The following is a 115,343-nucleotide window of genomic DNA, read 5'->3' on the forward strand; positions in this document are numbered from 1 at the left end:
GTACAATATGCTGGAGAGCTCCTCTTTTCTTCATTCGATGGCTGTTTATAATGCTTCGACCAAAGAGCTTTACGGCTCCTCCAGTGATTTTCTGGTGGATGGCGGCACGACGAAAAGCAGCATCCTTGATTGGCTGCTGCATACTTCCGGCGGCTCCCTGCCGGCCTCCAGACTTATCCCGTTCAGCTTCAGTCAATCCAACGGCATTGACGCCTTTGCCTTTATCGTAACCGATACGTATGGTCCGTTTACTCCGGAGCAATCAGCCGTCATCTTGTTCATCAAGCCCGACTGGGTATTCGACAGTCTCAGCAAGCTTAACGGCGTAAGCAGCGGGAACAGCGGCGAAATTCTAATTAGAACCTCGGGCGGCCAGTTGTTTGACAGCGGACATTCCGAAGAATCGCTTCCTCTGGATCAGGAGGCTATCGGCAAGCTCGTTGATCCCGATCATACGGCAGCCATACAGCAAAGCGACTCCGGCTTTGTGATCGGCAATTCCGGCGGGCAGAAGGTTATGATTACTTACCTCCATGGGATCGGAGACTGGACGATTCTGTACATTCAGCCTTACAAGGAGATTATGCAGGCCGTCTCGGATATGCGGACAAGGAATTTCGCGCTGACCGGGGCCTTTATCCTTCTCTCCATCGGGGCTTCCATCTGGCTGAGCTACAAGCTCTACGGTCCGATCGAATCGATGCTGAAGCGGATATTGCCGCATATGCGAACCGCTGCCCCGGATTCACGCAAACGGAATGAATTAGACGCCATGGGCGATCTCTATGAGCAGCTCTCCGGACAGCTCCAGGAGATCAGCTCGGAGCAGATCGTGCGCAAGTACTATACCCGCAAGTTTCTGACCGACAACCGGAGCCTCTCTGAACTGGATATGCGTCAGTTGATTACGAAGCATGAGCTGCAGCTTGCTCCAAGCGGGCCGTATACCGTATGCACCCTTCGATTCGACCGGTACGATGAATATGACCGCCGAACATCGCCGGCGATGAAGAAGCTTCACAGCTTTGCGGTAACTAATATTACGAAGGAAGTGCTGTCACGGACATTCTGCTGCGAGATGATTGACATGCAGGAGGATCACTTTACGTTGATCTTGTCCGGGAAGGAAGCACCGCTTGATCCGGCGGCTATCAAGCCTTCTATCGCCGATGTCCAGAAGGTTCTGGAACGCTATTACGATATTTCCCTCACATGCGGGATCGGTGAAGCTGCTTCCCTGCTTACCCAGCTGTCCGCAAGCTATTACCAGTCCCACCAGCTTAGCCAGTACAGTATTCTCATGGGTTACAAAGCGATTATAGAATTACAGGATATACGTACAAACCTCGAGAACAAACAAAAATCACTGCCTGATGATATAGAGAAGAAGCTGTCGGAGGCGCTCAAGAAAGGGAAGCTGACCGATGCCGGCAGCGAGCTTGAACGGGCTTTCACCATATTAACGAATCTGCAGCTGGAGGATATGAGAAGAGCAATCGCCGACATGGCATGGATCATCAAGAACGCCGCAGCCGACATTACGAGCAACCGGATCACCCATCTGTCCGTTGATATTGAACGTATTCCTCATCTTCCGCAGGATTACTATACACTCGACGAGCTGCACATGGCCTTCCTATCCCTATGCACGGCCATATGCGAAGAAGCAAAGCCTTCCAGCATGGAGCGCAATGAGATGATTATCGAGACCGTCAAGGAACTGATCTGGCAAAAGTACAGTGATTACAATCTAAGCCAGCAGTCCATCGCCTCAACCGTCAAATTAAGCTCCGCTTATGTCGGCAAGCTGTTTAAGGACAGCTGCGGAATCACGATTACCGAATATCTTAATGATGTTCGGTTGCGCCGGGCACAGGAGCTGCTGCTCAAAGAAGACAGCACAATTGCCGAAATCATGGAGAAGGTCGGCTACGGCAACCAAAGCTACTTTTTCCGCTTATTCAAAAGCAAGTTCGGCAGCACGCCGAAGGAGTTCCGCATTAAGAAATCTATCTCCTGAAGCTCAGCCGCCTGTTTCCTTACAAGGAAGCAGGCGGCTTTTTTGACGCTGCAAGCAGGATTAAGCAGTAATTCGCAATTAGTACACCCCGCTTCTACAGTTATTCGAGGAATGAACTCTACCCCGCGCCATCCGGCTCATGGCATGCTGGACTCATCAAAGATTGGAGGAGATGCACTTGTCTAACATTCCGCCTGCCGGTCTTCCTAGCAGCCAAGAGCAGCCAGCAGCACCTGCACCCGTTAAACGCAAAAGCTGGCTTGCCAAAGAGCTCTGGCATATCCGGCGCAACCGCGAACTGATTCTGCTAGCCCTCCCGGGGGTCTTATTCAAACTGGTCATAGCCTATTTGCCCATGGTCGGGCTGATCCTGGCCTTCAAATACTTCCGGTATGACCAAGGGATATTCGGCAGCAAGTGGGTAGGCCTTGCTAACTTCGAATTTCTGTTCAAAGCGCAGGATGCCTTCCGTATTATCCGCAACACTCTGCTGTACAACATTTCGTACATTTTTCTTACGATGGCGGTATCCCTCTTGCTTGCCCTGCTGCTTAATGAGCTGACAAGCAAGCTGATTAAGGTGTACCAGACGACCTTGTTCCTGCCTTATTTCATCTCCATGGTACTGGTCGGTTACATCGGCAACGCATTTCTCGATTTCGAGAACGGGTATCTGAACACAATCTTCACTTTCTTCGGCTTGAACACGCATAACTGGTACCTGGAGACGACACCGTGGATCTTTATCCTGCCGCTTGTTGCTCTATGGAAAGGCGTCGGCTTCTCTACTCTCGTCTACTTCGCCGGCATTACGGGAATTAGTACGGATTATTATGAAGCCGCCCGGTTAGACGGGGCCTCACGCGTGCAGATGATGACCCGGATAACACTGCCGCTGCTCAAGCCGCTCGTTATTATTTTGTTTATCTTAGGTCTCGGCAATATTTTCAGAGGGGATTTCGGGCTGCATTACTTCGTTCCGAATAACGTGGGACCTAACTTTCCGACAACGGACATTATCGACACCTACGTCTACCGTGCTTTAACAAAGCTCGGAGACATTAACTCCGCCGCTGCCGTCGGATTCCTGCAGTCCGTCGTTGGACTCGTGACCGTCGTAACCGCTAACCTGATCGTCCGCCGCATTGACAAAGACAATGCGCTTTTCTGACCGAGGAGGCCGCCCGAACATGAAAATCAAAGTCGCTGATACCGTAATTAATTTGTATTTCATTATTATTTGTCTGCTCATTGCTATGCCTTTTGTTCTTGTCATCTCCATCTCTCTTAGTTCGGAAGACAGTCTGCATCAGTTCGGCTATCAGTTTCTGCCCAAGGAATGGAGCCTGGAAGCTTACCGCATTGTATTCGAGAAACCGGAGCCTCTTATTAGAGGATATGGCGTTACGATTGCCATTACCGTCATTGGTACCGTATTATCGCTCTTTATGACCGCATTAATGGCTTATCCGATTTCGCGCAGCGATTTCCGCTATCAGCGGCCGCTAACGTTTTATGTCTTCTTCACGATGCTGTTCAACGGCGGGCTTATTCCGTTCTACATTCTGATGACCCAATATCTGCATCTGAAAAATTCATTGGCCGCTCTTATCATTCCTGCCGTGATGAGTCCGTTCAACATTATGATTATGAAGGGCTTCCTCGACAAAATATCCAGGGAGATCATCGAGTCCGCGAAGGTGGACGGCGCCAAAGAGTACCGAATCTTCTTTACGATTATACTGCCGCTTTCCACGCCTGCCCTTGCGACGCTCGGATTGTTTATCTCGTTCGGATACTGGAATGAATGGTTCAACGCTCTTCTCTTCATTGACAACGATAAATACGTTCCGCTTCAGCTGCTGCTTGTACGGATTCTATCGCAGGCCGAATTTCTCGCAAACTCGCCGATGGCCGAAGCAGCAGATAAGCTCAAATTCGCGCAATTCCCGACGCTGACCGTTCGGATGGCGATGGCAATTGTTGCAAGCGGACCGATGCTGGTGATCTTCCCCTTTTTCCAAAAGTATTTCGTAAAAGGGTTAACGGTCGGTTCTTTGAAAGGCTAACTAATCCGGCTGTTTGTGTGACCATTCTTTAAGTCTAGGCTTACGAAGTAAGAATCGTCACGAACAGCCTACTCCGGGTGATTGTGTGACCATTCTTTTTAGGTCCATGCTTACGAAGTAAGAATCGCAACGAACAGCGTGTTGCAATTCTTTTTAGGAGGTGATTCCGCTCTTTTGCACGGCTTTAGCAGGACTGCTTCACGAAGTGTAGTAATACTAAATCAGGAACAATAATTGGAGGGTTCAGTTCATGGTGAACAACAAAAAGAACAGAATGATCGCCAAGCTGCTGTCTATCGCCTTAGTATTTGTCATTCTCGCTGCTTGTTCCAGCAATAACGGCAATAATAATCCAACCCCGGCTCCTACTACAGAGCCTAGCGCTGCTGCAAGCGATAAGCCTGCCGAATCCACCGAGCCGGCGCTCGAGCCCGTCAAGCTTACGTTCCTCTATCCGGTTTCAGCCAACCCTGGCCCAGACCAGAAGCTCGTGAATGATGAAATCAACAAATATTTGCAGGATAAAATCAACGCGACTGTCGAGCTGAAGCCTCTTACCTTCGACGAATACGAGCCTAAGCTGAATGCGATGCTCGCCGCCAATGAGAACTTTGATATTGCCTGGAGCTCCAAGGGCTGGCTCGGCAACTATCAGCCTTATATCGACCGCGGTGCTTACCACGAAATTACGGACGATATGATCGCCAAGTATGCGCCTGAGGCACGGGCGAACATCCCGGATAAATTCTGGCCGGATATGCTTGCGGCAGACGGCAAAGTATACGGCTTCCCGATCTATCAGGTCGCAGCCAAGCAGAAGAGCTTGATTATCCAGAAACGTTTCATCGACAAATACAACCTGGATGTATCCACGATCCACAGCTATAGCGATATTGAGCCATTCCTGAAGAAGTTGAAAGACAATGAACCGGATGTGGTTCCGCTTGGCCTGGCGCAAAACTCCAGAGGCATGTATATCGATTCGACAGTTGCAGGCACTGACGGTTCTCCTGTTTACTACAAGAAGGATGATCCGGCTTATACACTCTCGACTTTCCTGAATACAGCCAATGACCGTCTTCCTTACTACCAAAAGCTCCATGAATGGTACGAAAAAGGTTATATTAATCAGGATGCGCCTGTCCTCCAAAACATTAACGATCTGAAAGCGAAAGGCAACGTCGCGGTATCGATCGAATTCACTTCGAAGCCGGGCGGCGAGATTGGCGAAAAAGCAATTAACGGCGGCAATGACGTCGTATACGTTCCAATCTCCGAAAGCTATTTCACAGGTATCGCAAGCGCGATGCATGTCATCAACAAAAATTCGAAAAATCCGGAACGCGCTCTTATGCTTATCAACCTGCTCAATTCGGATAAATACTTGTACAATCTGATTTGTAACGGCATTGAAGGCAAGCATTACAAGAAGGTGGATGAGTTCTACATCGAGCCAATCGAAGGATCCGGCTATGCGCCTAACGGCGACTGGGTATTCGGCAACCAGTTTAATGCCTTCTTGAAACCGGGTCAGGCAGCGGATACGTGGCAGAAGACAATTGAGCTTAACGATAACGCCGTTGTACTTGCAAGCAGCGGATTTACGGTCAATGAGGAGAACTTTAAAGCGGAGGTCGCCAACATTAATGCGGTGAAAAATGAATACGAAACCGCGCTCGAGACTGGCGCCGTTGATCCGAACAAAGTGCTTCCGGAATACTTGGCTAAGCTGAAATCGTCCGGCATGGAGAAGGTAGACGCTGAAGTAGCGAAGCAATGGGAAGCGTTCTTGACGCAAAAAGGTTTGAAATAACGGGAAAGGCAGTTCCTTGGCCGATGGCTTAAGGGACTGCCTTTTCTTAGGGCCTGAGGGGGCAGTTGGAGTTAAGCCGAAGCTCCGTACTCCCGAAGAAGGCTCGCAACGTTCTCATTTCCCTGCTGTATGGCAAGAGACAAGGGCGTGTCCCCGCCGTCCGCTGCGGAATGAACGTCCGCTCCATGCTCCATCAAGAGTTGGATCATCTCCAGATTATCATCATGGAAAGCAGCCGAGTGAAGACAAGTATGGCCGTTGCTGTCCAGTATCGTGGTGTCTGCCCCATGCGCGAGCAGCAGCTTAATGACTTCAAGACTCCGCTCGCCGGCAATCGCAGCGTGCAGAGCCGTGTTCGAAGGAATGAATGAGACTCTGGAATGAGAGACCGCATTCACGTCTGCGCCAAGCTCCAGCATTTCGCGCACCACTTCTGCGTGGCCAAAGTGCGCCGCATAGCCAAGCGGCGTAAGTCCGTCTTGATTTTCTGTATTGGCAAGCTGCGGATGTGCGGAGATCATCTCCTTCACTTTAGCGGCATCGCCGCTCTGGGCGGCTTGAAACAAGTCGCTTATGTACTCCTGTAACGCCATTCTGATAACCTCCGTTTTGGAAGATATTGAGCACTCATGATGTTCTCTCAGAGCGGTCCCGTTTCCTGCCTCTAAAATAAAAATGCCGGCCACAGTTGTTGTGGCCGGCATTTTTTACACATACCTTGCAATAGCCTGCTGATAGACTTCTTTCGGGCGGAGACCGATATATTTATCGACCGGCTCGCCGTTATGGAACACAATGACGGTCGGCATCGACATCACGCCAAACTCGGAGGCAATCTCCGGCGATTCATCGCAGTCTACCTGAAGGATCGAGACACGCTCGCCTTCCTCCTGCTGCAGCTCATCCAGAATAGGCAGCAGCACCTTGCATGGCGGGCACCATTTGGCACCAAACTCGACTAATGCTGCTCCATTACTGCGGACAGCCTGATGGAAAGACGGTCCGTCTATTTTCCTCACGCTCATGTTCATTCCTCCGTTTCCTTCTGTTCTTCCAGAATCGACTGAATGCGGTCCTCAAGATTGCGTTTAATGCTGCTTAGCAGATGGATTTGCTCCTCGATCTCCTCCAGCTTCCGGCGGTAGACGGGGAGCACCTCCTTGCAGAACGCCTCTTTGTTCTTCAAGACGCAGTGCAGGAAACCGGCAATTTGCTCCGTCGACAGTCCAAGCTGAAGGTACAGCTGAATGGTCCGCACTTGCTCTTCGGCAAGCAGCGAATATTCCCGATAGCCGTTCTCCAGCCGGACGGGAGTCAGCAGTCCCTGCTCCTCGTAATAACGAAGCGACCGCAGACTAACTCCTGTACGGGTCGCAAGTTCACCAATCTTCATTCCTAACGCCTCCTGCATCGTCGATTCGAACCGATTATATACCCTCACATTAATGTGAAGGTCAAGTATGCAAAAACCCTTCCGTTTACCCAAAAGTGGCGGAAGGGTGGATGTCCATTATTGCTGGCGGTAAACCTGAGGGGTTACGCCGGTCATTTTGAGGAAAGCACGGTGAAATTGGCTGGTGCTCGAGAACCCTAGATCCACGCTGATCTGTCCGATTGTCGCATCCGTGCGGCGCAGCCTGTTCATAGCCTCCGTAATGCGCAGCTTCAGCAAATATTGATACGGCGTCGTACCGGTCGCTTCGCGGAAAGAACGGACAAAATGATAGCGGCTCTGCAGCGCGATCCCGGCAAGTTCGTCAATATTTATCGTGTCATCATAACAATCATGAAGATAGGCTAAGGCCCGACGGATATGAGGATCGCTAACGCCTGTCGGCAGCAGCTCCTTCCGGCCAAGCTTAAGCATGCCGCCCAAATAAGCGACAACATCCTGTTCAACCTCCTGCACGGCAATCGGATCGGCCAAAGCCTGCCCTTCAATAAGCGCCATCATCCACTGACGGAAACGGCCAACCATATCTCCGGCGTGAAATTCCTGCCGGATATCCTGTCCCTCTCCTGCCATAAATTGCGGCTGGATAGCTTCCATGCCTCCGGCTCCACGCTCGCGAACCTTCACAATAATAACGGAAGACTGCTCTCCCAGATAAAAATGATGCTCCGTCCCGGGCGGCTGAAGCAGTCCGTTCCCTTGCTTTAAGCCGTAGCTCCGCTCTTCCTGCGTAAAGTGGACCGTGCCTTTAATCGGAAGGGTAACCTGCATCCAGTCTTCATGCTTATGAGGAACGTTCTTGAAGCCATGGCTCCCTTGCCATAACTCGATCCAATCCGTTTCTACCTTCATCTCCATATGTCTTCACCTGCCATCATTATAGCAAAAGTTGCTCCATTTGCAGCACTTTTCGCAACGACCGGCTTCCGCATCCCCCGCTATACTGAAAAAAAATCAATAGGGGGATCCGCTCCATGAATCAAACCGCCGCTTTACAGGCACAGCGCAATCCGGCTATCTGGATGCTGTTTGGCGTCAGCTTCGCTCATCTGCTTAATGACGCGATGCAGACCGCTGTGCCGTCTGCTTTTCCGCTCTTTCAATCTACGATGCATCTGAGCTTTACCAAAATCGGCTGGGTTGCCTTTATGCTTAACATTACCGCTTCCCTGCTTCAGCCGTTTATCGGATATATTTCCGACCGCAGGCCGATGCCGATCCTGCTTCCGCTTGGCATGCTCTTCTCGCTCGCCGGGGTGATTGGCTTCGCTTATGCGGACAGCTTCTGGATGCTGCTTGTGTCAGCAGCTCTGATCGGGGTAGGCTCATCCGTCCTGCATCCGGAATCTTCCCGGGTAGCCCGGATGGCGGCCTCCAGCGGGAAAGGCATGGCGCAATCCGTCTTCCAGGTTGGCGGCAATACCGGCCAGGCACTAGCGCCGCTTCTTGTTGCTTTCGTATTAATGCCGCATGGCCAGCAGGGCTTCCTGTGGTTTACGAGCTTTGCTGTTGTCGGCATCTTTATTCAGTTGATTATCAGCCGCTGGTATGCCGGTCAGCTGGCCGCTGCCGCGTCTATCAAAAAGGCTGCTACTCGGATGCTCGATCAGCAATCTCCGCATTCTTCCCTCTTCATAGCGGGAACGATGCTGCTCCTGATCGTTCTGCTGTTCTCCAAATTTGTCTATATTGCGGGAATGACCGGTTATTATTCGTTCTACTTTATCGACCATTACGGTCTGTCCTTCTCCCGTGCGCAAATCTGCTTGTTTGCTTTGCAATTCGCCGGCATGGTGGGGACGCTTCTTGGCGGACCACTCGCCGATAAGTTTGGCCGCAAGACGATGATCTGGATCTCGATCGCCGGAACAGCGCCATTCTCGCTGCTGCTCCCTTATGCAAGCCCCGGCGTTGCGCTTATTCTGTGCTGCGCGATTGGCCTGATCCTCATGTCCGGCTTCTCCGTCATCATCGTCTATGCGCAGGAGCTTCTGCCCCGGCATATCGGCACGGTATCCGGCTTGTTCTTCGGACTGGCGTTTGGCATGGGCGGGCTTGGCTCCGTGCTGCTCGGGTGGCTCACGGATGTGAAGGATGTCGCCTTTACGATCGAGCTGTGCTCCTTCCTTCCGCTGCTTGGACTTTGCGCCTTCCTGCTGCCGAAGGACTCGAAGCTTATGCGGTTAGCTTAAAAGTAAACGTTAAAAGGTAATCTACGAATCGATCCTGCAGCTGCCTCTTTGGATCCACTCCGATTGGTTTGAAGATATGGAGGAAGAATTCATCCGCCAGTATATCAAATATGATTTGAACGCTTAACATAAACAAAGAGGGGCAGCTGCCCCTCTTTGTTCTTATTTGTGTATCTTCACCTTCGTACCGTTTGGCACCATATCGTACAACCACTCTACATCCTCGTTCAGCATCCGGATGCAGCCGGTGCTGGCATTCGTTCCGATCGAAGAGGGAGCATTTGTCCCGTGAATGCCATACTTCGTCCCTTGGGTATTCGGAACGCTTAACCCGAGCCAGCGGCTGCCCAGCGGATTTTTCGGATCGCCGCCGGGAATTCCTTTGGCGGAGTACCAGGGGTTCTCAATCTTGGTCATAATCTCAAAGCTGCCGGTCGGCGTTAACCCCGGTTTCTTACCACTGGCAATATCGAAAGTCTTCTTGACCGTTTCGCCGGATTTCACATAAAGCTTGTTGCGAGTAATATCGATATCGATGGAGAGCTTGGCTGAAACGGCGGCAGAGACGGCCGCGGTGGAAGATGCCACCATATAATACGGATTTGGAATCTGCAGCTGTTGACCGGCCTGGATCAGACTGGAGGCTGTGCCGACCCCGTTCGTCTGAGCTACCGCCTTCTGATAGTCCTGCGCTTTGAAATACCGGGCAGACAAGCTGTACATTGTGTCTCCCTTAACGACATGATGTCTTCCTTCACCTGAGCGAAGCGGAATACGAAGCGTCATGCCGATTTTCAGCTCGGTATTAGGATCGGAGATCCCGTTGTAAGTCATAAGTACATTCATATAGTTACTGCGGTTGAAATAACGTTTGGTAATCGCAAACAGGGTATCTCCTTGCTGAACCTCATAGTAATCCATAACAAGCGGATTTTTTAACTTGAGTACAGCCCCGGCTTTCAAGCCCGTTTTTGAGTTCAAGCCATTCGCCTTCGCTACTTGCTCATAATTGCCGGTCAGATAATATTTCTTCGAGATACTAAACAACGTATCCCCCGGCTGGACGGCGTATGAAATAGTCATACCAGATGCTTTGAGCGCCTCTGCGCTTGAGCTTCCGGGATAGCTCACCAATGCCATCATAACCATAATCATACAAAGGACCCACTTTGATTGCCTGCTCAACGATGATCACACCTTCTGTAGGAGTAAATGCGGCTCATCAGTTTCGCTGTCTTTCGTCAGGAATCCTTCTTGTTCGGCAGCCAAACTTAACAATTGGTGCATTCGTAGGGGAAACGCAAAAAAGAAACCCGCTTGCGCGGGTTCTTACAGAACTATCATTTACCGAATTACCTATCTTGCAAAAGGATTAAAGACCTATCTCTAATCCAGTCCCCAGCCGACCATACCTTCCATCATTTGTCTTATAGGCTCCACGCCCATGTTAATAATGGCTACCGTTGTTCCCACTGCTGCAGCTGGCCAATCCAGCACAAGTCCTACCGCTATAAAAGTGCTCCAGGTCAGCAGGCCGGCATACATGATCAAATCCTTGTACCACTTCTTCCGGATTAACGGTTTGCCGCCAATGATGAGCAACGCAACATAAAGCAGCAGGATGATAAGGGCAATGTACGGCATCGGTTATTTCCCCTCCTTGTCCATCAAGTATTGGAATGATTTATTACTTAATCCCATCCGGGCCATCCGGAATTTGACCTTTGGCTCAAGAGCAGCCTCCTTGAAAACCTCATCCCAATTCTTGCTCCATTCCTTCCACTGCTTCGGATATTTCCGGTGCGTCTTCTCTGCCGCTCCAAAAACATCCGCTTTCATCTCCTGACCCTTCGCCCACGCTTCCTGCAGCAAGTTGCTAACCTGTTTTTGTCCTCCCTGCTCAAGCGACTGAATGACACCCGGCTTATACAGGTCCTGCGCGCAGTTCGATTCCATTAAAGTCCCGGTAACATCAACATCCGCCGTGAAGACGAGCTGTCCGTTCTGGAGTTTAGGTATGACCTTCGTTGAAGACTTCAAAACATGAATGGTATTGTAGCCTTTCTTTCCTTTATCATCCTCACAGGGAACGACGACATAGGATTGCTGTACGCTATCTCGCAAATAGGACGCGCCCAGCGATTCCTTGCGGTTCATCCAGCCAATCATTTTGTCATCCTTCAGGACAGCCAGACGCCCCAGCTTGAGCTTGGACGGAATAGAAGTGCTGCCGAACGATTCCAGGGAGGAGGTATCCTCCGTGCCGGATACAAAAATCTCCGGAACCACCGCACTCTTGGCATCCCCGATCACTTCCATGGCCAGCTGATAAACCGGAATATTCGGCAGAATGGACGTGTTTTTCATCTCGGATAAAATAATTTCCTTCATCCCCGCACCCGAGATCGCCTGCAGCTGCATGAATTGTTCCAGAACCCTCCGCGCGGTGCCTGGCGTCGCAAGCACGCTTACGGTCTCCCGGGTACTCGAATTACGGAAATAGACGTCAATCAGCTCGTTAACTCCGCGCTGCATAGCCTTTTCACCGATAACTACGACCCGGTTATGAGCGAAAAACAGCTTGCGGGGGCTTTCGGAATAGCTGTGCATAATGGCATCCCGAATGGTCTTGCCCTTCGTGGAGTACACAATAATGGGCGACTTCGGCCCCCCGCCCCCCGATCCTCCCGTTACCGAAGAGATTGCGGCAGGTATAAGGACCTGATAAGATACAATCCAGTTCTCGCCGTCCCAGTCCACGCCCGTTGCCGATGTAATGGCCACTTCGTTCAGCTCAATCCGGTTCCAACAGCCGGTTGTGGTCAGAGCCGCAAGCAGAAGAAGAACCGCGCATAACATTCTTTTTATTCGCAAACTCATGATCGTTGCGTCCCTCCTTGCTTCCGTCTCCCCCGTGTAAATAGAAGCCCTATAGCAATTAGAACAGGCAGTGCAATATTCATGATGAGCAGCACCGGCATATTAACCAGGGTCGCCATCAAACCGCTATTCATATTTCGCGGCCATTCGCCTGATGCGGTTGCGATAGCGAGAAGGCTTAATCCGATTACCGTATGGCGCTCGCTATGCAGACGAAGAGAATGGAATAGGCAATGAACCGACGCAAACAGAAACACGGATAATTTGATATACATGGTAAGGAACCAGACCGATACGGTGAATACTTCAATTCGCTCCAGAAATTCGCCAACCTCGACGATTGCCATGACGTTAACAAAGGCATAGGACATGAGGGGAACAAGCTGCTGCCCAAAAATGGTCAAGCCGAGCAAAATAACAAGCACAAGCTGGGAAGAGCTGAGGAGCGAGCCTATTAAGCCTGCGCGCAGCACGGATCCCGGCTTTTTCATATAAGGAGTCAATAAAAGCAAAATCGACACCTCGGACAGCCAGCCAATTGGCGGAAATGAGGCGATCGCCATTCTTACCGGACTTGTATCAAATACAGGAATTAACCTCTTGAAGTCAATGTCTGTGTAAAGGATAAAGACGGATACCGGAATAACGACCATAATCAAGAACAGCACCATGGAAGCAGAACGCGCGACTGCCTCTATGCCCTGCATGACCGTAAATGCCGCAACTAATACCATAATGCTCGTCAGCATAAAAAGCGGAGTTGCATCCAGAACGATATCTGACACAAAATTGGCAAATGACCGGAGAATGACGCAAAAAGAGTTGAAATAATAAATCCCCAACATCAAGCCAATTGTTAAGCCAATCGGTTTGCCAAAGAGGCTCTCCATCCAGGCAACAAAGAGCTGTCCGTTGTTAGCCTTGCCAATCATCGCTATTCCCAGAGCCATAACCAAACCGACTACTGCCGCAATGATGCCTGAAATCCAGGCGTCATGATGAGCGATACTGACCATGACGCTTGGCACCGCCAATACAATAGTAGGTGTAATAGTGCTCTGGACTAACGCAACTGTCTGCATGGTCGATATAGCAGGCTTCATGGCTCTAGGCTCCTTCCTGATCAGGGCTAGGCTTCTGCCCGGCACCTTCCCTTATCGCATTATTGTCGTTAGCAATTTTAACCGGGCGTTTACGCATCGCCCACCATGGCACGCGGACTAGAACATCTTTTAAATTTGAAGCAACAAACGGTGCAAAAGGCATCATATACGGCTTGCCGAAAGAACGCAGGCCGCACAAATGAGCGAGCAGAATCATAAGCCCTGACATAATGCCAAAAAGCCCGAAGGTACCTGCCAGGATCATTAAAATGAAGCGGATAAGCCGAGCGGCAATCCCCATATTGACAGCTGGTATAACAAAGCTCGCGATTGCCGTAAAGGATACGACAATAACCATAGCGGCCGATATAATCCCGGCTTGAACCGCTGCCTGTCCAAGCACGAGTGCTCCGACAATCGAAATCGCGGGTCCAATGATGCGCGGCATCCGGACCCCCGCTTCCCGTAAAATCTCAAAGGTAATCTCCATCAGAAACGCTTCCAGCAGTGCCGGAAACGGAATACCCTCTCGCTGTGCAGCTAGACTGATAAGCAGCGAGGTCGGCAGCATTTCCTGATGGAAGGTGGTGATAGCGATATACAATGACGGCAGCAGCATGGATATAAAGAAGGAGGTCATCCGAATGATCCGCAGGAAGGTCGCTATATCATAGCGCTGGTAATAATCCTCGCTGGATTGGAAGAACTTCACGAAGGTTACCGGAGCAACAAGCGCAAACGGTGTTCCTGACACCATAATGACAACCTGGCCTTCCAGCAGCGCGGCGCTGGCGGTATCCGGACGCTCTGTATTCTGGAGAAGCGGAAATGGCGTGAACGCTCGGTCCTGAATAAACTCTTCAATATAACCGCTTTCCAGCACGCCATCGATATCGATGGCATCCAGCCGCCGGTGAACCTCCTTGATGACTTCCGCCTCCGCGATTCCCTCCAGATAGACAACTGCAATATTGGTCCTCGTCTGACGCCCAATCATTTTATATTCAAAACGTAAATCAGGCGACTTGATAATCTTGCGGATAAGCGAGGTATTGGTACGCAAATTTTCGGTAAAGCCTTCCTTCGGCCCACGAATAACCGTCTGACTGCTTGGCTCCTCGACCGCCCGGGTTTTGCCACCGGTTGTATCCATCGCAATCGCCCGCAGGCTGCCCTCTACAATAAGGATGGAGCAGCCCTCCAGCATGGCATAGCATGCTTGCTCCACTGTTTCGATCTCGCTTAGCTTGCCGATCGCGATGGAGCGCTCGGTCAAATGGCGATGAAGAGTGGTATCTTCGCGCATTTCTGCATACTGGTTGGCATCATCCAGAAGGCCAAGCAGCATCGTGCTGATTACCCCTCCATCTACAATGCCGTCAATATACATTAGCGCGTAACGCGTATTGTCAAAAGAACGATGCTGAAGCGTGCGGCATACGATATCCTCGCCTCCGCCCAGGAAGCGATGCAGGCGCTCGATATTCATATCCAGATCCGGCAGCAGTACTTGCTCGGCTTGCTTTGCTTGTCCGGAAGAAGACGAGGTCTTCCCGGAACTTGTTGCATTCTTATCATTTGGCATGGTTGCTATCCTCGCTCGATGGCTGGCTTTGATGCTTGCTGCGCGACCTTACTCCTGACCGGAGAAGCATAACAATCAACAGTAATACCGGAATGTACATTTGAAAGATTGGAAAATGATATTTAATATTTTGCTCAAATCCGATGTTCACCTGGTGCATGTAGCTCTTGAACCAGAACGAACCAAAGAATATGCCGATCCCAACGGGAATAGCAGCAATGCGAAGCGAAATGCGAAACAAATAGGCAAGGGCGAGCGATGCGCCAAGGTAGTATGCCGTCAGCTTCACATACACAGCCGTGAAAAACAGCAGAGCTACAAACGGATCAAATCGCTCAAATACGTCCCCTATTGAAACATAGGTTGTCGCTTGAAGCAGAGGAACCGTACTCCATCCGGCTAATGAGCCAAGGCTCGCGACAATCACCACATTCATGACCGTAATAAATGCTCCTGCAAACAAGTAACTATTCAGTGTGACCTTCATTACCTGGCTGAAACTGCCTCTATCGATATACCGCCAGAACATAAGGAACAGCACCATTTCGCCAAACGGAAATGAAATAATTTCCGGAATAGCCGCATCCCAGACCGGCTTGAATCCTTTTTCCAGCATGGGAAGCAGCCTGCCCAGATCAATTGTCCCCGTGGCGATTAACAGAATGTAGATTAATGCATAGATCAACAGTAAAAACGGCAGCAAAATCTCTGCCATGCGGAAAAATACCCCCGGCCCGCCCATTACGGCATAACCGCCAATCAAACAGATGATAAACATAATGACAGACAGCGGCGTATCCGACAGAAGGAACATAATGGACAAGTCCGCGAATTCCCTGACATTACGGATACATTTGTAGCAAAAATAAATGACATAAATGAAGCCGAGGGCGAAGCCAATTACTCTGCCGAAATAAAGCTTGAATATTTCAATCAAATTCCGGTCAGGCTCTAGCCTCTGAATCTGCAGCGTGACGAGGCTGATTACCAAAAAACCGGCCAAAACCCCAACCCCAACCGACATCCACGCATCCCGTTCCGCCTTGCCGCCAAGCAAAAACAAAGAGGAGCTGCCAATTAAAAACAGAATGACCATTGAAGCAATCTGCCTCAGCGTCACCATGACTATCCCCTCCCCCTCACGTGATGTGCCCAGATTTTGTTTTCTTATCATGCGCAGCGGAATGGAAAAAAATTCAGGGAGAGGAAAGCGGGGAAATAAAAAAGCCGTCCGGCAAGCGGACAGCTTAAATGCGATTGTAACAGCTTCGCAATCTAATGGCGTTCGGTAACCTCCGCAAGCGGGTCCTTCGGCGGAATGCGGTTAAGCTTGCGGAAAGCATAGACGCGGGTCGCGATAATCTTGATAATCGCGTAGACGGGTACCACGATAATCATCCCGAGCGCTCCGATAATCGAGCTGGCGCCGATGACGAGCAGCATGACAGTGAACGGATGAACGTTCATTTGCTTGCCGATGATCCGCGGGCCGATCAGGTTTGCTTCGATCTGGTTCGAGACGACAAGCACGATTCCGACCAGCAGTACCGTCATCGGCGAGACGGTAAGAGCAACGACGGCCGTCGGAATGAAGGCGATCAACGGTCCAATGTACGGAATGAAGTTCGTTATGGCGGCGACTAAACCGAGCAACAGCGGATAAGGCAAATCAATAAACAGGTAACCAATGAAGGTCAATGCGCCTATGAGCAGCGATGTTAGCACTTTGCTCAGGATAAACGAGCCTATCGAAGCATCTATCTCCTTGAGCGCGCCGCTTGCCTCGCGATGATAGCGCTCCGGCAGCATTCGCAGGATGAGGCCTGGGAACTTATCCCCTTCGCTCAGCAAGTAATAGATCATGAACGGAACGAGGCCAAGCAGGAAGAAGAAGTTCATAATCAGATTGAAAATGCCGCGCACGCTGCCAACGACGGAATTAAGCAGTTCATCCAGCGATCCGGTCAGCTTGTTCGACAGATTCTCCGTGGAAAGGGCGTCCTTTTGCCCGATTTCCTGCAGCCACTCGTGCTGCTGCACGGACTCTAGCCACGATTGGACGGAGTCGACGATCTGAGGAAAGTTGTTCACCAGGTTAATAGACTGGTTCCGGATTGGAGGCCAGATCATCCAGAAGAACAAGTAGCAGACGCCAATCGCGCCGATGTAGACGAGCAAAATGGCGAGTACCTTCGGCAGCTTGGTTGAGAGCAGCCTCACGAACGGCCTGAACAGATAGTAGAACATACCCGAGATCAGCAGCGGCACGAACAACGCGGCCAGAACCTTGCCGATCGGATCAAACACGAAATTGACCTTGGATGCCAAATAGGCGATCAATAAAACGACGATGATGCCATAACCTATGCGAAACCACTTGCCTTGCGGCATACGGACAGATCTCCCTTTTGACTATATTTTTCACCTATTACTAGAATTAACGCAAAACGAGGGAAAATAAACATAGGAAAACAAATTAATTCTTCCAAATTCGTTGAATGCTAGGTTTATCCTCTTCTAGGAAGGTAAGCTGAATCACATCGGGATTCGTCATCCCCTCCCATTCCTTAAACCCGATTCGGTTATCAAAATGTTTCAGGAGGAGGGAAATCAAGTTGCCGTGCGAGACAATGACGATATTCTTCTTGCCGCTGTTCAGAGCCTCTGTCACGACGCTTGCCGCGCGGCTCATGGCCAGGTTACTGGACTCCCCGCCCTCATAACATAAATCCAACTCCTCGTAAGTTTTGCGCAGCCGCTCCCGCCAATCCTCATAAATATTGCTCGATAGGACCCGCTCTGCCAATCGATTATCCAGAGCGACATCTAAACCAATTCTATCAGCCAATGGTGTGATGGTACGATAAGCCCTTTCGAAAGGACTTGATAGGATGAAATCAACTTCTTTACCAGAAAAAAATTCAGCCAGCTCAACAGCCTGCTTGGCGCCCGTCTCCGTTAGTGGAGCATCCGGCTCCTGTCCGGCAGCTTTGCAATGACGCACGATATAAACCTGTTTCATCTTCGTCTCCTTTACCGTTTGTGTTGTAAAAATTATACAACAAATAAAGCTCAAGTTAATAGAATGAACTCGAGTTGATTTCATTCTGCATATACTCGGCGAATTCAACTAACTGCTTATCATCCCACTCTGTTTGCCTTCCCTGGCAGCTGTATTCCTCTAAACAGGCATTTATCATGGAACGGTACTTCTCAGGCAATACGCGCAATCCCCATTTCCCGCCCTCCTGCTTGGAGGACACGATGCCTTCCCGCAAATAGAACAGCACCCTGCATAGATTTAAGGAGTAATACACCGGTGAATCCATAATTTCTTTGGCGGCCTCTCCTATATCATTAAGAATAGATTGTACATAATAAGTGCGCTCGACGGGTTGAAGCAGCTCTTGAATAGAATAGCCGTAAAGGGTAATTCCCCTGTGATAGAGCACGGTAAAATGCGCAGCCAGATCCGGGTCTTCAAATCCGCCGCAAAGGTAGTTCGGATCAGCTTGATACCGCTCACGATGATACTCCGAAAAGTGGTATTCGAATGGCGTTGGATAAACAAACTCCCTCGCGCAAGATTCCAAAACAATGCTCAACTCTATTCCTTTGCAGCCGGACAAGTCGTTAAGAATTAGAACATGCCGCGTAATTAACCGCTGTTCTTCCTTTGAGAGCTTCTCCTTTACGACAATGACGAGGTCGATATCGCTTCTTTCCGGGTTAAAGCATCCCATCGCAAGTGATCCGTGCAAATAGATTCCTGCCAAGTTATCCTTCAAGACCAACTCAAACGCGCTCACCACTTTTTGCAGAAAAGCTTCCTTCTCCATAAGGTCCCCCGCCTTCCCAATAGACTATAATATTCGGACATACTTTATATAATATTAAGACAGTACTTTTGCCATTTATTTTTATCCAGATAAACTCATAAAAAACCGTTGGAACTCCGATTATTTGTGATATAATCTCCATAGTTTTTTACCAATAAAGCATTTACACTACTACAGAAATCGGTGATCACACATGTTTCAGTTCAAGTGGCTTTGGCACAATCTGAAAGGGGATCGGGCAAGGTACATTATCGCCCTATGTCTGTCAGTCATTGGCTCATCGCTCACGATCATTAACCCGTATATCGGGCAGCGCATCGTAGATACCTTCATCGCGGGCAGCGATGCGGCACAAAATTTGAGAGACGAGCGCGGACTGTTGATCGCCCTGGGTCTCGGGATGATCGGCTTCTCTCTGCTTCGTACGGGACTTTCTTATTTTACAACTCTCCTGTATGAACGCGCTTCTCAGAACATGCTCTATCGTGTCCGGATTTTCCTGTACAACAAAATTCAGGGCCAGGACATGAAGTATTACGACCGCAACCGTACCGGGGATCTCATGACCAAGATGACGGGCGACCTCGACATGGTCCGCCACTCCCTGGCATGGATTATCAAGACGATTATTGAGTCGCTTACCGTCTTTGTTGCGGCAGTTGTCTACTTCTTCTTCATCGACGCTGAACTTACGTTGTGGCTGCTCATTCTATCGCCTCCTATTTTTATTGTGGCGTTTATATTCGCTAGACGCGTTCGTCCTATGTATGTGGATCTGCGTGAGCGCCTGTCGCAGCTGAACACGATTACACAGGAAAATATCGCAGGCAACCGTGTCGTAAAGGCTTTTGCCCGCGAAGAGTTCGAGATCAATAAGTTCACCGATAAAAGCGTCAACTACTCCGAGGCCAACAAGAAGGCGGCCCTGGTATGGCTCGACTACTTCCCGTACCTGGAGATCTTCTCTCAAGGCTTCACCGTTATTCTGTTAATCTCCGGCGGTCTGCTCGTCATGGACGGACGTATTACCTTTGGTGAATTTTCCGCTTTTTCCGCGCTGATCTGGGGTCTGTCCAACCCGATGCGCAGCATTGGCATTATCATTAATGATATTCAGCGGTTTTTCGCTAGCGTTACCAAAATCATGGAGGTCTACTACGCAAGTCCGGAAATCGCCAACCATCACAATGCGGCTGTAAAACGCCGTTATCAAGGCCGTATCCAATTCGATAATGTAACCTTTAAATACGATGGCGTAACGGTACTGGAGAATATCAATTTCAAGATTGAACCCGGCGAGACGATCGCCATCATGGGGGCAACGGGCTCAGGAAAAACAACCCTCATTAACCTGATCCCGCGCTTCTATGATGCAGCAAAAGGCCGCGTTCTTGTCGACGGTACGGATGTCCGCAAGCTGGAGCTGGATGAGCTCCGCGGCAATATTGGCGTAGCAACGCAGGATGTGCTGCTCTTCTCGGACACCATTGACGGCAATATTGCTTACGGCAATCCGGATATGCCGGAAGAAGATGTCGTGAAGTTCGCCCGGCTCGCTGCGGCCCATAACTTCATCGAGAAAATGCCGGAGGGCTACAACACGATCGTTGGCGAACGCGGCGTAGGTCTGTCCGGCGGGCAAAAGCAGCGGATAGCTCTAGCGCGGGCGCTCGCTGTACAGCCTCCGATTCTTATACTTGACGATACGACTTCCGCCGTCGATCTCGAGACGGAAGAGCATATTCAGAAGAGTCTTCGCGAGCTGGACTTTGCCTGCACGAAGATCATTATCGCACAGCGTGTATCAACAACGGCTGAAGCTGACCGGATCATTATTTTGGAGAATGGCCGGATTATTGAAGAAGGCACGCATGCTGAGCTTCTTGCCAAGCGCGGCTATTATTATGAAGTATTCAAACTGCAGAACGAAGGCATCGGAAGAGAGGTGAATGCTCATGGCGAGAAATAAATTCGATATCGACGAAAACCTGGAAACCCCGTTTAATATCAAGCATTTCCGGCGCGCGCTCGTCTATATCAAGAAACAACAGAAGCCGATGATCATCGCCTTTATCCTGAGCGCTTTGTCTGCCGGGATCGCCTTGTCCGCACCACTCATTATTCAACATGTCGTGGACGTCACGATTCCCGAGAAAGACAAAAGCGGGCTGATCTTCTGGTCGGTCATGACGCTCTTGACGATAGTGGCCAGCGTTATTCTCGCCACCATCCGCTCCCGGATTATGACACGCGTCGGCCAGGACATTATTTTTGACATCCGCACCGATCTGTTCAAGCATCTGCAGGAGCTGCCGTTCCAATATTATGACGACCGTCCGCAGGGCAAGATTCTGATCCGTGTCGTCAACTACGTCAACTCCGTATCCGACGTGCTGTCGAACGGGATTATCAACTTCATTCTTGAAATTCTAAACCTTCTCTTCATTGCGATCTTTATGTTTGCGGTTGATGCGAAGCTGTCGCTCGTCATTCTCGCTGGCCTTCCGGTCTTCATGTGCGTCATCCTGCTCATCAAGACTAGACAACGCCGGGCGTGGCAAAATGTATCGAACAAAAGCTCCAACCTGAATGCTTATACGCAAGAGAGCATCAGCGGTATTCGTGTTACTCAAATTTTCACCCGGGAAAAACATAACGAGGGTCTCTTCACCCGCCTGTCTACCAATTATCGCAATGCATGGATGAGAACCATGTACCTGAACTTCCTGATTCCGTTCTCGGTCGATAATCTGGCGTCCATCGTCACTACGGCGATTTATTTCGTAGGCTTGCTGGCGCTTGGACCTGAAGAAGTTACGTTTGGCGTTATTCTCGCCATGAGCAGCTATGCGGCACGCTTCTGGCAGCCGATCTTGAATATCTCGAACTTGTATAACAGCTTTATCAATGCCGTAGCTTATCTCGAACGGATCTTCGAGACGCTGGATGAGCCGGTAACCGTCAGCGATGTTCCAAAAGCGAAGGAGCTGCCGCCAATCAAGGGCCATGTCGCCTTCAATGATGTGACCTTCGCTTACGATCCGGGTCATAACATTCTGGAGAATCTGTCCTTTAACGTTAAAGCAGGCGAAAGCGTTGCTCTCGTCGGCCCGACAGGCGCAGGCAAGACGACTGTCGTTAACCTGATCTCGCGTTTCTACAACATAACCGGCGGCGAAATTACGATTGACGGTCATGATATCGCACAGGTGAAGCTCAAGTCTCTGCGCAGCCAGATGGGGATCATGCTGCAGGACAGCTTTATCTTCTCTGGCACGATTATGGATAACATCCGTTACGGCCGGCTTGATGCAACGGAGGAAGAAATTATTGCGGCAGCGAAGACCGTATGCGCTGATGATTTCATCCGCGAGTTCGAGCATGGTTATATGACCGAGGTCAATGAACGCGGCTCTAAGCTGTCCCAAGGCCAGCGCCAGCTTATCTCCTTTGCCCGGACACTGCTCGCCGACCCTCGCATTCTTATCCTGGATGAGGCGACCTCGTCCATTGACGCGAAGACCGAGCGCCTGCTGCAGAAAGGCCTTAACGAACTCCTGAAAGGCCGAACATCATTTATTATCGCTCACCGTCTGTCGACGGTTAAGAACTGCGATAAGATTATGTACGTAGCGGATAAAGGCATCGCTGAAGCCGGCTCGCATGATGAGCTCATGGCACAGCGTGGCCGTTACTACAAGCTGTACTCCGCGCAAAAGATGGAAGCCTTGTAATAGAAAAGGGGGTGTCCCATAAGTCATGAAAATGACTACGGGACACCCCCTTCTACATTCAGGTTAAACTGCAACCTGTTCAGCAAATGCTCAAACAAAAAGAAGCCAATCAAACGGCGTATTTACTCTTCTCGCCAAATCTCTAAAAGCGGTACGCGAAAACATCATGCACATGTGGCTTGTCTGCGATGCATATAACAAGCTAAACCGCTAAATAACGGATCAAGCCAAGAACTGCATACCCGAACAGAACCGTGCCGGAGCCTATACCCGTAATGGCACTGCTCGCGACCTGAAGCTTAGGCGCAGCGATAACAGCCAGGATAGAAACGGCGACAAGAAGGACCGCCAGTATATATAGGCTAGCATCGTCAAAGACGCTTACCAAACCGATAAAATGAATGCCAACGATAAAAGCAATCCATGGGGCGATATGCTCTTTTGCTTTTTTCCGTATCAGCAGGAAAGCTCCCGCTCCAGCAACAGCAAATTCGATATATACAGTAATCAAATAAGTCTTGAAGGAGGCATTGTCGGATAAGACCGATGGTTCGTTCCAGTTATGAATGCTTAAGTAAACGCCGAGCAAACAGACCAGCAGGGCAACACCCGATGCAATGCCAATATATTTGCGCCAGCTTGCCTTTGGCCTTTCCTGTGCCCAGCCGAACCAGCAAAAGCTGAACCAGCCAAAAATCGCGGCATACATCGTATAGTCACGTATATAATCCATGTTACCTCCGGTTATTGACTAGTTAACGAGAGAGCTTGATGACAAGCCTTTTCGCTGATTCGGTCTCAACTGTAATCTCGTAATGCCCCTTTACCCCATCAAATTCAATAGCCCCCGTCTCCGGAGACGATACGTTCTTCTCCCATAATGTCTCATCGGAGCGGCTTACCTTGATAGTGAAAGTCCCTTCTTCCGAAGACGCCTCATAAGAAATACTTACTGGTCCCGCTTCTGAGATGGAGAAGTCATCTACACGATAGGTGCCCTTCAGAGAGCCGATCTTCAAGCTAAGCTTGCCATTCGTCTCGGTCTTCACAGAAGAGACGGATACACTGGAAACATCGGCATATTTGGATAGGACGTTTACGGCCACAACCGTAATAATGAATAAGCCTAAAAAAATGAAAAATCTATATTTGGACTTTCCGATTCTCAAAAAATAACCCCCTGCAATAATAATCCATCGAATCTATTATTCGCTGGAATGAAGCATTAACCTTCTTCCCTGTTATTTTGCCGATACCGTACCGTCCTTGTTCACTTTCACATTAAACGAGATCTTGTTCAGCTTCGAGTACGTCTTCTCGTTATAAGCAGCCTCTCGCAAAGTTGGCCTTGTGTTTTCTAATCTAACCGGTGTGATTTTACTGCTTACCTTATCCCCTTTAAACGTCAAGGTTGCAATCATCGAGTCGTACGCCTTATTGGAACGCTGCGTTGGCGTAAAGACAAAGTTTCCGAGAGAGTAAAAGATCGGCTTGCCCTTATACGTCTCAATTCCTTGCAGGCAGTGGCTGTGGCTCCCCATAACCGCATCTACTCCGGCGTCGATGAATTCCTTCGCATACGTCCTCGCGTAATCTTCCGGGTAATCCTCGTACTCATTATTCCAATGGATATAGATAATCGTGAGATCCGAATATTTTACCGCATTCTTGACGTAGCGCATCATAGAGTCAAAGTTATAACCGGATGCAATGCCTGCCTTCTTATCGCCTGCATACCAGCTTGGACCGGACAAGACGCGGCTAATGCCAACAATGGCAACCTTCTTGCCGTTCACGGTCTTGGAGTAAGCGGTAAAAGCCTCGTCAATATCACGGCCCGCCCCGGTGTGGCCAATCTTGTACTTGTCCAAATAATCCAGCGTATCGGTCAGCGCATGAACTCCATAATCCAGTGTATGGTTGTTGGCAACTGATACCCCGTCGATCCCGGAGTTCACGATGCCTTGGAGCGTCTTGGGAGCGGAACGGAAGGTGTAGGTTTTGTTAGCCTTTTGCCCGCGTGTAGAAATAGGCGTCTCCAGGTTGGCGAAGCTGATGTCAGAACCGGATAAAAGCTCACGGACATGTTCAAAAGGGTAATTGACTCCGTACTTATCCATGTTGGCTGCTACTTTCCCGTCCAGCAAAATATCTCCGGCAAAGCTGATCTCAATCGGCTTGTCCTCTTTAGGGGAGGAATTTGCAGAAGAAGCTACAGCGGTAACGTTGCCTGCTGCCTCCAGATTAAATCCAAGAAAAATAAGCAATGCCGCAAAGTACTTGAGAAATATCATTCGCATCGAACCCTCCATCGAATCTATGTATCTTCCAAACCAAGACTACTAATGTGTATGCTTGGCGGAAGAAATAGATTACTAGAATGGAAGAGGCATTCAGCAAAAAAAGAAGACGCCCGGGAGTATCCCGGCGTCTTCTTTCACTCTATTTAGTCGGCTTGTCCTTCTTTCCGTCAGCCTTCAAAACCACGTCGTAATGATAAGGCACGCTGCTCACGCTGCCTTCGGGCCCGGCGTACGTCGTCATCATAATGATGCGGTCATACTTGGAGCTGTGGAGCATGTCAGCAAGCTCAATGCGATTGGACTCCGACATATTGATAAGATCCGGCACCCGGATGACTTTAACCTGGTTACCGCGTTCTTTTTCCTTTTGCTTATCGTAGTTCTTCATAAGACCAATGAACTCTACCTGATAGTTCACGTATTGACTAATCGTCTGCTCCAGGCTCTTGAAGCCGGATGTGCCTGTCATCGGATCGATTACGGTCCCGTTCAGCCGCAGATTGGACAAGTACCAGCCCGCTTCATTGAAGCCCCAGTCCGTCAGGTAGCGGAAACCAAACAGAACCTTCTTGCCGGCATAAGCGGACAGATCAAATGTCTCCGTCTTCCATCCTTCAGAGTTGCCTGTGAAGCCAGGCAGATTCGCTGCGATCTTCGGATGTCCTCCTTCGACAAGATCACTGCGTGTATCTTCGTTAGATAGCGAAGTCCAATTCTTCCCGCCATCCTCAGATACTTGTACAACGCCGAAATCCCACTGCTCCTCGATATGATAGCTGGTATCGAAGCTGAGCTCAGGGGCAGTATCACCAGTCAGATCCAGCTCCTTGATCAGGAAATTGTCCGCCTGGTCCCCTTGATTGCTCCAAAGAACCGTGCCTCGTTCGGGATCCTCTACAGGTGTCCAGTTCGTGCGCAGGAAGTCGAGCCCCTGAAAGTACAAATGATTAATTTTGGAATCCGGCTTTATAACCTTAAAATCTGTTCCCCATGCAGGAGAGATATTGTCTGCCAGAACCGAAGTAGCAAAGTCGGGAGAAAGGTCAATGGAAGTGAACTTATACGTGGAGGAGTCCCCCTGATACCCGCTGTCCAGCACAACAGCCGTCATGTAGTCTGCATATAAATCGGCAAACGACTTATCGATACCCGCTTCACCGAGCGCAGCTTCTACACCGCTTATGCCGGTGGACGGATTGTGGAACAAGGTTCGGATAAGCGATTCTCCGTAATGATCATAGAGATACAGCTGGAACAAATAGGCGTTGCCGTAATCGGCAAGAATCTGGAGATCGGACTGGTCGCCCCATAAGGTAAGGGAGTTGCGGAGATTCGACAAAAATTCGTTTACATGATCCGTGGAGTGGCCATATCCGACCATGTATTGGGCAAAGTCGGACAAGCCTTCATTGATGAAGCTTTCTTCAGAAGGGTCGGTATCCCGGTGCAGCAAATGCTGGAATTCATGAGCGAATACGCCTTCATAGAGATAGGGCTTTGCCGAGGCGGGTCCGGTCCTGTTGAGCCAATCCAGGCTGTCTATCGTCATGACGTTGCGGTCGGCAAAATCGCTTATTGTCGGGGAAAAGTAACCGGCAATATAGCTCGGATAGTTCGGGTCATAGTAGCTCTGATCCTTGATATTATCAATCAGAATAACAACACGGCCGCTGTCATCCTTGTACAAGCCATTATAGCCGTCTTCTCCCTGGCGCTCAGCCGGCGGAGCAAAGTATTCGATTTCTTTAGGATAAATGCGGGTTTCGAATTCGTTCAGCAAATATTGTACCTGCTCATCCGTGATTTGAACGGAACCGTTCCGCGGATCTCCCTCCGGGAACTTAAGGTTATTGGCTACCCACACCTCACCGCTCTTCCCAACCGCGCGAAGTGTAAAGTTCGTTAAGTAATATTGACCGTCCACGTCGTTGTTCGTCAGCCATGGCTTGACCACACCCACATCCGCTTCCGTCAAGCCGGCTGCCGCTGATGATGAGGCGGCATTTGTTGAGGCGGCACTGCCCGCAAGGTCAAGCCGGCCTTCTGCTTCGACACTTTCAAGCGTATCCGCCCTAAGCTTCGTGCCTACGTCCAGTACACTTGGATTTGCGTTAAAGCTTGTCTGCTTGGACGGCGTTGCCATTGCAGCAGCCGGTGTTAAAAGACCGCCGACCAGAATGAAAGACGAAATCATACTGAAAAGTTTGCGTTTCCTCACATACATTCCTCCTAAAAAGAATTATCATACAAACAGCCCGGAATAGGCTTATTGTGATGATTCTTGCCTCGTATGCATGAGCTGATCGAATAGCTAGCCGAATAATAGGCTATGTCAACTATCATAACAAGGAGGAAAATATGTGAAAGTGCCAGAGCTACCATACATACTGATGTCAGGAAGACCTGTGCCGCATAACTATCGCCCTAGCTTTTGTCAAATCCGGTCGGTTTGCTGTTCCGTTAATCTGCGATAGAGCCAGCTGATAGATATCCTGCCGCTGATCTCGTGTTTACCAGAATGAATATCCCATCCAAAACGGTCTGACGCTTCCCACTCGTCATAGATCTTCTGGAGAGCAGCGACGGCATCCTTTGTATGTGTTACCGGAAAGATCGGATCATGCTCGCCAGACTCCACATATAAAGCTCTGGGCGCAATCAGTCCGGCAAGCTCCGGCTGCTCCGCTTCAAGCAAAATGCCCGGCAAATAGTTGTCTATGCAATGCGGCATGGACAGAATACTGCCATTAAACGTATTTACCCAGCCGCATAACGCCGTCGCTTTCACACGCTCGTCCAATGCAGACGCGTAAGCCCCGATTAACCCGCCTCCCGAAAATCCGAACACTCCTATTTTCCCGGCATCCACGTCTGTACGGGATTGCAAATAATCAAGCGCTCGAGTGGCCTCGTATACTCTCATTCCTGCCAAAGTTCTCCCGTACATGAGCAATTGAGAGGACAAAGCCGCACAGGAGTTTCTATTCCCATTGGCCTTCCTATCCTTTTCCAGACGGCGAACGCCGAAGCCCATTATTTCGGGGACGATAACGATCATCCCCTGACGTACCAGTTGAACTGCAAAGCGGTTATGAATACCCGAATCGTCCATCTCCCGGCCTTCTTCATCCAGTCCCACCGCATCCCTCATGCCATTGCCGTGCCCATGGCAGGCAAGCACGGCTGGAATTGGACCTTCTTTGCCCTTTGGAATCAGCACCCAGACCGGTACCTGAACCGATTCCATCGTAGAGTAAGCAACCCGCTCCAGAATAAACTCGCCATAATCAGTCCGGTCCATCACTCTCGCATGAAGCGGATAGTTCCGGGCCGGGAACTCCCCCAGCGCCTGCTTCAGCTTATGCAGCAGAATATTCCGTCTCTCCTCCATTGCAGCAAAAGCGCCATTCGTTCGACTTCTGTTCCTCTCCGCTTGCTCGTACAGCTGCCCCAGCATCGCGTCCATTGTCCAATCCATAATCGAATATCCGCTCCTCTCATTGAAAGAGAATCCTTGAATTCATTATAAATTGGAATACTTCCTTCGAGAAACCCTTATTCCTCGTTCAGACAAAATACGGAAGCTACGATGACACTCAAATGCCGATGAACATGTTCATGCTATACGGTCCCCAATTCTCCCCGCTAAATCCGGTTGACCCCTCCGCATTGACGAAGCAGGGGAGAACAATATAAAGCGTACGAGGAGGAATGTTGTTTCTAAGCGTAAGAGTAAAATTCATGTTTGTATTGTCCGTCGGCATAATCATCGCCATATTGGGCTGAATGGCGTTTGCAGCCGAAAGGGCATCCCCCATGTTCACGCTTGCCGCTCCGTTTGGCCCGGCATTGCTGCGGATCCAATAATTCGATAATTTGACAGCCGATTCTAAGTCAGTCCGCCGATCATACGTTAACAGAATTTGATTGGCAGCACTCTGTCTAGCGCTCACCAACACGGGATGGTCATTCTGTCGATTGAATGGAAAGGTATACATGCCATAACCTCCTTCCATTGGTCTTAAGCCTATGCCAGTATATGTAATGGTATCTTGAGTGTGAGTGCTCGTAAATAAAGCTCTTGATATAAAATAAGCTCCCTTCCGCCATCAGGAAGGGAGCTTGACTACTGATTACTAATAGACTCGAAAGCTATGTTTACTTAAGTCGTTCCTTGAGCGATTGCTTTCGTTTCATGAACTGTACCATATGGATGCTCAGGCGGTGCATAAATAACATAAACTTTAAGAAGGCGATTACCTGTATTGGTTATATTGTGCCATTTTCCTGCAGGTATCATAATTGCATAGTCATCGTACGCCATTACTTGAAAATCCAAATTTTCTCTGCTATCACCCATTTGAACTAATCCCTGACCTTCTTCAATCCGTATGAACTGGTCAGTTGTCGGATGGATTTCCAAACCTATGTCTTCACCAACATTAATACTCATCAACGTTACTTGAAAATACTTACCTGTCCATAAAGCAGTCCGGTAATTGTTGTTTTGCTTGGTTGCTTGGTCAATATTCACAACAAATGGTCTTGCTCCATAATCCTGTAATGTGATGTTTCCATATGGATTATAGTTTCGATTGTTCCAGTTATAATAGTGGGGATTCCAATTGTTATACCTGTAGCATTGCATTGGATTTTGCAATTGATGCTGATAACCTGAACTAGGATACATACTTATGCTCCTCTTAGTCATTTTCTTATTGACCATTTATCCTATGCAACTGCCTAGATACAGGCAAACAAATTGGGCAAAAGCCCACTAGTTTACAATGAAGAAAAACCGATTTGATTGTCCTGCCGCACCAACATTGAGCAGCACTCCACATGGCTCGTCCACGGGAACATATCAACCGGTGTTACTTCCACCGTCTTATAACCGCCGTCTTCGAGCGTACGAAGGTCACGCGCGAGTGTGGAAGGGTTACAGCTGACATACACGACCCGCTCCGGCTGCATCTTCAGAATGGTATCAAGCAGCGCCGGGTCGCAGCCCTTGCGCGGCGGATCCACAACGATGACATCAGGAATAATGCCTTCCTCGCGCCAACGGGGAATGACAACCTCCGCCGGTCCTGCTTCGAATGAAGCGTTGCTGATGCCGTTCAGCTCCGCATTACGCTTCGCATCCTCGATCGCTTCCGGCACGATCTCAACGCCATACACACGTCCCGCTTTACGGGCGAGGAAGAGCGAAATTGTCCCGATGCCGCAATAAGCGTCGATCACCGACTCCGTCCCGGTTAGCTGCGCATAATCTACGGCTTTGCGATACAACTCCACCGTCTGCGTCGGATTAACCTGATAGAATGACCGGGCCGAGATCGCGAACCGGATACCGTCCAGCTCGTCATAGATCACCTCGCTGCCCCACAATACCCGCGTCTCATCGCCAAAGATCACATTTGTATCGCGAGTATTCACGTTCTGCACAATACTTTTCACTTCCGGCAGCGCCTTACGGATACGTTCCACCCACTGCTCGGCTTGCGGAAGCTTACGGCCGTTCGTAACGAGCACGACCATAATCTCGCCGCTCACAAAGCCTGTCCTTGTCATCACATGGCGAAGCAGCCCCTGGCCGCTCTCCTCGTCATACGCCGATATACCGAGCTCCCGGCCAATGGTCTTCACGATACGGACAACTTCGTCATTCCGGTCATGCTGGATATGGCATTCATCCGTATCGATGATCCGGTGGCTGCCCTTCGCATAAAAGCCCGCAATCAGTTCGCCTTCTCCGGCCGAAGCGCCTACCGGCACCTGCGCTTTATTGCGGTAACGCCATGGCTCGTTCATCCCAACCGTTGGATGGACAATAACCCCAGCCGAATCCACCGCATCTTCGCCCGCCGCGATCTGCAGCTTCCCGATCCGCTCCAACGCATCAACAACATGCTGACGCTTCCAGTTCAGCTGTGCGGTATAATCCATATGCTGCAGCTGACAGCCGCCGCATTTGTCATAGATGCCGCATACAGGCACCACGCGATCGGCGCTGGCATCCATCAGCTCTTGAAGGCGGGCATAGCCGTATGCTTTTTTCACCTTCATGACTTTCGCCCGTACACGCTCGCCCGGGAGCGCCCCCTGGATGAACAAGGTAAAGCCGTCCGCCCGGCCTACCCCTTCTCCGTCATGGGTAAGACCGATAATATCGACGACCACTTCATCATTCTTTTGTACCGGTGCATCTACAACGGCTTCCGACGGAGCTCTTCTTGCTCCCCCGCTCTTCCGGCCGCCCGCCGCAGTCTGTGTATGGCCTTTTCTATTCGAACCCGCATTACGCGTATTGTTTCTGTTCATCATTGCTCTCCGCTTCCTCATCCTATTATCCCTATAGTGTAATGCATCTGATAAAAGAAATAAACCTCCGACAGCAAGCCCTTGGCTCACTATTAGAGGTTTATTCCAATTGCCATTACCGATGACGATAGGTTGCCTCGCCATGTTCATCGGCAAAGATTTGCAAATGCGAGGGCAGCACCGAGAACGTAAACGGCAGCGTACCGCCGTACTCGCCGTCCAGGTTAATCTGGACATAGCTCGGCGATGTCACCTTCATCTTGTTCGTCCGGAAATGAATGACATGCGAATCATTCAAGTGCTCGCCGCGAAGCGCCAGCGTAGCGATCCGGATAAACTCCGCAAGATTACACTTTCTCAGCAAAACAACGTCAAACAGCCCGTCATCCGGCTTCGCATCCGGCGCCAACTTCTCAAATCCGCCAACCGAATTACTGTTGCAAATAAGGAAAAGCATAAATTCCTCATGGAAGCTGCCGACGCCTTCGGCTTCAATCACAAGCTCCGTCGGACTTAAGCGGGTCATCTTCTCTAACCCTTTCAAATAATACGCCAGCTGTCCGATCATCGTCTTCAGCTTAATCGGCACATCATAGGTCAGCTCGGTCAGCGAGCCGCCCCCGGCAATATTAATGAAATAACGCTCGTTCGCTTGACCAACATCGATCGGCCGCGTGTAATTCTGAATAATAAGATCGCAGGCATATTCCCAATGCTTCGGAATGCCCATCGCACGGGCGAAATCATTTGTTGTCCCAAGCGGTAAAATGCCAAGCGGAGGTCTATTCGGCTTATTCGCCATCCCGTTGATTACCTCATAGATCGTCCCGTCACCACCCGCGGCGATGATCAGATCATAATCCCGGTCTGCCGCATCCGCTGCAGCAAGCGTTGCATCTCCCGCTCCAATCGTAGCGTGGCAGCTTGTTTCGATACCTGCCTGATCAAGCTTCTGTAGAATATCAGGGAGACGGCGCTTCATCTCTTCTCTACCCGATGTCGGGTTGTAAATCAATCTTGCACGCTTCATCGATTAACCCACCATTTCTTTCAAAAAACGGTCATCTACCTCTCTGCAATGCGGCCGTCATGCGCCGCTCCAGCCACCGCTCAATGGCCGGATGAGGCAGCATGGCCTGACCGTTATACCGGTACTCAAGGCCCTTTAACCGCGATGGAATGACCGTATTCGTAAAATAACCCTTGCTCAAAAACAGAGGAACGACGATTACCGCTTCATTCGGTCTCTCTTGCTGAAGTGCTCTCAAATGATTTGCCGCCTGGTCAGGCAGCAGCATTGCCGTCGCCGAATGGGCAAAACCACCCAGCTTCCGCAGCCGCTCTGCGAGCTGGTTCAGACCTTGCTGCCAGCGTTCATGAAAGACCTTCTCCTTGCTTCCATGCGCTATAAGCATTACCGTCTCCTGCTTCGGATAGACAGATAGCGGTTTAATATTCGACAGCAGCAGCTCCGCAATATCGGGATCATCATCAATTGGCATGCCGTAATGGACGTTGGCGTTCACCCGGAAAGTTCCCAAATCCCCTTCAAGCTCCGCCGCCTTAGGCAATCCAAAGGCCTGCCCGATCTCATCGACATGCGTGCTGCCGGACGAAATGAACAAAGGCACTACGAATAAATCCGTTACCCCTTGCTCCTCTAACGCATCTATGCCATCCTGAATCAGACGGCCTTCAACAATTTCAAGAAAAGAAGAATAGACCGGCACGCCTTGCACGAGTGGAGAAGCTGCTGCTGCCTCCACCGCCTGATCGACCAGCCGAACCCATTCTGCTTCTCTTGAACCATGGCTGATTACAAGAATGCCTGGCTTCATGGCACTATCTGCCTAAACGCTCTAAAGCCATTTTATACCCATCGTTGCCATAATTCAAACAGCGCTTAACCCGGGAAATCGTCGCCGTGCTTGCACCAGTCTCCGCCTCAATCTGGTTGTAAGTGCTGCCCTTGCCCAGCATGCGTGCTACCTCTAGACGCTGCGACAACGATTGAATCTCATTAACCGTGCACAAATCATCAAAAAAGACATAACATTCCTCAACCGACTTTAAAGTCAGGATAGCCTCGAATAATTGGTCAATCGCTTTATCGTTCAGCTTTTTGAGCTGCATGATCATCCACTCCTCAGGGGCGCGATTACACGCGCATTTCTAGCATTATAATTAATGTCTATTGCTCTTCATTGTAGCTTTTTCAGGGGGTTTTTTCAAGCATTACCGTATTCACGCTTTACAGGACGGAAGAGCTCGATGTAGGTTATTATCCACATTATTTCTATAAAATCGGGTCATTCGTCCAATCGTCACGTTTGCCTATGCCATAGACTAATACCAAGAATACTTCCCTATACGACATACGGGACCAGGGCCTCGCATGCAGGCTGTATAGCCCGGATGGAAGCGGACGGAGTAGGGAAGCAACTGTTCCATAAACTTTGAAAAAAGGTTGTGATCCGCGTGAATTACCGGAACTACCCTGGTGGAGGCGGACATTCGAACCCTCACCAGTATCCGCCGCACTCGCCGCATAGCGGCCATCACCGACGCGGTTATGCTCGAAATACAAGCCAAGGATTTAACAGCTTCCAAAACCCGCTTGGCTTCGGCTCGGAGACCGCCCCAATTCCACCTGCGCCTCCTGTCTTTTCGACCGAAGAGACTATTATACAACAAGAGGACAGCTTGCCTGTCGTTGTTCCGGCAACAGCGGCAGAGCTGGTGGAAACGACGACACCTGCCAAATCCGGCAGCTTTAACATGCCAAGCTTGAATGAGATCAAAGGCTTTGTCGATCGGATTGGCGGCCTGGATGGCATACTGACCACAGTGGGCAAGGTGCAAAAGGTCGTATCCAGTGTGTCTCAGATGGCACCTCTCGTTAAGGTGATTTTTGGCTCCTTCAAAAAGGACTCCGGCAGTGACGTAACGGACGACGATGTTGAATTGGTACCGAAGAAACGCAAGCGCCGCAGAAAACCTACCGGCTCCGCTGGCCGCCGCCGCAAGCGGAAGCGGCAGCGCTAATGTCCGCATGCTTTTTACAGCGTAGGATGAACCACTCCGATTGCAGCCTTTCGCTGTAGCCGGGGTGGTTTTTCTTTTTTATATCTCGTTTGTCGAGTCCTGTAAATGCTGGTACAAGCCCGGCGTGACTTTTGAACTAACCACGATGTCGAAAAACCATTAAGAAGCTCCATCTACCAAGCCCATTATTCAAGTTTTGCGCAGACAGATCTACATTTTGACTATAACATTCAAAATTATGGAAGTTTGCTCCAAAAGACTCATGAGGAATTTCTTCACATCCCCTACAATCATTATAACCTTATAACTTTTAGTCGCTTATTCATACCATCCATTGCACTAGTTTTGTCCGATATAAGCTCGTCGAGTTTATATAAACTTTTTCTTGGGAGGTATGTTTAAATGACCGTATCACGATTGTCACGGCCTACTCCAGCAAAGCTATTTACGTTATGTGCACTGCTTGTACTCACAGCCGTCTCCATGTTTTTCTCATCAGAAAAAGCGTATTCGCACGGTTATGTGGAAGGGCCGGCAAGCCGGGCCGCGTTATGCAAAAGCGGTGCCAATACCGATTGCGGCTCTATCGTGTATGAACCGCAAAGCTTGGAAGCACCAAAGGGCTTCCCTGCTGCCGGGCCTGCAGACGGTAAAATCGCCAGCGCAAACGGGGCTTTTCCAAAGCTCGATGAACAATCCGCAACCCGTTGGGCGAAAGTGAACATGGCTGCCGGCACGAACACCTTCACCTGGAAGCTGACAGCCAACCACTCTACTGCAAGCTGGAAATATTACATGACAAAACCAACCTGGAACCCGAATGCCGCCCTCACCCGTGACTCCTTCGATCTGACGCCATTCTGCTCTGTTGCCTACAACGGCGCGCAGCCGCCTTTCAGCTACTCCAATACCTGTAACGTTCCGCAGCGAAGCGGCTACCATGTCATCCTCGCCGTTTGGGAAGTTGCCGATACGGCCAACGCCTTCTATAACGTAATCGACGTTAATTTCACCGGAACAAATCCGACCGACACGACAGCGCCTTCGGCTCCGGCCTCCCTTGCTGCAACCGCTACTACTTCCACCAGCGTTTCCTTGTCATGGAATCCATCAACCGATAACGTTGGTGTAATCGGCTATAAAATCTACAGAGGCACTACCTTGGCCGCGACTACCTCGAGCACGGGAACAAGCTATACCGTTACCGGTCTGACTGCAAGCACCGCCTATACATTTACCGTCAAGGCCATTGATGCAGCCGGCAACGAATCCGGAGCCAGCAACAGCTTGAGCGTCACAACAGCGGCACCATCTGCCGTTGATACGACAGCACCTTCCGCACCTGGCGGGCTTCATATTATGGGGGCGCCAACCTCTTCCAGCATGATGGTCATGTGGAATCCTTCTACGGATAATGTAGCCGTAACCGGCTATAAAATTTATAACGGGTCGACGCTCGTAACGACAACCCCGGGCAGCGCAACCTCTTATACCGTTACCGGTCTTGCAGCAAGCACAACTTACAACTTCGCCGTATACGCCATTGATGCTGCCGGCAACCAATCCGCGGCCAGCACGGTCAGCGGTACGACAGCCGCTTCTACAGGCGCTGCTGCCTGGGCAGCCAACACGTCATACGCAGTAGGTGCACTTGTCACTTTCAATGGTTCAACCTACAAATGCCTGCAGGCTCACACATCACTAACAGGGTGGGAACCATCCAACGTGCCGGCGCTTTGGAAATTGCAATAAACAAATAAAAAGTGCCGGGAGTCCAATAGGGATTCCCGGCACTTTTGAAGTTCTTAGAAAAACACTTTATCCATTACCCAGAAGATAGCCGCAGCCAAGAGCGCCGTAATCGGAATCGTAATGACCCAAGCGACAACAATCTTGCCGGCAAGCGACCAACGGACACTGGAGAAGCGCTTCGCGCTGCCTACGCCAAGGATCGACGATGTGATAACATGCGTTGTGCTGACAGGCAGCTCCATTACGGTTGCCGACAGGATAACGCCTGCCGAGCCAATATCGGCCGCAAAGCCGTTAATCGGTTCAATCTTGAAGATCTTGGTCCCCATCGTCTTGATAATTTTCCATCCGCCAACGGATGTACCAAGAGCCATGGCGAGTGCTGCCGACAGCTTCACCCACAGCGGAACCTCAAAGTGGTCCTGGATACCGCCCGCTACCAAAGCGAATGTAATAATACCCATCGCTTTCTGAGCGTCATTCGTACCGTGCGAGAACGATTGGAATGCCGCGGTCAGAATCTGACCGAAACGGAAGCCCTTGTTCACCTGATGAGGGCTTGTCTTCGCAAAGATAAGCTTCAGTAACCACATGATAATAAAACCAGCGGAAAAAGCGATCAATGGCGAGAAAATTAACGCTTTAATGATATCCACAAAGCCGCTTGCATTAATGGCATCAAAGCCTGCTCCAGATGCTACCGCACCGGCGAGCGAGCCGATCAAGGCATGCGATGAGGAAGAAGGGATGCCGAACCACCAGGTTAAGAGGTTCCAGACAATCGCCGAAATCAGTGCGGCTATAACGATTTCTACCCCGTTCGGCAAATCTGCCGGGTTGGCGACACCGCTGCCGATCTTTTTCGCAACGCCCGTAAACGTGATCGCACCAACAAAGTTCATGCAAGCTGCCATAATAATAGCTACGCGCGGCTTAAGCGCACGCGTCGATACCGTTGTTGCGATTGCGTTCGCCGTATCATGGAACCCATTGATAAAGTCAAAACCTAGTGCAAATATAACAACCATCCATAATGTGATTGAATCCATTTGAATTGACTCCTACTCTCCGTGTAAGCTTAGCTGTTGCGCATAATGATCGATTCCAGCGTATTGGCCACATCTTCGCAGTAGTCGGTCGTTTGCTCCAACATTTCGTAGATTTCTTTCCGTTTCATCAGCTCAATTGGATCAGTCACATTCGTGAACAGGCTCTTAATGCAGACACGCAGCAAGTCATCCGCTTGATTCTCAAGCTCATTAAGCGCAATATTCGGCTCGCGGATTGCCAGCAGCTTTTTGTCTGTCAACAGATAGATCGCTTTCTTGATTTGGTGCCCGGAACGAAGCAGAATATCGCCAAACAGCGTTATGTATTCGTCTTTTTCCTGAATATTGTACATCTCAAAGCGCGATGCGCATGCTTCAATACCGTCAAGCACATCGTCCAGAGACGAAGTTAGTGCCATAATATCTTCCCGCTCAATCGGGGTAATGAACGTTTTGTTCAGTTCTTTCAGAATCGTATGAACGTATTGGTCGCCTCTGCTCTCATGTTCCTTCATCGTTTTGGCGAACTGAGTAACATCCGACAGGTCCGAAACACCGTTTGCGAAATATTCAATTGCGTCTACCAGCGTATCAGCCATTTCTTCAAACGTCTTAAAGAAAATATCCTTTTTCTTAAACATCTTAATCCCCTTTACCCGACTGGATGGTTAGGCATCATTTTGAAATGAGCCCACAATATCTTAACACAGTTTACTTTATAATTGTTAAGGGAATGTAAAGGATTTATGAAAAGTTTGCGTTTTTGCAAAAAAAATATAAAAAGAAGCACTCCGCACAGGAGCGCTCCGCCATTATATCCTTAAGGCTGTATACGCAGGCACCCTCTACATCTAATTAGAGTGTGTCCGACTTGCATCTTTTTTACCCATAAATCACATGCTCAGCAAATGTTGGCGTATTCGGAACGACATGGAAAAACGTTTTCCCCGGGATAAACGGAAGCTCCGTCCCATCGTTCATCAGCCGGACCATGTTGTCATTGTCTCGTACCCATTCACATTCGGTAACCTTACCATTCTGGAACAGGAGAGCCGATCCTCCCGCATGCAGATCAACCGAGAGTCTTCCGGCATCATCCAGCGTCTTGTGATTAGCGCCCAGTACCACCACATTCGCCGCAGACAGCTGCTCGCCATTGTTCATATCGGTATGGGGCTCATCGTTAACCAAGCGCTTGTACAATCCGCCTGCCGCATCATAATCATAGGAGACCTTGTAATCCTTTAGCAGAAACTTGATTTGAATCGAAGTCGCCGGTGCTCCCGATGCGGTCGCCCCTTCCTCAGCGAATGGATAGGCTGGCACGGTTACATCGCTGCGGTAGCCCTTCTTCTCGGCCCCGGCCCGAAGCTTATCGAGCTCGGAATACAAGTTATGCGGCGCTTTGCGGTCTTTGCTCCGCCAGAAGTATGGTCCCGCATTCGAGATTTCATCCAGATAAGGCTTGTCCTGATGCTGCAAAATATCATAGGCATCATTGCTGGCCCCTGAATGAGCCAGAATAGCGCCATAGCTTTCTCCGATATCAATCAGGTAAGGGCGAATACTGCGGATTGGACCAATCGCATCCGTACCCTTATCGGTACTTTGGAAAATCGCCACAAGCCGCGTTATCCCTCCTTCAGCCAATACTTCCCATACTACATCAGCATTGGTTAGTCCGGATTGCGGACGAGCGGGCTTCAAATTATTAATCATTACCGCAACAGGCCGCGCCGTTGCTTCCGTCTCTTGCTTCAGGCCCGTAAGAGGAGCCGTAAAAGCAAGCTCAGGTGTCGGCTCAACTGATGGTGTTACTTCCGGCTCAGCCGATGCCGTCGGAGCTGGTGTTGCTTCCCCGGCATTGTTGCCTGCACCGCTGCTGCAAGCGGCTAATAAAACAAATAGAAGGACCAAGCTTATTAACCATACACTGCGTAAACGTCTGCCCATGTGTTCCCCGCCTTTTAGAAGAGAATGATAGAGTTCAAAATCGAATACTACCATTTAATCATAAAAAACGGGGCATGTCTTCCTAAATACTCCAGTTATGCCATTCCTGCTGCTGCTTATCGAGCCCTTCCAGCCACCCGGAGGTAACGCGGATCGCTTCCTCCTGATGATGGCGGCTCGAGTACGTATGGTTTGCCTGGAATATAATTTCCTTGTCGCAAAGGCCGTCGCTGCGGGTCCAGAACACCTTCTGGTACAGGAAGCTGTAGTCAACCGGGATCAATTCATCGCTGGTACCGTGGACAAGCAGCACCTCTCCGCCAAAGCGCGTCGCCGCCTGGAACGGCTGATGCTGAAGCAGCGATTCGAAGAACACCGGCTGCAGCGTAAAGCCTGCATAATCCGTGCTTCCTTTCTGTACCGCCTCGTCATAACCGCCGCGGCCAACGATCCGAACAATATCATTAAACGGATAGGCCACCGGGGACCATAAGACAAGACGCTTCACGCGTTTGTCTCTGACAGCCGTCATAATAGCGACAGCACCGCCGAGGCTGTGGCCAAGCAATACGATCCTTCTTGGATCTACGCAGTCCATGCCCGCTATATAATCAATAACGGTTCGAGTCTGGTCGATCATACTGTCAAAGCCCAGCGCGCCGTAATCACCGTTGCTCTCGCCGCAGCCGCCGTAGTCAAACCGGATGACGTAAGAGCCCTGCTCCGCAAACGCTCTTGCCGTCTTCACGAACAGCCGGTCAACGCCAACCCGGCTGCCGACAAATCCATGGCATATAATGATAGCCTGCTTTTTCGAATTGTCCTTTGTATGATCGCTCGGATAATGGAGCGTTGCCGTAAGCTCGAGCCCTTCATGACGCAGCAATAATTGTTTTTCCATAACGATAAGTCCTCCTGCAGTTACGTTCTTTAATCATATAATTTATAATCCCTACCCGAATACTATGAATTAGTTGAGTTCATATTATCATCTGTATGAGGACGGTGTCAATAGCGTTATTCTGCCCGAAATCCCTCTCATCCCAGGATGAAAACGTTCTGGTTTGTCTTTCCGACGAATAGATGTACGCCTCCTTGCTCAATCTATAATCAGCACATTAATGTCCAACCAAGGAGTTGATTCCTATGCCGATGTGGATATCCTGGCTCACTGATCATTGGCTGACGGTTTTATTGCTCGCCGGCATCTTTGTTGCCGTGTTATATATCATTCTTGACCGCAGCCTCTTGTTCTACAAGGAGTAGCCGGCCGCACGCAAGACCAGGTGTTCACGCTAAGCTTCCAGTGCAGCAAGAGAGGAAAAAGCAAAAGCGGTCATGCAGGTGTGGAATACCTGCATGACCGCTTTCTTTGATTTTAAGCGAGCTTTAGCCCTTAAGCGCTTTTGCTGCAATATCGGTACGGCTGTGCATGCCGTCGAAATGAATGACGCTAACCGCTTCATAAGCGCGTGCACGTGCTTCCGCGATATCGCGGCCGCGGCCAACAACGCCAAGAACACGTCCGCCACTGGTTACGATCTTGCCGTCCTGCTCAGCTGTGCCGGCATGGAACACGAGCGCGCCTTGCGCTTCCGCCGCCTCAAGACCTGTAATCTCACGGCCTTTCGGATACGATGCCGGGTAACCTTCCGATGCCACGATGACGCAAACGGCCGCTTCGTCGCTCCATTCGAGCTCAAGCTGATCAAGACGTCCGTTCAGAGAAGCCAGTACAACGTCAACCAAATCGGTCTTCAGGCGCGGGAGCACAACCTGGGTTTCCGGATCGCCCATACGAGCGTTAAACTCGATGGTCTTTGGACCGTCCTTCGTAATCATCAGACCGGCGAATAATACGCCGCGGAACGGACGCCCTTCGCTTACCATCGCTTTCGCTGTCGGAATAATAATGTTCGTGATCGACTCGTCGATAATCGATTGCTCGATATGCGGCAGCGGTGTGTATGTACCCATGCCGCCTGTATTCGGGCCTTTGTCATTATCGAATACCGGCTTATGGTCCTGTGCAGGAACCATCGCTTTAACAGTCTCCCCGTCTACAAAGGCGAGGATCGACATTTCTTGGCCTTCCAGGAATTCTTCGATGACGATCTGATTGCCGGCTGCCCCAAATACCTTATCAACCATCGCTTCCTTCAGCGCCTGTTCGGCTTCTTCCATGGAATAAGCAACCGTTACACCTTTGCCCGCCGCAAGGCCGTCCGCCTTAATAACAATTGGAGCCGATTGCTTGCGGAGATAGTCCAGAGCCGTTTCATACTCCGTGAACGTCTCGTATTTAGCCGTAGGGATATTGTACTTGCGGAGCAAATCCTTCATGAAGATTTTGCTTCCTTCGATTTCGGCAGCCGCTTTGTTCGGGCCGTAGACCGGAATGTTATGTTCCTCGAACGCATCTACGATACCTGCTGCAAGCGGATCATCCGGACCGATAAAGACGAAGTCAATGGACGCATCCTTTGCAAACTTTACTAGCTCGTCGAATTGATTAACCGCAATTGGCACGCAATCTGCAATTTGAGCAATGCCCGCATTACCCGGCGCACAAAATACTTCTTTGACCTTCTCGCTTTTCTTCAGCGCCCAGACAATCGCATGCTCACGTCCGCCGCCGCCAACAACTAAAATTCTCATCGTTTTTCGTTACCCCCTGATATATAAATGCCTAATAGCGAAGCAGTCTTGCCGCCGCATGCCTTACCCGTGCACGCTGCGGCAAAAAGCTCCGCTATCTGAGTTTGATGTCTTAGTGTTTGAAGTGGCGAACGCCAGTCATTACCATTGCGATATTATGCTTATTTGCTGCTTCGATCGACTCTGCGTCTTTGATCGAGCCGCCGGTCTGGATGATTGCAGTGATGCCTGCTTTTGCGGCAAGCTCAACGGTATCGCCCATTGGGAAGAATGCATCGGAAGCAAGTACAGAACCAGCTGCCAGCTCGCCTGCTTGCTCAATCGCAATACGTGCGGAGCCAACCCGGTTCATTTGGCCTGCGCCTACGCCGATCGTCATGTTGTTTTTCGCCAGCAAAATCGCGTTCGATTTCACGTGCTTCACAACTTTCCATCCGAACAGCAGTTGTTTCAGCTCTTCTTCCGTTGGCTTGCGGTCCGTTACAAACTGCAGGTCAGCTTCCGTCAGACTGCGAACGTCGCTCTCTTGTACGAGCAAACCGCCGTCAACCGTAGTAGACAGCCAATCCGACTGGCGCTCTGCAGCAGATACCGACAGCTCGCCAAGCTTTAGGAGGCGGATATTTTTCTTCTTCGTCAGCACTTCGAGCGCTTCCGGAGTAAAGTCTGGCGCGATGATGATTTCAAGGAAGATTTGGCTCAGCAGCTCAGCCGTGTCTGCTCCGATCGTACGATTCGCCGCAACGATACCGCCAAAGATCGAAGTAGGATCGGCTGCGTATGCTTTTTGATAAGCTTCATGAATATCAGCGCCGATACCCACGCCGCATGGATTCATATGTTTTACCGCTACGCAGGCCGGCTCGTCGAATTCCTTCACGATAGCAAGCGCCGCATTCGCGTCGTTAATGTTGTTGTAGGACAATTCTTTGCCGTGCAGCTGTTCAGCGGTTGTAATGTTGCCAACGGCAGCCAGCGGTTTGCTGTAGAACGCCGCTTTCTGATGCGGGTTCTCGCCGTAGCGCAGATCCTGCACTTTCTCGTAAGTAACGGTATAAGACTCAGGCAGCTCTTCGCCAACTTGCTTCGTCAGGTAATCCGCAATCAGCGCATCGTATGCTGCTGTATGACGGAATACTTTTGCCGTCAGGCGTTTGCGTGTCTCAAGGGTAGTGTCCCCGCCGGCTTTGATTTCTTCGATTACGCCGGCATAGTCGCTTGCATCCACGACAACCGTTACGAAAGCATGGTTCTTCGCAGCCGAGCGAAGCATTGTAGGACCACCGATATCGATGTTCTCGATTGCGTCCGCATATTCAACATTTGGATTCGAGATCGTTTGCTTGAACGGATACAGGTTCACGACAACCAGATCGATGTAGTCGAGGCCCAGCTCCTTCATCACTTTCTGATGCTCTTCGTCGTCACGGATCGCCAGAAGTCCGCTGTGAACCGCCGGATGAAGCGTTTTGACACGGCCGTCCAGAATTTCAGGGAAGCCCGTTACGTCGGAGATGCCGATAACCGGAATGCCTTCCTTCTCCAGCAGGCTGAACGTACCGCCTGTCGAGATGATTTGTACGCCTTGAGCTGCCAGCTCACGAGAAAATTCCACAATACCAGTCTTGTCCGATACACTAATTAACGCTCTACGAATTGCCACGCCAAATTGCCTCCTCGAAATAGGTACTTATAAAATGTATAAAAATCTCTATCGAGGCCATTCAGAGATGAGCGGCCGCGAATAGAGGTTATTTTGGTTAAGCTAAGCTGTCACCGTAACGTTGCGTCCATTAAGGGAAACACGGCCCTCGGCAATCCACTGCACGACCTTTGGCAGCAGCTGCTGCTCGGCTGCATGAATACGTCCGCCAAGCGTATCTTCCGTATCGCCGCTCAATACGTCGACGGCGCTTTGCGCGATGATTGGTCCGCTGTCCATGCCTCCATCCACGTAATGAACGGTAACTCCCGTTACCTTCACGCCGTATGCAAGCGCTTGTCCGATTCCATTTACACCAGGGAAGGACGGCAGAAGAGCAGGATGAATATTAATCATGTGGCCGTAAAACGGCTCCACAAGAACAGATGTAATAATCCGCATATAACCGGCCAATACGACCAGCTCGATACCGCGGCGGTTAAGCTCCGCCAGAATTTCCGTTTCATAAGCCTCGCGCGACGGATATTCCTTCGGCACGAAGAGGAAGGTATTGACACCCGCTTTGCGCGCCCGTTCTACAACAGGCGCAGATGGCTTATCACAAACAAGAAGCTCGATGGTTGCATCGAGCCCTCCTTGTCGCACCGCATCGACCAGGGCTTGGAAGTTCGTTCCTTGCCCCGATGCGAAGACGGCTAAACGCAATGCTCCCATTACACGTCCGCTCCTGTAAACGTAACGACGCGATTGCCCTCCGTTACCGTTCCGATTCGGTATGCTGCTTCGCCAAGCTCAGCTGCTACTTTAAGAGCCTCTTCCGCTTGATCAGCTGGAACAACTACGATTAACCCGATGCCCATATTAAATGTCGTGAACATGTCACGGTTTGTAATTGCGCCTTTGTCCTGCATCAGCTGGAAGATAGGCAGGATCGGCCAAGAGCCGTATTCTACATTTACATTTACGCCTTCAGGCAGAACCCGTGGGATATTCTCAATAAAGCCGCCGCCTGTAATATGCGCCATGCCTTTTACATTCACTTGCTCGATCAGCTTCAGAGCCGATTTCACATAGATGCGGGTTGGCTCGATCAGAACGTCGCCAAGAACCTCGTCGTTCAGCTCAGGCAGACGTTGGTCAAGCGCGTAGCCGCATTCTTCAAGCAAAAGACGGCGTACCAGCGAGTAGCCGTTGCTGTGGATGCCGCTTGACGCGAAACCAAGAACAACATCGCCAGGAGCGATTGTAGTGCCATCGATAATTTTCTTTTTATCAACAACGCCAACTGTGAAGCCAGCGATATCATATTCGTCGCCTTGGTACATACCAGGCATTTCAGCTGTTTCTCCGCCAATCAGCGCGCAGCCTGCTTGTACACAGCCGTCAGAGATACCTTTTACAACAGCTTCGATTTTTTCCGGAACGACTTTACCGCATGCCAGATAATCGAGGAAGAAGAGAGGCTCAGCGCCTTGTACGATAATATCGTTTACGCACATGGCAACCGCGTCAATGCCGATCGTATCATGCTTATCCATCATGAACGCCAGCTTCAGCTTCGTGCCAACGCCGTCCGTTCCAGATACGAGCACAGGCTCCTCGTATTTGTCTTTGTTAAGACCAAACAAACCGCCAAACCCGCCGAGATCAGTCAGCACCTCTGGACGGAACGTTTTCTTAACATGCTTCTTCATCCGTTCGACTGCTTCATTGCCGGCAGCAATATCGACTCCGGCCTTTTTGTACGCTTCTGACACACCAGTCAACCCCTTTTATAAACTTGTCTATTAACAGCTGCAGCTCTTATCCGATTCTTCGTCAACCGGTGTTGGATAATCGTTATCGAAGCAAGCCAGACACATGCCGCGGTTATACGCGCCGTCATTGCCGCCTACCGAATCGATAAAACCTTCATGGCTAAGGAAATATAAAGAGTCCGCATTAATCATTTCGCACATTTCCTGCACCGTTCTCGAAGAAGCAACCAGCTCCTTGCGATCCGGCGTATCAATACCGTAGTAGCAAGGGTTCTTGAATGGCGGTGAAGTAATCCGCACATGCACTTCCGTCGCGCCGGCCTCGCGAAGCATGTTCACAATCCGGCGGGATGTCGTGCCGCGAACGATCGAGTCATCGATCATAACAACACGTCTGCCTTCCACGACTTTACGCACAGCTGACAGCTTCATCTTCACGCCTTGTTCCCGCAGCTCCTGGGAGGGCTGAATAAACGTACGGCCTGTGTATTTATTCTTAATAAGTCCAAGCTCATAAGGAATGCCTGTTTGCTCAGCATAACCGATAGACGCCGAAATACTCGAATCCGGCACGCCGATTACGATGTCGGCATCCACGAACGATTCCATCGCAAGCTGTTTACCCATCCGCTTGCGCGCGGAGTGGATGTTGATGGTATTAATATCGCTGTCCGGGCGGGCAAAATAGATATATTCCATCGCACAGGTTGCCCGCCGCTCTACTTCTGCATAGCGGTCTTCGCGCATACCGTCAGCATCCAGGTAAAGCAGTTCGCCCGGTTGAACGTCACGTACATATTCTGCGCCAATCGATTCGAACGCACACGATTCGGAAGAGAATACATAACCGTCACCGATCTTGCCCATCACGAGTGGACGCAGACCATTCGGGTCAGACGCTACAAGCAGCTTATCATTCGTCATAATAAGGAACGCGAAGCCGCCAATAATACGCTGAAGCGCATCTTTCGCTGCTTCTTCGAAGCTCTTCGACGAACGAGCGATCAAGTGAGCGATAACTTCCGTATCGCTGGAGGTTTGGAAGATCGAGCCTTGGCTCTCCAGCTCCTTGCGGATCTCCGGTGCATTCACGATATTACCGTTCGTTGCAACCGCCAGATCGCCATCCCGATAACGGAAAATAAGCGGCTGCGCATTCGCCAGCTTGCTCTCGCCAGCCGTCGAATAACGAACGTGGCCAATGGAGCGGTCACCGGCGAGCGATTGAATCCGCTCTTTATCAAATACTTCCTTCACGAGCCCCATACCGCGGTGGTAGGAGAAGCGGTTTCCCGCCTCCGTATCCACTGTACAGATCCCGGCGCTTTCTTCGCCGCGATGCTGGAGAGCATGAAGGCCGTAATAGCTGAGGGAGGACGCATTCGGGACATTAAAGACCCCGAACACGCCACACTCCTCACGCAGTTTGTCAAACATATCGTCACGGCCAATGCCTTCGTTATAATGATTTCCCGTCCACAGCTTATGCTGTTTTATTTCATCAGACATGGAATCGCATCCTTCCAGACCTTCTCCAGTTGTTTTACCGGTGCATTAACGCCGGATTTGCCATTTACGTTGATGGTCAGGCTGCTGCCTTTTACAGTACCGATTGCTGCATTTACTACGCCTTGTTCTGTCAAGTGCGCTTGCAATGCTGCTGCCTTCTCAGGTGTAGCCGAGAGCAGGATACGCGTTTGCGATTCGGAGAACAGAAGGTGGTCAGGACGAAGATCCGTTGCCACGTTCACTTCTGCACCAATTTTGCCGCTGATTGCGGATTCCGCAAGTGCTACAGCAAGGCCGCCTTCAGACAAGTCATGTGCGGAAGCAACCAGACCACCTTGGATCGCTGTCAGAACAGCACCAAGCATGTTTTTCTCCGTTGCCAGATCAATGGCTGGTGGACGGCCTTCAGCCGCACCGTTCAGCACGTAGAGCAGCTCGCTGCCGCCAAACTCTGCTTTAGTGTCGCCGACGAGGATAATAACGTCGCCTTCTTTTTTGAAGCCTTGCGTCGTAATGTGATCCACATCATGTACGAGACCAACCATGCCAATTACCGGAGTCGGGTAGATCGCGCCTTTTGCGTTCTCGTTGTACAAGCTTACGTTGCCGCCGATTACCGGCGTATCCAGCACGCGGCAAGCTTCGGACATGCCGTCTGCAGCCTTCTCGATTTGCCAGAATACTTCCGGCTTCTCAGGACTGCCGAAGTTCAGGTTATCCGTAATCGCAAGCGGTTCTGCACCGGAACATACGATGTTACGGGCTGCTTCCGCTACTGCGATGCGGCCGCCAACTTCAGGATCGAGATATACGTAACGGCCGTTGCAGTCTGTCGTCATCGCAAGACCCTTGCGAGTGCCGCGAATCGTAACAACCGCTGCGTCGGAGCCTGGTTGAACCGCTGTCGACGTGCGAACCATGTAGTCATATTGGTTGTAAACCCACTCTTTGCTTGCCACTGTTGGCGAAGCGAGCACTTTTTCAAGAGCGCCAGTCAGATCGGTTACTTCTGCGAATGCAGCAGTATCAAGCGTTGCATTGGCACGGTAATAAGCCGGCTCTTGGGATGGTTTCTCATAAACCGGGCACTCATCAACGAGCGCTTTAACCGGCATGTCAGCCACTTGCTCGCCTTGGTGGAACAGACGAAGACGTCCGTCATCGGTTACTTTACCAACCTTTTTACAAATAACGCCCCAACGGTCGAAGATCTCTTGCGCTTGTGCTTCATGCTGCGGTTCAACAACGAACAGCATACGTTCTTGCGACTCCGACAGCATCATTTCGTAAGGCGTCATGCCTGTCTCGCGTTGTGGAACTTCATCGAGATACAGCTCCAGGCCGTTGCCGGCTTTGGAAGCCATCTCTGCGCTCGAGCAAGTGAGGCCCGCTGCGCCCATATCTTGAATGCCAAGTACGATGCCGGAGTTGATCAGTTCCAGAGTGGACTCCATAACGAGCTTCTCCATGAACGGATCACCGACTTGTACGGCAGTACGTTTCTCTTCGGATTCTTCTGTCAGCTCAACGGATGCGAAAGTCGCGCCGTGGATACCGTCGCGGCCTGTTGCAGGACCAACGTAGAAGACTGGGTTGCCAACACCTTTTGCTACGCCGCGTTGAATTTTATCATGATCGATAAGACCTACGCACATGGCGTTAACAAGCGGGTTGCCTTCATAGCTCTCGTCGAACATCACTTCGCCTGCAACGGTAGGAATACCGATACAGTTACCGTAGCCGGCGATGCCGCTGACCACGTTCTCGAACAAGTACTTCACGCGATCATTCTCCAGCTTGCCGAAACGAAGCGAGTTCAGCAGGGCAACCGGACGAGCGCCCATCGAGAAAATGTCGCGGATAATGCCGCCAACGCCTGTTGCAGCGCCTTGATAAGGCTCAACCGCGGACGGATGGTTATGCGATTCGATTTTGAATACAACCGCCTGGTTGTCGCCGATATCGACGATACCCGCGCCTTCGCCTGGTCCCATCAGGACGCGAGGACCTGTGATCGGGAATTTCTTCAGGATTGGCTTGGAGTTCTTGTATGCACAGTGCTCCGACCACATAACGCTGAATACGCCGATTTCAGTGTAGTTTGGTTTACGGCCGAGAAAACCGCAGATAAGCTCAAATTCATAATCCGATACACCGAATTGTTGATAAATCTTTTGCTCGACGATTTGTTCGGCTGTTGGTTCCTTAGCCGTTAATTGCTGCGCCATGTTGTTCCCTCCATGCATTCAAAATCGATGTAAACATCCGTTTGCCGTCTTCCGAGCCGAGGATTTGGTCAATCGCGCGCTCTGGGTGAGGCATCATGCCTACGACATTGCCCTTCTTGTTGCTGATGCCGGCAATGTTCTCAACAGAACCATTCGGGTTCGTGTCGCCTGCATAGCGGAATACGATCTGGTTGTTCGCTTTCAGCTCAGCCAGGGTTGCATCGTCGCAGTAGTAGTTGCCTTCGCCGTGCGCAATCGGAATATCGATCATCTCGCCTTGCGAGTATTGGTTCGTAAATGCCGTGCCGTTGTTTACCACTTCAAGCATTTGTTGCTGACAGCGGAATTTAAGACCCGTGTTGCGGATCAGCGCGCCTGGCAGGAGGTTCGCTTCGGTCAGGATCTGGAATCCGTTGCAGATGCCAAGGATAAACTTGCCTTGTTCTGCTGCTTTCACCACTTCATTCATTACCGGAGCATAACTAGCCATCGCGCCGCAGCGCAGGTAGTCGCCGTAGGAGAAGCCGCCCGGCACCAGAATAGCATCGTAAGCGGACAGGTCGGTCGCTGTATGCCATACATAATCAACCTCTTGGCCGATTGTATCTTCTACCGCTTTGTAGCAGTCGATGTCACAGTTGGAGCCAGGGAATACGAGAACTGCAAACTTCATCGGTTACCCCTCCAATTCAAAACGGAAATCTTCGACTACCGTGTTTGCCAGCAGCTTTTCGCACATCACTTTCACGCGTGCTTCCGCTTCCGCGCGGTCATTCGTGTCGAGCTCAAGCTCAAGGTATTTGCCGATGCGGACTTTCTCAACTTCTGCGAAGCCCATCGTGTGCAGCGAGCCTTGAACGGCTTGACCTTGCGGGTCGAGTACATTTTGTTTGATAGTGACGTAGACTTTTGCTTTCATGGTTGGCCTCCTGAAAATGGTTTTTCCGGTCGAATGGTGCTAGTTCGTCAGCTTGGGTCGCTCGGTCACAGGGGTGTCTGTCTACGTCGCTGTTGAAATCCGGAAAATTTGATCAGAACCGCTTAGCGGTTATTTTCCCGATTTCAAAGGCGAGCGCTGTCGCTCTACGACAGTCACCCCTGCTCCCTCACTTCCGACAGCCGGCCAAACAACATCCTCCCGGGTAGTCGTGGGTACCGCGCGGGGCGTTAGCGCTACTTCCGTGCTCAACGCCAAAGAGAAAATCTCAAAGCATAAGATCAAATAACGATGATAAAAGACTAAATATAATTGCGATCTATCCGAGCGAACGGCCGGTAAGACGGCTGTAAATATCCAGGTAACGATTTGTTGTTTCGTTAACAACGGATTCTGGGAGAGGAGCCGGTTTGCTGTCTCTGTCCCAATCGGAACCGAGAAGGTAGGTGCGGACCGGTTCTTTGTCCATGCTGTCAATCTCAATATCGTAAGCATAGTTGCTCTCCGCCCAGAAACGCGAGGAGTCCGGGGTAAAGATTTCGTCGATCAGAATGACTTTGCCGTCGATCAAGCCGAATTCGAATTTGCAATCGGCAAGGATGATGCCATGCTTCGCGCAGTATTCATGAGCGAATTCATACAGCTTGATGCTGCGGTCACGAAGCTCTTCCGCTAGCTCGGCGCCAACCATTTCTTGCATGCGCGTAAACGGAATGTCCTCGTCATGGCCAACGTCGTTTTTCGCAGCCGGCGTGAAGATTGGCTTAGGGAAGCGCTCGTTCTTGCGCATGCCCTCCGGAAGCTCGATTCCGTTAATCGCGGACGTTTGCTGGTATTGTCTCCAGCCGCCGCCTGTGATATAGCCGCGAACGACACATTCAATGTCGATGCGCTCCGCTTTTTTCGTCACCATGATCCGGTCCTTCAGAAGCTCGGGCGACGTAATGATGTCCCCAAGCTTTTCTACGTCCGTGTGGACAACATGGTTCGTTTGGATCGATTCCGTTTGCTCGAACCAGAAAGCCGACAGGCGGTTCAGCACGTTGCCCTTCTGAGGCACGGCCGGATCCAGCACATAATCGAACGCCGAGATCCGGTCGGTCACCACAATCAGGTAATGTTCGCCCAGATCGTAAAGCTCACGTACTTTCCCTTTGTACAGCAGCGGAGCCTTGATATAATCCGCTGCTGTGGATAAAGCTTGCGATTGTGCAGTCATTCTTTCTCGAATCCCCTTTGCCTCTTAGTTCAAGCCAAGACGTGTAAAGATCGTATCCACATGCTTCAAATGCCAAGCCGGATTGAAGGCATCGTCAATCTCTTCAGCCGACAGCAGGCTTGTAATTTCCGGTGTCGATTCGATAATGTCGCGGAATTGGCGTTGCTCTTCCCAAGCCTGCATCGCGCGCGGTTGAACCGTATCGTAGGCTTGCTCGCGGCTGAGGCCTTTATCGATCAGCTTCGTCATAACGCGTCCGGAGAACGGAACGCCAAACGTGCGCTGCATGTTTTTCTTCATGTTCTCAGGGAACACGGTCAGGTTCTGAATGATGTTGCCGAGACGGTTCAGCATATAGTTCAGAAGCATCGTTGCATCCGGCAGAATTACGCGTTCAGCCGAAGAATGGCTGATGTCGCGCTCATGCCACAGCGGTACGTTCTCGTAAGCTGTCAGCATGTGGCCGCGGATGACGCGGGACAGACCGGAAATATTCTCGCAGCCGATCGGATTGCGTTTGTGCGGCATAGCCGACGAACCTTTTTGACCTTTAGCGAATGCTTCTTCCACTTCACGGAATTCGCTCTTCTGCAAAGCGCGGATTTCCGTAGCGAATTTATCAAGCGATGTCGCAACAAGTGCGAGTGTCGCCATATATTCAGCGTGACGGTCACGCTGCAAAGTTTGAGTAGAGATTGGAGCTGCACTGATGCCCAGCTTGTTGCATACGAATTCTTCAACAAACGGATCGATGTTCGCGTAAGTACCAACAGCACCGGAGATTTTACCGAATTGAACGCCGTTAGCTGCATGCTCGAAGCGCTCTAGGTTGCGTTTCATTTCTTCATGCCAAAGGGCCATCTTCAGACCGAAGGTTGTTGGCTCGGCGTGTACACCATGCGTACGGCCCATCATTGGCGTATCTTTATATTGAACGGCTTTCTCGCGAAGGATCGAGATGAAGCGCTCGATGTCTTTTTTCAGGATAGCATTCGCTTGAAGAAGGAGATAACCGTTCGCTGTATCTACAACGTCAGTCGAAGTCAGGCCGTAGTGCACCCATTTGCGCTCCGGACCTACGGTCTCGGATACGGCGCGTGTGAACGCGATAACGTCATGGCGAGTTTCCTGCTCGATTTCGTAAATGCGGTCGATATTGAAAGTAGCTGCTTTGCGAAGCGCTTCTACATCTTCTTTAGGAATAACGCCAAGCTCTACCCAAGCCTCGCAGGAACAAAGCTCAACCTCGAGCCATGCCTGGAATTTGTTCTGCTCCGTCCAAATTGCTCTCATTTCCGGTCTGCTGTAACGCTCTAACATGTACCGTTCACACCTTCCAAATAGTTGTTTCTTCTATCCAATCAAGCGCCTGCTGCACGTCGCCAGCAAGCACGTTAACATGGCCCATCTTCCGTTTAAACACGGCATCCTTCTTGCCATACAAATGAACCTTCGGAGCAACCTTTAATCTTGCTGCCGCTTCATCATGCTTCGCCATCCGCGCTAGCAGCGGCTCAATATGCTGACCGAGGACATTCACCATAACAACCGGAGTCAAAAGCTCCGTATCGCCTAAAGGCAGGTTGCATACAGCGCGCACATGCTGCTCGAACTGCGAGGTCCGGCAAGCCTCCATCGTGTAGTGTCCGCTGTTATGCGGGCGCGGCGCCAGTTCGTTGACGAACAGTTCGCCGTCAGCCGTCAGGAACAGTTCTACAGCAATCAGGCCTACAACACCAAGCCCTTCAGCAATTTTCATCGCCAGCTTTTCCGCTTCCTTCTGCACGCTCTCCGCAATGCGAGCCGGTACGATCGACAGATGCAAAATATTCTCGACATGAATATTTTCCGCAGCGGGGAACGCTTTTATCTCGCCTTGCGGACTTCTTGCCGCAATAACGGATAATTCCTTGTCAAAGGCAATGAATTGCTCCAGCACAAGCTCAACGCCGGCACGGCTTAATGTCTCATAGGCTTCATCAATCTCATCGAAGCTCCGAATCACCCATTGCCCTTTGCCGTCATAACCGCCCATCACCGTCTTGAGTACGCATGGAAGGCCAAACTTCTCGGCCGCGGCACGCAGTTCTTCGCTGCTTCGGATTTCGCTGTACGGGGCAACCCGCACGCCTGCCGCTTCGATCGCACGCTTCTCGCGCAGCCGGTGCTGCGTCGTGTAGAGCAGCTCGCTGCCCTGCGGTACGTACGATTCCGACATCAGCATCGCTGCCACATCGGCGTCGACATTCTCGAACTCATACGTGATCACATCCGCTTGACGAGCCAGCTCGCGAGCTGCATCGCGGTCATCGTAAGCAGCCACGATCTGGTCGGCTACTTGTCCGCAAGGAGCATCTGGAGTCGGGTCAAGCGCAACGAAGCGATAACCCATCGCGCTGCCTGCGAGCGCCATCATCCGGCCAAGTTGTCCGCCGCCAAGAACACCAATGGTGCTGCCCGGCAGAAGCGTCCGTTTGCCATCTTCCATCATCATAATGTCTCACTGCTTTCCAGCACTTCCTGCTTGATCCGCTCGCGCCGGGCTTCCACCCGGGCTTGTACTTCAGGATCAAAGGCTCCCAGCATTTGAGCGGCGAGCAGTCCGGCATTCGTGCCGCCGGCGTTGCCGATCGCTACCGTCGCAACCGGAATGCCGCCTGGCATTTGCACGATCGACAGGAGCGAGTCAAGGCCGCTCAGATTAGAGGATTTGACTGGTACGCCGATTACCGGCAGAAGCGTCTTCGCAGCAACCATGCCCGGCAAATGCGCGGCACCGCCGGCACCTGCGATGATTACTTTAAGGCCGCGTTCTGCAGCCGTCTCCGCATATTCGAACATCAGATCCGGAGTCCGGTGAGCGGAAACAACCTTTTTCTCGTAAGGAATTTGCAGCTCTTCTAACACGTCGCAGGCAAGTTTCATTGTATCCCAATCTGACTTGCTGCCCATGATGACGCCTACTTTCGCAGACATGCGTTCAAACCTTCCTTCATCTATAAATTGTGTACATCTCGCGAAAATCAACCTTCTGGAAACGTAAAAAAACCCGCGCCGCAACCATAACGTCTATGGATGCTGCCGGGACCCGAGCAGATGGCAACAATTGTCTTTACTTCAATTCTGCGCCCCGCTACCAAAGGAAGACGTAAGCCGTTTCACCTTGATTAATGCGGCAATGCAAAGACAGCATAAGGCTGCCCATACTTTCGGGCAACCTGTATATTTGTTCCATCATACTCGTAGTCCGAAAATATAGGTTTTCGGGTAGAAACTTTCGGGCCTTATTCCCGAGGATATACGAGGAATTTCATCATATTTACGGATCATTCGACTAATGTTCCGCCTTAACCTACTCTAGTTTATCCAATCCCCCTATGTCTGTCAATGAAAAGCGTATAAAATACGAACATTAAAATAATGGAGTTCAAATAAAGTTCGTTTTTGTCTCGAAATGTATCCAAATCCCTTTCCTTTTTCTGCCGTAATCAAATTAATTGGCATGGTGTTAAGTATGGGGAGTATCGGAATAGAGTAGTAGAAGAGATACTGGAACGGTTAAAGGGGGCGAGAGGCCATGCAGATCTATACCGTCAAGCAGCGAGATACCATACAGAGCCTGGCTCAGCTCTACAACTTATCACCAGAGGACGTTCTTACTGCTAACGGCATGATGAGCTTGGAGCCTCTCGTCGCCGGACAGTCGCTTATTCTGCCGGTGCAGGTCAACAATCATCAGGTGATTCCGGGAGAAAGCTTATGGACGATTTCGCAAAAATACGGCGTAACCCTGCAAGAGCTTGCGAGGGTTAACCATATCACCAATCCCGCTCTTATTCTTCCCGGCATGAGGCTCCGCATTCCAAATACGCACAAGATGACTATCGAAGTAAACGGTTATGCCGAGCCCTCCAGCTCAGCGACCGGCATCTCCGCTCCGGCCGCGGCTGCAGTAAAGCATTTGACCTTCCTCAGCCCGTTCAGTTATCAGGTCAGGCCGGACGGTTCAATCAGCTCCCTGTATGATCAGCCGGTCATTAAGGAGGCTTACCGCAACCGGGCAGCGCCAATGATGGTCATTACGAATTTCGACGGTTATGCGTACAGCCCAAGTCTGGTGCATTTCATCTTATCGATTGAATCGGTGACGGAGCGGCTGATCCAGCAAATCATTAACGTGATGCGGGCGAACAGGTATTGGGCTCTAAATGTCGACTTTGCTTTTGTCCCGGCAGCTGACCGCAAGCTTTATCATCAATTCCTTGAACGGCTTGCCGGTTCCCTTCATGCCATCGGATGCCTGATATCCTCCACCCTCCCGCCTGCGAGCTCACCAGACGAGGAAGGCCAGCTCTATGAGGGACAGGATTATGCCGTGCAGGGCAGGATTATGGATTTCGTCATTCTCATGACCTATGAATGGGGCTGGTCAGGCGGACCGCCAATGCCTGTTGCTCCAAAGAATGAAGTAGCTAAAGTTCTTAATTATGCGTTATCTCTTATTCCAGCCAGCAAGATCGTGCTCGGGATGCCGTTATACGGTTATGATTGGACCCTTCCCTATATCCCCGGACAGGACTGGGCTTTGTCCATCAGCAGCAATGATGCTGTCAGAAGAGCCGCACGATATGGAGCTTCTATTCAATACGATCCGGTTGCGGAGTCACCGTATTATGGTTACAGGGATGAGTATGGACGCGACCATCAGGTCTGGTTCGAGGATGCGAGGAGCGTGCAGGCGAAGCTGGATCTCGTCAAATGCTATCATCTGCGCGGAATAAGCGGCTGGGTGCTGGATGTTCCGTTTCCGGCGTTCTGGCAGGTTCTGGAAAATAATTTCCATGTTCAGAAGTGGATGAGATAGAGCATCATTTCATCCTCCGTTTGAACTTAATAGAAGGACAACAAAAACGGCCGTGCAGGTTTTATGCCTGCACGGCCGTTTTTGTTAAAAGATTATTCGGCTGCGAAATGAGCTTCAGCAAGGTCATCGCCTACTACCTTGGCCGGTTCTTCATGCGGTTTGACTTTACGGATAAAGAACGCGAGTACCAGAGCTGCAACAGCGAACCATGTTGCCACAACGAACGAGTGGTTAATACCTGTAATGGTCGCTTCCTGAACGACATGAGCCATTGCTGCTTTATCGCTTGGATCAATACCTTGCGAAATAACCATCTGCTTCGTTTCCGATGCAGCCTTATTCGTCATCAGCGTAACAAGGAATGCCGTACCAAGCGCGCCTGCCACGTTACGAAGCGTTTGAGACATCGCGGAGCCGTGGGCATTGAGGCGTTGCGGCAATTGGTTCATGCCAGCGGTTTGGATCGGCATCATCAGCATGGACATCCCGAACATCCGCAGCGTATACATCGTAATCAGATAACCATATGTCGTATGATCCGTCAGTTGGCTGAATTCATAGGACGAGAACACGGTAATCACCAGACCGGTAACCGCCAGCCAGCGAGCGCCAACTTTATCGAAGATCATGCCGGTAATCGGGGACATGATCCCCATCAGGATTGCACCTGGCAGCAGAAGCAAGCCCGATTCCAAAGGCGTAAAGCCGCGAATATTTTGCAAATAGATCGGAAGCAAAATCATACCCGAGAACATCGCCATCGTGATGATAACGTTAATGACAGTCGTCAGGGAATACATGCCGAATTTGAATACACGCATTTCAAGAATCGGCTTCTTAACAACGAGCTGGTACCATACAAAGGCAATAAGGGCAACAACCCCAACAATCAGGCTTGTATACACCGTTACGTTGTCCCAACCGTCAGTACCGGCATCACTGAAACCGTAAAGCAGACCGCCAAAGCCAAGCGTGGACAAAATAACGGCAAAGACATCCAGCTTGGACTTCGCTGTTTGCGTTACGTTCTTCATCGAGATTGCGCCGTAGACCAAGGCGAATAACGAGATCGGCAATACGATGTAGAACAGAATGCGCCAGTCATAATGCTCGACGATCCAGCCCGACAGCGTTGGTCCAACAGCCGGGGCGAAGATCATCGCGATCCCCATCATGCCCATTGCCTTACCGCGTTGTTCAATCGGGAAGATGGTCAGGAATATAATGGACATAAGCGGCATCAGAATACCTGCGCCAGCCGCCTGAATAATACGTCCTGTCAGCAGAACCTCAAAGCTTGGCGCCAAGGCACTGACTACGGTACCTGCTGTAAATAAGCTTACGGCAACGACAAATAAGGACCTGGTCGAAAACCGGCTGATCAAATATGCACTAATCGGAATAAGGACCCCATTGACAAGCAAATAACCGGTGGACAGCCATTGTACCGTATTCGCGCTGACTTCCAGGTCAGCCATAATGCTTGGAAGCGCGACGTTCAAGAGCGTCTGGCTCAGAAGCGCGACAAACGCCGCGATGAGTACCGATGCGACGATCGGGCCTCTTTTAAATGCTGCTACAGCATTACTCATTGGATTTTCTCTCCTTTTCTGTAGGTGTTTTGTTATCCATATTCACAAGCAGCTGAGTGAAGATCCTTCTCAGATGCTGAATATCCTCTTCTGGAAGAGCGTTAAAGAAGGACGAAAAGGTTTCTTTCTGCGATTCGAGCACATCGTCAACCATAGCCTTGCCTTTAGGAGTTAGTTCAATGTACACGACCCGCCGGTCGTCATTGGCACGCTCTCTGCTTATCCATTCTTCGGCGACCAACTTATCCGCTATGCCCGTAATAGCGCCGGAAGTCAATCCCAGAACTTCAGCCATTTCTGAAACCTTGCGTGAGCCGGAGGTATGCAGCGTGAACAGCACCTTAAATTGCGTATAGTTCATGCCGCTCATCGTTTTCCTGCTCCACTCATTGTTCACGTTCTTCAGGAAAGTCCGGAATTGTCCGATAAAACCAATTAATTCTTCGTTGGCATTCGTCATTTCCTCTCTCCTTTCCTGTCTGACTTGAGCCTATGACGCACCCTATTCGTTAGCATTTAATATTTTAATACTAAACAAATTATTAATAAAGCATTTATTACTATATATCTTTTTTATGAATCAGTCAATGCACTTTTTTGAGTTTTTTCTCCAGCTTGACCTGCCTGAAATAAAGGAAGAAGACAGCTTTAGACTGCCTTCTTCCTTCCCTTATTATTCCGTTAGTTGCTTTGGCTAACAGCTGCCACTTGACCTTCTACTTGCACATCTTTGCCCGCTGTTTCATCTTGAGACGTTTTATTCGATGTACGAAGCGGAATCTCTCTAATAAACCATACAAGCACAACGGCAATGAATAATATGCCGGCACCTGTCAGGAACACCGTTGAGAGCGAGTTGCTAAGCGCGTCGCGAAGCAAATCGATCATTTTATCGAATTGAACCTGCAGATCAGCCGTCAAGCCTTCACGCGTAGCTTTGAGCGCGGGCTGATCCGTCAGCATTTGCGGATTTGCAAATTGTGCAAATTTCTCTGCTGTTGCAGGATCCAGCTTCGACATGTCCGCACCTTCACCGGACTTGGCAAGATCCGTCAGGTTTTGCTTCAGTGCCGAAGAAAGCACCGTTCCCATAACCGCAATACCAATAGTACCGCCTAAGTTACGGAACAATTGCATCGTTGCCGTAGCTGCACCAAGCTCCGCATGCGGAACGGCATTTTGAACCGTAAGCGAGAAGACCGGCATGCCAAGCCCAAGCCCAAGACCAAATATGATCATCGCCAGAACGGCCAATGGCACGCTGTTCATAAATGTCATAATGAGCATGCCAACGAGCATAATCGGCAGACCAATGACAGCAAAGCGTTTGTATTTACCTGTTCTTGAGATCAGTTGACCACCAATCGCACTCGTAATAACCATGCCAATCGACATTGGCATCGTTACATAACCGGCATGAGTCGGCGAAATCCCAAGGACACCTTGCACGAAGAAGGAAAGATAGATCAGTGCGCCCATCATGCCAAAGTTCATAATAAAGCCGATTACATTCGATAAGGTAACTGTGCCATTACGGAAAATATACAGCGGAAGTACAGGATTTTTGGCTTTCCGTTCAATAAGCAGGAAGAGTATAAGCGACAGAACCGTCGCGCCAAACAAGCCGATAATTTGACCAGAAGCCCATTCGTATTTCGATCCCGCCCATGTAAAAGCAAGCAGAAGCGGCACAAGTGTTGTTGTCAGTAAAATCGAACCCAAATAGTCAATGGGCTGGTGAGCTTTGCGCTCGGTTTTCGGGAACAGCGTCAGAATCATAATAAAAGCTATAACACCAAGCGGCAGGAAGATCCAGAACACCCAATGCCATGCCATATGATCGATAATCCATCCGCCTAATGTCGGACCAATCACGCTGGAGAAACCAAATACGGCAGTCATAACCCCCGTCCATTTGCCCCGTTCACGCGGAGGGAACAAGTCACCTACCGCCGTGAAGGCTGTTGCCATAATAATACCGGCGCCAACCCCTTGAATCCCGCGGAAGGTAATGAACTGATAAACATTGTCCGCAAGACCGGACGTAAAGGCGCCAACAATGAAGAACAATATACCCGCCAGGATGAACGGCTTACGTCCATATATATCTGAGAGCTTGCCGACCAGAATGGTAGCAATGGTGGAAGTCAGCATATAGATCGTGATCGTCCATGTATATAAATCCATTCCGCCAAGTTCCGCGATAATGCGCGGCATAGCCGTGCTGACAATCGTTTGGTTGATAGCTGCAAAGAACATCGCGAACATGATGGCAATCATAATCGTCAGTTTTCTTTGTTTCGATAAATGTTCCATGATTTTTCTCTTCTCCCCTTATCTATTTGTTGTCCATATTCGCTAGCAGCTCAGAGAAGATTCTTCTCAGGTGCTGAATATCTTCTTCCGGCAGTACATTAAAAAAGGATGAAAAGGTTTCTTTCTGCGTTTCAAAAACATCATCCATCATTTCCTTGCCTTTGGCTGTTAAGGCAATGTACACCACTCTGCGGTCATTACTGGCACGCTCCCGGCTAATCCATCCTTCTGCAACGAGCTTATCGGCAATGCCGGTAATTGCCCCTGAAGTAAGCCCCAGAATATCAGCAATATCCGATACTTTAAGAGAGCCGGATGTATGAAGGGTGAGGAGCAACTTGAATTGCGTATAGTTCATGCCGCATATCGTATTCTTGCTCCACTCGCTGTTCACGTTCCTGAGAAACGTTCTGAACTGTCCGATAAAACCAATCAATTCTTCGCTTGTATTCCTCATTCCCTCTCTCCTTCCTATCCTGACCTCGACTTTCTAGCACTCGCTAATTCGTTAGTGTTTAATATTTTAGCACTAAACAAATTAGCAACAAAGTATTTACAACTATATATCTTTTTATTGAATCAGTCAATGATTACACGGGAGAAGTTATTTCCTATTCGTCTATTCATCTAGTAATGAAAAAAGCGCCCTCGCGGGCGCTTCTCAGGTCATGCTTATGATTCCAGCCAAATCGTCTTCTCGGCTGCCGGTGTCCGTTGTACATCCGGCGGGGTCATATCGGGGTAACCCATATAGATCATCGCAACAATCTGCTCGTTCTCGGCTAGACCAAAGGTATCCTTCATCAGCGGATGATACATCGGACCGCCGGACCGCCAGATCGCGCCAAGACCGTTTGCATGAGCGGCAAGCAGCAGGTTCTGGACCGCTGTATGGGAAGCCGCAATCTCCTCCACCAATGTTGCCCGCGGATCATCCGACGGGGAGCAGACGACTGTAATAACAACGGGAGAGCGATATGCCTTCACGCGTTCCTTGCGCAGACGTTCTTCCAGCTCAGGGCTTTCCCCGGCACCAAGCGTAGCAAGCGCCACGCGTGCGTAGCCTTCCCCAAGCTTTGCGCGGCCGTCGCCAGTCATAACAATAAATCTCCACGGCTGTGTGTTGTGATGACTTGGCGCCCAAGTCGCCGCTTCCAACACCTTCTCAATCAGATTACGATCAACCGGATCCTTCTTCACGCGTCCAATCGAACGTCTGGTTTGGATCGCTTCTTCAATATGCATCGTTTCTCCTCCAATTCGTCAGTTGAAATGGCCGACGTATTCCCCGTAGCCTTCCTTCTCCAGATCCGCAACCGGAATAAAGCGGAGCGAAGCGGAGTTAATGCAATAACGAAGTCCATTAGGTCCTGGACCATCGTCAAATACATGACCCAAATGGGAGTCGCCTTCCTTGCTGCGCACCTCGGTACGAACCATAAAGTGGCTTGTATCAAGCACTTCCGTAATGGCCGCTTCCTTCACCGGCTTCGTGAAGCTCGGCCAGCCGCATCCGGAATCATATTTCTCACGGGAAGTGAAAAGCGGTTCGCCTGAGACGATGTCCACATACAGACCCTCTTCCTTGTGATCCCAATACTCGCCGGTGAACGGCCGCTCCGTCGCGTTATTTTGCGTTACTTCATATTGGATAGGCGAAAGACGGGAGCGAAGCTCGCCTTCCTCTTTCCTTACGGTCCAATGCTTATTAATGAATGCATCGCGGCCGGAGCCTTTGCGGTACATTTTATAACGGAACGGGTTCGTCCGATGATAGCCTTGATGATAATCCTCCGCCGGATAGAACTCCTTCGCAGGCTCTATTACGGTTACAATCGGCTTATCGAATCTTCCGCTTGCTTGCAAGGCTGCCTTCGAAGCTTCCGCCTTCTGGCGCTGCTCTTCATTATAATAGAAGATAGCTGTCCGGTAAGATTCCCCGCGGTCATGGAACTGGCCGCCTGCATCGGTCGGATCAATCTGCCGCCAGAACACGTCCAGCAGCTTCTCGTAAGAATAAATCGATGGATCAAAAGTAATGTGAACAACTTCCGCATGGCCTGTTGTTTCCGAGCAAACTTCCTCGTACGTAGGATTTTCCGTGCTTCCCCCGGAATAACCCGATACAACGGACAAAATACCCGGTGTTTCTTCAAACGGCGATACCATGCACCAGAAGCAACCTCCGGCAAACATGGCTTGTTCTACAGCTGCAGTCATTTTGGCAACCTCCTTATAAGAATTGTGAGCAATCCTTACTTCGTAAGCGTGAGCTAATTAGCTTCATCTTTACTATTATAACGTATCCTTCAATTCCCACAAAATGAATGGCACCTTAATTAGCAATCTTTGTTACAATGTAGTGACAGCAGCAACCTATCGGCATCGTTCTTGCGTCGAAGATGTTAGACTAGTTTTACCCTTATTTTTGCAGTCCGTTCACTTGCCTCTTCTAATGAATGAAAACGAGGTGAACGCCCTATGAGCAATACCGCTTTAGACACAAGTGCTTCTTATGAGTCGAGACCACGCAAGGCTGCCAAGCAGCGTGCCTTTGTCATCTTTGTATGCGTATGGGTCATTCTGATCGCCGCCGGCATTACCGGCGCCAAGCTGTACAGCGAGCATGTTCAGCAGCAGATTGCTGCCGATGTGGAGCGCCAGACAGCAGGCCAGATTGCCGAAATGCAGAAGCAATACGAGGATCGGATAACCAAGCTCGAAACCGGTTATAAAGATGATCTGTCGCAATTGGAATCCAAGGTAGAAGCGCTAAATGAGCTGCTGACCTTCACAAAAGATAACGCTGATGTCAAAACCGATAACAGCAACAAGCTTTACAGCCAATTGAACGAAGTGAAGAAGAAGCTGAACGAACTGCAGAAAAATCTGGATGTGCTCAAATGAGTCCATCCATTCGAATGCTAAACCGGACGATGCTGCTGGCCTGCACACCGTTTGTCGCTATGTTGTTATGGCTCATGGTATCCAATATTTCGATTATACTCCCAGGCAGCAGCTTTCCTGAGGCAAGTTTTGAGCAGGAGGAGGCTGCGGCAGATCACACAAAATCGATTGCCAGCGGCCTTGATGCGGCCCATCAGATCGCTGCCAAGACCAGTGCCTCTATCAAGAAACAGCTGAAGCTGTATAACCAGACGAATGCGGACATGACCCAAATCGTGAAAACAGCCACTGCCCAAGCTAACCGTCCTTTAATTGTCTATGATAGGATCATTACGGGACGGCTGGGGACCCCATCAGGCACGATCAGCTCGGACAAGCTGCGTGCGCAATTATTCTACATAAAGGCCGACAACTTCCAAAGCTATGCACTGAAAATTAAATTGAAGTCAAACGATGCCATGAAAATGGTACTCGGCAAGGATAAAATTGGCGGTGCCGAAACGACCCTCGCAGCTGTACAGCGTAACGGCGCTGTTGCCGGCGTTAATGCAGGAGGCTTTGCAGACGGCGGCGGCAAGCGGTATCCGCTAAGCACAACGATAGTGAACGGCAGCTATGTAGAAGGCTTCGAGCCAACCCGTGCCGACTTGTTCTTCGTTGGTCTCAATGCCAGCAACAAGCTTGTCGGCGGTAAATTCACGAACAAACAGCAGCTCGACAGCTTAAACGTCAAGTTTGGCGCTTCGTTTGTCCCCGTGCTGCTGAAGAACGGCAGTCCGACGACGATCCCGACGAAATGGCAGGTCAGTCCGGCGCGCGCGCCGCGTACGGTTATTGCCAACTACAAGGATGGACAGCTGCTAATTATAGTAGCCGACGGCCGCAACGAGGGCGGCAGCTCCGGCGCGACACTAGCCGAGATGCAGCTGCTATTGCAGCGGTTCGGCGCCGAAGACGGCTACAACCTTGACGGGGGCGGCTCTTCGTCACTGATCTGGAACGGACGCGTTATCAACAAGCCGTCCGACGGGCAGCTTCGGAAGCTGCCAACGCACTTCTTATTTTTTAAATAAACAAAAACAAGCCCGGCTTCATGTCATGAAGTCGGGCTTGTTCTGTTCAACTCGTTAATCCATAGTTCCTCATAAACAAAAGCAGCGCCGGTCCAGCGCTGCTTTTGTCCTGCTATTATAATATTACTCTGTTCCCATGAAGACGTAACGTCCGATAATGAGAATCGCGAGTATCCACATGAGCCAGTGAACTTTATATTTGCCTTTGTTCGATACGTTAGCGACTGTCGCCAGAACAACATACGATACGATACCAAACGAGATACCGTTAGCGATGCTGTACGTGAACGGCATAAGCGCCAGCGTCAGGAACGAAGGAATGGCGTAAACCATGTCGGAGAAGTCGATTTCCTTCACCGATTGAAGCATCAACACACCAACGATGATGAGTGCTGCGTTAGTTGCTGCTGCAGGAACCAGTGCCACGACTGGCGACAGGAAAATCGCGAGCAGGAAGCAGACACCTGTTGTCACTGAAGTCAGACCTGTACGTCCGCCTTGCGCAACGCCTGCGGAGCTTTCTACAAAAGCCGTTACTGTACTTGTGCCCAGCAATGCGCCGCCGCTTACGGCGAAGGCGTCAACGAACATCGCTTTACCAATGCGTTTCTTGCCTTCTTCCGGATTTTTCATAAGGCCGGCACGGTTTGCCGTACCAACGAGCGTACCGAAAGTATCAAACAATTCAACGAACGTGAAGGTCAATACGACTGTAATGATACCAACTTCAAATACGCCAGGGAAATCAAAGTGGCCGATGTTCATCGTAGTAAAGTCAGGTGCCCAGTTGTTGTCAGTGAAGGTTTTCTTCACGTCAACTTGACCAAGAATGATTGAAATAACTGTTGTGCCAAGAATACCCCACAGGATCGCGCCCGGTACACGCAGTACCATCAGAATACCGATAATGAACAAAGCAACCACTGTCATTATAACCGTTTCATTCTCGAAGCTGCCGATATGGATGACCGTTTCCGAACCGGAAACATCCGTATAGGCATTTGCTTTAATATCGCCAAAGGCCGTTACGGCAACCGTCATCAGGCCGCTGCCTTTCAAGCCGACAATTGTAATAAAAAGACCGATACCAACCGTAATCGCATGCTTCAAGCTGTCTGGAACAGCGGTGATCAGCATTTGGCGGATTTGCGTCAGCGTCAGGATGATAAAGATGATACCCGAGATAAATACCGCTGTCAGACCCATTGCTATCGATATTGGTTTATCCGTAGCCTGCGAAGCAATAACGGTCGAAGCGAAGTATGCGTTAAGACCCATGCCAGGTGCCAAAGCAACCGGGAAGTTAACAAACAAGCCCATTGCAATCGTGAAAATACCTGCTGCAATTGCTGTCGCCAGGAATACTGCCGTCCAGTCAAGACCAGTTGGCGTCAGGATGATCGGATTGACCGCCAGGATGTAAGCCATCGTCATGAAGGTGGTCAGACCCGCCATAATTTCCGTTCTAAAATTTGTACCATGTTCCTTGAGCTTAAAGAACCGTTCCATTTTCCCATTAACCCCCCAAAATGTGTACAAGCCAAGGTGAAACGGCTGCGCCGTCCTATCGTGACGCCGCGCGTTTCAATTCGAAGAATTCTAAGCTCTCTTTATGAGATAAGAAACTCATAAAGACTTAGAATTGCAACAAAGCCCAGGAAAAGATGCGTAAATACGCATTTATCTCCTAGGCTCTGCAAAAAGGGGAAAAGTATACCGCGGACCGAGTCAATGTCATTCCGTATCATAACGAAATGACATTGCGCGGCACTCTTCCACTCTTTTCGTAGCCTGATCATTTACGGTGATCTAGTAGAGACTCTCAAGCCAATTCTTGAGATTATACGAAAAGTTATTATTTTATTAGTTGTTATCCGTAAATTAATATAATAAGGAACATGCTCCTTGTCAACGAATTTTTACGAACGTTCGTGTTATTTCACATAGCCAACATTCGTCTTTCACCGAAAAAATGGTAGTCCATTTGTCCCGACTTTGGCATAAAGTTACATCTATGAACGATTAATGGTGAGCACAGAAGGGCTGAGACAGCAGAAAAAGCCGCAGGAAGCGGCTTTTTGAAGGATTGTTTATTGTTTGAAGAAGCTCGGCAAGTACTTCTTGTTGGCTTCCAGCATTTCACCAAGCAAAGTTTTGGCGACAGAAACGCTTGGCACAAGCGGATGATGCACCATCGCCTGAAGGGCGGTCCCCCGGTCTCCTGTTACAGCGGCCTCGATGGTCAGCGACTCATACGTTTTCACTGCGTGCAGCAATCCCTTGATATGCTCAGGTACGCGCTGCAGCGGCAGAGGTACAGGACCTTGTGCCGTTACGACACAATTGACCTCGATGCTCGCATCCTCCGGCAGAAAGTCGATAATGCCGCCATTGCGGACGTTAAGCGTCTGGATGTCCCGCCGATCCGTGTACAAGGAATGCATCAGATTAACCGCTGCTTCGGAATAAAACGCTCCTCCCCGCTTCTCCAGCTGCTTCGGCTTCTCCTTCAGGTTAACGTCCTTGTACAGCTCGAACAGCTCTTCCTCTACCCGGCTGACGACATCGGCACGAGTGCCGTTCTTCTCCAGTGACTCCTTCATCTCGGCAAACATCGTATCGGTCATATAGAAATAGCGCAAATAGTAGGTCGGCAGCGCGCCAAGCGACCGCAGAAAGTCCGGATCCCAATCGAAAGCGGTGACGTTTGTAGCGGAATAATCCTTGCCGCCTCCGATCATCTCCTGCAATTTGTCTTCCCCTTTTACGTATGCTGCCGTAATCCAGTGAAGGTGGTTGATTCCTACAAATTCCGGCAGCACTTCGCGTTCCGAAACGCCGTATTGCTTGGCCAGGTACTTCTGGAAGTTGATCGGCGAGTTGCACAGCCCTACTGTTTTCACCTTGCTGTGCTTCAGCACCGCTTCCGTCACGATACCAGCCGGATTTGTAAAGTTCAGCATCCAGGCATTGGGCGCAAGCTCCTCTATATCCCGGCATATATCCAAAATAACAGGGACCGTCCGAAGCGCCTTCAGCATTCCACCCGGCCCAGTCGTTTCCTGACCGATTACGCCATGCTTGATCGGAATATGCTCATCCCGGCGTCTTGCCTCAAGCAGCCCTACCCGCATCTGCGTGGTGACAAAATCTGCTCCCTCAATGGCTTCCCGCCGATTAAGGGTTAGCCGCACATCGATTGGCAGCCCAGCCTGCTCCACCATCCTCTGCGCCAGCTTTCCGACAATCTCCAGCTTATGGCGCCCTTCCTCTATATCAACTAACCACAGCTCACGAATAGGCATCTCGTTATAGCGGTTTATGAAGCCTTCGACCAGCTCCGGTGTATACGAGGAGCCGCCTCCGATTACGGCAACTTTTAGACCTTGTTTTGGATTTGATGACATCTATCTCATGCCTCCTAAAAAGAATGATCACCCAAACAGCCAAACAGGCTGTTCATGATGATTCTTGCGTCGTAAGCATTAACTTAAAGAATGATCACCCAAACAGCCATATAGGCTGTTCATGATGATTCTTGACTTTAAAAAGTGATCCGGCGTAATGCCGCATCCGTATCAGCCGAAATCTGGATGCCGCTGCTGTCCATCGCGCTCATCACCGCGCCAATGACCGGATCAATCGTCAGCTTGACGATCTTTGCATGAGGTGCAGTACAGGCAACTTCAGTCCTGATCGCATTTATCATATGCGGTGAGCTGCCCTTCGCGAGTACGCTTCCCGTCAGCACAATATCAAAGCTGTCCTGTTCCATGCCAAGCCGTTTGATCAAGGCATTCACGGCATTTCCATGCTCGTATCCCGCTTCTTCCAGCAGCCTTATCGCAACGGCATCTCCCAGCAATGCGGCTTTGAACATGGTTTTGGATAGTGACTCCAAAGGCCTTACTCCATGGTCCAGCGCGTCATCATACATGGCTTGGACGGAAGAATACCCCATCTCCTGAGGGACAAGCTCGGTCAGAATCGAGGGCTGCTCCCGTCCTTCCCAACTGCGGACGGCACTTCGAAAGGCATGTATCGCCAGATCCGTACCGGAGCCTTGACCGTCTCCAAACAAATAGCCGAATCCGCCATACTGCAGCTCTTCGCCTTTAGCATTACGCGCAGCGGCATTAAAGCCGGTTCCGCTAATAATGACCGCCCCATAGGATTGATGAGTACCCGCACGCATCCCAATCATCGTATCGCAAGCGATATCGTGGCGGGGAAAATCCAGCGAATCAATCATCGGGCGGAGAATCGCGTAATCAGGCTCCCTGTCCGCTCCGGCCAGGCCAAAGTAGGCAAAGTCAATTTCCTCTTTGGTTGCTCCCCCCTGCCGAAGCGCCTCTGCGCATGCCCGGTCAATTTCGGTCCGAGCCGCTTCAAACGCGGTTTGATGGTTGCCGTTGCCGCCGCTTCCTTTGCCAAGCACGCGGCCATTCTCATCCGTAAGCAAAGCATGCGTCTTGCTTCCGCCTGCGTCTATTCCAAGAAACAACATAATAGCCACGCTCCTGACGACTTCATAAAAGTGCTGTTTGATTAATACCAGCATATAAAAAAAAACACCGCTCCTCTACTGATAAAGAACGATGTTCTGATACTATCTTACTGTTTTTCAATTAAAGTATGCGATCTGAGATCCGAAGGCTGCTTGCCGATATGCTGCTTGAACAGCCGGTTAAAGTTAGATAAATTACGGAATCCGCAAATATCCGCGATTTCGATAATTTTCTTGTCGGAAGCTTCCAGCAAGCTAACTGCGGCCGATAAACGAAGCTGGATCAAATAATCCATCGGAGAAGTGCCAACCGTCTGAACGAATAAGGCGCTGAAGCGCGACGGACTAAGATGTGCGGATGCGGCAAGCTCCTTCAAGGTCCACGGGCGGACAATGTCGGCCTCCATGGCGTTCAGTACCTGACGGACTGTCTCCATCCCCCGGGTATGCGAGGCGCCGCGTTCTTGTTCCTTCGCAAAATATCGGTTAACAAACGCCATGAACTGCACAAGCTGCGAACGGACGACTGCCTCGAAATGCGGTTCCCGGCGGGTGAATTCATCCCGCATCTCTTCGATCGCTCCGCCTAGACGGGCGAGCATCGGATGTCCGCGGTCGAGGAGATTATCGAACCGCATGCCAATCTCGCGGAACGGAATTAGCAGCTCCGGATCATAACGCTGCTCCAGCGCAAAGTATGCCGGATCAAACATAATGACCGTCATCATCAGCTCTTCATTCTCAAAGGCGCGGTGCAGATCATTCGAGTTAATGAGGATAATATCCCCTTCCCGAAACTCGTACCGTGTGCCGTTGATCAGATAATAGCCGCTGCCCCGGCTGATATAGTTAATCTCAAGAGCCGCATGCCAATGCAGCCGCTGAAACAATGGGCTCACGCCCTCCGTCTGGGAAATGACAATCGGAAAGGAGGAAGGCAGCTCTATGAGGTCGCGCGAGATGTCAGGAACAGGCTTCATGGGATTGCCTCCTGGAGGATTGTTAATTAATTGTAGTATAGCACCGGTTTCTCGCCGGTCAATTTCAATATTTACCGCCAATTAACAAAACCGCTCCTCCTCCTAATCCCCCTCTGATAATGGTCTTGTACACTCTTAATGCCCCTACTTCATCTTTGGGCAATACATTCGCAGACTGGCGGTGCATGACATTTTGAAATTTAACAAGCAAGCTCGAATTATATTCCCTGTGTTTGTATCGGCAAGTATTCTGTCGACGGGACTTACTGTTCCATCCCCTCAAGCAGCGGCAGCCGATAATGGAGCCCCGCAAGGCCAATGGCTGACTGGCGAATTCCACGCCCATACCTTTGAATCAGACGATGCCCAAAGCTCGCTGGAATCCGTGCTCGATCACGGCCTGACCACTTACGGCCTCGATTTCATCATGCTGGCCGATCATTTGCGCTCCTCCAAGCGGGACGATACAGGCGCCGACATTCCCGGCGGACCTATTCCGTTATCGAGCGGACTGCTCAATTATCAGGTTCCGAAGACGAAGGCGCTTCAGGAGGCAGGCAAATATGCCGGAAAAACGATTTTCTCCGGCTTCGAATGGGACATCCCGTCGCACGAGCACGGCTCCGTCGGCATTCTGACGGATGAGCCCGGCTCCAGCTCAGCGCTAAAGGCGGCCAACCAATTCGAATACCTGTTCACGAACCGCGATGCAACCTGGTTCAATCCGGATGACGTCACCCAGTGGGAAGCTGCCGACGACCGTGCGTATTCATCACATGCAGACAGCCTGACTGCCATCAATTGGCTTAAGCGCAACTATCCGGAATCCAGCTACATGATTGTCAACCACCCTTCCCGCGGCGTGGGCAAATATAAAATTTCGGACTTCCGCGACTTCAACAATACTGCTCCCGATATTGCCTTTGGCTTCGAGGGCATGCTCGGCAACCAAATGGAGCCGGATCGCGGCGGATACGGCACAGCATACGACCCTGCCAACCCGACGGCCAACGACAATTACAAGTACCGCTCCTACGGAGGCGTTGATTATATGGTCGCTAAGGTAGGCGGCGTCTGGGATGCCTTGCTCGGAGAAGGCCGCAAATTCTGGAACTTTGCTAACTCTGACTACCATTTCAAGACGATCGACACGAATTCGAGCGGCTACTGGCCGGGCGAATACGCCAAAAACTACATTTGGTCCGAAGGGCGAGATACGCAGGATATCCTGGACGGCATGCGATCAGGCAAATCGTTCTCCGTCTTTGGTGATCTGATAAGCGCGCTGGACTTCCGCGTTGCAGACGGCGGCACAGATGCCGAAATGGGTGAGAGCCTGCAGGCAACCGAAGGCGATAAGCTTACGCTTACCATCAAGTTTAAAAGCCCGGAAACAAACAACTATGAAAATCCGATCAACAGCGGGCAATTCGGCAGCATTAAACCTTCCGTCGATCATATCGACTTGATCGCCGGTGATGTAACAGGCCCGGCGGAGAAGGGAACGCCTGCCTACGACAAGGCTACGAACGATTCCGCCCATGTCGTCGCCACGTTCACGAGCGAGGATTGGACAACGGATGCAAATGGCTATAACGTCATCACGTATGATTTGCCGCGGGCAAGCAAGGATCAGTATTTCCGCCTGAGAGGCACAAATCTCGGCATGAATGTGCCGGGCGAGACACAGGATGGCAACCCGTTGATCGATCTGAAAACGACGACGGCAGAAGTAACGACAAGATTCAATGAAATTAATGACCGCAATTATAAGGACCTGTGGTTCTACTCCAATCCGATCTTCGTCGATGCCGCCGCGTACAGCGATGAGCAAGCCGTTTCGGACACGCTCGGCAAGCTGACGCTTGGCGATGTTAGCTCGGTTACCGCAAATATCCCTCTGCCAGCTGAAGGCGAGCACGGTGCGGCAATCGTCTGGGAAGAAACGGCTGACGCATCAAACGCAATCTCAATTGAGAATGGTGCGGCCAAGGTATCGCGTCCTGCCGCGGGTCAGCCGAATGCGTCCGTAACGCTTAAGGCGACGGTATCGCGTGGCGGGGTGTCGGAGTTCAAGACATTCTCTGTCACGGTCAAGGCGCTCCCTGTGACTTCAACTCCGGGCGGCTCGACGCCGAACCAGCCTGAGGCCCCAGCGACAACGGTGTCCGTCAACATCGATCCCGCCAAAGGCGCAGAAGGCAGCCTGAAGGATGTCGTGACATTCAAGCTGCCGGGCGGCGCCGTCACTTCAGGCGGTACAATTGGCGCGAGTATCCTCTCCGCCGGCCAACAGCCGCCGCTTGGCAATCTGCGATCGCTAAGCCCGATCATCGAAATGACGAGCACGGCGGGTACGACGTTCGGCAAGCCGGTGACACTGACGTTTAACTACAAGATGAACTCGGCTGAACCGGGCGGTCAGCCAGCTGTATACTACTACAATGAAAAGCTGAAGAAATGGATATTCCTCGGCGGGAAGGCCGACGGAACGGCCATTACAGTCGACGTGAAACATTTTACGACCTTTGGAGTGTTCAGCTATATTCCACAATCCTTTGCGGATCTCGACGCATCATGGGCAAAGCCGTACGCCGACCGCCTAATCGGCATGGGCGTGATCTCCGGCTATGGGGATGGCAAGTTCCGTCCGGAACGTCCGGTTACTCGTGCAGAATGGGTGAAGCTGCTTGCTGATGCGCTTGGACTACCGACAGCATCCGGAGCGACCAGTTTTGCCGATGACAGCCTTATTCCGGCTTGGGCCAAGGCGCAAGTGAAAGCAGCTACCGATGCGGGCTACGTGACCGGCTTCGAAGCAAGCGGCGGCTCCGTCTTTAACGGCTCGCAGCCAATCACTCGCGCGGAAATCGCTGTTATATCCGCACGCGTCCTGAAAGTCGCCGGTTCCGTTCCATCCGGCGCTGGCAAGACATTCGCCGACGCGGCGCATATCCCGTCCTGGGCTATCGACGCGGTTGGTCAGGCCGCTGCCGCAAGCATCATTGACGGTTATCTGGATAATACGTTCCGCCCGGATGCTAGCCTTACTCGGGCCGAAGCCGTAAAGATTGCCTATGCACTGCTTGACACTCTAAATATTTAGAACAAAAAACTCCCTTTCATCTGCTAAAACAGATAAAAGGGAGTTTTTCACTCTATACTGCTGAATTCCGCTCCAGCCTATTCCCACTCAATGGTAGCTGGCGGCTTGGAAGTAACGTCGTATACGATACGGTTGACGTTGTCCACTTCGTTGACGATACGAACGGAGATTTTCTCGAGAACGTCCCAAGGGATACGAGCCCAGTCGGCTGTCATGCCGTCGATGGACGTTACGGCGCGGATGCCGACCGTGTACGAATACGTACGCGCGTCACCCATAACGCCAACGCTCTTCATGTTCGGGAGAGCGGTGAAGTATTGCCAGATCTCACGGTCGAGACCAGCTTTTGCAATCTCGTCGCGCAGAATCGCATCGGATTCGCGGACTATCGTCAGCTTCTCTTCGGTTACTTCGCCCAGTACGCGGATCGCAAGACCCGGACCAGGGAACGGCTGACGCCATACGATCTCAGCAGGCAGGCCGCACTCTTCGCCGACTTTGCGAACTTCATCCTTGAACAGCGCTTTAAGAGGCTCAACCAGCTTGAACTTGATGTCCTCAGGCAGACCGCCAACGTTGTGGTGGGATTTGATCGTTTGAGCTGTAGCCGTACCGCTCTCTACGATATCTGTGTAGAGCGTGCCTTGTGCCAGGAACTCGAAGTCATCGAACTTCGCGGATTCTTCTTGGAAGACATAAATGAATTCGTTGCCGATGATTTTACGTTTTTGCTCAGGGTCATCGACGCCTGCCAATTTGCCCATGAAGCGGTCACGCGCATCGATCTTCACAACCTTCATGTCAAACTTGCCAACGAAGGTTTCCATTACGCCTTCTGCTTCGCCTTTGCGCAGCAGACCATGGTCGATGAACATGCAAGTCAGTTGATCGCCGATCGCTTTGTGGAGCAGGATTGCCACAACGGAGGAGTCAACGCCGCCGGACAAAGCGCAAAGTACTTTTTTGTCGCCAACTTCGTCACGAATTTCACGGATCGTATCTTCGATAAACGATTCCATCGTCCAGTTGCCTTCGCAGCCGCAGATGTTATACAGGAAATTACGGATCATTTCGTTGCCATACACGGAGTGACGTACCTCAGGATGGAATTGTACCGCATAAAATTTACGTTCCGGATGGCTCATCGCTGCGATTGGAGCATGCTCGGTGCTTGCGTCGACGCGGAAGCCCGCAGGCGGCTCGACTACAAGATCGCTATGGCTCATCCATACCGTTTGACGTGCTTCCAGGCCTTGTGCCAGATGGCTGCCTTCTGCAAAGTCAACTTCTGCTTTACCGTACTCGCGTTTGCCGGCGCGCTCTACTTTGCCTTCGAGCTGATGCGACATCAGCTGCATGCCGTAGCAAATACCAAAGATCGGCACGCCCAGATCGTAGATTGCCGGGTCAACCAACGGGGATTTCTCTTCATATACGCTTGCCGGTCCTCCCGAGAATACGATGCCTTTCGGCTGCAGTTCACGGATCCGTTCTACCGACGTGTTAAATGGCAGCAGTTCGCTGTAAACGCCCAAATCGCGTATGCGGCGTGCGATCAGCTGATTGTACTGTCCCCCGAAGTCGAGAACAATGATGATTTCATTTTTGTTCATTACCGAGCCTCCCTCAATTAATGTAGTAATTATATATATAGCCCTTCGGACGAGTCAAGGTAGGAGAACAGAGGAAAGCTCGATTTCTGTCGTCATATCTGGGCTCTACTTCAGATGAATGAGATTCGGAACGGTTACGAGCTCCATGTTCTTTTCCTTCAATTTGGCAATTACCCGCCCAAGCGCCTCCACTGTCCCCGTCAGATCTTCGCCATCACCACCCGCGGAATGCTGCAAAATAATGCTGCCATTCTGCGTTGCATCCATAATATTGGCGTAAACCTCATCGGCGCTTAGCCCTTTCCAATCCAGGGAATCGACGTTCCAGTTAATAATTTTTTTCTCCATGCTGGCCAGCCAATTGATCTGATTCTCCGTAACTCCTCCATAAGGAGGTCTTACAAGCGACGGCCGGTGCCCGATGTAGGTTTGAATCAGCTTGTCGGTGGTGTCAATTTCCTTCCTGAACTCTTCGTCGGACAGCTTCAAATAGTTCGGATGGCTGTAGGAATGGTTGCCGACTGCATGCCCTTCATTCACGATCCGCTGAATAATATCCGGGTTAGCTTCAATCCGGTTGCCCACGACAAAAAATGTCGCTTTGACGCCGGCTTTATTGAGTTCGTCAAGCACGAGCGGGGTAAACGTCTCATCCGGACCGTCATCAAAGGTCAACGCTACGCGCTTCTCTTTGGAGCTGCCCTGCAGCAAAAAAGTGCTTTTATACTTCTCGCGCAATTCCGCGAGCGTCAGCGGCTCCTCCTTGCGGACTGCCTTTTCCGATCCGTCTACCAGCTCGGGCGTATCATCCTCCGCATCTTCCTGTATGCGAATAGGCATTCCTTCGTCATTGGAATAAGCATTGGGCTGAGGGAGCGCCTCTTTGCCTTGATGACGCTCATTCCCCGTATGACTGCCGCATCCCGCTGCCGCAAGCGCAAGCATGCCGCCTATAACGAAAACTGCTAAGCCTCTAATCATGGTAAATCTCCCTTCTGTACATAGTCATGTCGTAGTTTTCCATTTTATTAGAATGGCAATTAGCGTGGAGTCTATTCATAAAAATGCCTTCCCCTAGTTGATTCGGAGGCGGGCTAGCAGGACTTGATTGCCTGTCCAAAACACTGCGATAACATAAGGCGAGTAACATGGATAAAAACGGCTTTATCCAACCAATACGAGAAAATCAAATGAACGTGTTACGGAAGGATGAGATTGAAATGCGAAATAAAAAATGGTTGAAACAAATGCTTTATTCCCATTTGGCTATCCTCTGCAGCTTTGGAGCTGCCATTATCTGCATTACATACGCCATCACGTACAGCGATCTTGTTCGGGATATTAAGAAATCCAACAGCAATTACGCCAGCCAGGTGGTCGACAGCATGACGGCATCCTTAAAGAATATCGAACGGACACTAGCCGGACAGATCGTCAAAAACCAAGCGATCAGTGATTTTTTTGACGCTGACAGAGGTGGCGGCGCAACAAACCTGACCAACTATAACGCTTCCAGCGAGATGGAAAAAATGCGCAATAACCCGTTGATTCATTCCGTGTATTTTTTCCGGAGCAAGGACCAGGTTGTGCTGACAGGAGGGTACATCACCAGCCTTTCCCGTTTTAAAGACAATCGTTTCATTCAAAATTTGCAAAACACCCCCCCTGCCTCCCGCTGGTCGTCTCTCCGCACTTATAGTGAATTCCCATTAATCGATCCTCCCGAGCGAGTAATAACCATGATTCAAAAAATGGGATCGGAAGGTTGGATCGTTCTGAATGTAAAGGCTGACCTGCTGCTGGCTGCTGCCGACAATCTCAAAAACCATTCCCGCAGCTTCATGAACATTACGGATGACCAAGGGCAGCCCCTCTATTCAACCGGACCTGAAAAAGGCCCTTCCAAGCTTTCGACCCGATTATATTCCAATTATTTGGGCTGGACTTTTTCGAGCGGGACGGCTGATGAGCACTTGCTCGGACAAGCAGCCTTTTTGTCCTTGATCCCCTTGACCATCATTGTTTTAACCCTGGCTGTCATCGTAGCGGTGATCCTGTATGTCACCAGGAGAAGTTACCGGCCGATCGAACATATGGTGACGAGGGTTTCTTCCTACCGCCAGGAGCTTAAAACCTCCGGTTACGATGAGTTTGCCATTCTGGAGCAGGCTTTCGACGATATGCTGGTCCGGATGAATCAAATCGATCTTAAGGAGGCCGAAAATTTGCAGTACAAACGAAGACAATTTTTCAGTGAGCTTCAGGATTATGAAAACGTCGTTCCGGCCGAGGAATGGCAGAACTATGTTTCCTTGTTTGATCTTCCGGAGCACGGCAGCCTGATCATCGCCATCTTGGAAATCGATAAATACGTCCCGTTGATGCGTCAGAATCGTCAGAATATGCTTGATTCCAAGCAGCGGCTGGAAAAACTGACAGCAGAGTGGCCGAATTTGCTGGCCCGAACCGTCTCTCAGAATTGGATTTCGGCAGATAGGCTCTCCCTGCTGATTTATGTTCCCTCAGACCTGGAGCACGGATCTGAAGGGCAGGATGAGCCGATGCAAATCGTGGTTTATGCCCTTGAGAAGCTCCGGATTCGTTCCGAAAGCGAACTGGTCTTTACCACTACTATGGGGGTCGGTTCCCTGGTACCGAAGCTGCCGCAAATTAAAAAATCGTTTGGGGAAGCTCTGACCGCCCTGCAATATAAAATGACGGCAGGCAGCAACCGGATTCTCGTTTATTTGGACATAAGGGACCGGGAAGAATCCGTTAACCCGCTTTATTTTAAGTGGGTAGAAGATTTGGTGCACCATTTCCGGATCCAGCAGTTGGAATGGAAAAAAGATTTTTCCCGGATCTTCGATCATCTGGAGGATCAATTGCTGAAAAACGAAGAAATGCAGCTCCTCTTCAACTATCTGACACACCGCTTTGCAAGGGAAATGGAGGATACTTCGCCCACGCTCAATGAATATTGGCATATGGTTACCTCCCCCCGGATGACCGAAGCGCTCAAAGAAATGGAGGAAATCCCTGAAATTCGGTCGTTGTTCAGCGAGCTGCTTGATCAACTTTACGAGCAATACAACGTTATGCTTGAGTTTAGTAGCAAAGATCACTTGATTTACGAGGTAAAAAAATATATTGAAGACCATTTTTCCGACTTTGATTTGTCCCTGAAATCCATAAGCGACCGCTTTGGCATTAACGGCAAATACGCCAGCCAATTGTTCAAGGAAGAATTCGAGATCAAATTCGTCGATTTTCTGATTGGGCTGCGGGTGGATCGAGCGCAAAAACTGCTGCGGGAAACCAACGAACCGATAAGTGAAATCTCGCGGCTGGTTGGTTATGAGCATGTCATTTCCTTTGGAAGAATATTCAAGAAAACGGTTGGCGTGTCTCCCGGCGATTACCGCAAGCTTATGCGGACTGCGGTGAGTCATGCCGGTCCCGTTTAATAAGCCAAATGCCCTTACTTTCGGCCGTGTTTGGCTTTTTCGCATGCTGTCTGAATAAGGTATATTTGCCCCATTGGCGCCTCTCCGGCGCCATTTCTGCTCTTATGTATAGGCCGCGGAAACTTGTAAATTGTCTCGCCTCACTCGTACAGGCTATAACGTAATTGCAACTCCAAATTTTATAGCGAGGTGAAGAAAGGTTTATGAGAATTAGAGTGTTGAGCTACGCGTTGTTGGCCGTCTTCGCTGCCGGCTTATTGGGCGGGTGTTCGTCCGAAAGCGGTAACGAGTCTCCTGCCGCGGCTGCGGGTAAAGCGGATGCGGGCAAGCAGGTAACTCTTAAGGTCGGAATTTTTGACCGCGGGAATGCCCCTGCAGGGTACACGGCTACGGACAACTATTGGACGGACTACGTCCAAAAAAATTTCGGCGATCCCAACCATATTAAAGTTGAGTTTGTTCCGATTCCGCGCACCGATGCCACCGACAAAGTCAACGTCATGATGACCAGCGGCGACGCGCCGGATATCGTATTCGCCAGCACCAACGTACTGACGCCTTATGGCTACGCCAAGGATGGCGGGCTGCTTCCGCTCGATTCGCTTATCGACCAATATGGTCCGAACCTTAAAAAGTATTTGGGGAACGCTCTGGACGTCGGCAAGGTTGACGGGGTGCAATATTCGATTCCCGGACGCCGCGTCAACACGGGCAAATACGAAAACCTGATCCGCAAGGACTGGCTGGACAAGCTTGGTCTGCCGATGCCGCAAACCACGGAGCAGGTGTATGAAACGCTGAAGGCTTTTAAAGAAAAGGATCCGGGACAAACGGGCGGTAAAGTGATTCCCCTCGGCTTGTCACTGACGCCGGCCTCCTTTGAACCGATCGTCTGGTCTTTCATTCAGGACGGCCTTACGGACGAGCAGCGCTACACCCTGTCGGAAAACCTCGGATATCCGTTGCTGCTCCCCGGCCATAAAGACGCAGTGAAGTTTTTGAACAAGCTCTACAATGAAGGCCTCGTTAGTCCCGATTTTGCGCTTGATAAAGATGAAAAACAGGTTTTCCAGGATGTCATGAACGGAAAAGTCGGCATGTTCAGCGATAACTTGGGCAATGCCTACATGGATAATCCCGGCATCGCCAAGGTGCTGACCCAAAACGTTCCCGGCGCGAATCTGGTCCCTGTTGATCCCTATACCAACAACGCCGGCAAACACTTGAAACCGGAATACGATCCTACGGGATTCTTCCTGATGGTTCCGGCTTCCAGCAAACGCGGCGCCGAAGCCATCAAATATCTCGATTGGATGGCTCAGCCGGACGTGCTCTTGACGCTGATGAACGGCATCGAAGGAGAAGATTATACGCTGGTGGACGGTCTGCCGCAGCGCACGCAATCGGAAGAAACCACTAAGCGGATGTTTAATTCCAATGACATCGTCATGATCACGCAGGGCGAGGATTTCGGCAGCAACGAGAAAAACTGGGCCGCGGCCGCGGCTATTGCGCCTGAACAATTCCGGCAGAATGTGATCGACGCTTACAAGATGTCGCTGACCGACACCACCCGTTATGCCAACTTCACCACGCCGATCGAAGCGGAAAACAAATATATGCCGACGCTGAGAGACAAATATGACCAGCTTATCGTGAAAAGCGTCATCGCCAAGCCTGCGGATTTCGACAAGGTGTATGACGATCTCCTTAAAGACTATATGGCAAGCGGCGGCGACGCCATTCTGAAAGAACGCACGGAAGCCTACAAGACAATGGCGAAATGACTGCTGTCAAATCAAACAATTGGAGGATCGGAATGAAACAACGATGGCTTTACTTTTTGCGGAATTGGCAATTGTATATCCTGCTGCTTGGTCCGGTCGCCTACTTCCTGATCTTTAAATACGGCCCCATGTACGGCATCCTGATTGCTTTTCAAGATTTCAACCTCTTCAAAGGGGTTACGGGTAGTCCTTGGGTCGGATTCGACGTGTTCCGCGAGGTTTTTGGCATGAGCGCCTTTTACAAGGCTCTCCGGAACACTTTTATGCTGAATCTGGCGGACCTGCTTTTTTCGTTCCCTGCCCCTATTCTGCTTGCGCTTCTTCTTAATGAGCTTACCCGGGCAAGGTTCAAAAAATGGGCCCAAACCATCCTGTATCTGCCTCATTTTTTATCCTGGGTCATTATTGGCGGCATCATGCTTCAAGTATTCGCCACCAATACGGGGATTGTTAACTTGCTGCTGGGGCAATTGGGGATTGATCCGATTCCGTTTCTGACCAATAAATACAACTGGCTGATCACCTACCTGGTTGTAGGAGTGTGGCAAAGCGCGGGCTGGGGGACGATCATTTATCTGGCGGCCATTACCGGCATCAATTCCGAGCTTTACGAGGCGGCGGCCATGGATGGAGCGGGACGTTTCCGGAAAATGCGGTCTATCACCCTGCCGGGCATCCGGCCGACCATTGTGGTGCTGCTTATTCTCAAGATCGGGGAAATCGTGCAAATCAGCTTTGACCGTCCGTATGTCATCGGCAATGTAAGCGTTCTGGATTTCTCGGAAGTAATCAGCACGTTTGTCTATAAGACGGGGGTTCAAACGGCCAACTTCTCCCTCGCAACAGCGGTGGGGCTGTTCCAAGCCATAGTAGGTATCATTCTGCTGCTTGCGGCAAACCGGATTGCCAAGAAAATAACGGGTAACGGAGTGTTCTGATGAAAGCTGTAAACCATAGACGGCCCATTTTGTCGGCACCAGGTGTATTCGAATTTATTAATATGGGGATCATCGCCGTGCTGGTTATTTTATGCCTAGCCCCTTTGCTGCATATCGCCTCCATGTCGCTTAGCTCCAACCGGGCTATTCTATCCGGAGAGGTGACCGTGTTCCCGCTCGGCATCAATTTCGAAGCGTACCAAAAAATTTTCCAGGATGCTTCCATGATCCGCTCGCTCCTGGTGTCGCTAGGATTGACGGCGGGTTATACCGCCTTGTCCATGCTGATGACCGTGTTTGCCGCTTATCCGCTGTCCAAACGGCTGAAGGGCGCAAAATTCGTCATGTTTCTTATCTTATTTACGATGTTTTTCAGCGGCGGCACCATTCCGGATTATTTGCTCATCCGCAGCCTGCATTTGACCAATCATCTCGGGTCGTTGCTGCTGCCTGCGATGATTAATCCGTTTTTCCTAATCATTCTTCTTACCTTTCTTCGTTCGCTGCCCAGCGGGCTGCTTGAAGCTGCGGAAATGGACGGCAGCAGTCATTTCCATAGCCTGGTCCGGATTGTCCTGCCGCTGTCGATGCCGGCGCTGGCTACGCTCAGCCTGTTTTACGCCGTGGGCCGCTGGAACGGGTTCATGGACGCTTTGATGTACATTACGAATCCGAATCTGTACCCGATTCAGCTAAAGCTGTATCAGGTCGTCATGAACAGCATGACCAACGATCCTTTGTCCATGCAGGGCGATCAGATCGTTTCCGTATTGCCGGAAAGCATCAAAGCGGCAAGCATTATGTTTGCCACGTTGCCGATTCTGCTTGTTTACCCCTGGCTGCAAAAATATTTCATCTCCGGCGTCATGATCGGGGCCGTAAAGGAGTAGCGCATCGTGAGGAATAAAGAAGACTTTTCATTTTCGACTTGCTGGAACATCAAGAAACACCGGAATGGCAGGGCGATGCTGGAAGAAATCATGGAGCTCGGCTTCCGAAATGTCGAGTTGAATTATAACGTTACGCGGGAGCACCTGACCACGATCGAACCGATGATCGAAAACGGCGCCATCGGCATATCCAGCGTCCACCATGCTTTCCCGTACATTGACGACACGGATTTCGACACGGATTCACCCATGCTTGGTTACGAAGACGAGGACAAAAGGAGACGGGCGCTTGATCTGCTTAAGCAATCCGTTGAGTATGCCGTTCGCTACGGTGCCAAAGCCGTCGTCGTGCATCCCGGCGAAGTCCCGTTTCCGGACAACATCGACGCCCGGCTTAAAGACATTTACAAAAACCAGGGCAGAAACTCGGAAGCCTACGCAACGCTCTGGACCACGATGCTGGAGCAAAGGCAAAGCCAGGCTCCGCAGAACCTGGAACGCATTCATCGCAGCCTGGAGGAGATCAGCGATTTCATCGAGCAGAAAGGCTACAAAGTAGCCATCGGCATAGAGACCAGGGCACGCTGCTACCAGATTCCAACGCTGCGCGAGGCCGAGTGGCTGACCGGCCGCCTGAAGGGTAGTCCCGTCGGGCTTTGGTACGACATCGGACATGCCATGATGATGGAACGCATGGGGCTGTACGAGAATCTGCGCGACCTTAAGGAGCTTGAGCTCCCGCTCGCCGGCGTGCACATTCATGAAACGATCGGGCTTTCGGATCATTGGTGTCCTTATGTCCATAGCGGACTGGACGATTTCGATGTTTTCCTGGATATGATCCATAAAGCTCCTGTCCGGGTATACGAGCTGAAATCCGCTTGTTTGCCCGAGGAGATTGAGCAAAGTCACAACCAAATCATGAACAAATTACTCGTGTTGGAGGGTCAAGCCAAATGATGAATACAGAATGGATTTCCAAATACGCGCCTTATATTTATTTTGACAACAACGAACCTTTCTTCCCTGTCCGCGTCGGCGTTACCGTGCTGGAGGAAGCGGGTCCTTCTCCTTCTACGCGCCGAACCTTTGCTTTCGACGAGCCAGGCCTTAAGTATATTATCGAGTATGCCATCTATTGGGATTACGATATTCAGCACCTGTACGAGCTGGAGCATGTGTGGATTTATGTGGGGCAAAACGACGAGGTCATTGATTGCGATGCCAGCTTCCACGGCAGACACTTCAAAGGGCTTCTGCGTGACCGCAGCAATCTGGTTGACGGCACCCATGTCAAGCTGTACTCCCAGCCGGGCAAACATGCCTTCATGCCTCAGGCGGACATGTTTTATCTGCTGCCGGAGTTAATGTTAGCAACGGATGAGTATGCGGGAAGACGCGGTCTGCTGATTACCGGTCCGTTCGACGGGGTTTATTCGACGGATGACGAAACGGACCGCAAAGTAGAGCTTTATTTGCAGAGCTTCCGATTCAAGCCTGCCATGGAATTCTGGGAATACCGCATTGATTCGGCGCTTTACACCACTTGGGAGCAGCTTCATGCCGAGGTACCCGTCCGCATTAAGGAGAGACTGGCTGAAATTGATGAATTCCTGGGAGGAAAAGAGAAATGAACAGACAATTAAAAGTTGGAATCATTGGCTGCGGAGCTATCGCATTTGGCAAGCATTTACCTAACCTGAGCAAACAAAAGGCCGTTGCCATTACGGCTTTTGCAGATATTGTGACCGAGAAAGCCCGGCAGGCGGCTGAAAAATTCGGAACGACGGATGCTAAGGTGTACAGCGATTACCGGGAGCTGCTGGCGGATTCCTCCATCGACGTTGTGCATGTTTGCACGGCAAACGATGCCCATGCCGAAATTTCTATCGCTGCGCTGGAGGCAGGCAAGCACGTGATGTGCGAAAAACCGATGGCCAAAACCGCGGCCGATGCCCGCCGCATGGTGGAAGCCGCTAAACGCACAGGCAAAAAACTGACCATTGGCTTTAACAATCGTTTCCGGCCGGACAGCCAATTTTTGAAGCAGGTTTGCGACAACGGCGATCTCGGCGACATTTATTTCGCCAAAGCCCACGCGCTGCGCAGACGGGGCGTCCCCACTTGGGGCGTTTTCCTCGACAAGGACAAGCAAGGCGGCGGCCCGCTTATTGACATCGGCACCCATGCGCTGGATCTGACGCTGTGGCTCATGAACAATTACGAACCCAAGGTAGTCTTGGGAACTACTTATCAAAAGCTGGCTAACCGCAAGGGATCGGCTAACGCAGGCGGAGCTTGGGATCCTGGCAAATTTACGGTAGAGGACTCGGCGTTTGGCATGATCGTCATGAAAAATGGAGCCACGCTGATGCTGGAATCCAGCTGGGCACTGAATATGCTGGATACGCGCGAAGCGTTATACACGCTTTGCGGCACGGAAGGCGGCGCGGACGTGAAAGATACACTTCGAATTAACGGTGAAAAATACGGCCGTCTCTACGCCAATAACATCCAATTCGACGTCAAAGGCGCGGATTTCTTCGACGGACGCAAGGAAAGCATGCATGAGCGGGAATGCCGGATGTGGATCGAAGCGATTCTAAGCGATACGGATCCGGTTGTATTACCCGAGCAAGCCTGCGTAGTCTCGGAAATCATCGAAGCTATTTATGAATCCAACCGTACCGGCGAGGCCATTTATTTTGACTGATAGAGATGATAGAGTCCTGCCATAAGGAGGTTTTAAGAGATGATCAACGTAGCTATATTGAGCTTTTGGCATGTCCATGCCAAGGATTACGCCCTGCAGGCCGAGCAGCATCCGGAGATGGTTATCAAAGCGATATGGGACGAAGACCCAGACCGCGGAGCCATTCAGGCAGAAGCGCGGCAAGTGCCCTTCTATGTCGATTTGGAGGAGCTGCTTGCCAATCAGGAGATTGATGCCGTTATTGTCACGACTCCAACTTCGATGCACCGGGACGTGATGCTGGCGGCGGCTCGTGCCGGCAAACATATTTTCACCGAAAAAGTACTTGCAGCAACCATTCGGGAAGCCCAAGAAATTGTGGACGCCGTGCAAAAAGCGGGCATCAAGCTGACCGTTTCTCTCCCCCGGCTGAATACCCCTTTTGCCCAAGCCGCTCAAGAAGTAGCCACCAACGGACTGCTCGGCAGACTTACGCAGGTCCGGGTAAGAATGGCGCATAAGGGAGCGCTGTCGGAAACGGGATTGCCGCCTTACTTTTACGACTTGGAGCAATGCGGCGGCGGCGCCATGATTGATCTGGGCTGCCACCCGATGTATCTGACCCGCTTGCTGCTCGGCATGCCGAAGAGCATCAGCTCAAGCTATGGTTACGTGACGGGGAGAGAAGTGGAAGACAACGCCGTCGCCGTATTGAGTTATGCGGACGGGGCTTTGGGCATCGTCGAAACCGGCTTTGTGAATCCGCTGTCCCCGTTAACGCTTGAAGCGCACGGCACGAAAGGAAGCATGGCCTTCAGCCTGCAGAATCGGAAGCTGATCGTGGCCAGCCCGGACAACGGAGACAACTCGGTGATCGAGTGGCCGCTGCCGGATGCCCTGCCTTCGGACTTGGAGCAATGGGCTTCCCATATTCAGCAGAATACGATAAACACTCAAAATCTGGAGATGGCCCTTGACTTGACCCGTCTCATGGAAGCCTCCAACCTGTCAGCTAAACATGGCAAAGCGGTGAAGCTTTCGCAGTTGCTTGCGCAGCCCGTTTACGGCGAATGAAAATAATGAAGTCCTGATTCAGTCGTTGCCATTTAAACAGAAAGACGCCGGAAATTACTCCCGGCGTCTTTCTGTTTGGTTTCTGGAAACAGGAATGTAATCAAATCTCCTTTCCCATGACGGACGATGAAGTTCCTACATCGGTTGAAATACCCCATTCAATTAGCATGGCTACTCGCGGGGATTCTATTGGGGATGGGCCGGCGTGGCTATTCGGCGGCATGAACCGCTGCCGCCGGGACAGCTTTGCGGGGCTTGCCGAGCAGCGCGTGCATCGCGGCGGCAAGCTCCTCCGGAGTCGGGGCGAGCCAGTCGCCCCGCTGCCCGAACCTCGCGGCATCGTCCCAGGCGATGAACCGCCGAAGTGCATCGGCGCGCGCGCCGGGCATCGACGCCGAGACGGCGTCAGCGTACTCGCGCGCGGTGTGATGCGGCGGCCGCGCCATCATGCGGCGGCCGAGCAGGCTCCACGCCGCGGCGGATACCGTGGCGAACTGCTCTTGCACGGCGGCGACGCGGCCAGCAGCATGCGCCGCCGCGTACCGGCGCAGCGCGAGCGCGAGGCGAAGCCGCCTGCGCTGCGCCGCTGCCGCAGCAGCGGCCGCGAAGAGCAGCGCGGCCGCGCCTGCGGCGGCCAGCGCGGCGGGCGAAGCCGTCGCCGCGCCATGGGCGGCGCTCTGCGCCGCCTGCGCGAGGGCATCCACCCCTCGCCGCACGGCCGAGGCGGCGCGTTCCACTGCCGCCTCAAACCGTGCCAGCATGCCGTCCGTTCCGGCAACGGCATGCTCTGGCGCCCCCGCATCATCGGCGGCTCCGCCCGCCGATGCCAAATCGCCCGACGCCGATGACCCGGCGTCCGCCTCTGCCGGACCCATGCCGCCGGCGAAGCCCGGCGTCGGGTCAAACGGCACCCAGCCTACGCCCGGGAAATACACCTCTACCCAGGCGTGCGCATCCTTGGCACGCACATTGTAGAGGGTCCCGGCTGCGGTGGTCACATCTGCACCGGCCGCCGTCGATACCGCTGTGCCGGATACAAAGCCTTTTACCCATCTCGCCGGAATCCCCTCCTCGCGGAGCAGAATAACCATTGCGCTTGAGAAATGCACGCAATAACCGCGCTGCTGCTCAAACAGGAAGTAGTCAACAAAATCCGCTCCCTTCGGCGGTACGGCGCTGTCCAGCGAATAGGCATAGCTGTTCTTCAAATATTGCTCGACTGCTTTCACCCGGTCATAACGGCTCGTCAGACCCGCTCCGGCAATCTCGTCAGCCAACGCCTTCACGCGGCTTGGCATAGATTCCGGCAGCTGCAGATATGGCGTGAGATCCAGATTATCTCCTGCTGTATTCAGCACGGCCGTCTCTCCTGCCGAGGACGAACGATCCGATTGGCGCAGCACGGCGTCATCCGTTACCGGAAGCCTGCTCTCCACCGTATACCGTTCGACCTTTGCCTGCCTGTCCGCCGCATACAGCGCTTCTGCCAGCTCATCCTCGATATACGTACTAAGCTGCCGATTTGGGTCTACAGCGGACAGACTTACCACGCGGCCTGCGCTTCCTGTAAAAAACAGCGGCAGCCCCTGCGAAGCCGAAGGCTCCGTCATCACAATGGTTTGCTTAATCAACCGGTTATCCGCGGACGTGCTGACCGCAACCCCGGACAGTTTATCTCCATACTCTACCGGATGGAGAACTTTGCCGCTCCAGCTGCTGCTCCAGCCGCGGCCATCATAAACAGACTTGGATTCACCCCGCCAGTAAGTCTGAACCGGTGAAAAACCGCTGAACACTACCGTATCGTCCTGCTTAATCGAAGCACCAAGCTCACGATCATCCAAGCCGTAGCCGGTAACGGCGCTTCCTTGACCGGCAGCACCAACCGCCGCCTGCATGGCAGCGGAATAATCCGCCTTGCCCAGCTCCGCCATCGCCTGCTCCATCCGGCTTGCCGCCGTCACCGTCCATGCCGAAGGCTCCGTCTGCCTTGGCTGCCCGCTGGAGAGCAGCATCCCGATGCCGACACATAACAACACAAGAAATTCACCTGCAGCAAGCCACTTCGGATTTAACTGCCGGTCATATTCACTGGTGCCGCCATGCAGCCGCCTTACTCTCGCAATCGTAACAACCGCGCCTAGCAGCAGGCCTTCCGCCGACGTGCGGAGCAGCCCGTCAAACACATCCATCCCTACCCAGGTATGGAGGATTAACAGATAGGAGGCCGTAATGGCCGTCAGCCCTAACGCCACCTGCCTGATCCAGACAAGCGCCTGCAGGGCAGGGGCCAGCATAGCCCAGCCTACGAACAGCAGCAGCGTCCGAAGCTCGTTCGTCATCGTCCACATGCCGTAAGTGAACAGCTCCTTGATATCTCCGGCAAGCATGCCCGGATAATTCACAAGCCATTGCAGCGCGTTCTCATCGCCTTTAAATAAAAGCATAAGGGTCAGGACGCATAATACGCTGTTCATGAGCAGCGACATATACCAGGCGGGACGGAAAAGCCCGGTTAACATCACACAGCCCACAACCGTCATAAGCGGACCAATCTGGTAGACATCCGCCCATTCTCCGTAATGAAGCCATGGAAGCATCCATTCTGCTAATAAGCCATAGAGCAAGACCGTCGTCAGCAGGCGGAAGCCGAGCGACCCGTTCTCATGACCGGACTCTCGCATGCTGACCGCCTCCTTCCACCGTTTGCGTCTGAGCGTTCATCCGCTCCGGATAAGCAAGCCAGTTCACCAGCAGGCCTGCTTGTTCCAGCAGCCGCTGCTGTTCCCGCATCGCATACGTAAGGACGGACTGCTTCGTCACGACATGAAGCTCCACCCGGCAGTTATGGTCAGCTGCATAGGCCGCAAGCCGGGTCCAGCTTTGGCCGCTTTTCCAATCCGCTGTATAAACGTGAAGGATGCCTCCCGGCTTCAGGCCGCCCAGCTCAGTCCGAAGGCTGTCGACAGAAACGGCCCTCTTCGCAAGCCTCAGCTTTGCAAGCCGTTCCAGCAAAGCTTTCTTTTGCTCTCCGGATACACTGCCCCGCTTTTTCTCTCCCTTATGGGAGGACGATGCTTTTTTATCCTGCTTCGCGGCCCCCTCTGCCTCTGTTGCTCCTGTAATCAGCCGCACCTCGCAGCCTTCCGCTGCCGCGCGTTCCATTCCTCTTGCCATCCACCCGAGAGCGGCATCAAATAACCGCCCGTCATGGCTATAAGCGGCTGAGAATGTATCGGTAATCATAATGATTTCCGCCGGCTGCTCGAGCATATGCTGCTTCGTGAACATGCCCCTCCCTTTGGCAGCCGCCCGCCAATTGATATGCCGCATCGAGTCGCCCTCGCGGTAAGGTCTGCTGTCTGGTCCAATGCCGGCCTGCTGCAGCAGCTTGTCTGCCGTTATCTCGCTGAGCTCCCCGCTGTCACTAATATAAGCCGCTGAAGAATCGCCGGACGCCTGCTCCGCTACCGCGCCATGCAATCGTCCCGCGCGTCTTCCCATCTCTTCCGGAAGAGCCGGAACTGCAATCAGGGTACCGGGACATTCCAGCCTTCTGTGAATAGCCGTAAGACCAAGCCAATCCCCAACCGTTACCCTCACTTGGCCGAATTGATGCTCCCCGCGCCTCACCGCCAGAACGGAATAGCTGATCTCCACTTCTTTCCTGAGCAAAGGCATAACAATATAACGGTAATCCAATGGGGTTTTCTCGGCTGCACTCGCATTGGTCATGCCGTCATGGACAGCCAGCCATACAAAAGGAACAGCAGAAGAACGCTTCAGAGTCAGCTTCACAACGGCTTCGTCGCCGTCTTTGATTTTTGCCACGGGAATGACCCGGATAACCGAAAGACCAATGGTCGAGAGCAAAGGCATAACGATGGACAGAACCGGCAGCAGGCTGAGTACGATCAGCATAAAAGTTTCCACGGCTCCGCCCCTGGTTAGAACACCTGCCAGGCTGGCCGCCCAGCCAGCGGTAATAATGAACCAGGCTCCCCACCGGGTCCGGTAAACAAGCGGACGGCCTGCTGGTTCCACCGATGCTGTCACTAGATCGCTGGCTCCGTTCTGTCCGTCTCCAGCCTTATCACCGTCAGAATTGGAGCCCTGCAAGAAATGACCTTTAGCCGTTTCCGGCTGGCTCGCGTTCGGGACCTTCCGCTCCGCCTTCATTTCTGCCTCCCGGTTGCTTGACCAGGGGCAATGGACGCGGGAAGAGGCGTACTTCTCAAAATACGAGTCAACGCTTCAGCGGCTTGCCTTCCTCCCGCGCTTATGCCGTTAAGCCTGTGAGCCAGCACGACCTCGCCCGTTGCGAAGAGGTCATCCGGCAGCACGTAACGTCTGCCCTCCACATAAGCTCTTGCCTGCGAGGCACGCAGCCAGTCGCGTCCCGCGCGCGGGCTTAATCCAAGCTCCAGCTCAGGGGCACGCCTTGTTGCGTCCGTCACCTTCGCCATGTATTCCAATAAGCCGGGATGGACATGCGCCTGCCGCACTTCGCGCTGCATCCTCAGCCATTCCTCCAGCATCAATACCGGGCGCAGCTGTTGGGGCTCCGGTCTTGAGTCAGAGGCATACTGCTCCAGCATTCTGGCTTCGTTCTCCATAGACGGATAACCGATGGACAGCCGCATCATGAACCGGTCCATCTGCGCTTCCGGCAGCGTATTTGTCCCTTCGTAACTTAAAGGGTTTTGCGTAGCAATAAGCACAAACGGCTCCGGCAGCTTGCGGGTTTCCCCTTCTATACTGATTCTCCGCTCCTCCATCGCCTCGAGCAGCGCCGACTGCGTGCGCGGAGAAGTACGGTTAATCTCATCGGCAAGGACGATATTCGCCATAATGGGACCCGGCCGGTATACAAGCTCACCGATACGGGTGTCCCAGACTGCTCCGCCGATAACATCCGCAGGCAGCATATCCGAAGTGAACTGGATTCGCTTGAACTCTCCGCCAAGGACTCGCGCAAACGCGCCGGCCAGCATCGTTTTCCCAACGCCCGGCACATCCTCGAGCAGCACATGGCCGCCGGCCAGCATGGCGGTCAGCAGTTGGGTAACCGTTTCTCTTTTTCCTAGCAATACGTTATCTACTCTATGAATAAGCCGTTGCAGCAGCACTTGCGGCGACTCGGGCCAAGGCTGTGCGTCCTGTCTTCCCGATGATCCTTCGAACTTGGGCACTATCATCTCTTTCACCGACCTCCTGAAAAATAGCTTCTCTATCTTTCAGTATCGCCACGCCCCGTTCTATTTAGACCTGCTAGATGGAAGACTGGCCCGCCCAAATCTCTCTTTTATCCGCCGTTGCCACGATTCTATTAATGATCATTTGAAATCGCTGAAGAGTATCTCTTAACGGAACCATGATCCGGCTTGGCATAGATTTCCCGCTGCCCCCTACCTCGGACGCCGTCCAGCTCACGCTCTGATTATTGACCACTGCCTCAGCGACGCCGTTGGACATGTCCAGGCGGATAATGCCATGAAGTCCTGCAACCAATTGGCGCAGCGGCACTTCGATCGTCCCGTTTGTCATCCGGTAATCTTCCGGCGCAAACGTCATTTCCGCGTCGCCCGCATGCAAGACTAAGCTTTGCGGCTTAGGAGCAGAATTCTCCGGTTTTGCTCTTGTCCTTGCCATAAATTGCGCGAGGCTCTGCGTCTCGGCAGCCGTCACCTTCGCACGCTTCCATTTCAACGTTTCCGCCAGCCGGAACTGGATAGGCTTGACTTGATCGGTTAAGACGGCAAACTGATACCCTTTCTTTTTGAAAAAAGCGATCACTTCCGGCAAAGCCTTCACAGACTCCCCGTGTATGGAGCTGTCATGCATCAGTACGACCACTTTGCTCGATAACTTGGAACCTTCGACGGTGCTTATAATCTCTTTAGCCGGGACGCCCACCCGCTTCGAATCCCCGCTGTCCACATTCCAGTCGTGTACGATATAACCGGCCTTCGCAAGCGCGTCGAAGTAGCCCTGATCAAAGTTGCCGTATGTCCCGCCCGGCGCGCGGACCAGATTTGTCCTTACTCCTGTCGCCTGGAAGATCGCCTCGTCGGTATCCATTACCTGTTTGGCAAACACGGCAAAATGGCCATACAGTTCAGCGTACACATGATCATACGTATGATTGCCGATCGCATGGCCCTCCTTCACGACCTGCTTGGCCATAGCCGGGTACCGCTTCACTTCCTTGCCGAGCATAAAAAAGGTCCCCTTCACCCCTTCCCGCTTCAGGATGGCCAGAACCTCCTTCGTCTGCTGACTTGGCCCGTCATCAAACGTCAGATAGACGGTTGGCTTGGCTGCTGCTTTTGCTTCTTCCACGCTATAATAAACAGGCAGGGCTGGATAGATTCAGGCTGCCTTCTTCCTCCCCGTCCTTCACCGCTTGCCCCGCAGATCCGGCAGCTGTCGCTACCTCGCTTGTCAGCCCGGCATATGCCCCATCCCATCCTTGGCGTTCCGTGACCGGACCAGCCCCCAGCAGCCCAAACCATAAAACAACCAAACATAATCCTGTCTGTATCAGCAAGCGCATCTAATCTGCCACCCTTCTCTACTCTCGTAATCGATCTAATAGAGTATATGAGAGGCAAATCTAGCAAATGCCCGAAATTAATCAACAAAAAAAGCGGGCCGCAAGTGGCCCGCCTTCCAATCTTCTATAGCTTTGCGGCCTCGTCCGCTACTTGCTGGACATGGCCTTTTATTTTCACGCCGCGCCACTCGCGGGCAAGCTTGCCCTTCTCATCAATGAGAAAGGTGGAGCGGACAACGCCCATGTACTCGCGGCCGTACAGCTTCTTCATCTGCCATACGCCGTACTTCTCGCATACCTTGTGCTGCTCATCCGAGAGAAGCAGGAACGGCAGGCTCTGCTTGCCGATAAACTTCTCATGCGATTTAACCGGATCCGGGCTGATGCCAAGCACCACCGTATTGCTGTCCGCCATCGCCGGATAGGCATCCCGGAAATCACAAGCCTGCTGCGTACAGGTTGGCGTATTATCCTTCGGATAGAAATAGATAACGACCTTTTTCCCGCGATAATCGCTCAGCTTCACGATCTCGCCGTTTGAAGCCGGCAGCTTGAAGTCCGGCGCCTTCTTGCCTATTTCCAATGCACTCATACCAACAAAACCTCCAATACCTTCCTTAACCTGCTAACCTAGGAGCCCGCACCGCGATACTTCTTCACGCCATGATTCCACAGCATCAGCCCAAGCGCGAATACGATGACGCCCATTACCGGCGTTAGCCAGGCGAGCTGGGACAGGTCATCCGCCTTCTTCTCCAGGAAATACGATGCCGGAATAACGCCTACGAAGGCGAATGGCAGCAGCCAGGTCAGAACGAAACGAATCGTTTTATTATAAATGTTAACCGGATATCGGCCATAGTTCTGAACGTTATAAATAAGCGGCACGATCCCCGTTGGCGCATCCGAGAAGAACGAAATCGCCGACAACGCCGTATAGATGCCCGCATACACAAGCACGGCGCCAAGCACGAACAAGAGCATAATCAGCACATAATACCAGTGGAACGCCAGTCCAAGATCATTCCAGCAGACAGCCATAATGACAGCCCCTACGACGGAGCCGATCATGGACGGCGGATCAACGTTCTCCAGCAGCACCTGGAACAGGTTATGAGCTGGACGCGTCAGGATGCGGTCCATCTCGCCTTTTACAATATACCGCTCACTGAAATTCCACATCCCGAAGAAAGTCGAGAATATCCCGTACGGGATCATAAAGAAGCCGTATACGAAGATGACCTCGGACTCCGTCCAGCCGCCAAGCGACGGCGTATGCTGGAATACGACGAGGATGAAGACCAGATTCATCCCTTGGAACATCAAATCCGACAGCACCTCGACCCAGAAGTCGGCACGGTACGTCAGACGTGTTTTGGCATAGTTTTTAATGTACTCCCAGAACAATACAGCATACAGCATCACGAATTAACCTCCTTGCACGAACAGCCGCTTACGGGCCGCCCGCCAAGTAAACATAATAGGCACAAGCAGAACAAAGAACCAGACCGCCTGCAGCCCCAATACACCCCAGGCCTCGCTCATAGGCGTCCGCCCTGTAAACACGGCGCTGGGCAAATACGTGATGGCCTGGAAGGGCAGCCATTCCATTGTGCTCTTCAGCCAGCCCGGGAAGAATGCAATCGGAATGAGGACGCCGGAGAACAAGTCAACGAGCACCCGCTTCATGCGCATCATCCCCTCGTTATTTTCCACAAAGAAAGCGGCAAGGCCTGTCAGAATGTTAAGCTGCGAATTAATAAACAGGCTGAACATTAGCATGATGAAATAAATGATCCATACAGCCGGATCCTTCGGCAGCTTCACCGGGAACAACAGGCAGACGATGAGCAGTCCCGGTCCCATAAATAGAATAAGGCGGAACAATCCTTCGCCAAGGCCCTGCATCATTTTCACAAACAAATACGAATACGGCCGGATCAGCTGCATCGCAATACTTCCGTCCCGGATGTCGTTAGCGATTTCCCGGTCCAGGTTGTTGAAATAGAACGCGCGGGCCATCCAGGACACCGCAATATACGTGGTCATCTGGGCAAGCGTAAAGCCTTGAAGCGTCTCGGCCGAGCCGAAGATCGCCTTCCACAGGAAATAATAAGCACCAATGTTAATCGCATAAATAACAATACCGCTGTAATAATTAACGCGGTAAGCGAGCATCGTCAGAAACCGGATACGGATAAAATCCAAGTAAGCACTCATCATCGGAGAGAAGTCTCCTTCTCAGGCTCCTCAGCCTCTGCCTCCTGCTTTGCGGAGTTTGCTTCCAACAGCGTTGCAGCGGCAGACGCCGAAGCCGACCCGGAACGATAAATTTCACGGACGATATCGTCGGTGTTCGTCTCGAGGATTTTGATATCCCGAATATCCGCCCCGCCAACGACCATACCAAGCGCGTCGGATACGTTAATCGAATGCGGAAGCCACATCGATGCCCCCTGCTCGCTCATGGTCCAGGTTACATCAAGGCCTGCTGTCAGCAGCTGCAGCTTCGTCAGAGGAGTTGCGGTACCGAATTGGAACTGGATCTCGCGGCCTTTACTCCATCGGTTCTTCAGCTCTTCCAGACCTCCGTCATAAATAATCCGGCCGTCATCCAGCATAATGACGCGCGAGCATAACGCTTCGATATCCTGAAGATCATGGGTCGTAAGCAGAATGGTTGTCCCTTCCTCGCGGTTCAGGTCCTTCAGAAATTCGCGGATTTCGGTCTTCACTACAATATCCAGGCCGATGGTCGGCTCATCGAGAAACAGAATCGACGGGTTATGAAGCAATGAGGCAACAAGCTCGCACCGCATCCGCTGGCCAAGGCTCAGCTTGCGTACCGGACGGTTCAGCAGTTCGCCCAGATCAAGGCGATCCACCAGGTTGTCCAATCGTTTGCGGAAATCTTGTTCGGATACCCGATATACTTTGCGCAGCAACTGGAAAGACTCAATAACACCGATATCCCACCACAGCTGGGAGCGCTGGCCGAAGACAACGCCAATTCCCCCTACAAATTTTTCGCGGTCTTTGTACGGTACATAGCCATTTACCTTCAGCTGTCCGGACGTTGGTACCAGAATGCCCGTCAGCATCTTAATCGTTGTCGATTTGCCTGCGCCATTCTCGCCGATATAACCGCAAATCTCGCCTTGCGGAATTTGGAACGAAATATCTTTAACGGCTGTAACCTCGGTATACTCACGTTTGAACAGGTCTTTTAGCGCGCCGGACAGTCCTTCTCTGTTCTTCTGTACTTTAAACTGCTTTCGCAGATCTTTGACATCAATCGCCAGCATAAGCTTTAAATTTCTCCTCTCCGTTTAGAACGGTCGACATTTCCCGGGGAATTATGATATTTTTCCAAGGAAAACGATAAAACTTGCTTCTATCCATCGTTCCGCTTTATAATTTTATGATATGTAATATTACATTAGTTATTGTTGTGCGTAAATGGCAGGCATCATCGGTTCGGGAACGATGAATCGCCTGTCTGATTTGGGTTTACACACTTTTACAGGATGAGTTGCTGAAAGGAGCACTACTACAGTCATGGCTACACAAGCTAAAAAGAAAAGAAAACCTTGGAAATGGGTGCTTAGCGGTTTTCTCGTAGTTATAGTCATTGCCGTCGCAGGCCTCGTTTATTGGGGCACCGGCGTATATAATTCGTTAGACAAGTTTAATAAGGACAAAGAGGATTCCCGGTTTGGCCAATTCGAGAACAACCCAACCGTCGAAGCTCCGCCGGAATGGCAAGGCAAAGAGCGCGTCAACATTCTGCTGCTTGGCGGTGACGCCCGGGGCTTAGAAGAAAACCAGGTACCGCGTTCGGATTCAATTATGATCGCATCATTTGACCCGGTAACCAAGAAAGCTCATCTTTTCTCGGTTCTCCGTGACACCTATATCGATATTGAAGGTCATGGCAGAGGCCGGGTCAACACGGCGATTACGCTTGGCGGACCGCAGCTTGCCATGAAGACGGTCGGCGATCTGCTTGGTCTGGATATTCAATATTATGTCTACACGGATTTCGAAGGATTCAAAGCTTTGGTCGACACGATCGGCGGCGTATACTTCGATGTGGAGAAGGACATGCATTACACCGATAATGCTGATGAGAACAAATATGATATCGATCTGAAGAAAGGCTACCAGCTGCTTGACGGCGACAAAGCGCTGCAATACGTTCGTTTCCGCCACGATGCGATGAGCGACTTCACTCGTACGGAGCGTCAGCGTGAATTCCTGGGTGCTGTAGCTGATAAGCTCAAATCCGGATGGAACATCGTTCAGATGAAAAAAATTCTGGACAGCGTATCGCCTTACATCGAGACAAACCTGCAGGTTACCGATATGCTGAAGCTTGGTCAACTGGGTGTTGAATCCCATCTGGCCGGCACACAGCAAGTGCCTCCAATGGACTTGATCGCTGAAGAGCATGTAGGCGGAGCATCCGTCCTTGGTGTTCGCGATCTGGACGAACTGAAGGCTTCCGTCCAGGAGACGCTGGCTGCAGACGATACAGCGGCTACGCCATCCCCTTCGCCAGGCGCGGAGAATGGCACGGATACAACAACAGATAATAGCACATCCGCACAATAGGGATATATAGAGAGATCTATAAAGGACCTCATCATTCGCCGCTCGGCAGATGGTGAGGTCCTTTTGTTAATGCAATTTACATTGAGGTTCGTTAATCGTAAAATTGTTTAATCATGAATGGTCACGCGATATTCGTTATGTCAGCTTCTATCCAGTAACTAGTTATACCACTACATTGCACGAAGTGCAGCCTAATAGTATTTTTGAGCCTAGTAATTAGATATATCCTGCACGGAATGCAGGATATTGGGACTAAATAGCCCGGGTTGGGCTAGATTACGAAAAATATACTGCATTCAGTACAGCCTAACTCCTCCGATGCCCCCATTTGGGGTTAATATATTGCAGTTTGTGCAATAGAAGTTCAACTTGCCGGTTAATGCAATCTTTTCATGCAAATGCAAGTTGCCTAATCTGCGTTTCATAAAGTAATCATTTACAATCTGCAACAGAAGATGTTCGTTTCGCCATAAACGAGCTTGTTCATGACTTTGCTTTTTGTCCCGACTGCGCGATAATGGATAGTGTCGATTTTTCTTCAATCAGGCCGCTTGACTCGCCAAGACCGGCTTACATATCACGAAATACGGAGGATTTATTTATGTCTATGCAACGTTCCCGTTCAGAAGCGCTTTATGCAGAAGCGCTGCAGCATATCGTGGGAGGTGTCAACAGTCCGTCCCGCTCCTACAAAGCCGTAGGCGGCGGTGCGCCGGTATTTATGAAGCGCGCGGAAGGCGCCTATTTCTATGACGTCGATGATAACCGATATATCGATTATTTGGCGGCTTACGGCCCGATCATTACGGGACATGCCCACCCGCATATTACGGAAGCGATTGTTCGCGCTGCGCAAAACGGCATCTTGTACGGCACGCCTACAGAGCTTGAAATCCAGATGGCCCGCATGCTGAAGGAAGCCATTCCATCCCTGGATAAAGTTCGATTCGTTAACTCCGGCACTGAAGCCGTTATGACGACAATCCGCGTGGCCCGCGCCTTCACGAAGCGCAACAAAATCATCAAATTCGCCGGCTGTTACCACGGCCATTCGGACCTTGTCCTCGTTGCTGCAGGCTCGGGCCCGTCTACGCTTGGCATTCCGGACAGCGCCGGCATTCCAACCTCGATCGCCCAGGAAGTCATTACTGTACCGTTTAATAACCTCCCGGCCTTACAAGAAGCGCTGGAGCGCTGGGGCGACGATACCGCAGCCGTTATGATCGAGCCGATTGTCGGCAACTTTGGCATGGTTATGCCGGAGCCCGGCTTCCTCGAAGGGGTGTGCAAGCTGACCCGCGAAGCCGGTGCTCTCGTTATTTATGATGAGGTTATTACGGCGTTCCGCTTCCATTACGGCACGTCTCAGACGTTTAACGTATTCCCGGACTTCAAAGCCATCGAGCCGGATCTTACCGCTCTTGGCAAAATCATCGGCGGCGGTCTTCCTATCGGTGCATACGGCGGCCGCAAGGAAATTATGGAGCAGGTCGCTCCGCTTGGCCCGGCTTATCAGGCGGGTACGATGGCTGGCAACCCAGCGTCGATCTCGGCGGGGATTGCCTGCCTGGAAGTGCTTCAGGAAGCCGGTGTATATGATCGCATGAACGACCTCGCGACAACACTGGCTGAGGGACTTCGAGCATCGGCAGCAAAGCATGGCGTGCCTCTGACGATTAACCAGATCCGCGGTTCGTTCTCGACCCACTTCTGCAATCATCCGGTGACGAACTATGATGAAGCACAGGATACGGACGGCGAAATATTCGGACGCTTCTTCAAGCTTATGCTGGAACAAGGCATCAACCTTGCCCCTTCCAAATATGAAGCATGGTTCCTGACCACCGCACATACGAAAGATGACATAGAGGTTACTATAGCAGCCGCTGATCATGCTTTCTCGAGACTCTAATTAACTAACAAAAAGCCGCTCTACCAACTGCCGTCAGGCATCGGTAGAGCGGCTTTTTGTTATTCTAGTAACTAGGCGTAAATTTCAATTTCATATAACGAAGGACCGTAGTTAGCAAAGCCTTTCTCCGTTACATAAATCCGTACATATTGTCCTTGTGCCGAAGCAGCCAGGTTAACCGTCTGCTTCAGGCCTTCTCCGCTGAGCGATTGACCGGTAATCGCATGGACGGTCGTCCAGCTGTCATTGCTGGTGAGATCAGCACCCTGCTGCGCCACTTGAATCTCAAGCGATTTGCCATAGGCTCCCTCCCAGTTCAACACCAGCGTATTGAAGGTCTCTACAGCTCCAAGATCTACGTAAATCCATTCCGGATGGTTATCCGAATTAGCCGTCCAATCCGCTCCCCATCTGGAGCCTTCATCACCGTCAGTTGCCTCGGATGCCAGAAATACGCCTTGCATGGAAGATGCAACTGCCGATTTGTTTAATGCCAGATTGACAGCAGGAGCATCTGCCGCTGTCATAACCTGTGTCACCGCCGCGTCGGAGTAGCCAGCTGCTTCAATCACCACGTTATAGCTGCCGGCTGCTGTGAATACGGTTGAGGCAAGAGTGATTCTTCCGCTTTCCACTTTGTATTGCCCGGCAGGAAGTGCGGTTCCATTCACCTTAACTGCTGACACTGCGCCCTCCCATTCGGCATTGCCAGGGAAGGTAACGTCGATACTGTTGCCTGCTTTATTGTCGGTAGAATCAGCTGTTAAGGCCGGCCCAGGAGATAATACCGGATCCGGATTAGACGGTTTGCCGTATACTTCGACTTCCCAAAGCGAGTAGCCCCATTGCGTGCCTCTTGCTGTACCGTAGATACGTACATGCCGTGCTTCTTCTCCGTGAAGGGTAATGTTGTCGATACCGCCGTTGCCCGAAGGCTCGGTGAAGATTGTTGTCCAATCATTGTCTCCCGGCGTTTCCGCTGAGGACACTTGAACCGTGTAGGTCTTGCCGAAAGCCCCTTCCCAATTCAGGATAATACTGTCGAGCTTGTAGAGCTTTTTCAGATCAAGAGAAATCCATTGCGGATCTTGTGATGCGCTCTCCCATCTCGTAGCTGTCTTGCCGTCAACGGCATTGGCAGCGCCCTGACTGCCGGATGAAGCGGTTGCCGTGCTGCCAATTGCGATATTGTTCGCGTTGGTCTTCACTTCCTGCGATATTTCGGCTGGCGCGTAACCATTTGCCAGAATCGCAATCGCATACGTCTTGATCGACGGGAAAAGCGAGGTGTCGATCGTGAGTTTTCCTGCTGCGACCGTATACTTGCTTGCGTCTACAGACGTTCCATCAATAGTAAGACCAGTAATTTCGTTTCTCCATGCCGTGTTATCCGTAAAACTCAACTCGATTGGATAGGTCAGCTTATTATCCGTCGAATCTGCGGTCACTGCCGGAGGAGATACCTTCTCTCGAACAGCTGCCTCATCGATAAAGATCGTATGCTCGCCATCCGGCGTAACCTGATCACCGTTAATTACATTACCAAGCAGGTACTTCACGGTTAAGGTCATATCAGCGGTTGGCTTCAATACTTTTGAGTAGACAGCTTCATCCCCCGTAATAAAGAACGCCACTTGCTGATTATTGTTGTAGCCGGTAAGTTCCACTAGAATCGGACGGTTAACCGTGGATGATGCTTTAAAGCTGAGCTCATACGTTTTGCCCGCTTTCAGCTTAATGCCGGACTGCATGAACTGAGTAGACCAGGTGTAAGGAACACTCCATTGCGGGTCCAGACCGCCGTTATAATTGATCTGAATCTGCGCTTTCTCACCTGCTACCGAGATCGAAGAGTAATCATCGGCGCCTTTCCATGATTCCCAGTTCGTGGTGCCGTTCGTAAAGCTGCCGTTCAGAACCAGATTGCCGTCACCAGCGAAAACTTGCTGCGCAAGGACAGCATCGCCATATCCGCTTGCCGTTATCTTCACCGGGTAGTTGCCGTCAACGGAAAAGACATCCGCATGAAGCGTCAGCGCGCCCTCTGTTATGGCATATTGCGCGGCATTCAGAGCTGCGCCGTTTACCGAAACCGTTGTAATTGCGCCTCTCCAGTCCGCGTCATCCGCAAACGGAATCACGATTTCTTGGCCTGCCAGATTATCCGTGCTGTCCGCAATCATCGTTGGCGGACGTTTCACCGGCGCATTTTCCACCTCTAGCACAATATTGTCGAACCATACGGTACCGATAGTTCCTCCAGGTGTTTTACCGAGCATAATTTTTAGTGCAAGCAATTCGTCTGCTGTAGGGCGAACGGTAAATTTGAAATGCGTCCAGTCCGTGCCGATAGACTGTACACCGGAATCAAATCTCCGGACGTACGATGCATTCTCGAGTGTAGCCTGCAAATCGCGGGCTGCCGAAGCCTTCGCATCAAACTCGAGCGTATAAGTTAACCCTTTCCTCAAGCTCATGCCGCCTTGGATCAGCATATTGCTGTAAGGCTGGTTGCCCAAGCTTGTTACATTGACCTTCGCGGCGCCTTCCTCCGCAGAGAATTGTGCAGCCCCGCCTTCTTGCGAGTTCTGCTCCCAATTCAAGAGGCCTGCGAAGAAATCACCATTCTTCAGCGGGAACATATCCACGCCCGTGAAGTCAAAGTTGTTATTCGTCGTGCGGATCAAGGACACGTTATCGATCGCAGCATCCGCGTCATTGCCCCCGAGTCCAAATACCAGCTGTCCTTCTGCATCCGTTACGCCAACAGGCATTGTGAAGGTGAATTCCTGGCTGGTTAATGCGGTAGTCAGGGCGACATCTTTCGAAGCATATACGATACTGCCGTCTTTGCTTATGAACGAGACTTTAATGGAGCGTTCCGCTTCCGCGGAAGCCTTGAAGGTCAGCTTATAGGAATCCGTTTGCAGCAGATTGATGCCCTTTTGCGTCAGCTTAATGTCCGATGGACTGTCTCCTCCATCCGCAATCGTTGCCTCAAGCTGTCTCCCCTCAGGGTCAATCGCCGCAGAAGCATCTGCGTCATTCAAAGTCTCAAAGTTCCAGTAGGTCATGCGGTCCATCGATCCGAGGTCGAAGTTGCCGTTGTAGACATGCTGTCCGTTGCCAAGCGGCGCTTTAGCTCCATTTTGCTCGGATACCGCGTCAAATTCTTCGATCTTAATATTGCCGATCCATACGGTATTTGTATGAAGGCCAAGATTAAGCTCCAGGCGTGCGGCAAGATCCGTATCGTTGTTCATCAGGAAGCGGTATTCATAATGCTTCAGATCGGTCGTCAGAGCGGCATCGAAATTATCCGAATAAGCGCCCCAGCCGTTATCCGCATCGCCGCCAACTTTCAGGCTGATGTTTCTTGCTGCCGATGCTTTGGCATCAAAGCTGATTTTATAAGCATGGCCTTTCGTAATCGTTGCGTATTGAATCAATTGCAGGGCGTAGTTCTGGTTGCCGCCGCCCGTAATCGATACTTTGGCGAACTTATCGTCACCTATGGCATCGACGGTTGCAGAGCCCGCTCCGCCAAAATCAGGCGTATGCAGGAAGTTCCAGTAGTTCGCATCAAGTGCTTGTGCAGAGTCCGTAATATCCGTCAGACCATGCTCGAAATCCTGATCGACAATCGCTTTCGCGTTAGCCGGAATTTCATCCTTCGCATCCGGCTCTACCGGTGTACGGTAAGGACGGCCGGTCAATTCGTAAGCACGGACGTAGTCCACTTCCATCTTCGCAGGCAGGTCGCTGTCGGCCGGGAGACGATTGCCGTCAAATTGCCCGCCAACCGCCAGGTTCAAAATCATATAGAACGGTTTGTCAAACGGTGCAGGGTAAGCATATTTATCCGGTTGATCCGCACCCCAGCTGTTCCAGTTGTTAATCGTTTGATACAGATTGCCGTCTACGTACCAGCGGATTTCGCCTGGCTCCCACTCTACCGAGTAGGTATGATAGCCGGTAATGGATTCTCCTTCAGGGAAGTAATAAGCTGCTCCCGTTGCTTTATTGTTCGGAGCGTTCTTGCCGTAATGGATTGTACCGCCAACTTCATGCGGCAGGCGTCCTCTGGCCTCCATAATATCGATCTCGCCTGATGCTGCCCAGCCGCCATATTCGCTGTCAGCAGGCATCATCCAGAAGGCCGGCCAAATTCCGCTTCCTTCCGGCAGCTTCATGCGGGCTTCGAATTTACCATAGGCTTTCGTAAAGGTATTGCTGGTCCAGAGACGGCCGGAAGTATAAGGCTTGCCGTTAAAGGACTCCTTCTTAGCAGTAAGGACAAGGTTGCCCGTTTCCGGATCAACGGCGATATTTTGCTTGCGGTAATATTGCTGCTCGTTATTGCCCCAGTCTGCTACGCCATATTCGGAGCCGTTTCCTTCCTGATAGCCCCATTTGGCCAGGTCAACTCCGTTTGTATCCGGGTTAGCCGCATCGCCGTTAAACTCGTCGGACCAGACAAGGCTCCACATTTGCTCCGCTTCAATCGTTTGCGTCACCTGCCCCAGCTCATAACCGGAAGCCTGGAAGACAATCACATGATCGCCTGCGGTCGTAAAGACGCTTGCTTTAATGGTGATACTGTTTGTTGCAATAGTGTAATCAGCTTCTGCAAGCTCTGTTCCGTCCACGCTAATCGCCTTGATCGAGCTGCTCCAGCCCGGCTGGATCGCGAAGGTCAGCGTAATGTCTTTGCCAAGACTGTTGTCCGCTACATCCGGCGTAACGATTGGTGCCGAAGCAAGGCGGATATCATTACTGAGCGGCGCTTTCTCGCCTAATGCTTCTTTAGCACCTTTCCGTTCGAACCGGACATTATCGATGAAAATGTCATGGGCCAGTGCATCGCCATTCTTGCCTAGGAGATACTTGAGACCTACTGTATCATCCTTCGGCATCGTGAATTCAAAGGAGTAGCTCTTCGTTGTTTCGCCAAGCGTTACTTTCTCATTCAAATAGCGGGTATAGGTGCCGTTCTCTGCAATCACATCGATTGTCTTAACCAGGGTAGATCTCGCATCAAACGTAACGATATAGGCAGAGTCTTTCTTAACTAGAAGAGGCTCTTGATAGAGCATCACGTCCCAAGGATTTGCGCCTGCGTTCTCAACGTTGACCTTTGCTCTTCCGCTTGTAAAATCAAATGTAGCTTTGGAATTGCCATCATATACGCCTTGCACATGCTTAGACCAGTTGGCATCACCGCTTGTGAAGTAGCCATTTTTTAATAGGAAGTTCTTATCACGGGCGCCTTTGATCTCAACGCGTACATTATCGACATATACATCATGTGCTCCTGCCGGATTTGCCGTTTGCTTGCCAAGCAGCACTTTAAAGGAAGCTAACGTATCTCCTGTAACAGGCAGCTCATACGCAAACGTCTGGTAATCTGCCGTCAGATGCTCCATCTTCGAAAGCAATCGTCCGCCTGCATTATCGACAACGATCTCTACCTCACGCTCAGCTGTTGATTTGAGATCCACGGATACAACATAGGTGTTGTCTTTGCGAAGAGTGAAGTCATTCTGCATCATCATGACATCCCAAGGATTGTTGCCAACGCTGCTTACATTCACCTTCATGCTTCCTGCCTCTTCGGTATAACCGGTCACTTTGTCCCAGCCGTCGTAGAAGCCTTGAACATGCAGGTTCCACGCGGTTTTACCGTTCGAGAAGTCGCCGTTCTTAAGCGGGAACTGATCTGCCAGCGGCAGGTCGCCGACGCCATTGTTCGTCAGACGGGTCATAACGACATGATCAATCGTTACATCCGCCTCATTGCCGCCAAGCATAAAGACAAGAATTGCTTTATCGTCCTCAACATCCGCAGAATTGAAGTTCACCGTCTGTACAGCAGATAAAGCAGTCAGGTTAACTTCAATAGGATCAACCACATTCGTACCGTCCTGCTTCTGAATACCCACCTTAATGGTTCGGTCCGAAGCGGCACTTGCTTTAAACTTCACTTCATAATCATTGCCTGGAATGAGGTTAACGCCTTTTTGAAGCAAGGTAATGGATGAAGCTCCTGTTCCTCCGTTTGTAATATTCGCTGTAAACTCGCGGTCTTCCGGGTCAACGGAAGCCGTTGCTGCCGCACTGTCTGCCGTATTGAAATGCCAGTAAGTCAGGCGGTCCAATCTGCCAAGCTCGAAGTTCCCATTGTAGACATGGTTGCCGTTAATCGGCTCTTTCACAGCATCCTCATTATAAGGATCCGGTGCATCTACTTCCTCCAGCTTCACATTGCCGATCCAGACAGGATTCGTGTTGAGACCGATATTAAGTTCAAGACGAGCGAGAACGTCGGTATCTGCTGCCATCTGGAAAGTCATGCCGTAATTCTTGAACTCGTCGGTCAAGTTAACGGACAAGACATCGGAATAAGTGCCCCAGCCGCGTTCAGCCCCGCCGCCAATCTTGGCGGACATCGTCCGGTTCGTGCTCGATTTGGCATCAAAAGACAGCTTGTAATACCTGCCTTTGCCAACCGTCACGTTCTGAATAAGCTGTACCGCGTAGTCTTGAGATCCGCCATTTGTAATCTCGGCCTTCGCATAAGCGGTATCTCCAATAACTTCCGTTCCTATCGAACCCTCACCGTTATAGGTAGGCACATGAACAAAGTTCCATTTTTCCGCATCAAGCGTATCCGTATCCGTTGCTACTGTCTTGAAACCGTTCGCGTAATTCACATCATGCACATAGTTGCCATTGATTGCTTCTTTATGATCGGCTGGCAGAGCCTCCTGCTCAACCTTCGGTTCCTCAAGACCTTCCGTTGAATAGCCGCCCTTCTTATCGTAAACGCGGACATATTCTACTTCCATCGTACGGGCGTTGTCGTCGGTCGGCATTCTGCCGCCATCAAAGTTGCCGCCAACAGCCAGGTTCAGAATCATGTAGAAAGGTTTATCAAATGGTGCCGGATAAGCATATTTCGCCGGTTGATCAATCCCCCAGCTGTTCCAATTGTTCTGCGTTTGATAGACTACGCCATCCACCAGCCAGCGGATTTCACCCGGCTCCCATTCAACGGCGTATACATGTTCTCCGCTAAAATCCGTACCGGCAGGGAATGTATACTTATCGCCTGTATAACGGTTTCCGGGGGCTGCCTTGCCATAATGAATCGTTCCGGAAACTTCACCAGGCAGTCTGCCTACAGCTTCCATAATGTCGATCTCACCGGAAGATGCCCACGTACCGTATTCGCTTGTTGCCGGCATCATCCAGAAGGCTGGCCAGAAGCCTTGGCCTTTCGGCAGCTTCAGCTTCGCTTCGAACTTGCCGTAAGCTTTCGTGAACGTATGCTGTGTGAAAATCCGTCCCGAGGTATACGGCTTATTATTGCTGTTTGCTTCTTTTTTCGCGGTAATAACAAGCCTGTCGTTCTCTACCTTCATATTGTCCGCTTCATAGCTTTGCTGCTCATTATTCCCCCAGCCGTCCAGCCCGTATTGCGAGCCCGTACCGAGCTGATAACCCCACTTATTGAGGTTCAAGCCGTTCGTATCCAGATTGCTGCCTGTTCCGTCGAACTCATCGCTCCAAACAAGCTCCCATTCATCCGGCTTTGGGGTCGTGGTTGGGGATGGCGTCGGATTCGTGCTTCCGCTGCCACTATTACTATTGCCAGCCACTTGCTTCTGCCCTTTATCCAGCTTGCTTCCATTCAACGTAGAATCAGATGAATTATTGTTCAGATGATCAATATCCGTGTTGTTGGTTTCAAGAATCGCATTCGTATTGAGATCCATATTATTAATCCTTGAATCCTCGATCACAACCCTTACCGGCCCCTCTTTCTTATCAACAACAACATTGGGTGCTTTCACATTATGAAAATAAATACTATGAACACCACCGCCGCTTACATAAATGGTTCCTTTCAATTCGGAATTCTTCAGCGTGAAATCGCCTTCAGCAATTCCCGCAGTTAAGAACAGATCGCCGCCTATCGCAGCATTCTCCAGCGTTACGCCATCCGTATTCACAAGCGCATTACCCTCAAGCTTCTGAGCCTTGTACGTATCCGCTTTTGTGTATGCTTCCCCAGCCAGGCGGTCCAGCAGAACAACCGCTTCTGCACGCGTGATCGATTTGAGAGGCTGAATGGTTCCGTTAGGGAAGCCTTTCAAGTAACCTCCGCTCACTAATTGACCAAGCGGCACTTCCGCAAATGCGCCAATTTGCGCTTTATCTTCAAAGGCACTTAGCGGGTTATCCCCCGTTACTGCGGGCAGCCGGAACAGTCCTGCCGCAATCTTCGCAGCTTCCTGTCTCGTAATTGCCGCATTTGGCTTGAATGTTCCATCCGGATAACCATTAATGAAGCCTGCATGTTTGCCAATAGCAACCTGATCCGTGTACCATGCACCAGCTGCTATATCAGAGAAGCTATTGCCGCCTTTCGTCGTGAAGCCAAACAAACTGTTCATCAATTTCGTAAATTCCGCGCGTGTAATGTCCTGATCCGGCTTAAACGAACCGTCCGGGTAACTGTTAATCAGACCTTTTGAGCTCCAGTCCGTCACCTGCTGCTCCGCCCAATGCCCAGCAACATCCGGAGCAGCAGCTTCAACTGGCACTGCAGCTGTATCCGATGCTGCGAAAACCGCGGAAGGCACATAACTTACGGCAATGACTAAGGACATTACTAACGACAACAATCTTTTTGTACTTTTTCTCTTATTTCGAGTCAACACTGTTTTCCCCTCTCAAGTGTGATCTCCAGGAAGCTCAATCATGTTGTTAACGTTTTCAGAACATCAAGCGTAAACGGCTGCGCCGTCCTTAGGAGGAGCAGGATACGTTTCGCGGATGAAATATAAGCGCAGTATAGAGTAAATCTATACTTCCTTATATTTTGAAAAAATGAGGGCAATAGAAAAGGAACGCCTGGCATAAAAGGGCGTTCCTTATCCTGTTGCAAGTGCTTATTGCTTACTGCTGCCTTATTTCGAAGCCGAAGCGTACCAATCGTTAACTTCTTTCGTCACTTGGTCGCCGCCGGATTTCTTCCAGTTCTCAACCATTGTATCGAACGAGTCGATTGGTGCTTGACCGTAGATGATTTTGGAGAACGATTCGTTAACAAGTTTGTTGAGCAATTCGTTCTTCGATTTCATCGTTTCGGTCAGAGGACCTTGGAAGTAGTTTTTCATGCGGATATCTTTTTGATCCATTACGATTTTCATCGCTTCCAGGTTTTCCGGCTTACGAACAGCTTTTGTCTGCTCTTCGTATGGAGTCGATGGAGCTTCGCCGTTGTACAGCTTAATCATTGTATCTGCGTACAAGGAAGGCTGACGTGCGCCTTCAAATGTCAGCGAGTAGTAGATTGGCTCTACAAGATGCGTGCGGTCCGCATAGTTCGGGAACAAGTCCGGATATTTTTGCGGATCTTTCGTAATTGTACCGTCTGGCAATTTAGCCCAGTCATAACCTTCTGCGAAGCCGTTCTCGAACTCGCTGCCTTTTTGCGGGTTCGCCCAGTTATCGAAGAAGAAGTTGTAGTAACGAAGCAATGCTTCCGGATGCTCCGCTTTCTTGTTGATCAGCATCCAGCCGTTAACGGATGGGTTACCGCTTTGGGAACCAATTTTGCCGTCTGGACCGGCAGGGATTGGGTATGCTTTGTATTTAGCGCCTGGAACGTTGTTGATCAGGTCGCCAAACGGCCAGTCTGGCAGCCAGTTACGGCCTACGATTGCGCCTGCTTGACCTTTCGTGAAGAACTCGGAACCGGAAGTATCATCCTTCAGACCGGAGTCTTTCGAGATCCAGCCTTTATCCATCCAGTTTTTCAATGTGCCCAGAGCTTGCTTGGCAGCCGGATCAACCGAACCAAATGTCAGCGTACCGTCTGCCGATTTGTTCCATTGGCCAGGCATTGTGCCATAAGCGCCAAACAGCCAGCTTACGTCCGTCATCCAGTTCAGGAAGCCGTTCTTGAAGCCAAGTGCCATGCCGAATGTATCCGGTTTGCCGTTGCCGTCAGGATCTTTCGTTGTGAATGCATCCATGATGGCTTCGAGATCAGCTACTGTTTTTGGAGCTTGCAGACCGAGTTTATCCATCCAGTCCTGGCGGAGCCACAGAACCATATCATCGTTGTAGGCGTAGTCGAGAACGGGAAGTGCCATTTTCTCGCCGTCGCGAGTTACGGGAAGGAATGTGTCCGGGTTCAGAGCAGCCGCTTTCTTGTACTCATCGCCCGCGTACTTGTCGAACAGCTCGTTAACCGACATGAATTGACCGGAGTCAATCAGCATGTTAACGGTTTCCATGTCGCCGCGGTAAGTAATAACGTCAGGCATTTTTTCGCCGGAAGACAGCATCAGACGAAGCTTCGTTTTGTATGCATCGTTTGTATCCGTTACAACCCAATCATATTTCACGTCGATACCCAGATTGTCTTTCATATACTTTTGCAAAACGTTGTTTTCCATCGTTTCGCCGGTTTTGAAGAAGTAGTTTGTACCTACGCCTTTTACCGTTGTAAGAGTAATAGGCTCCGCATATTTTTTGCCGTCCCAGCCTGTTTCGTCTACGCCGCTTTCAGCACCTGTATTGGTTGATGCTGCCGCGTTGCCGCCGGCATTTGAAGGTTTTTCGCTAGCCGGCTGATTGCCGCCGTTATTATTGTTGTTCGATCCACATGCCGCAAGGCTTGCCGCAAGTACACCAGTCAACGAAACGAGCATAAGCTTTTTCATTGAATTACGCATTTTTTTCCCCCCGTAAAATGATTATTATAGCATGAGAGCGCTTTATTTACTCTCAAGTAATACTATAGTCTTGGTTTTTGATGTTATAAATACCATAATTTTGAGTAACATGCCAATTTATTATCTTCCTGTATGATTACTCTTTTACCGCGCCAAGAACAATCCCCTTAACGAAAAACCTCTGCAGAAACGGATACACAAGGAGAACCGGAAGCATGCCGATAAAGATCTGCGCCGCCTTAACCGTACGCTGGGAGATGTTCTTCAGCTCATTTACGTCCGGGTTCAGCTTGCTGAAGTCCTGCTGTACGATAACCGTCTGCAGGAAGGTAGCAAGCGGGTAATTCCGATAATCGTTAATGTAGAGCAAAGCGTCAAACCAGGCATTCCAGTTGCCGACAATCGTAAAGAGCGACATGGTTGCCAGCGCCGGCATCGCCAGGGGAAGATAGACCCTGAACAGAATCGAGAAATGCCCCGCCCCGTCGATAAAGGCTGCTTCCTCCAGCTCCTTCGGCGTTGCGCGGAAGAAGTTCATCAAGAGAATCATGTTGAATACGGCAACGGCGCCCGGAAGAACGAGAGACCAGATCGTATTCATCATATTAAGGTTGCGAATCACGATATAGAGCGGAATCGTGCCGCCGCTGAACCACATTGTAAACACGAAATACCAGGCGTATCTCGACCGGCTCTTGAAGGCCGTTGTATCCTTCGACAGCGCATAGCCGCCTAACGTGATAACCGCTAATGTAATCGACGCGCCAAGCGCCGTACGTCCGATAGAGATCCAAAATGCTCGGAGGAAGTTCGGGTTATTCATCGTTTTCGTATACGATTCGGTATTGAAATCTACCGGCCACATGCCGACCAAATGCGCATTCGCAGGGGCACTGGCGCTAAAGCTGATGGCCAGAATATGAACGATTGGTATAATGCACAGCAGTCCCGCGAGACTTAAAATGAGATAGTTAAAGACGGAGAATGCCCGGTAGCCTAATGTTTTCTGATACATGTACGCAGGTACCCCTTTCTAGAAGATTTTATAATCCGCATATTTTTTAGCGAGCTTGTAGCCGACGATGATGAGCACGAAACCAATCAGGGATTTGAATATGCCCACCGCTGTTGCCAAGCTGTACTGCCCGTTCAAAATACCCGTCCGATAAACGAAGGTATCAATGATATCGCCTTTATCGTAGACAAGCGGATTATACAAGTTGAAGATTTGGTCGAAGCCTGCGTTCAGAATATTGCCGAGTGCAAGTGTACCCACAACGATAACGATCGGCAAAAGCGACGGTATCGTCACATGCCAGGTTTGCTTCCAGCGCGTAGCGCCATCCACCTCTGCAGCCTCATAGAGGGAAGGATTAACCCCTGCCAGTGCTGCCAAGTAGACGATTGTACCGTAGCCGAATTGCTGCCAAACATCGCTTAGAACCACGACGAACCGGAACCAGTCGCCGTCACCTAGGAACAGGATCGATTCTTTCATCCCGAACCAATCATGAAGGACAGAGTTAATAATGCCATCCGACGCCAGCATGTCGTTAAGGATACCGCCCAGGAATACCCAGGAAATAAAGTAAGGCAAGTAAACTAAGGTCTGTACCGTGCGTTTGAACGGATTAAAGTTCACTTCGTTTAGCAGAAGCGCGAAGACGAACGGCACAATAATACCGCATATAATCTTGAGGCATGCGATAAAGGCCGTGTTCGTTATAACCTGCTTAATGTCCGGATAATCGAACATAAACTTGAAATGCTCAAGCCCAACCCACTTGGAATGGAAAATACCATCGTAAGGCTTATAGTCTTGAAAAGCGATTACCAATCCCCCGAGAGGCACGTACACAAAGATAAATTGCAAGATAACTGCCGGAAGCAACATGAGATGCAGCGGCCATGTCTTCTTCAGGAAACCTCTCGCTTTTGTTTTTTCGGTGTTCTCTCCGTAAACCTCATTACGGGCTATCGCCTTTGTTGTTGTCCCCATCCCCATTGTCCTTTCCGCATTCTTTTTGTCGATTGACAGAGTTTCATCATGATGTATAGTAAGTATAGCAATCGGGGAATCGGCAAGTCTGCGCCAATGATTTTAGAACGATACCCATTTCTTTTGTTTTCATCCACTTTGACGCGGGGAGACGGACAAGGATGTCGCTTAGATTGAATACGTTTACAAAAATAGTCGGCATTATCGTTTTGCTGCTTATTCCGATTATCGCACTCTATTGGTTTTCCAATAAAACAAGCATGGACGTTGTCATGAATGAAGTTGAGATATCCATGCATAAGGACTTGTCCTATTTCGCCGATAAAACCGATGAAACCGCAAACCAGCTCGCGAGGAGCGGCCTCATGATCACAGAAGATATTAACGTCCGCACCCTCGAGTTTCTGGAAATTGCCACTTTATATGAACAAACCGATCAGAAGATCCGAATTGCCGACAAGCTCCGGCTCATTAACGCCTCTTCCCCGTGGGATACAACGATAAGCATCTATGCGCCGGCTACCAATACCTTCGTTTCAACCGACTTCCATTTGGAATATGACAAAGATCTCGTTAAGAAAAACTATTCAAAGGTATGGAAATATACCGAGAACGTCGCCCCCTACTATCAAAACAATCCGAGGTTTGTCCGTTTTCTCAGCGAGCCCTACGACAGTTCCTCCGAGAAAGCCGGGCTGGTCGTGGAAGTCAGCTTTGCGGCAGATGAATTGGTGAAAGCTCTTGAGCGCTTTAAACAAGGCGGCAAAGGAGATGCCTTTTTCGTCTCGCCGGACCAGCAAATATTAGCCGTGAATGGCTCCGATAGAGAACTTCAGCAAACTCTGCTTTCCAAAATAGATTTGAATAAACTGGCTCATTCCCAGTACAGCCGTATTAAACTGAACGGGACCGAATATACCGTGAACAGCGTATATTTGCCCGAGCTGGGCTGGTATCTGTTTGATTATTTGCCGATTGATGATGTTGTCAGACCGATCACAACAAACAGCAATCTTTTCTATATTTGCATCGTATTTTTGCTTATTGGCAGCACGATTGCGGCCTACGTCCTCTACACAAATGTGCAGGTTCCGATTCGCGAGCTTATCCGTGGCGTGAAGAAACTGAAGAAGGGCGAGTATCCGAAGCTGAAGGTGTTCCATCCGAACAACGAGTTCCACTTCCTGCTCGTCAGCTTTAACGATATGGCTGTCCAGATCGAGCAGCTGATTCAGAACGTCTATCTCGAGCAGATCCGTTCAAGAGATGCCAACCTGAAGCAGTTGCAATCCCAGATTAATCCGCATTTCCTCTATAACTGCTTCTCTCTTATCCGCAGCTTAACGAGACTTGGAGAGAAGGAATCGGTGATGGAGCTTGCTCTTCATCTCAGCCGTTATTACCGCTATACAACCAGATCCGAAAGACAGCTGGCCTATCTGCGGGAAGAGGTGGAGTTAGTCAAAAGCTATCTCGCCATTCAAGCGATGAATGTCCAGGATATGACCTATGTCATCACGATTCCGGAGGCGATGGAAGAGCTCGAAATTCCAAGACTGATCCTGCAGCCAATCGTAGAAAATGCCGTTGTGCACGGTCTGGAGCCGATCGGTACTGGGGAGGTCCGAATCATAGGATCGCAAAATGACCGCTACAACCTCATTACCGTCACAGATAACGGTATTGGCGTTACCGAGGAGCAGCTAGCCCAGTTGAAGCTTCAAATGTCGATGCCTCCGACGGAGGATAAAGGCTGCGCTTTATGGAATACACGCCAGCGCATGCTTCTGCAGTACGGGCAAGAAGCTGGCGTACGGTTAATTCGAGGCGATGATGGCGGGCTTACCGTTGAGTTGTATTGGCCGAATGAGACAAACAGCAACTTGCTTACGAAGTAAGAGTTGCTTCACAATTCTTTTAGGAGGGTACTAACATGCGCCAACTTCTAATTGTAGACGACCAATCGATACTCGCTGATGATCTGGCGGATATGCTGCCATGGGAAGAGGCCGGCATTGATGTTGTGCATAAAGCTTATTCCGGCCCGGAAGCAATCGGCCTCATGCATGAGCATGCCATAGATGTCGTCATTACCGACATCCGGATGCCTGGCATGACGGGACTTGAGCTGATTCAGGAAATTAAACAGAACTGGAAGCATACCAAATGCATTCTGCTCTCCGGTTACTCCGATTTTGAATATACGAAGCAGGCGCTCAAGCTGAAATCCAGCGATTATCTGCTCAAGCCTGCAGCCGACGATGAGCTGCTCACTTCCGTCCGCCGGGCTATTAAAGAGCTGGAGCAGGAGTGGCTGGAGATTAGCTCCATGCAGCGCGCCATGTACTCCCTTCGTGAACAATTACCCAAGCTGCGGGAATATTTACTTCTGGACCTCTTAAGCGGAAAGCAGTCGATAGCCCCGCAGCGCTTGTTCAAAAAGCTGGCAACCTATACGATTCCTTTCCAGGAAGGCGATCGCTTCCATGTCCTGCTGCTCCGATTAGATGACGATGACCGGCTTTATGATGATGGCGAAAGTGAAGCCCTGATTGATTATGCCCTCTCCAATATGGCGGAGGAAGTATTTGGCGACCAGCTGGATATGTGGCATTGCAAGGATTCAAACGGGTTTATCGTCTGCCTCTTGAAGGCCAAGTCCAGCGCTGCAGTCATAAATGACATCGACGGCTGGATTGAAAGCCATGCCTTCCAGCTTCAGCATGTCGTGAAGTCTTATCTCAAAGTTGGCATTTCCATTCTGACTAGCAAAAGCGGCACATTCCCTCAAGATGTAAGCCCGCTTTATCAGACCTCCATTACGAACTTCCGCCATTTCATCGGCGGCGAGAGAGAACTATTCGTATCGCTAGCCAAGGAGCCAACACGCGGAGCCCCTCAGCTGCTCGGCGAGCTGTACCGCCCGCCTTCCGTCTTGCAGATGCTCGAGCTTGGTCAATGGGATGCTGCCAACGATAAGCTTGAGGCGATATTCCGGGAGATCGAAGAAGAATGGCGCGGTTCCCAAGAGCATGTGCTGGAAGCCTATTTCTCCATCGCTGCCTCGCTTGCCGCCTTAGCGCACAAGAACAAGAAATGGCTCTCGGATATGATTGGCGATGACTTCCATGCTTTTGCGAACGGCAGCCCTATTCAATCCGTTGAGAATCTGCGTACGTGGACGAGCAGGACGATTACTTCCTACCGCAAGTCGGTGAATACCGAAGACAAGGACTCGCGTTCGGGCATTATCCGCAAGGTACAGGAGTTTATCCATAACCACCTGGAGGAAGCCTCGCTTCACTCCATCTCTACTCATGTTTACTTGAACCCTTCCTATCTTTCGAAGATTTATAAGACCGAGACCGGCGAAGGCATCAGTGAATACCTGCTCCGTGCCCGGATGGAGAAATCCGCCGAGCTGCTGTCGCAAACCGATGAGAAAATCTATGAAATCTCAGTGTTGCTCGGCTACCAGAAGCCAAGCTACTTTATTCAGCTGTTCAAGAAGCATTTTGGCATCACGCCCCAGGAATATCGGAATAAGGTGACGAATTAACGGATACCTGTTACATAGAAGCCCGCCAACACCGCTTTTAAGCATAAAAAGACGCTTCTCGCCCAGGTCGGACGAGAAGCGTCTTTTTGGTTAGTTCAAATTAGACTTCAATAGCAGCCGTTGGATCATGACAGTGGCCTCTGCCCTCGAAATGTTCGCAGCAGGAGCAAGAATTAAAGCGCTTTGTCCGGATACAATTCCTGTTTGCAAGCATGCCGCAATGCTGTTTTTAGCCCATTCTGAAATTTTCCCTTTATCCGAGAATCCGTTAATCAGTTCATTTACGCTGCTCTCTTGAAGGTCGGTTTGAATGCCCGTCAATGTCATCGCTTTGGCTATTATCGCCATCGCCTGCTCACGCGTAATGCTGTCGGTCGGATGGAATTTCCCGTCCGGATACCCATTAATGAGCTGATGCGTGTAAGCGGTCTGAACATCATCGGAGTACCAGGCCGATGTTTTCACGTCCGAGAACTCACTTGTGGTGTTCTCCAAACGAAGCCCCAGCGCGCGAACGATAATCGCTGCGAACTCGGCACGAGTAATCGCTTTGTTCGGGTAGAACAGTCCGTCTCCCGCCCCGCCAACGACCAGCCGTGCCGCCATATCTTCCACCGCGTTTTTCGCCCAATGATTGTTGACATCAGAGAAAGCAGCAGTCTTGCTCACAACTGCATACAAGCTGTTCGTAAGGCTGTTGATGACGGCATAAGGCTTGCCGTCAATCGTGACCAGCTTCGTAGGCACAGGCCGAACGGACCCGTCTGGCTCCACGACAATTGCCGTTAATGACGAATTCTCCTTGTTGCCCGCCGGAATGGCGATCATCCGTTCCACATAGGAGGCGAATGCCGAGAGCTCGATTTTCTTATCTCCATAAGAAACCGTTATCGAGAAGTGAACAGGCGGTGCTGCCAAGGTAAGCTGGTTCTTCTCAACGGCTTTCTGTGTCAATGAAGTCATATCTGCCGTCGGTTTGCTCAGTTCCACGCTAACCACAACATCCTTGGCATTCACGCTATCATTCAATAGCTTCGCCAATGATTCGAAGTTAATAGCCC

General features: G+C 50.9%; 91 protein-coding genes and 2 riboswitches (2 of these 93 cut by a window edge). Of the genes, 25 read left to right on the forward strand and 66 right to left on the reverse strand.

Annotated elements, in window-relative coordinates; genetic code table 11:
* The 4 genes from BM200_RS18070 to BM200_RS18085 form a co-directional block, all read left to right on the forward strand.
* Nucleotides 1–2,020 carry the 3' portion of a helix-turn-helix domain-containing protein gene (locus BM200_RS18070; RefSeq protein ID WP_091188043.1) on the forward strand. It extends 308 nt beyond the left edge of the window, so the window shows 2,020 of its 2,328 coding nt (coding positions 309–2,328); its start codon lies beyond the left edge, outside the window; the stop codon is at nt 2,018–2,020.
* Nucleotides 2,021–2,192: 172 nt separating this feature from the next.
* On the forward strand, nt 2,193–3,191 hold the full coding sequence (locus tag BM200_RS18075; protein WP_245773080.1) for an ABC transporter permease subunit: 999 nt from the start codon (nt 2,193–2,195) through the stop codon (nt 3,189–3,191).
* 19 nt (nt 3,192–3,210) lie between these two features.
* Complete coding sequence (locus BM200_RS18080) at nt 3,211–4,089, forward strand: carbohydrate ABC transporter permease (RefSeq protein ID WP_091188046.1); 879 nt, start codon at nt 3,211–3,213, stop codon at nt 4,087–4,089.
* A 250-nt stretch (nt 4,090–4,339) separates the two neighbouring features.
* On the forward strand, nt 4,340–5,902 hold the full coding sequence (locus BM200_RS18085) for an ABC transporter substrate-binding protein (protein WP_091188048.1): 1,563 nt from the start codon (nt 4,340–4,342) through the stop codon (nt 5,900–5,902).
* Between the two features lie 71 nt (nt 5,903–5,973).
* Here the strand turns inward: BM200_RS18085 and BM200_RS18090 are convergent, their stop codons facing one another.
* The 4 genes from BM200_RS18090 to BM200_RS18105 form a co-directional block, all read right to left on the reverse strand.
* On the reverse strand, nt 5,974–6,495 hold the full coding sequence (locus tag BM200_RS18090) for an ankyrin repeat domain-containing protein (RefSeq protein ID WP_091188049.1): 522 nt from the start codon (nt 6,493–6,495) through the stop codon (nt 5,974–5,976).
* A 114-nt stretch (nt 6,496–6,609) separates the two neighbouring features.
* Complete coding sequence (locus tag BM200_RS18095) at nt 6,610–6,927, reverse strand: thioredoxin family protein (protein ID WP_091188051.1); 318 nt, start codon at nt 6,925–6,927, stop codon at nt 6,610–6,612.
* Nucleotides 6,928–6,929: 2 nt separating this feature from the next.
* The gene (locus BM200_RS18100) at nt 6,930–7,295 is read right to left on the reverse strand and encodes a MerR family transcriptional regulator (protein WP_091188052.1); all 366 of its coding nucleotides are present in this window, start codon (nt 7,293–7,295) and stop codon (nt 6,930–6,932) included.
* A gap of 117 nt (nt 7,296–7,412) precedes the next feature.
* A complete protein-coding gene (locus BM200_RS18105) occupies nt 7,413–8,213 on the reverse strand; it encodes an AraC family transcriptional regulator (protein ID WP_091188054.1) in 801 nt (266 codons plus the stop codon).
* A 116-nt stretch (nt 8,214–8,329) separates the two neighbouring features.
* Between BM200_RS18105 and BM200_RS18110 the strand changes: the two genes are divergently transcribed.
* Nucleotides 8,330–9,547, forward strand: a complete 1,218-nt coding sequence (locus BM200_RS18110; protein ID WP_091188056.1) for an MFS transporter — start codon at nt 8,330–8,332, stop codon at nt 9,545–9,547.
* 162 nt (nt 9,548–9,709) lie between these two features.
* Here BM200_RS18110 and BM200_RS18115 read toward each other — a convergent pair whose 3' ends face one another.
* From BM200_RS18115 to BM200_RS18155, 9 genes are all read right to left on the reverse strand, one after another.
* Nucleotides 9,710–10,702, reverse strand: coding sequence for a LysM peptidoglycan-binding domain-containing protein (locus BM200_RS18115; RefSeq protein ID WP_091188058.1), 993 nt, complete (start codon nt 10,700–10,702; stop codon nt 9,710–9,712).
* A gap of 231 nt (nt 10,703–10,933) precedes the next feature.
* Complete coding sequence (locus BM200_RS18120; protein WP_091188059.1) at nt 10,934–11,191, reverse strand: hypothetical protein; 258 nt, start codon at nt 11,189–11,191, stop codon at nt 10,934–10,936.
* Nucleotides 11,192–11,194: 3 nt separating this feature from the next.
* Nucleotides 11,195–12,427 (reverse strand): Ger(x)C family spore germination protein, encoded by a 1,233-nt coding sequence (locus BM200_RS18125; RefSeq protein ID WP_091188061.1) that lies wholly within the window; start codon nt 12,425–12,427, stop codon nt 11,195–11,197.
* Nucleotides 12,424–13,530, reverse strand: a complete 1,107-nt coding sequence (locus tag BM200_RS18130; protein ID WP_091188063.1) for a GerAB/ArcD/ProY family transporter — start codon at nt 13,528–13,530, stop codon at nt 12,424–12,426. The genes BM200_RS18125 and BM200_RS18130 overlap by 4 nt, the downstream gene beginning before the upstream one ends.
* 4 nt (nt 13,531–13,534) lie before the next feature.
* Nucleotides 13,535–15,115, reverse strand: a complete 1,581-nt coding sequence (locus BM200_RS18135; RefSeq protein ID WP_091188065.1) for a spore germination protein — start codon at nt 15,113–15,115, stop codon at nt 13,535–13,537.
* On the reverse strand, nt 15,105–16,238 hold the full coding sequence (locus BM200_RS18140) for a GerAB/ArcD/ProY family transporter (protein ID WP_091188066.1): 1,134 nt from the start codon (nt 16,236–16,238) through the stop codon (nt 15,105–15,107). Before BM200_RS18140 ends, BM200_RS18135 begins: the two co-directional genes overlap by 11 nt.
* A 152-nt stretch (nt 16,239–16,390) precedes the next feature.
* A complete protein-coding gene (locus BM200_RS18145; protein ID WP_091188068.1) occupies nt 16,391–17,506 on the reverse strand; it encodes an AI-2E family transporter in 1,116 nt (371 codons plus the stop codon).
* A gap of 85 nt (nt 17,507–17,591) precedes the next feature.
* Nucleotides 17,592–18,137, reverse strand: coding sequence for a histidine phosphatase family protein (locus tag BM200_RS18150; protein WP_091188069.1), 546 nt, complete (start codon nt 18,135–18,137; stop codon nt 17,592–17,594).
* Nucleotides 18,138–18,192: 55 nt separating this feature from the next.
* Nucleotides 18,193–18,954 carry an aminoglycoside adenylyltransferase domain-containing protein gene (locus BM200_RS18155; protein ID WP_091188071.1) on the reverse strand — a complete coding sequence of 254 codons (762 nt, stop codon included), beginning with the start codon at nt 18,952–18,954 and terminating at the stop codon, nt 18,193–18,195.
* Between the two features lie 193 nt (nt 18,955–19,147).
* Here BM200_RS18155 and BM200_RS18160 point away from each other — a divergent pair, with 193 nt between their 5' ends.
* On the forward strand, nt 19,148–20,923 hold the full coding sequence (locus BM200_RS18160) for an ABC transporter ATP-binding protein (RefSeq protein WP_091188072.1): 1,776 nt from the start codon (nt 19,148–19,150) through the stop codon (nt 20,921–20,923).
* Nucleotides 20,910–22,688: an ABC transporter ATP-binding protein gene (locus BM200_RS18165; RefSeq protein WP_091188074.1), complete on the forward strand. Its 1,779-nt coding sequence runs from the start codon at nt 20,910–20,912 to the stop codon at nt 22,686–22,688. Before BM200_RS18160 ends, BM200_RS18165 begins: the two co-directional genes overlap by 14 nt.
* 202 nt (nt 22,689–22,890) lie before the next feature.
* Here the strand turns inward: BM200_RS18165 and BM200_RS18170 are convergent, their stop codons facing one another.
* From BM200_RS18170 to BM200_RS18220, 11 genes are all read right to left on the reverse strand, one after another.
* On the reverse strand, nt 22,891–23,421 hold the full coding sequence (locus tag BM200_RS18170) for a hypothetical protein (RefSeq protein ID WP_091188075.1): 531 nt from the start codon (nt 23,419–23,421) through the stop codon (nt 22,891–22,893).
* Nucleotides 23,422–23,443: 22 nt separating this feature from the next.
* Entirely contained in the window at nt 23,444–23,857 is a 414-nt protein-coding gene (locus BM200_RS18175; RefSeq protein WP_091188077.1) for a hypothetical protein, read from the reverse strand.
* Nucleotides 23,858–23,929: 72 nt separating this feature from the next.
* On the reverse strand, nt 23,930–24,982 hold the full coding sequence (locus tag BM200_RS18180; RefSeq protein ID WP_245773081.1) for a CapA family protein: 1,053 nt from the start codon (nt 24,980–24,982) through the stop codon (nt 23,930–23,932).
* Nucleotides 24,983–25,130: 148 nt separating this feature from the next.
* The gene (locus BM200_RS18185; protein WP_175532921.1) at nt 25,131–27,209 is read right to left on the reverse strand and encodes a choice-of-anchor J domain-containing protein; all 2,079 of its coding nucleotides are present in this window, start codon (nt 27,207–27,209) and stop codon (nt 25,131–25,133) included.
* Nucleotides 27,210–27,425: 216 nt separating this feature from the next.
* The gene (locus BM200_RS18190; RefSeq protein ID WP_091188083.1) at nt 27,426–28,469 is read right to left on the reverse strand and encodes a dienelactone hydrolase family protein; all 1,044 of its coding nucleotides are present in this window, start codon (nt 28,467–28,469) and stop codon (nt 27,426–27,428) included.
* 118 nt (nt 28,470–28,587) lie between these two features.
* Nucleotides 28,588–28,989 carry a hypothetical protein gene (locus BM200_RS18195; protein WP_091188084.1) on the reverse strand — a complete coding sequence of 134 codons (402 nt, stop codon included), beginning with the start codon at nt 28,987–28,989 and terminating at the stop codon, nt 28,588–28,590.
* Between the two features lie 164 nt (nt 28,990–29,153).
* A complete protein-coding gene (locus BM200_RS18200; protein ID WP_091188086.1) occupies nt 29,154–29,681 on the reverse strand; it encodes a cupin domain-containing protein in 528 nt (175 codons plus the stop codon).
* Between the two features lie 92 nt (nt 29,682–29,773).
* Nucleotides 29,774–31,318 carry a 23S rRNA (uracil(1939)-C(5))-methyltransferase RlmD gene (rlmD, locus tag BM200_RS18205; RefSeq protein ID WP_245773082.1) on the reverse strand — a complete coding sequence of 515 codons (1,545 nt, stop codon included), beginning with the start codon at nt 31,316–31,318 and terminating at the stop codon, nt 29,774–29,776.
* 112 nt (nt 31,319–31,430) lie between these two features.
* Nucleotides 31,431–32,345 carry a diacylglycerol kinase gene (locus tag BM200_RS18210; RefSeq protein WP_091188088.1) on the reverse strand — a complete coding sequence of 305 codons (915 nt, stop codon included), beginning with the start codon at nt 32,343–32,345 and terminating at the stop codon, nt 31,431–31,433.
* Between the two features lie 31 nt (nt 32,346–32,376).
* Nucleotides 32,377–33,153 carry a sirohydrochlorin chelatase gene (locus BM200_RS18215; RefSeq protein ID WP_091188089.1) on the reverse strand — a complete coding sequence of 259 codons (777 nt, stop codon included), beginning with the start codon at nt 33,151–33,153 and terminating at the stop codon, nt 32,377–32,379.
* 4 nt (nt 33,154–33,157) lie between these two features.
* Nucleotides 33,158–33,448 (reverse strand): YerC/YecD family TrpR-related protein, encoded by a 291-nt coding sequence (locus BM200_RS18220; RefSeq protein ID WP_028612369.1) that lies wholly within the window; start codon nt 33,446–33,448, stop codon nt 33,158–33,160.
* Between the two features lie 345 nt (nt 33,449–33,793).
* Here BM200_RS18220 and BM200_RS18225 point away from each other — a divergent pair, with 345 nt between their 5' ends.
* Entirely contained in the window at nt 33,794–34,360 is a 567-nt protein-coding gene (locus BM200_RS18225; RefSeq protein WP_091188090.1) for a hypothetical protein, read from the forward strand.
* A gap of 402 nt (nt 34,361–34,762) precedes the next feature.
* Nucleotides 34,763–36,112, forward strand: coding sequence for a lytic polysaccharide monooxygenase (locus tag BM200_RS18230; protein WP_091188091.1), 1,350 nt, complete (start codon nt 34,763–34,765; stop codon nt 36,110–36,112).
* Nucleotides 36,113–36,165: 53 nt separating this feature from the next.
* Here BM200_RS18230 and BM200_RS18235 read toward each other — a convergent pair whose 3' ends face one another.
* From BM200_RS18235 to purE, 16 genes are all read right to left on the reverse strand, one after another.
* Nucleotides 36,166–37,161 (reverse strand): inorganic phosphate transporter, encoded by a 996-nt coding sequence (locus BM200_RS18235; RefSeq protein ID WP_091188092.1) that lies wholly within the window; start codon nt 37,159–37,161, stop codon nt 36,166–36,168.
* A gap of 29 nt (nt 37,162–37,190) precedes the next feature.
* Complete coding sequence (locus tag BM200_RS18240) at nt 37,191–37,802, reverse strand: DUF47 domain-containing protein (protein ID WP_091188093.1); 612 nt, start codon at nt 37,800–37,802, stop codon at nt 37,191–37,193.
* Between the two features lie 241 nt (nt 37,803–38,043).
* Nucleotides 38,044–39,114 carry a DUF3048 domain-containing protein gene (locus tag BM200_RS18245; RefSeq protein ID WP_091188094.1) on the reverse strand — a complete coding sequence of 357 codons (1,071 nt, stop codon included), beginning with the start codon at nt 39,112–39,114 and terminating at the stop codon, nt 38,044–38,046.
* Nucleotides 39,115–39,196: 82 nt separating this feature from the next.
* Nucleotides 39,197–40,015, reverse strand: a complete 819-nt coding sequence (locus BM200_RS18250; protein ID WP_091188095.1) for an alpha/beta hydrolase — start codon at nt 40,013–40,015, stop codon at nt 39,197–39,199.
* A gap of 488 nt (nt 40,016–40,503) precedes the next feature.
* Entirely contained in the window at nt 40,504–41,772 is a 1,269-nt protein-coding gene (gene purD, locus BM200_RS18255; RefSeq protein WP_091188096.1) for a phosphoribosylamine--glycine ligase, read from the reverse strand.
* Between the two features lie 112 nt (nt 41,773–41,884).
* A complete protein-coding gene (gene purH, locus BM200_RS18260; RefSeq protein WP_091188097.1) occupies nt 41,885–43,435 on the reverse strand; it encodes a bifunctional phosphoribosylaminoimidazolecarboxamide formyltransferase/IMP cyclohydrolase in 1,551 nt (516 codons plus the stop codon).
* A gap of 102 nt (nt 43,436–43,537) precedes the next feature.
* Complete coding sequence (gene purN / locus BM200_RS18265) at nt 43,538–44,149, reverse strand: phosphoribosylglycinamide formyltransferase (protein ID WP_091188098.1); 612 nt, start codon at nt 44,147–44,149, stop codon at nt 43,538–43,540.
* Nucleotides 44,149–45,192 (reverse strand): phosphoribosylformylglycinamidine cyclo-ligase, encoded by a 1,044-nt coding sequence (gene purM, locus BM200_RS18270; protein ID WP_091188099.1) that lies wholly within the window; start codon nt 45,190–45,192, stop codon nt 44,149–44,151. Before purM ends, purN begins: the two co-directional genes overlap by 1 nt.
* A gap of 30 nt (nt 45,193–45,222) precedes the next feature.
* Nucleotides 45,223–46,701 carry an amidophosphoribosyltransferase gene (gene purF / locus BM200_RS18275; RefSeq protein WP_091188100.1) on the reverse strand — a complete coding sequence of 493 codons (1,479 nt, stop codon included), beginning with the start codon at nt 46,699–46,701 and terminating at the stop codon, nt 45,223–45,225.
* On the reverse strand, nt 46,686–48,929 hold the full coding sequence (gene purL, locus BM200_RS18280; protein WP_091188101.1) for a phosphoribosylformylglycinamidine synthase subunit PurL: 2,244 nt from the start codon (nt 48,927–48,929) through the stop codon (nt 46,686–46,688). The genes purF and purL overlap by 16 nt, the downstream gene beginning before the upstream one ends.
* Nucleotides 48,907–49,602: a phosphoribosylformylglycinamidine synthase subunit PurQ gene (purQ, locus tag BM200_RS18285; RefSeq protein WP_091188102.1), complete on the reverse strand. Its 696-nt coding sequence runs from the start codon at nt 49,600–49,602 to the stop codon at nt 48,907–48,909. The genes purL and purQ overlap by 23 nt, the downstream gene beginning before the upstream one ends.
* Before the next feature lie 3 nt (nt 49,603–49,605).
* Nucleotides 49,606–49,848 carry a phosphoribosylformylglycinamidine synthase subunit PurS gene (purS, locus tag BM200_RS18290; protein WP_091188103.1) on the reverse strand — a complete coding sequence of 81 codons (243 nt, stop codon included), beginning with the start codon at nt 49,846–49,848 and terminating at the stop codon, nt 49,606–49,608.
* A 337-nt stretch (nt 49,849–50,185) separates the two neighbouring features.
* Nucleotides 50,186–51,085, reverse strand: a complete 900-nt coding sequence (locus tag BM200_RS18295) for a phosphoribosylaminoimidazolesuccinocarboxamide synthase (RefSeq protein ID WP_091188104.1) — start codon at nt 51,083–51,085, stop codon at nt 50,186–50,188.
* A gap of 24 nt (nt 51,086–51,109) precedes the next feature.
* Nucleotides 51,110–52,405, reverse strand: coding sequence for an adenylosuccinate lyase (purB, locus tag BM200_RS18300; protein WP_091188105.1), 1,296 nt, complete (start codon nt 52,403–52,405; stop codon nt 51,110–51,112).
* A gap of 7 nt (nt 52,406–52,412) precedes the next feature.
* Nucleotides 52,413–53,579, reverse strand: coding sequence for a 5-(carboxyamino)imidazole ribonucleotide synthase (gene purK, locus BM200_RS18305; protein WP_091188106.1), 1,167 nt, complete (start codon nt 53,577–53,579; stop codon nt 52,413–52,415).
* Nucleotides 53,576–54,061, reverse strand: a complete 486-nt coding sequence (gene purE / locus BM200_RS18310; RefSeq protein WP_091188107.1) for a 5-(carboxyamino)imidazole ribonucleotide mutase — start codon at nt 54,059–54,061, stop codon at nt 53,576–53,578. Before purE ends, purK begins: the two co-directional genes overlap by 4 nt.
* 247 nt (nt 54,062–54,308) lie before the next feature.
* Nucleotides 54,309–54,409, reverse strand: a riboswitch (purine riboswitch).
* A 253-nt stretch (nt 54,410–54,662) separates the two neighbouring features.
* Here purE and BM200_RS18315 point away from each other — a divergent pair.
* Nucleotides 54,663–55,949, forward strand: a complete 1,287-nt coding sequence (locus BM200_RS18315) for a LysM peptidoglycan-binding domain-containing protein (protein WP_091188108.1) — start codon at nt 54,663–54,665, stop codon at nt 55,947–55,949.
* Between the two features lie 92 nt (nt 55,950–56,041).
* On the opposite strand, the gene BM200_RS18320 is transcribed toward BM200_RS18315, so the two are convergent.
* From BM200_RS18320 to msrB, 6 genes are all read right to left on the reverse strand, one after another.
* Nucleotides 56,042–57,541: a DHA2 family efflux MFS transporter permease subunit gene (locus tag BM200_RS18320; RefSeq protein ID WP_091188109.1), complete on the reverse strand. Its 1,500-nt coding sequence runs from the start codon at nt 57,539–57,541 to the stop codon at nt 56,042–56,044.
* Complete coding sequence (locus tag BM200_RS18325) at nt 57,534–58,001, reverse strand: MarR family winged helix-turn-helix transcriptional regulator (RefSeq protein ID WP_091188110.1); 468 nt, start codon at nt 57,999–58,001, stop codon at nt 57,534–57,536. Before BM200_RS18325 ends, BM200_RS18320 begins: the two co-directional genes overlap by 8 nt.
* A gap of 221 nt (nt 58,002–58,222) precedes the next feature.
* Nucleotides 58,223–59,857, reverse strand: coding sequence for an MDR family MFS transporter (locus BM200_RS18330; protein ID WP_091188111.1), 1,635 nt, complete (start codon nt 59,855–59,857; stop codon nt 58,223–58,225).
* Between the two features lie 22 nt (nt 59,858–59,879).
* Entirely contained in the window at nt 59,880–60,314 is a 435-nt protein-coding gene (locus BM200_RS18335; RefSeq protein WP_091188112.1) for a MarR family winged helix-turn-helix transcriptional regulator, read from the reverse strand.
* Between the two features lie 215 nt (nt 60,315–60,529).
* Nucleotides 60,530–61,102 (reverse strand): nitroreductase family protein, encoded by a 573-nt coding sequence (locus BM200_RS18340; RefSeq protein ID WP_091188113.1) that lies wholly within the window; start codon nt 61,100–61,102, stop codon nt 60,530–60,532.
* Between the two features lie 18 nt (nt 61,103–61,120).
* Nucleotides 61,121–62,077, reverse strand: a complete 957-nt coding sequence (gene msrB, locus BM200_RS18345; RefSeq protein WP_091188114.1) for a peptide-methionine (R)-S-oxide reductase MsrB — start codon at nt 62,075–62,077, stop codon at nt 61,121–61,123.
* Nucleotides 62,078–62,338: 261 nt separating this feature from the next.
* On the opposite strand from msrB, the gene BM200_RS18350 reads away from it, so the two are divergent.
* Both BM200_RS18350 and BM200_RS18355 read left to right on the forward strand, forming a co-directional pair.
* Nucleotides 62,339–62,764 carry a hypothetical protein gene (locus tag BM200_RS18350; RefSeq protein WP_091188115.1) on the forward strand — a complete coding sequence of 142 codons (426 nt, stop codon included), beginning with the start codon at nt 62,339–62,341 and terminating at the stop codon, nt 62,762–62,764.
* On the forward strand, nt 62,761–63,837 hold the full coding sequence (locus tag BM200_RS18355; protein ID WP_091188116.1) for a phosphodiester glycosidase family protein: 1,077 nt from the start codon (nt 62,761–62,763) through the stop codon (nt 63,835–63,837). The genes BM200_RS18350 and BM200_RS18355 overlap by 4 nt, the downstream gene beginning before the upstream one ends.
* Nucleotides 63,838–63,960: 123 nt before the next feature.
* On the opposite strand, the gene BM200_RS18360 is transcribed toward BM200_RS18355, so the two are convergent.
* The 4 genes from BM200_RS18360 to BM200_RS18375 all read right to left on the reverse strand — a co-directional run bounded on the left by BM200_RS18360 (nt 63,961) and on the right by BM200_RS18375 (nt 69,324).
* Nucleotides 63,961–65,346, reverse strand: coding sequence for an NCS2 family permease (locus BM200_RS18360; protein ID WP_091188117.1), 1,386 nt, complete (start codon nt 65,344–65,346; stop codon nt 63,961–63,963).
* A 258-nt stretch (nt 65,347–65,604) separates the two neighbouring features.
* Nucleotides 65,605–65,705, reverse strand: a riboswitch (purine riboswitch).
* A 222-nt stretch (nt 65,706–65,927) separates the two neighbouring features.
* Nucleotides 65,928–67,244, reverse strand: a complete 1,317-nt coding sequence (locus BM200_RS18365) for a 6-phospho-beta-glucosidase (RefSeq protein WP_091188118.1) — start codon at nt 67,242–67,244, stop codon at nt 65,928–65,930.
* Nucleotides 67,245–67,381: 137 nt separating this feature from the next.
* A complete protein-coding gene (locus tag BM200_RS18370) occupies nt 67,382–68,344 on the reverse strand; it encodes an N-acetylglucosamine kinase (RefSeq protein ID WP_425434581.1) in 963 nt (320 codons plus the stop codon).
* Nucleotides 68,345–68,451: 107 nt separating this feature from the next.
* Nucleotides 68,452–69,324 (reverse strand): AraC family transcriptional regulator, encoded by an 873-nt coding sequence (locus BM200_RS18375; protein ID WP_091188119.1) that lies wholly within the window; start codon nt 69,322–69,324, stop codon nt 68,452–68,454.
* Nucleotides 69,325–69,517: 193 nt separating this feature from the next.
* Between BM200_RS18375 and BM200_RS18380 the strand changes: the two genes are divergently transcribed.
* Nucleotides 69,518–72,430, forward strand: coding sequence for an S-layer homology domain-containing protein (locus tag BM200_RS18380; protein ID WP_091188120.1), 2,913 nt, complete (start codon nt 69,518–69,520; stop codon nt 72,428–72,430).
* Nucleotides 72,431–72,507: 77 nt separating this feature from the next.
* Here BM200_RS18380 and guaA read toward each other — a convergent pair whose 3' ends face one another.
* Nucleotides 72,508–74,043: a glutamine-hydrolyzing GMP synthase gene (gene guaA, locus BM200_RS18385; protein ID WP_091188121.1), complete on the reverse strand. Its 1,536-nt coding sequence runs from the start codon at nt 74,041–74,043 to the stop codon at nt 72,508–72,510.
* A 105-nt stretch (nt 74,044–74,148) separates the two neighbouring features.
* Nucleotides 74,149–75,024 carry a polysaccharide deacetylase family protein gene (locus tag BM200_RS18390; protein WP_091188122.1) on the reverse strand — a complete coding sequence of 292 codons (876 nt, stop codon included), beginning with the start codon at nt 75,022–75,024 and terminating at the stop codon, nt 74,149–74,151.
* A gap of 239 nt (nt 75,025–75,263) precedes the next feature.
* Between BM200_RS18390 and BM200_RS18395 the strand changes: the two genes are divergently transcribed.
* The 8 genes from BM200_RS18395 to BM200_RS18430 all read left to right on the forward strand — a co-directional run bounded on the left by BM200_RS18395 (nt 75,264) and on the right by BM200_RS18430 (nt 84,891).
* Nucleotides 75,264–77,510, forward strand: a complete 2,247-nt coding sequence (locus BM200_RS18395) for a helix-turn-helix domain-containing protein (protein WP_175532922.1) — start codon at nt 75,264–75,266, stop codon at nt 77,508–77,510.
* 203 nt (nt 77,511–77,713) lie between these two features.
* On the forward strand, nt 77,714–79,297 hold the full coding sequence (locus BM200_RS18400) for an extracellular solute-binding protein (protein ID WP_091188124.1): 1,584 nt from the start codon (nt 77,714–77,716) through the stop codon (nt 79,295–79,297).
* Between the two features lie 32 nt (nt 79,298–79,329).
* A complete protein-coding gene (locus tag BM200_RS18405) occupies nt 79,330–80,235 on the forward strand; it encodes an ABC transporter permease (protein WP_245773083.1) in 906 nt (301 codons plus the stop codon).
* The gene (locus BM200_RS18410; protein ID WP_091188126.1) at nt 80,235–81,125 is read left to right on the forward strand and encodes a carbohydrate ABC transporter permease; all 891 of its coding nucleotides are present in this window, start codon (nt 80,235–80,237) and stop codon (nt 81,123–81,125) included. The genes BM200_RS18405 and BM200_RS18410 overlap by 1 nt, the downstream gene beginning before the upstream one ends.
* A 3-nt stretch (nt 81,126–81,128) precedes the next feature.
* Entirely contained in the window at nt 81,129–82,085 is a 957-nt protein-coding gene (locus BM200_RS18415) for a sugar phosphate isomerase/epimerase family protein (protein WP_245773106.1), read from the forward strand.
* Nucleotides 82,082–82,759: a hypothetical protein gene (locus BM200_RS18420; protein WP_245773084.1), complete on the forward strand. Its 678-nt coding sequence runs from the start codon at nt 82,082–82,084 to the stop codon at nt 82,757–82,759. The genes BM200_RS18415 and BM200_RS18420 overlap by 4 nt, the downstream gene beginning before the upstream one ends.
* Nucleotides 82,756–83,838 (forward strand): Gfo/Idh/MocA family protein, encoded by a 1,083-nt coding sequence (locus tag BM200_RS18425; RefSeq protein ID WP_091188127.1) that lies wholly within the window; start codon nt 82,756–82,758, stop codon nt 83,836–83,838. The genes BM200_RS18420 and BM200_RS18425 overlap by 4 nt, the downstream gene beginning before the upstream one ends.
* Nucleotides 83,839–83,877: 39 nt before the next feature.
* On the forward strand, nt 83,878–84,891 hold the full coding sequence (locus tag BM200_RS18430; protein WP_091188128.1) for a Gfo/Idh/MocA family protein: 1,014 nt from the start codon (nt 83,878–83,880) through the stop codon (nt 84,889–84,891).
* Between the two features lie 209 nt (nt 84,892–85,100).
* Here BM200_RS18430 and BM200_RS18435 read toward each other — a convergent pair whose 3' ends face one another.
* From BM200_RS18435 to BM200_RS18475, 9 genes are all read right to left on the reverse strand, one after another.
* Complete coding sequence (locus BM200_RS18435; protein WP_091188129.1) at nt 85,101–87,575, reverse strand: DUF4129 domain-containing transglutaminase family protein; 2,475 nt, start codon at nt 87,573–87,575, stop codon at nt 85,101–85,103.
* Nucleotides 87,556–89,070 (reverse strand): DUF58 domain-containing protein, encoded by a 1,515-nt coding sequence (locus BM200_RS18440; protein WP_091188130.1) that lies wholly within the window; start codon nt 89,068–89,070, stop codon nt 87,556–87,558. Before BM200_RS18440 ends, BM200_RS18435 begins: the two co-directional genes overlap by 20 nt.
* Nucleotides 89,067–90,089, reverse strand: coding sequence for an AAA family ATPase (locus tag BM200_RS18445; RefSeq protein WP_091188131.1), 1,023 nt, complete (start codon nt 90,087–90,089; stop codon nt 89,067–89,069). Before BM200_RS18445 ends, BM200_RS18440 begins: the two co-directional genes overlap by 4 nt.
* 73 nt (nt 90,090–90,162) lie before the next feature.
* Entirely contained in the window at nt 90,163–91,233 is a 1,071-nt protein-coding gene (locus tag BM200_RS18450; RefSeq protein ID WP_175532923.1) for a polysaccharide deacetylase family protein, read from the reverse strand.
* 1 nt (nt 91,234) lies between these two features.
* The gene (locus tag BM200_RS18455) at nt 91,235–91,447 is read right to left on the reverse strand and encodes a hypothetical protein (protein ID WP_091188133.1); all 213 of its coding nucleotides are present in this window, start codon (nt 91,445–91,447) and stop codon (nt 91,235–91,237) included.
* A 124-nt stretch (nt 91,448–91,571) separates the two neighbouring features.
* Entirely contained in the window at nt 91,572–92,039 is a 468-nt protein-coding gene (gene bcp / locus BM200_RS18460) for a thioredoxin-dependent thiol peroxidase (protein ID WP_091188134.1), read from the reverse strand.
* A gap of 38 nt (nt 92,040–92,077) precedes the next feature.
* Nucleotides 92,078–92,869, reverse strand: coding sequence for an ABC transporter permease (locus BM200_RS18465; RefSeq protein ID WP_091188135.1), 792 nt, complete (start codon nt 92,867–92,869; stop codon nt 92,078–92,080).
* A 6-nt stretch (nt 92,870–92,875) separates the two neighbouring features.
* The gene (locus BM200_RS18470) at nt 92,876–93,670 is read right to left on the reverse strand and encodes an ABC transporter permease (protein WP_091188136.1); all 795 of its coding nucleotides are present in this window, start codon (nt 93,668–93,670) and stop codon (nt 92,876–92,878) included.
* A complete protein-coding gene (locus BM200_RS18475; RefSeq protein ID WP_091188137.1) occupies nt 93,667–94,752 on the reverse strand; it encodes an ABC transporter ATP-binding protein in 1,086 nt (361 codons plus the stop codon). The genes BM200_RS18470 and BM200_RS18475 overlap by 4 nt, the downstream gene beginning before the upstream one ends.
* Nucleotides 94,753–95,005: 253 nt before the next feature.
* Between BM200_RS18475 and BM200_RS18480 the strand changes: the two genes are divergently transcribed.
* Both BM200_RS18480 and BM200_RS18485 read left to right on the forward strand, forming a co-directional pair.
* Complete coding sequence (locus tag BM200_RS18480; RefSeq protein WP_091188138.1) at nt 95,006–96,061, forward strand: LCP family protein; 1,056 nt, start codon at nt 95,006–95,008, stop codon at nt 96,059–96,061.
* A 601-nt stretch (nt 96,062–96,662) separates the two neighbouring features.
* Complete coding sequence (locus BM200_RS18485; RefSeq protein ID WP_091188139.1) at nt 96,663–97,973, forward strand: glutamate-1-semialdehyde 2,1-aminomutase; 1,311 nt, start codon at nt 96,663–96,665, stop codon at nt 97,971–97,973.
* 71 nt (nt 97,974–98,044) lie between these two features.
* On the opposite strand, the gene BM200_RS18490 is transcribed toward BM200_RS18485, so the two are convergent.
* From BM200_RS18490 to BM200_RS18505, 4 genes are all read right to left on the reverse strand, one after another.
* A complete protein-coding gene (locus BM200_RS18490; protein ID WP_425434582.1) occupies nt 98,045–106,696 on the reverse strand; it encodes a hemoblobin-interacting domain-containing protein in 8,652 nt (2,883 codons plus the stop codon).
* Between the two features lie 252 nt (nt 106,697–106,948).
* Nucleotides 106,949–108,724 carry an extracellular solute-binding protein gene (locus tag BM200_RS18495; protein ID WP_091188141.1) on the reverse strand — a complete coding sequence of 592 codons (1,776 nt, stop codon included), beginning with the start codon at nt 108,722–108,724 and terminating at the stop codon, nt 106,949–106,951.
* Between the two features lie 136 nt (nt 108,725–108,860).
* Complete coding sequence (locus tag BM200_RS18500) at nt 108,861–109,739, reverse strand: carbohydrate ABC transporter permease (protein WP_091188142.1); 879 nt, start codon at nt 109,737–109,739, stop codon at nt 108,861–108,863.
* 18 nt (nt 109,740–109,757) lie between these two features.
* On the reverse strand, nt 109,758–110,723 hold the full coding sequence (locus BM200_RS18505) for an ABC transporter permease (protein WP_091188143.1): 966 nt from the start codon (nt 110,721–110,723) through the stop codon (nt 109,758–109,760).
* 161 nt (nt 110,724–110,884) lie between these two features.
* Between BM200_RS18505 and BM200_RS18510 the strand changes: the two genes are divergently transcribed.
* Together BM200_RS18510 and BM200_RS18515 are read left to right on the forward strand one after the other, a co-directional pair.
* Nucleotides 110,885–112,621, forward strand: a complete 1,737-nt coding sequence (locus BM200_RS18510) for a sensor histidine kinase (RefSeq protein ID WP_091188144.1) — start codon at nt 110,885–110,887, stop codon at nt 112,619–112,621.
* A gap of 35 nt (nt 112,622–112,656) precedes the next feature.
* Nucleotides 112,657–114,282, forward strand: coding sequence for a response regulator transcription factor (locus tag BM200_RS18515; protein ID WP_091188145.1), 1,626 nt, complete (start codon nt 112,657–112,659; stop codon nt 114,280–114,282).
* A 90-nt stretch (nt 114,283–114,372) separates the two neighbouring features.
* Here the strand turns inward: BM200_RS18515 and BM200_RS18520 are convergent, their stop codons facing one another.
* Nucleotides 114,373–115,343: the end of an InlB B-repeat-containing protein gene (locus tag BM200_RS18520; RefSeq protein ID WP_091188146.1), read on the reverse strand. The gene runs 3,544 nt beyond the window's last position; 971 of the gene's 4,515 nt are visible here — the last part of the coding sequence; its start codon lies beyond the right edge, outside the window; the stop codon is at nt 114,373–114,375.

Source organism: Paenibacillus catalpae (assembly GCF_900112695.1).
In the GTDB taxonomy this organism is placed as follows: Bacteria; Bacillota; Bacilli; order Paenibacillales; family Paenibacillaceae; genus Pristimantibacillus; species Pristimantibacillus catalpae.

Bases quoted from the DNA above. Each gene is read 5' to 3' on its own strand.
- BM200_RS18075 (WP_245773080.1), top strand. From the start codon at position 2,193: ATGCACTTGTCTAACATTCCGCCTGCCGGTCTTCCTAGCAGCCAAGAG.
- BM200_RS18080 (WP_091188046.1), top strand. From the start codon at position 3,211: ATGAAAATCAAAGTCGCTGATACCGTAATTAATTTGTATTTCATTATT.
- BM200_RS18085 (WP_091188048.1), top strand. From the start codon at position 4,340: ATGGTGAACAACAAAAAGAACAGAATGATCGCCAAGCTGCTGTCTATC.
- BM200_RS18090 (WP_091188049.1), bottom strand. From the start codon at position 6,495: ATGGCGTTACAGGAGTACATAAGCGACTTGTTTCAAGCCGCCCAGAGC.
- BM200_RS18095 (WP_091188051.1), bottom strand. From the start codon at position 6,927: ATGAGCGTGAGGAAAATAGACGGACCGTCTTTCCATCAGGCTGTCCGC.
- BM200_RS18100 (WP_091188052.1), bottom strand. From the start codon at position 7,295: ATGAAGATTGGTGAACTTGCGACCCGTACAGGAGTTAGTCTGCGGTCG.
- BM200_RS18105 (WP_091188054.1), bottom strand. From the start codon at position 8,213: ATGGAGATGAAGGTAGAAACGGATTGGATCGAGTTATGGCAAGGGAGC.
- BM200_RS18110 (WP_091188056.1), top strand. From the start codon at position 8,330: ATGAATCAAACCGCCGCTTTACAGGCACAGCGCAATCCGGCTATCTGG.
- BM200_RS18115 (WP_091188058.1), bottom strand. From the start codon at position 10,702: ATGATTATGGTTATGATGGCATTGGTGAGCTATCCCGGAAGCTCAAGC.
- BM200_RS18120 (WP_091188059.1), bottom strand. From the start codon at position 11,191: ATGCCGTACATTGCCCTTATCATCCTGCTGCTTTATGTTGCGTTGCTC.
- BM200_RS18125 (WP_091188061.1), bottom strand. From the start codon at position 12,427: ATGAGTTTGCGAATAAAAAGAATGTTATGCGCGGTTCTTCTTCTGCTT.
- BM200_RS18130 (WP_091188063.1), bottom strand. From the start codon at position 13,530: ATGAAGCCTGCTATATCGACCATGCAGACAGTTGCGTTAGTCCAGAGC.
- BM200_RS18135 (WP_091188065.1), bottom strand. From the start codon at position 15,115: ATGCCAAATGATAAGAATGCAACAAGTTCCGGGAAGACCTCGTCTTCT.
- BM200_RS18140 (WP_091188066.1), bottom strand. From the start codon at position 16,238: ATGGTGACGCTGAGGCAGATTGCTTCAATGGTCATTCTGTTTTTAATT.
- BM200_RS18145 (WP_091188068.1), bottom strand. From the start codon at position 17,506: ATGCCGCAAGGCAAGTGGTTTCGCATAGGTTATGGCATCATCGTCGTT.
- BM200_RS18150 (WP_091188069.1), bottom strand. From the start codon at position 18,137: ATGAAACAGGTTTATATCGTGCGTCATTGCAAAGCTGCCGGACAGGAG.
- BM200_RS18155 (WP_091188071.1), bottom strand. From the start codon at position 18,954: ATGGAGAAGGAAGCTTTTCTGCAAAAAGTGGTGAGCGCGTTTGAGTTG.
- BM200_RS18160 (WP_091188072.1), top strand. From the start codon at position 19,148: ATGTTTCAGTTCAAGTGGCTTTGGCACAATCTGAAAGGGGATCGGGCA.
- BM200_RS18165 (WP_091188074.1), top strand. From the start codon at position 20,910: ATGGCGAGAAATAAATTCGATATCGACGAAAACCTGGAAACCCCGTTT.
- BM200_RS18170 (WP_091188075.1), bottom strand. From the start codon at position 23,421: ATGGATTATATACGTGACTATACGATGTATGCCGCGATTTTTGGCTGG.
- BM200_RS18180 (WP_245773081.1), bottom strand. From the start codon at position 24,982: ATGATATTTCTCAAGTACTTTGCGGCATTGCTTATTTTTCTTGGATTT.
- BM200_RS18190 (WP_091188083.1), bottom strand. From the start codon at position 28,469: ATGGATTGGACAATGGACGCGATGCTGGGGCAGCTGTACGAGCAAGCG.
- BM200_RS18195 (WP_091188084.1), bottom strand. From the start codon at position 28,989: ATGTATACCTTTCCATTCAATCGACAGAATGACCATCCCGTGTTGGTG.
- BM200_RS18200 (WP_091188086.1), bottom strand. From the start codon at position 29,681: ATGTATCCTAGTTCAGGTTATCAGCATCAATTGCAAAATCCAATGCAA.
- rlmD (WP_245773082.1), bottom strand. From the start codon at position 31,318: ATGATGAACAGAAACAATACGCGTAATGCGGGTTCGAATAGAAAAGGC.
- BM200_RS18210 (WP_091188088.1), bottom strand. From the start codon at position 32,345: ATGAAGCGTGCAAGATTGATTTACAACCCGACATCGGGTAGAGAAGAG.
- BM200_RS18215 (WP_091188089.1), bottom strand. From the start codon at position 33,153: ATGAAGCCAGGCATTCTTGTAATCAGCCATGGTTCAAGAGAAGCAGAA.
- BM200_RS18220 (WP_028612369.1), bottom strand. From the start codon at position 33,448: ATGCAGCTCAAAAAGCTGAACGATAAAGCGATTGACCAATTATTCGAG.
- BM200_RS18230 (WP_091188091.1), top strand. From the start codon at position 34,763: ATGACCGTATCACGATTGTCACGGCCTACTCCAGCAAAGCTATTTACG.
- BM200_RS18235 (WP_091188092.1), bottom strand. From the start codon at position 37,161: ATGGATTCAATCACATTATGGATGGTTGTTATATTTGCACTAGGTTTT.
- BM200_RS18240 (WP_091188093.1), bottom strand. From the start codon at position 37,802: ATGTTTAAGAAAAAGGATATTTTCTTTAAGACGTTTGAAGAAATGGCT.
- BM200_RS18245 (WP_091188094.1), bottom strand. From the start codon at position 39,114: ATGGGCAGACGTTTACGCAGTGTATGGTTAATAAGCTTGGTCCTTCTA.
- BM200_RS18250 (WP_091188095.1), bottom strand. From the start codon at position 40,015: ATGGAAAAACAATTATTGCTGCGTCATGAAGGGCTCGAGCTTACGGCA.
- purD (WP_091188096.1), bottom strand. From the start codon at position 41,772: ATGAGAATTTTAGTTGTTGGCGGCGGCGGACGTGAGCATGCGATTGTC.
- purN (WP_091188098.1), bottom strand. From the start codon at position 44,149: ATGGGAGCATTGCGTTTAGCCGTCTTCGCATCGGGGCAAGGAACGAAC.
- purF (WP_091188100.1), bottom strand. From the start codon at position 46,701: ATGTCTGATGAAATAAAACAGCATAAGCTGTGGACGGGAAATCATTAT.
- purL (WP_091188101.1), bottom strand. From the start codon at position 48,929: ATGGCGCAGCAATTAACGGCTAAGGAACCAACAGCCGAACAAATCGTC.
- purQ (WP_091188102.1), bottom strand. From the start codon at position 49,602: ATGAAGTTTGCAGTTCTCGTATTCCCTGGCTCCAACTGTGACATCGAC.
- purS (WP_091188103.1), bottom strand. From the start codon at position 49,848: ATGAAAGCAAAAGTCTACGTCACTATCAAACAAAATGTACTCGACCCG.
- BM200_RS18295 (WP_091188104.1), bottom strand. From the start codon at position 51,085: ATGACTGCACAATCGCAAGCTTTATCCACAGCAGCGGATTATATCAAG.
- purB (WP_091188105.1), bottom strand. From the start codon at position 52,405: ATGTTAGAGCGTTACAGCAGACCGGAAATGAGAGCAATTTGGACGGAG.
- purK (WP_091188106.1), bottom strand. From the start codon at position 53,579: ATGATGATGGAAGATGGCAAACGGACGCTTCTGCCGGGCAGCACCATT.
- purE (WP_091188107.1), bottom strand. From the start codon at position 54,061: ATGTCTGCGAAAGTAGGCGTCATCATGGGCAGCAAGTCAGATTGGGAT.
- BM200_RS18315 (WP_091188108.1), top strand. From the start codon at position 54,663: ATGCAGATCTATACCGTCAAGCAGCGAGATACCATACAGAGCCTGGCT.
- BM200_RS18320 (WP_091188109.1), bottom strand. From the start codon at position 57,541: ATGAGTAATGCTGTAGCAGCATTTAAAAGAGGCCCGATCGTCGCATCG.
- BM200_RS18325 (WP_091188110.1), bottom strand. From the start codon at position 58,001: ATGACGAATGCCAACGAAGAATTAATTGGTTTTATCGGACAATTCCGG.
- BM200_RS18330 (WP_091188111.1), bottom strand. From the start codon at position 59,857: ATGGAACATTTATCGAAACAAAGAAAACTGACGATTATGATTGCCATC.
- BM200_RS18335 (WP_091188112.1), bottom strand. From the start codon at position 60,314: ATGAGGAATACAAGCGAAGAATTGATTGGTTTTATCGGACAGTTCAGA.
- BM200_RS18340 (WP_091188113.1), bottom strand. From the start codon at position 61,102: ATGCATATTGAAGAAGCGATCCAAACCAGACGTTCGATTGGACGCGTG.
- msrB (WP_091188114.1), bottom strand. From the start codon at position 62,077: ATGACTGCAGCTGTAGAACAAGCCATGTTTGCCGGAGGTTGCTTCTGG.
- BM200_RS18350 (WP_091188115.1), top strand. From the start codon at position 62,339: ATGAGCAATACCGCTTTAGACACAAGTGCTTCTTATGAGTCGAGACCA.
- BM200_RS18355 (WP_091188116.1), top strand. From the start codon at position 62,761: ATGAGTCCATCCATTCGAATGCTAAACCGGACGATGCTGCTGGCCTGC.
- BM200_RS18360 (WP_091188117.1), bottom strand. From the start codon at position 65,346: ATGGAACGGTTCTTTAAGCTCAAGGAACATGGTACAAATTTTAGAACG.
- BM200_RS18365 (WP_091188118.1), bottom strand. From the start codon at position 67,244: ATGTCATCAAATCCAAAACAAGGTCTAAAAGTTGCCGTAATCGGAGGC.
- BM200_RS18370 (WP_425434581.1), bottom strand. From the start codon at position 68,344: ATGTTGTTTCTTGGAATAGACGCAGGCGGAAGCAAGACGCATGCTTTG.
- BM200_RS18375 (WP_091188119.1), bottom strand. From the start codon at position 69,324: ATGAAGCCTGTTCCTGACATCTCGCGCGACCTCATAGAGCTGCCTTCC.
- guaA (WP_091188121.1), bottom strand. From the start codon at position 74,043: ATGAACAAAAATGAAATCATCATTGTTCTCGACTTCGGGGGACAGTAC.
- BM200_RS18390 (WP_091188122.1), bottom strand. From the start codon at position 75,024: ATGATTAGAGGCTTAGCAGTTTTCGTTATAGGCGGCATGCTTGCGCTT.
- BM200_RS18395 (WP_175532922.1), top strand. From the start codon at position 75,264: ATGCGAAATAAAAAATGGTTGAAACAAATGCTTTATTCCCATTTGGCT.
- BM200_RS18400 (WP_091188124.1), top strand. From the start codon at position 77,714: ATGAGAATTAGAGTGTTGAGCTACGCGTTGTTGGCCGTCTTCGCTGCC.
- BM200_RS18405 (WP_245773083.1), top strand. From the start codon at position 79,330: ATGAAACAACGATGGCTTTACTTTTTGCGGAATTGGCAATTGTATATC.
- BM200_RS18410 (WP_091188126.1), top strand. From the start codon at position 80,235: ATGAAAGCTGTAAACCATAGACGGCCCATTTTGTCGGCACCAGGTGTA.
- BM200_RS18420 (WP_245773084.1), top strand. From the start codon at position 82,082: ATGATGAATACAGAATGGATTTCCAAATACGCGCCTTATATTTATTTT.
- BM200_RS18425 (WP_091188127.1), top strand. From the start codon at position 82,756: ATGAACAGACAATTAAAAGTTGGAATCATTGGCTGCGGAGCTATCGCA.
- BM200_RS18430 (WP_091188128.1), top strand. From the start codon at position 83,878: ATGATCAACGTAGCTATATTGAGCTTTTGGCATGTCCATGCCAAGGAT.
- BM200_RS18435 (WP_091188129.1), bottom strand. From the start codon at position 87,575: ATGCGAGAGTCCGGTCATGAGAACGGGTCGCTCGGCTTCCGCCTGCTG.
- BM200_RS18440 (WP_091188130.1), bottom strand. From the start codon at position 89,070: ATGAAGGCGGAGCGGAAGGTCCCGAACGCGAGCCAGCCGGAAACGGCT.
- BM200_RS18445 (WP_091188131.1), bottom strand. From the start codon at position 90,089: ATGATAGTGCCCAAGTTCGAAGGATCATCGGGAAGACAGGACGCACAG.
- BM200_RS18455 (WP_091188133.1), bottom strand. From the start codon at position 91,447: ATGCGCTTGCTGATACAGACAGGATTATGTTTGGTTGTTTTATGGTTT.
- bcp (WP_091188134.1), bottom strand. From the start codon at position 92,039: ATGAGTGCATTGGAAATAGGCAAGAAGGCGCCGGACTTCAAGCTGCCG.
- BM200_RS18465 (WP_091188135.1), bottom strand. From the start codon at position 92,869: ATGCTGTATGCTGTATTGTTCTGGGAGTACATTAAAAACTATGCCAAA.
- BM200_RS18470 (WP_091188136.1), bottom strand. From the start codon at position 93,670: ATGATGAGTGCTTACTTGGATTTTATCCGTATCCGGTTTCTGACGATG.
- BM200_RS18475 (WP_091188137.1), bottom strand. From the start codon at position 94,752: ATGCTGGCGATTGATGTCAAAGATCTGCGAAAGCAGTTTAAAGTACAG.
- BM200_RS18480 (WP_091188138.1), top strand. From the start codon at position 95,006: ATGGCTACACAAGCTAAAAAGAAAAGAAAACCTTGGAAATGGGTGCTT.
- BM200_RS18485 (WP_091188139.1), top strand. From the start codon at position 96,663: ATGTCTATGCAACGTTCCCGTTCAGAAGCGCTTTATGCAGAAGCGCTG.
- BM200_RS18495 (WP_091188141.1), bottom strand. From the start codon at position 108,724: ATGCGTAATTCAATGAAAAAGCTTATGCTCGTTTCGTTGACTGGTGTA.
- BM200_RS18500 (WP_091188142.1), bottom strand. From the start codon at position 109,739: ATGTATCAGAAAACATTAGGCTACCGGGCATTCTCCGTCTTTAACTAT.
- BM200_RS18505 (WP_091188143.1), bottom strand. From the start codon at position 110,723: ATGGGGACAACAACAAAGGCGATAGCCCGTAATGAGGTTTACGGAGAG.
- BM200_RS18510 (WP_091188144.1), top strand. From the start codon at position 110,885: ATGTCGCTTAGATTGAATACGTTTACAAAAATAGTCGGCATTATCGTT.
- BM200_RS18515 (WP_091188145.1), top strand. From the start codon at position 112,657: ATGCGCCAACTTCTAATTGTAGACGACCAATCGATACTCGCTGATGAT.